Origin of the sequence: Acinetobacter sp. YH12040, from assembly GCF_013420005.1 — a bacterium.
In the GTDB taxonomy this organism is placed as follows: domain Bacteria; phylum Pseudomonadota; class Gammaproteobacteria; order Pseudomonadales; family Moraxellaceae; genus Acinetobacter; species Acinetobacter amyesii.
On record NZ_VOZB01000003.1, the window covers coordinates 1 to 115,343 of the forward strand.

The 115,343-nt window shown below is 39.3% G+C and carries 110 protein-coding genes, 1 other RNA gene and 3 pseudogenes; 56 read left to right on the forward strand and 58 right to left on the reverse strand.

Translation table 11 applies throughout. The features are described 5' to 3' along the window. Nucleotides 1-131: 131 nt before the first annotated feature. Nucleotides 132-993, reverse strand: a pseudogene (locus FTT99_RS03295) (YbgF trimerization domain-containing protein). Between the two features lie 291 nt (nucleotides 994-1,284). Here FTT99_RS03295 and ffs point away from each other — a divergent pair. Continuing rightward, nucleotides 1,285-1,381, forward strand: an RNA gene (ffs, locus tag FTT99_RS03300) — signal recognition particle sRNA small type. Between the two features lie 107 nt (nucleotides 1,382-1,488). Here ffs and FTT99_RS03305 read toward each other — a convergent pair. From FTT99_RS03305 to FTT99_RS03320, 4 genes are all read right to left on the reverse strand, one after another. Continuing rightward, nucleotides 1,489-2,133, reverse strand: coding sequence for a regulatory protein RecX (locus FTT99_RS03305; protein ID WP_180130162.1), 645 nt, complete (start codon nucleotides 2,131-2,133; stop codon nucleotides 1,489-1,491). An 80-nt stretch (nucleotides 2,134-2,213) separates the two neighbouring features. Beyond that, nucleotides 2,214-3,257 (reverse strand): recombinase RecA, encoded by a 1,044-nt coding sequence (gene recA / locus FTT99_RS03310; protein ID WP_078193524.1) that lies wholly within the window; start codon nucleotides 3,255-3,257, stop codon nucleotides 2,214-2,216. 145 nt (nucleotides 3,258-3,402) lie between these two features. Then, nucleotides 3,403-3,843 carry an RNA-binding S4 domain-containing protein gene (locus FTT99_RS03315; protein WP_168377604.1) on the reverse strand — a complete coding sequence of 147 codons (441 nt, stop codon included), beginning with the start codon at nucleotides 3,841-3,843 and terminating at the stop codon, nucleotides 3,403-3,405. Then, on the reverse strand, nucleotides 3,836-4,537 hold the full coding sequence (locus tag FTT99_RS03320) for an HAD-IA family hydrolase (RefSeq protein WP_180130164.1): 702 nt from the start codon (nucleotides 4,535-4,537) through the stop codon (nucleotides 3,836-3,838). The genes FTT99_RS03315 and FTT99_RS03320 overlap by 8 nt, the downstream gene beginning before the upstream one ends. A 13-nt stretch (nucleotides 4,538-4,550) precedes the next feature. Here FTT99_RS03320 and FTT99_RS03325 point away from each other — a divergent pair, with 13 nt between their 5' ends. Next, nucleotides 4,551-5,402, forward strand: coding sequence for a 3'(2'),5'-bisphosphate nucleotidase CysQ (locus tag FTT99_RS03325; RefSeq protein ID WP_180084307.1), 852 nt, complete (start codon nucleotides 4,551-4,553; stop codon nucleotides 5,400-5,402). 69 nt (nucleotides 5,403-5,471) lie between these two features. Continuing rightward, nucleotides 5,472-6,215: a histidine phosphatase family protein gene (locus FTT99_RS03330; RefSeq protein ID WP_078188709.1), complete on the forward strand. Its 744-nt coding sequence runs from the start codon at nucleotides 5,472-5,474 to the stop codon at nucleotides 6,213-6,215. 90 nt (nucleotides 6,216-6,305) lie between these two features. Here the strand turns inward: FTT99_RS03330 and FTT99_RS03335 are convergent, their stop codons facing one another. Then, nucleotides 6,306-6,749, reverse strand: a complete 444-nt coding sequence (locus FTT99_RS03335) for a hypothetical protein (RefSeq protein WP_180130166.1) — start codon at nucleotides 6,747-6,749, stop codon at nucleotides 6,306-6,308. 443 nt (nucleotides 6,750-7,192) lie between these two features. Between FTT99_RS03335 and FTT99_RS03340 the strand changes: the two genes are divergently transcribed. Next, nucleotides 7,193-9,787, forward strand: coding sequence for a M66 family metalloprotease (locus FTT99_RS03340; protein WP_180130168.1), 2,595 nt, complete (start codon nucleotides 7,193-7,195; stop codon nucleotides 9,785-9,787). A gap of 104 nt (nucleotides 9,788-9,891) precedes the next feature. Here the strand turns inward: FTT99_RS03340 and rpsT are convergent, their stop codons facing one another. Further along, the gene (gene rpsT / locus FTT99_RS03345; protein WP_078188707.1) at nucleotides 9,892-10,158 is read right to left on the reverse strand and encodes a 30S ribosomal protein S20; all 267 of its coding nucleotides are present in this window, start codon (nucleotides 10,156-10,158) and stop codon (nucleotides 9,892-9,894) included. Between the two features lie 215 nt (nucleotides 10,159-10,373). Between rpsT and FTT99_RS03350 the strand changes: the two genes are divergently transcribed. From FTT99_RS03350 to FTT99_RS03375, 7 genes are all read left to right on the forward strand, one after another. Beyond that, nucleotides 10,374-11,039 (forward strand): NAD(P)H-binding protein, encoded by a 666-nt coding sequence (locus tag FTT99_RS03350; RefSeq protein ID WP_180130171.1) that lies wholly within the window; start codon nucleotides 10,374-10,376, stop codon nucleotides 11,037-11,039. A 10-nt stretch (nucleotides 11,040-11,049) separates the two neighbouring features. Beyond that, entirely contained in the window at nucleotides 11,050-11,562 is a 513-nt protein-coding gene (gene rraA, locus FTT99_RS03355) for a ribonuclease E activity regulator RraA (protein ID WP_078193517.1), read from the forward strand. A gap of 149 nt (nucleotides 11,563-11,711) precedes the next feature. Continuing rightward, nucleotides 11,712-12,491, forward strand: a complete 780-nt coding sequence (locus FTT99_RS03360) for a glutathione S-transferase N-terminal domain-containing protein (protein ID WP_180130174.1) — start codon at nucleotides 11,712-11,714, stop codon at nucleotides 12,489-12,491. 225 nt (nucleotides 12,492-12,716) lie between these two features. Next, a complete protein-coding gene (locus FTT99_RS03365) occupies nucleotides 12,717-13,400 on the forward strand; it encodes a response regulator transcription factor (protein WP_078188703.1) in 684 nt (227 codons plus the stop codon). Beyond that, nucleotides 13,400-15,292 (forward strand): ATP-binding protein, encoded by a 1,893-nt coding sequence (locus FTT99_RS03370; RefSeq protein ID WP_180130176.1) that lies wholly within the window; start codon nucleotides 13,400-13,402, stop codon nucleotides 15,290-15,292. Before FTT99_RS03365 ends, FTT99_RS03370 begins: the two co-directional genes overlap by 1 nt. A 303-nt stretch (nucleotides 15,293-15,595) precedes the next feature. Continuing rightward, entirely contained in the window at nucleotides 15,596-15,730 is a 135-nt protein-coding gene (locus FTT99_RS16430) for a hypothetical protein (RefSeq protein ID WP_257229268.1), read from the forward strand. Between the two features lie 18 nt (nucleotides 15,731-15,748). Continuing rightward, nucleotides 15,749-15,994, forward strand: coding sequence for a hypothetical protein (locus tag FTT99_RS03375; protein WP_180130178.1), 246 nt, complete (start codon nucleotides 15,749-15,751; stop codon nucleotides 15,992-15,994). Nucleotides 15,995-16,058: 64 nt separating this feature from the next. Here the strand turns inward: FTT99_RS03375 and FTT99_RS03380 are convergent, their stop codons facing one another. From FTT99_RS03380 to FTT99_RS03395, 4 genes are all read right to left on the reverse strand, one after another. Beyond that, complete coding sequence (locus FTT99_RS03380) at nucleotides 16,059-17,225, reverse strand: cupin domain-containing protein (protein ID WP_180119957.1); 1,167 nt, start codon at nucleotides 17,223-17,225, stop codon at nucleotides 16,059-16,061. A gap of 96 nt (nucleotides 17,226-17,321) precedes the next feature. Continuing rightward, complete coding sequence (locus FTT99_RS03385) at nucleotides 17,322-17,867, reverse strand: hypothetical protein (protein ID WP_162689708.1); 546 nt, start codon at nucleotides 17,865-17,867, stop codon at nucleotides 17,322-17,324. Nucleotides 17,868-17,973: 106 nt separating this feature from the next. Further along, complete coding sequence (locus tag FTT99_RS03390; RefSeq protein WP_180004636.1) at nucleotides 17,974-18,567, reverse strand: nucleoside triphosphate pyrophosphatase; 594 nt, start codon at nucleotides 18,565-18,567, stop codon at nucleotides 17,974-17,976. Continuing rightward, nucleotides 18,567-18,950, reverse strand: coding sequence for a DUF2237 family protein (locus FTT99_RS03395; RefSeq protein ID WP_078188698.1), 384 nt, complete (start codon nucleotides 18,948-18,950; stop codon nucleotides 18,567-18,569). Before FTT99_RS03395 ends, FTT99_RS03390 begins: the two co-directional genes overlap by 1 nt. Nucleotides 18,951-19,090: 140 nt before the next feature. Between FTT99_RS03395 and FTT99_RS03400 the strand changes: the two genes are divergently transcribed. From FTT99_RS03400 to FTT99_RS03415, 4 genes are all read left to right on the forward strand, one after another. After that, nucleotides 19,091-20,278 carry a phosphoglycerate kinase gene (locus FTT99_RS03400; RefSeq protein ID WP_180078411.1) on the forward strand — a complete coding sequence of 396 codons (1,188 nt, stop codon included), beginning with the start codon at nucleotides 19,091-19,093 and terminating at the stop codon, nucleotides 20,276-20,278. A 151-nt stretch (nucleotides 20,279-20,429) separates the two neighbouring features. Next, nucleotides 20,430-20,705 (forward strand): hypothetical protein, encoded by a 276-nt coding sequence (locus FTT99_RS03405; protein WP_168379677.1) that lies wholly within the window; start codon nucleotides 20,430-20,432, stop codon nucleotides 20,703-20,705. Between the two features lie 122 nt (nucleotides 20,706-20,827). Beyond that, nucleotides 20,828-21,865, forward strand: a complete 1,038-nt coding sequence (gene fba / locus FTT99_RS03410; protein ID WP_078193509.1) for a class II fructose-bisphosphate aldolase — start codon at nucleotides 20,828-20,830, stop codon at nucleotides 21,863-21,865. A gap of 111 nt (nucleotides 21,866-21,976) precedes the next feature. Then, nucleotides 21,977-22,831, forward strand: coding sequence for an EamA family transporter (locus tag FTT99_RS03415; protein WP_078193508.1), 855 nt, complete (start codon nucleotides 21,977-21,979; stop codon nucleotides 22,829-22,831). Between the two features lie 337 nt (nucleotides 22,832-23,168). Here FTT99_RS03415 and FTT99_RS03420 read toward each other — a convergent pair whose 3' ends face one another. Both FTT99_RS03420 and nfsB read right to left on the reverse strand, forming a co-directional pair. After that, nucleotides 23,169-23,402, reverse strand: a complete 234-nt coding sequence (locus FTT99_RS03420; protein ID WP_078188692.1) for a hypothetical protein — start codon at nucleotides 23,400-23,402, stop codon at nucleotides 23,169-23,171. Between the two features lie 115 nt (nucleotides 23,403-23,517). Continuing rightward, nucleotides 23,518-24,171 carry an oxygen-insensitive NAD(P)H nitroreductase gene (gene nfsB, locus FTT99_RS03425; protein WP_111883737.1) on the reverse strand — a complete coding sequence of 218 codons (654 nt, stop codon included), beginning with the start codon at nucleotides 24,169-24,171 and terminating at the stop codon, nucleotides 23,518-23,520. Nucleotides 24,172-24,423: 252 nt separating this feature from the next. Here nfsB and hpaI point away from each other — a divergent pair, with 252 nt between their 5' ends. Together hpaI and FTT99_RS03435 are read left to right on the forward strand one after the other, a co-directional pair. Beyond that, nucleotides 24,424-25,218: a 4-hydroxy-2-oxoheptanedioate aldolase gene (gene hpaI / locus FTT99_RS03430; RefSeq protein WP_078193506.1), complete on the forward strand. Its 795-nt coding sequence runs from the start codon at nucleotides 24,424-24,426 to the stop codon at nucleotides 25,216-25,218. Between the two features lie 327 nt (nucleotides 25,219-25,545). Next, nucleotides 25,546-25,764 (forward strand): transposase, encoded by a 219-nt coding sequence (locus FTT99_RS03435; RefSeq protein WP_111883736.1) that lies wholly within the window; start codon nucleotides 25,546-25,548, stop codon nucleotides 25,762-25,764. Nucleotides 25,765-25,813: 49 nt separating this feature from the next. Here the strand turns inward: FTT99_RS03435 and FTT99_RS03440 are convergent, their stop codons facing one another. Next, nucleotides 25,814-27,223 carry an LLM class flavin-dependent oxidoreductase gene (locus tag FTT99_RS03440; protein ID WP_180130181.1) on the reverse strand — a complete coding sequence of 470 codons (1,410 nt, stop codon included), beginning with the start codon at nucleotides 27,221-27,223 and terminating at the stop codon, nucleotides 25,814-25,816. Nucleotides 27,224-27,526: 303 nt separating this feature from the next. Between FTT99_RS03440 and FTT99_RS03445 the strand changes: the two genes are divergently transcribed. Continuing rightward, entirely contained in the window at nucleotides 27,527-28,774 is a 1,248-nt protein-coding gene (locus tag FTT99_RS03445) for an SfnB family sulfur acquisition oxidoreductase (protein WP_180130184.1), read from the forward strand. A 12-nt stretch (nucleotides 28,775-28,786) separates the two neighbouring features. After that, nucleotides 28,787-30,046, forward strand: coding sequence for an acyl-CoA dehydrogenase family protein (locus tag FTT99_RS03450; RefSeq protein ID WP_180130187.1), 1,260 nt, complete (start codon nucleotides 28,787-28,789; stop codon nucleotides 30,044-30,046). Nucleotides 30,047-30,280: 234 nt separating this feature from the next. Here FTT99_RS03450 and FTT99_RS03455 read toward each other — a convergent pair whose 3' ends face one another. Together FTT99_RS03455 and FTT99_RS03460 are read right to left on the reverse strand one after the other, a co-directional pair. Next, complete coding sequence (locus tag FTT99_RS03455; RefSeq protein ID WP_180130190.1) at nucleotides 30,281-31,000, reverse strand: UDP-2,3-diacylglucosamine diphosphatase; 720 nt, start codon at nucleotides 30,998-31,000, stop codon at nucleotides 30,281-30,283. A 138-nt stretch (nucleotides 31,001-31,138) separates the two neighbouring features. Beyond that, entirely contained in the window at nucleotides 31,139-31,648 is a 510-nt protein-coding gene (locus FTT99_RS03460; RefSeq protein WP_078193500.1) for a peptidylprolyl isomerase, read from the reverse strand. A gap of 168 nt (nucleotides 31,649-31,816) precedes the next feature. Between FTT99_RS03460 and FTT99_RS03465 the strand changes: the two genes are divergently transcribed. Beyond that, the gene (locus tag FTT99_RS03465) at nucleotides 31,817-33,544 is read left to right on the forward strand and encodes a glutamine--tRNA ligase/YqeY domain fusion protein (protein ID WP_180023785.1); all 1,728 of its coding nucleotides are present in this window, start codon (nucleotides 31,817-31,819) and stop codon (nucleotides 33,542-33,544) included. A gap of 135 nt (nucleotides 33,545-33,679) precedes the next feature. Further along, nucleotides 33,680-34,591 (forward strand): bestrophin family protein, encoded by a 912-nt coding sequence (locus FTT99_RS03470; RefSeq protein WP_180130192.1) that lies wholly within the window; start codon nucleotides 33,680-33,682, stop codon nucleotides 34,589-34,591. A 9-nt stretch (nucleotides 34,592-34,600) separates the two neighbouring features. Here FTT99_RS03470 and FTT99_RS03475 read toward each other — a convergent pair. After that, nucleotides 34,601-35,525 (reverse strand): annotated as a pseudogene (locus FTT99_RS03475) (LysR family transcriptional regulator). Between the two features lie 96 nt (nucleotides 35,526-35,621). Between FTT99_RS03475 and FTT99_RS03480 the strand changes: the two are divergent. Continuing rightward, nucleotides 35,622-36,683, forward strand: a complete 1,062-nt coding sequence (locus tag FTT99_RS03480) for an aldo/keto reductase (protein WP_180130194.1) — start codon at nucleotides 35,622-35,624, stop codon at nucleotides 36,681-36,683. Between the two features lie 82 nt (nucleotides 36,684-36,765). After that, nucleotides 36,766-37,224 carry an SRPBCC domain-containing protein gene (locus tag FTT99_RS03485; RefSeq protein WP_373684565.1) on the forward strand — a complete coding sequence of 153 codons (459 nt, stop codon included), beginning with the start codon at nucleotides 36,766-36,768 and terminating at the stop codon, nucleotides 37,222-37,224. Between the two features lie 139 nt (nucleotides 37,225-37,363). Here FTT99_RS03485 and FTT99_RS03490 read toward each other — a convergent pair whose 3' ends face one another. Further along, nucleotides 37,364-37,900, reverse strand: coding sequence for a lecithin retinol acyltransferase family protein (locus tag FTT99_RS03490; RefSeq protein ID WP_078193494.1), 537 nt, complete (start codon nucleotides 37,898-37,900; stop codon nucleotides 37,364-37,366). Between the two features lie 135 nt (nucleotides 37,901-38,035). Here FTT99_RS03490 and FTT99_RS03495 point away from each other — a divergent pair, with 135 nt between their 5' ends. Beyond that, on the forward strand, nucleotides 38,036-38,812 hold the full coding sequence (locus FTT99_RS03495; protein ID WP_257229270.1) for a phosphodiester glycosidase family protein: 777 nt from the start codon (nucleotides 38,036-38,038) through the stop codon (nucleotides 38,810-38,812). A 56-nt stretch (nucleotides 38,813-38,868) separates the two neighbouring features. Here the strand turns inward: FTT99_RS03495 and FTT99_RS03500 are convergent, their stop codons facing one another. The 4 genes from FTT99_RS03500 to putA all read right to left on the reverse strand — a co-directional run bounded on the left by FTT99_RS03500 (nucleotide 38,869) and on the right by putA (nucleotide 44,899). Then, on the reverse strand, nucleotides 38,869-39,117 hold the full coding sequence (locus tag FTT99_RS03500; protein WP_180010125.1) for a hypothetical protein: 249 nt from the start codon (nucleotides 39,115-39,117) through the stop codon (nucleotides 38,869-38,871). Nucleotides 39,118-39,379: 262 nt separating this feature from the next. Continuing rightward, nucleotides 39,380-39,604: a hypothetical protein gene (locus FTT99_RS03505; protein WP_078193492.1), complete on the reverse strand. Its 225-nt coding sequence runs from the start codon at nucleotides 39,602-39,604 to the stop codon at nucleotides 39,380-39,382. Between the two features lie 252 nt (nucleotides 39,605-39,856). Beyond that, on the reverse strand, nucleotides 39,857-40,939 hold the full coding sequence (gene trmA, locus FTT99_RS03510) for a tRNA (uridine(54)-C5)-methyltransferase TrmA (protein ID WP_180160234.1): 1,083 nt from the start codon (nucleotides 40,937-40,939) through the stop codon (nucleotides 39,857-39,859). Nucleotides 40,940-41,167: 228 nt separating this feature from the next. Then, a complete protein-coding gene (gene putA, locus FTT99_RS03515) occupies nucleotides 41,168-44,899 on the reverse strand; it encodes a trifunctional transcriptional regulator/proline dehydrogenase/L-glutamate gamma-semialdehyde dehydrogenase (protein WP_180161225.1) in 3,732 nt (1,243 codons plus the stop codon). A gap of 133 nt (nucleotides 44,900-45,032) precedes the next feature. Here putA and FTT99_RS03520 point away from each other — a divergent pair, with 133 nt between their 5' ends. Further along, complete coding sequence (locus FTT99_RS03520) at nucleotides 45,033-45,527, forward strand: Lrp/AsnC ligand binding domain-containing protein (RefSeq protein WP_078188676.1); 495 nt, start codon at nucleotides 45,033-45,035, stop codon at nucleotides 45,525-45,527. A gap of 62 nt (nucleotides 45,528-45,589) precedes the next feature. On the opposite strand, the gene putP is transcribed toward FTT99_RS03520, so the two are convergent. Next, nucleotides 45,590-47,092 (reverse strand): sodium/proline symporter PutP, encoded by a 1,503-nt coding sequence (gene putP, locus FTT99_RS03525; protein ID WP_180161227.1) that lies wholly within the window; start codon nucleotides 47,090-47,092, stop codon nucleotides 45,590-45,592. A 423-nt stretch (nucleotides 47,093-47,515) separates the two neighbouring features. Between putP and aspA the strand changes: the two genes are divergently transcribed. From aspA to FTT99_RS03550, 5 genes are all read left to right on the forward strand, one after another. After that, a complete protein-coding gene (gene aspA, locus FTT99_RS03530) occupies nucleotides 47,516-48,964 on the forward strand; it encodes an aspartate ammonia-lyase (protein ID WP_180161229.1) in 1,449 nt (482 codons plus the stop codon). Between the two features lie 332 nt (nucleotides 48,965-49,296). Continuing rightward, entirely contained in the window at nucleotides 49,297-49,653 is a 357-nt protein-coding gene (locus tag FTT99_RS03535; RefSeq protein WP_180161231.1) for a hypothetical protein, read from the forward strand. 179 nt (nucleotides 49,654-49,832) lie between these two features. Continuing rightward, nucleotides 49,833-53,300 carry a transcription-repair coupling factor gene (mfd, locus tag FTT99_RS03540; protein ID WP_180161284.1) on the forward strand — a complete coding sequence of 1,156 codons (3,468 nt, stop codon included), beginning with the start codon at nucleotides 49,833-49,835 and terminating at the stop codon, nucleotides 53,298-53,300. Nucleotides 53,301-53,523: 223 nt separating this feature from the next. Next, a complete protein-coding gene (locus tag FTT99_RS03545) occupies nucleotides 53,524-53,958 on the forward strand; it encodes an HIT domain-containing protein (RefSeq protein WP_067762788.1) in 435 nt (144 codons plus the stop codon). Between the two features lie 61 nt (nucleotides 53,959-54,019). Then, nucleotides 54,020-55,486, forward strand: coding sequence for an adenylate/guanylate cyclase domain-containing protein (locus tag FTT99_RS03550; protein WP_180117315.1), 1,467 nt, complete (start codon nucleotides 54,020-54,022; stop codon nucleotides 55,484-55,486). Between the two features lie 174 nt (nucleotides 55,487-55,660). On the opposite strand, the gene fdx is transcribed toward FTT99_RS03550, so the two are convergent. From fdx to FTT99_RS03590, 8 genes are all read right to left on the reverse strand, one after another. Continuing rightward, nucleotides 55,661-55,999, reverse strand: coding sequence for an ISC system 2Fe-2S type ferredoxin (gene fdx, locus FTT99_RS03555; RefSeq protein ID WP_078188671.1), 339 nt, complete (start codon nucleotides 55,997-55,999; stop codon nucleotides 55,661-55,663). Between the two features lie 16 nt (nucleotides 56,000-56,015). Further along, nucleotides 56,016-57,875, reverse strand: coding sequence for a Fe-S protein assembly chaperone HscA (gene hscA, locus FTT99_RS03560; RefSeq protein ID WP_180161233.1), 1,860 nt, complete (start codon nucleotides 57,873-57,875; stop codon nucleotides 56,016-56,018). 39 nt (nucleotides 57,876-57,914) lie between these two features. Further along, complete coding sequence (gene hscB / locus FTT99_RS03565) at nucleotides 57,915-58,430, reverse strand: Fe-S protein assembly co-chaperone HscB (RefSeq protein WP_180034816.1); 516 nt, start codon at nucleotides 58,428-58,430, stop codon at nucleotides 57,915-57,917. Between the two features lie 104 nt (nucleotides 58,431-58,534). Continuing rightward, nucleotides 58,535-58,855, reverse strand: a complete 321-nt coding sequence (iscA, locus tag FTT99_RS03570) for an iron-sulfur cluster assembly protein IscA (RefSeq protein WP_078188668.1) — start codon at nucleotides 58,853-58,855, stop codon at nucleotides 58,535-58,537. A gap of 37 nt (nucleotides 58,856-58,892) precedes the next feature. Next, on the reverse strand, nucleotides 58,893-59,279 hold the full coding sequence (gene iscU, locus FTT99_RS03575; RefSeq protein WP_078188667.1) for a Fe-S cluster assembly scaffold IscU: 387 nt from the start codon (nucleotides 59,277-59,279) through the stop codon (nucleotides 58,893-58,895). Nucleotides 59,280-59,383: 104 nt separating this feature from the next. Further along, nucleotides 59,384-60,601, reverse strand: coding sequence for an IscS subfamily cysteine desulfurase (locus tag FTT99_RS03580; protein WP_078193480.1), 1,218 nt, complete (start codon nucleotides 60,599-60,601; stop codon nucleotides 59,384-59,386). Nucleotide 60,602: 1 nt separating this feature from the next. Further along, on the reverse strand, nucleotides 60,603-61,076 hold the full coding sequence (locus tag FTT99_RS03585; RefSeq protein WP_078188665.1) for an Rrf2 family transcriptional regulator: 474 nt from the start codon (nucleotides 61,074-61,076) through the stop codon (nucleotides 60,603-60,605). Nucleotides 61,077-61,188: 112 nt separating this feature from the next. Next, nucleotides 61,189-61,836 (reverse strand): hypothetical protein, encoded by a 648-nt coding sequence (locus FTT99_RS03590; protein ID WP_078188664.1) that lies wholly within the window; start codon nucleotides 61,834-61,836, stop codon nucleotides 61,189-61,191. 206 nt (nucleotides 61,837-62,042) lie between these two features. Between FTT99_RS03590 and FTT99_RS03595 the strand changes: the two genes are divergently transcribed. From FTT99_RS03595 to FTT99_RS03610, 4 genes are all read left to right on the forward strand, one after another. After that, the gene (locus tag FTT99_RS03595) at nucleotides 62,043-62,513 is read left to right on the forward strand and encodes a phasin family protein (protein WP_180130206.1); all 471 of its coding nucleotides are present in this window, start codon (nucleotides 62,043-62,045) and stop codon (nucleotides 62,511-62,513) included. 166 nt (nucleotides 62,514-62,679) lie between these two features. Beyond that, nucleotides 62,680-62,952: an HU family DNA-binding protein gene (locus FTT99_RS03600; RefSeq protein ID WP_078188662.1), complete on the forward strand. Its 273-nt coding sequence runs from the start codon at nucleotides 62,680-62,682 to the stop codon at nucleotides 62,950-62,952. A gap of 132 nt (nucleotides 62,953-63,084) precedes the next feature. Further along, nucleotides 63,085-64,950: a SurA N-terminal domain-containing protein gene (locus FTT99_RS03605; RefSeq protein WP_180130208.1), complete on the forward strand. Its 1,866-nt coding sequence runs from the start codon at nucleotides 63,085-63,087 to the stop codon at nucleotides 64,948-64,950. Nucleotides 64,951-65,213: 263 nt separating this feature from the next. Continuing rightward, on the forward strand, nucleotides 65,214-66,131 hold the full coding sequence (locus FTT99_RS03610) for an alpha/beta fold hydrolase (RefSeq protein ID WP_373684568.1): 918 nt from the start codon (nucleotides 65,214-65,216) through the stop codon (nucleotides 66,129-66,131). A gap of 76 nt (nucleotides 66,132-66,207) precedes the next feature. Here FTT99_RS03610 and FTT99_RS03615 read toward each other — a convergent pair whose 3' ends face one another. Continuing rightward, a complete protein-coding gene (locus FTT99_RS03615) occupies nucleotides 66,208-67,077 on the reverse strand; it encodes a DUF2797 domain-containing protein (protein ID WP_078189198.1) in 870 nt (289 codons plus the stop codon). A gap of 34 nt (nucleotides 67,078-67,111) precedes the next feature. On the opposite strand from FTT99_RS03615, the gene FTT99_RS03620 reads away from it, so the two are divergent. Both FTT99_RS03620 and FTT99_RS03625 read left to right on the forward strand, forming a co-directional pair. Beyond that, nucleotides 67,112-67,582 carry a DUF6231 family protein gene (locus FTT99_RS03620; RefSeq protein ID WP_078188659.1) on the forward strand — a complete coding sequence of 157 codons (471 nt, stop codon included), beginning with the start codon at nucleotides 67,112-67,114 and terminating at the stop codon, nucleotides 67,580-67,582. A 112-nt stretch (nucleotides 67,583-67,694) separates the two neighbouring features. Continuing rightward, nucleotides 67,695-68,321 carry a YidB family protein gene (locus tag FTT99_RS03625; RefSeq protein ID WP_180128089.1) on the forward strand — a complete coding sequence of 209 codons (627 nt, stop codon included), beginning with the start codon at nucleotides 67,695-67,697 and terminating at the stop codon, nucleotides 68,319-68,321. A 98-nt stretch (nucleotides 68,322-68,419) separates the two neighbouring features. Here FTT99_RS03625 and FTT99_RS03630 read toward each other — a convergent pair whose 3' ends face one another. Genes FTT99_RS03630 through FTT99_RS03640 form a run of 3 tightly spaced genes read right to left on the reverse strand, consistent with a single transcriptional unit; the run spans nucleotide 68,420 to nucleotide 70,375 of the window. Continuing rightward, entirely contained in the window at nucleotides 68,420-69,028 is a 609-nt protein-coding gene (locus tag FTT99_RS03630) for an OB-fold-containig protein (RefSeq protein ID WP_180034822.1), read from the reverse strand. A 16-nt stretch (nucleotides 69,029-69,044) separates the two neighbouring features. Further along, a complete protein-coding gene (locus FTT99_RS03635) occupies nucleotides 69,045-69,371 on the reverse strand; it encodes a Rieske (2Fe-2S) protein (protein WP_078188656.1) in 327 nt (108 codons plus the stop codon). After that, entirely contained in the window at nucleotides 69,371-70,375 is a 1,005-nt protein-coding gene (locus tag FTT99_RS03640) for an adenosine kinase (protein WP_180109708.1), read from the reverse strand. The genes FTT99_RS03635 and FTT99_RS03640 overlap by 1 nt, the downstream gene beginning before the upstream one ends. A gap of 277 nt (nucleotides 70,376-70,652) precedes the next feature. On the opposite strand from FTT99_RS03640, the gene FTT99_RS03645 reads away from it, so the two are divergent. From FTT99_RS03645 to FTT99_RS03660, 4 genes are all read left to right on the forward strand, one after another. Beyond that, on the forward strand, nucleotides 70,653-71,102 hold the full coding sequence (locus tag FTT99_RS03645; RefSeq protein WP_078188654.1) for a GNAT family N-acetyltransferase: 450 nt from the start codon (nucleotides 70,653-70,655) through the stop codon (nucleotides 71,100-71,102). Between the two features lie 167 nt (nucleotides 71,103-71,269). After that, complete coding sequence (locus tag FTT99_RS03650) at nucleotides 71,270-72,043, forward strand: hypothetical protein (protein WP_373684796.1); 774 nt, start codon at nucleotides 71,270-71,272, stop codon at nucleotides 72,041-72,043. A 141-nt stretch (nucleotides 72,044-72,184) separates the two neighbouring features. Next, nucleotides 72,185-75,124, forward strand: a complete 2,940-nt coding sequence (locus FTT99_RS03655; RefSeq protein WP_180161235.1) for an insulinase family protein — start codon at nucleotides 72,185-72,187, stop codon at nucleotides 75,122-75,124. Between the two features lie 18 nt (nucleotides 75,125-75,142). Next, nucleotides 75,143-76,300, forward strand: coding sequence for a phospholipase A (locus FTT99_RS03660; protein ID WP_180022830.1), 1,158 nt, complete (start codon nucleotides 75,143-75,145; stop codon nucleotides 76,298-76,300). Between the two features lie 65 nt (nucleotides 76,301-76,365). Here FTT99_RS03660 and FTT99_RS03665 read toward each other — a convergent pair whose 3' ends face one another. From FTT99_RS03665 to ilvA, 4 genes are all read right to left on the reverse strand, one after another. Continuing rightward, nucleotides 76,366-77,703: a TrkH family potassium uptake protein gene (locus tag FTT99_RS03665; RefSeq protein ID WP_168378596.1), complete on the reverse strand. Its 1,338-nt coding sequence runs from the start codon at nucleotides 77,701-77,703 to the stop codon at nucleotides 76,366-76,368. Between the two features lie 51 nt (nucleotides 77,704-77,754). Further along, on the reverse strand, nucleotides 77,755-78,414 hold the full coding sequence (locus FTT99_RS03670) for a TrkA family potassium uptake protein (RefSeq protein ID WP_078188649.1): 660 nt from the start codon (nucleotides 78,412-78,414) through the stop codon (nucleotides 77,755-77,757). Nucleotides 78,415-78,518: 104 nt separating this feature from the next. Then, the gene (locus tag FTT99_RS03675) at nucleotides 78,519-79,007 is read right to left on the reverse strand and encodes a hypothetical protein (RefSeq protein ID WP_180115739.1); all 489 of its coding nucleotides are present in this window, start codon (nucleotides 79,005-79,007) and stop codon (nucleotides 78,519-78,521) included. 173 nt (nucleotides 79,008-79,180) lie between these two features. Beyond that, complete coding sequence (gene ilvA, locus FTT99_RS03680; protein ID WP_180130212.1) at nucleotides 79,181-80,719, reverse strand: threonine ammonia-lyase, biosynthetic; 1,539 nt, start codon at nucleotides 80,717-80,719, stop codon at nucleotides 79,181-79,183. Nucleotides 80,720-80,826: 107 nt separating this feature from the next. Here ilvA and rpiA point away from each other — a divergent pair, with 107 nt between their 5' ends. Both rpiA and FTT99_RS03690 read left to right on the forward strand, forming a co-directional pair. Beyond that, on the forward strand, nucleotides 80,827-81,498 hold the full coding sequence (gene rpiA, locus FTT99_RS03685; RefSeq protein WP_078188646.1) for a ribose-5-phosphate isomerase RpiA: 672 nt from the start codon (nucleotides 80,827-80,829) through the stop codon (nucleotides 81,496-81,498). A gap of 129 nt (nucleotides 81,499-81,627) precedes the next feature. Next, nucleotides 81,628-82,305 (forward strand): SprT family zinc-dependent metalloprotease, encoded by a 678-nt coding sequence (locus FTT99_RS03690; RefSeq protein ID WP_180034828.1) that lies wholly within the window; start codon nucleotides 81,628-81,630, stop codon nucleotides 82,303-82,305. Nucleotides 82,306-82,341: 36 nt separating this feature from the next. Here the strand turns inward: FTT99_RS03690 and FTT99_RS03695 are convergent, their stop codons facing one another. Beyond that, the gene (locus FTT99_RS03695; protein ID WP_180130214.1) at nucleotides 82,342-82,797 is read right to left on the reverse strand and encodes an AAA family ATPase; all 456 of its coding nucleotides are present in this window, start codon (nucleotides 82,795-82,797) and stop codon (nucleotides 82,342-82,344) included. Between the two features lie 131 nt (nucleotides 82,798-82,928). On the opposite strand from FTT99_RS03695, the gene argC reads away from it, so the two are divergent. The 5 genes from argC to FTT99_RS03720 all read left to right on the forward strand — a co-directional run bounded on the left by argC (nucleotide 82,929) and on the right by FTT99_RS03720 (nucleotide 87,962). Then, a complete protein-coding gene (gene argC, locus FTT99_RS03700; RefSeq protein ID WP_180130217.1) occupies nucleotides 82,929-83,981 on the forward strand; it encodes an N-acetyl-gamma-glutamyl-phosphate reductase in 1,053 nt (350 codons plus the stop codon). Nucleotides 83,982-84,060: 79 nt separating this feature from the next. After that, entirely contained in the window at nucleotides 84,061-84,810 is a 750-nt protein-coding gene (locus FTT99_RS03705; protein ID WP_180084341.1) for a hypothetical protein, read from the forward strand. An 18-nt stretch (nucleotides 84,811-84,828) separates the two neighbouring features. Beyond that, complete coding sequence (clpS, locus tag FTT99_RS03710; RefSeq protein ID WP_078188641.1) at nucleotides 84,829-85,242, forward strand: ATP-dependent Clp protease adapter ClpS; 414 nt, start codon at nucleotides 84,829-84,831, stop codon at nucleotides 85,240-85,242. A gap of 12 nt (nucleotides 85,243-85,254) precedes the next feature. Beyond that, entirely contained in the window at nucleotides 85,255-87,531 is a 2,277-nt protein-coding gene (gene clpA, locus FTT99_RS03715; protein WP_180084342.1) for an ATP-dependent Clp protease ATP-binding subunit ClpA, read from the forward strand. A 77-nt stretch (nucleotides 87,532-87,608) separates the two neighbouring features. After that, the gene (locus FTT99_RS03720; protein ID WP_180084354.1) at nucleotides 87,609-87,962 is read left to right on the forward strand and encodes a YnfA family protein; all 354 of its coding nucleotides are present in this window, start codon (nucleotides 87,609-87,611) and stop codon (nucleotides 87,960-87,962) included. Between the two features lie 47 nt (nucleotides 87,963-88,009). Here FTT99_RS03720 and FTT99_RS03725 read toward each other — a convergent pair whose 3' ends face one another. The 3 genes from FTT99_RS03725 to FTT99_RS03735 all read right to left on the reverse strand — a co-directional run bounded on the left by FTT99_RS03725 (nucleotide 88,010) and on the right by FTT99_RS03735 (nucleotide 90,264). After that, entirely contained in the window at nucleotides 88,010-88,486 is a 477-nt protein-coding gene (locus FTT99_RS03725) for a hypothetical protein (protein ID WP_180026239.1), read from the reverse strand. A 91-nt stretch (nucleotides 88,487-88,577) separates the two neighbouring features. After that, complete coding sequence (argF, locus tag FTT99_RS03730; RefSeq protein ID WP_078193464.1) at nucleotides 88,578-89,498, reverse strand: ornithine carbamoyltransferase; 921 nt, start codon at nucleotides 89,496-89,498, stop codon at nucleotides 88,578-88,580. Between the two features lie 112 nt (nucleotides 89,499-89,610). Continuing rightward, nucleotides 89,611-90,264 carry a TetR/AcrR family transcriptional regulator gene (locus tag FTT99_RS03735; RefSeq protein WP_078188637.1) on the reverse strand — a complete coding sequence of 218 codons (654 nt, stop codon included), beginning with the start codon at nucleotides 90,262-90,264 and terminating at the stop codon, nucleotides 89,611-89,613. 239 nt (nucleotides 90,265-90,503) lie between these two features. Here FTT99_RS03735 and prpB point away from each other — a divergent pair, with 239 nt between their 5' ends. Together prpB and prpC are read left to right on the forward strand one after the other, a co-directional pair. After that, nucleotides 90,504-91,388, forward strand: a complete 885-nt coding sequence (gene prpB / locus FTT99_RS03740; RefSeq protein WP_180023756.1) for a methylisocitrate lyase — start codon at nucleotides 90,504-90,506, stop codon at nucleotides 91,386-91,388. A 2-nt stretch (nucleotides 91,389-91,390) separates the two neighbouring features. Continuing rightward, nucleotides 91,391-92,527, forward strand: coding sequence for a 2-methylcitrate synthase (prpC, locus tag FTT99_RS03745; RefSeq protein ID WP_180130219.1), 1,137 nt, complete (start codon nucleotides 91,391-91,393; stop codon nucleotides 92,525-92,527). A gap of 64 nt (nucleotides 92,528-92,591) precedes the next feature. On the opposite strand, the gene FTT99_RS03750 is transcribed toward prpC, so the two are convergent. Further along, complete coding sequence (locus FTT99_RS03750; protein ID WP_180155570.1) at nucleotides 92,592-93,209, reverse strand: aminotransferase; 618 nt, start codon at nucleotides 93,207-93,209, stop codon at nucleotides 92,592-92,594. 77 nt (nucleotides 93,210-93,286) lie between these two features. Next, the gene (locus FTT99_RS03755) at nucleotides 93,287-93,763 is read right to left on the reverse strand and encodes a CinA family protein (protein ID WP_180130223.1); all 477 of its coding nucleotides are present in this window, start codon (nucleotides 93,761-93,763) and stop codon (nucleotides 93,287-93,289) included. Nucleotides 93,764-93,999: 236 nt separating this feature from the next. Here FTT99_RS03755 and FTT99_RS03760 point away from each other — a divergent pair, with 236 nt between their 5' ends. Next, nucleotides 94,000-94,230: a hypothetical protein gene (locus tag FTT99_RS03760; RefSeq protein ID WP_078190858.1), complete on the forward strand. Its 231-nt coding sequence runs from the start codon at nucleotides 94,000-94,002 to the stop codon at nucleotides 94,228-94,230. Nucleotides 94,231-94,783: 553 nt separating this feature from the next. Here FTT99_RS03760 and FTT99_RS03765 read toward each other — a convergent pair. Together FTT99_RS03765 and FTT99_RS03770 are read right to left on the reverse strand one after the other, a co-directional pair. Beyond that, complete coding sequence (locus FTT99_RS03765; RefSeq protein WP_180161237.1) at nucleotides 94,784-95,971, reverse strand: alpha/beta fold hydrolase; 1,188 nt, start codon at nucleotides 95,969-95,971, stop codon at nucleotides 94,784-94,786. Between the two features lie 291 nt (nucleotides 95,972-96,262). Next, nucleotides 96,263-97,092, reverse strand: a pseudogene (locus tag FTT99_RS03770) (IS5 family transposase). 430 nt (nucleotides 97,093-97,522) lie between these two features. Here FTT99_RS03770 and FTT99_RS03775 point away from each other — a divergent pair. After that, nucleotides 97,523-97,792, forward strand: a complete 270-nt coding sequence (locus FTT99_RS03775) for a hypothetical protein (RefSeq protein ID WP_078193453.1) — start codon at nucleotides 97,523-97,525, stop codon at nucleotides 97,790-97,792. 368 nt (nucleotides 97,793-98,160) lie between these two features. Further along, nucleotides 98,161-98,370, forward strand: a complete 210-nt coding sequence (locus FTT99_RS03780) for a cold-shock protein (protein WP_111883687.1) — start codon at nucleotides 98,161-98,163, stop codon at nucleotides 98,368-98,370. A gap of 760 nt (nucleotides 98,371-99,130) precedes the next feature. On the opposite strand, the gene FTT99_RS03785 is transcribed toward FTT99_RS03780, so the two are convergent. Both FTT99_RS03785 and FTT99_RS03790 read right to left on the reverse strand, forming a co-directional pair. Further along, nucleotides 99,131-99,364, reverse strand: coding sequence for a DUF2171 domain-containing protein (locus tag FTT99_RS03785; protein WP_078193451.1), 234 nt, complete (start codon nucleotides 99,362-99,364; stop codon nucleotides 99,131-99,133). A 176-nt stretch (nucleotides 99,365-99,540) separates the two neighbouring features. Then, nucleotides 99,541-100,101: a lipocalin family protein gene (locus FTT99_RS03790; RefSeq protein WP_180161239.1), complete on the reverse strand. Its 561-nt coding sequence runs from the start codon at nucleotides 100,099-100,101 to the stop codon at nucleotides 99,541-99,543. 524 nt (nucleotides 100,102-100,625) lie between these two features. On the opposite strand from FTT99_RS03790, the gene FTT99_RS03795 reads away from it, so the two are divergent. Next, the gene (locus tag FTT99_RS03795) at nucleotides 100,626-102,596 is read left to right on the forward strand and encodes a choline BCCT transporter BetT (protein ID WP_180132024.1); all 1,971 of its coding nucleotides are present in this window, start codon (nucleotides 100,626-100,628) and stop codon (nucleotides 102,594-102,596) included. 44 nt (nucleotides 102,597-102,640) lie between these two features. Here FTT99_RS03795 and FTT99_RS03800 read toward each other — a convergent pair whose 3' ends face one another. The 5 genes from FTT99_RS03800 to FTT99_RS03820 all read right to left on the reverse strand — a co-directional run bounded on the left by FTT99_RS03800 (nucleotide 102,641) and on the right by FTT99_RS03820 (nucleotide 107,147). Continuing rightward, nucleotides 102,641-104,719 (reverse strand): catalase, encoded by a 2,079-nt coding sequence (locus FTT99_RS03800; RefSeq protein WP_180161242.1) that lies wholly within the window; start codon nucleotides 104,717-104,719, stop codon nucleotides 102,641-102,643. 126 nt (nucleotides 104,720-104,845) lie between these two features. Next, complete coding sequence (locus FTT99_RS03805; RefSeq protein ID WP_078193447.1) at nucleotides 104,846-105,541, reverse strand: DUF421 domain-containing protein; 696 nt, start codon at nucleotides 105,539-105,541, stop codon at nucleotides 104,846-104,848. Between the two features lie 43 nt (nucleotides 105,542-105,584). Further along, nucleotides 105,585-105,881 (reverse strand): hypothetical protein, encoded by a 297-nt coding sequence (locus FTT99_RS03810; protein WP_078193446.1) that lies wholly within the window; start codon nucleotides 105,879-105,881, stop codon nucleotides 105,585-105,587. An 84-nt stretch (nucleotides 105,882-105,965) separates the two neighbouring features. Then, a complete protein-coding gene (locus FTT99_RS03815) occupies nucleotides 105,966-106,484 on the reverse strand; it encodes a hypothetical protein (protein ID WP_180161245.1) in 519 nt (172 codons plus the stop codon). Between the two features lie 189 nt (nucleotides 106,485-106,673). Further along, nucleotides 106,674-107,147: a CinA family protein gene (locus tag FTT99_RS03820; RefSeq protein WP_180161247.1), complete on the reverse strand. Its 474-nt coding sequence runs from the start codon at nucleotides 107,145-107,147 to the stop codon at nucleotides 106,674-106,676. Nucleotides 107,148-107,395: 248 nt separating this feature from the next. On the opposite strand from FTT99_RS03820, the gene FTT99_RS03825 reads away from it, so the two are divergent. Both FTT99_RS03825 and FTT99_RS03830 read left to right on the forward strand, forming a co-directional pair. Beyond that, nucleotides 107,396-108,793, forward strand: coding sequence for an iron-containing redox enzyme family protein (locus FTT99_RS03825; RefSeq protein ID WP_180132029.1), 1,398 nt, complete (start codon nucleotides 107,396-107,398; stop codon nucleotides 108,791-108,793). Nucleotides 108,794-109,045: 252 nt separating this feature from the next. Further along, nucleotides 109,046-110,206, forward strand: coding sequence for an MFS transporter (locus FTT99_RS03830; protein WP_180132030.1), 1,161 nt, complete (start codon nucleotides 109,046-109,048; stop codon nucleotides 110,204-110,206). A gap of 24 nt (nucleotides 110,207-110,230) precedes the next feature. Here the strand turns inward: FTT99_RS03830 and FTT99_RS03835 are convergent, their stop codons facing one another. Then, entirely contained in the window at nucleotides 110,231-111,661 is a 1,431-nt protein-coding gene (locus FTT99_RS03835; RefSeq protein ID WP_180132031.1) for a GGDEF domain-containing protein, read from the reverse strand. Between the two features lie 251 nt (nucleotides 111,662-111,912). Here FTT99_RS03835 and FTT99_RS03840 point away from each other — a divergent pair, with 251 nt between their 5' ends. Further along, the gene (locus FTT99_RS03840) at nucleotides 111,913-112,395 is read left to right on the forward strand and encodes a hypothetical protein (RefSeq protein ID WP_078190792.1); all 483 of its coding nucleotides are present in this window, start codon (nucleotides 111,913-111,915) and stop codon (nucleotides 112,393-112,395) included. Between the two features lie 70 nt (nucleotides 112,396-112,465). On the opposite strand, the gene accC is transcribed toward FTT99_RS03840, so the two are convergent. Genes accC through aroQ form a run of 3 tightly spaced genes read right to left on the reverse strand, consistent with a single transcriptional unit; the run spans nucleotide 112,466 to nucleotide 114,732 of the window. Then, nucleotides 112,466-113,827, reverse strand: a complete 1,362-nt coding sequence (gene accC / locus FTT99_RS03845) for an acetyl-CoA carboxylase biotin carboxylase subunit (protein ID WP_111885487.1) — start codon at nucleotides 113,825-113,827, stop codon at nucleotides 112,466-112,468. A 17-nt stretch (nucleotides 113,828-113,844) separates the two neighbouring features. Beyond that, on the reverse strand, nucleotides 113,845-114,261 hold the full coding sequence (gene accB, locus FTT99_RS03850; protein WP_078190790.1) for an acetyl-CoA carboxylase biotin carboxyl carrier protein: 417 nt from the start codon (nucleotides 114,259-114,261) through the stop codon (nucleotides 113,845-113,847). 15 nt (nucleotides 114,262-114,276) lie between these two features. Further along, nucleotides 114,277-114,732: a type II 3-dehydroquinate dehydratase gene (gene aroQ / locus FTT99_RS03855; protein ID WP_078190789.1), complete on the reverse strand. Its 456-nt coding sequence runs from the start codon at nucleotides 114,730-114,732 to the stop codon at nucleotides 114,277-114,279. Between the last annotated feature and the right edge of the window lie 611 nt (nucleotides 114,733-115,343).

Genomic DNA, 115,343 nt, shown 5'->3' on the forward strand with positions numbered 1-115,343 from the left:
AAAGTGGAATATGCCTATTCGCGACTGGCGTTTAGCCATGAGCCGCTTTATTATTGAATTCGGTGACCGCTTAAGCAATCACCTTTAAATTTATGAAAAGCAATTACACAAAATTATTTACAGGCTCAGTTCTATTTTTTAACAAAGCCTGCTTCTTCAGATTTTGGATACTTTTGGGTGAGCTTGGTTTTGAGCTGCGTTGCTAAATTGCTATTTCGATCGACATCTTTTGCAATGCTATACAGTTGATATAACGCTCTAGGCGCGCGGGTCGATTCAGGGTATTGATCTACCACGATACTATAGTTCTTTTTCGCTTCCGCGTAGTTGGTCGGTTCAACAGCAAGGTTGAACTCAGCTAGCCAAAAATATGCATTGCTAATATAGACACTGTTAGGATTATTCTTAATAAAGTTTTTCATCGGTGCAATGGCTTTTTTCGCACCACCTTGTTTGTATGCATCTAAAGCAACGGTATATGCCGCTTTCTCGAGCTCAAGTGAGTCACCACCTGCATTTACAGGTTGGTTTGCAGATGAGCTTAATGTTGCTTGGGTCGTAGGTTGTTTAATAGGTGTAGGCGCTGTATTAGCTGTTACTGGGTGCAGTACCTTGTTGGTTATCCTCCGCGGCCTCTGTGTCTCCACTTGGATCTACTTTTTGTTGGAGTAGTTCTAAACGTTGATCTAAATCTGCATAGCGGTTTGTAAGTTCACTTTTTAATTGTTCGATAATATTGTCTTGCTCTTCCATTTTACCGCGTAAGCTACGCAATTCATTTTCAAGCTGTTGGTTCTTCTGCATAAGCTGCCAATTCAAATTGGTTGGAATAGAGGTAGAGCCAGCACCTGTTTGAATGGCCGTATTATTTGCTGTATACACAGTACCATTATTAGCGCCACTCAAACCACGAGATTCAATTGGAATATTTGCAAATAATGCACCTGAGCAAGTCAATGTAAGGGCACACAATACATGCTGTTTAAACATCATAAAAATTCCATGTAGTTACAAGCATGTCCGTATAGAATAGTTTTATTACAGACAGCTTTAGATAAAACGATAACCACATTAAAAACGCCAAAGATCTGAATTGCAATAAGCTTTTACAATCTTGTTGTGTATTAAAGTAAAAATATAGTGATGAAGTTTCACGTTTTCTACATCATCGACCATCATATTGATTTATAAATAATCAAACAGTGTTTTCTACTCAGGAATTCTTGGTTTTAGGCTTGCATGTTTATTAAAAATCTCTATACTCTGTTCTTGCAATGGTAGCCCTGCCGGTTACTTCGCAATTGTACTCTACAAACCCCGCCAGGACCGGAAGGTAGCAACGGTAGTAGAAATATGATGTGCCGAAGTCTTGCTGGTAGGGTTGCCACCAGTTTCAATAATAATAAATTAAACGTCCTCTCATTTTTTCAATCCTATATTATTCTTTATTTTAGTTTTATTAATTCTTCATTTAGATCTATATTTTTTTTATTCGTCATCAAATTCTTTACGTGCAATCACTTTAAAAATCGTATCGAGATCAAAGCCTCGATATTGCAAAAAACGTATTTGTTTGGCTTTTTGTTTTGGATCACGTTCAACAGCTTTGCCAAATTTTTTTATCTTGAGCTGGTAGGCTTCAGTGACCCAATCTGTTTCTTTTAATTCATCCTGAATTAATTCACTGTCTACTTTTTTATTTTTTAACGCGAGCTTTATACGATTAGGGCCTTTACCTTTACGTTTTTGACTCGATAGCACCATCTCTGCTACACGCTGATCGCTTTGATAGTTCTCACGTGCGAGTTCTTCCACCAAGTGTATGACTTCTTCACGACTATCCGCATACAGTGCTAATTTTTCGATTAAATCCGCTTTTGAGTATTCTTTACGTGTGAGTACTGCAAAAGCGTACGAGCGTAGACGAGAGCCGCGCAGTCCCGATTTTTTTTCAGCATGAATATCTTTACCATTGGTGTCAAAATGCAACGCAGTGTGATCGATCACCGAAGTATTGTCATGTGAAATGTCAGTTTGTACAGCATGATTTACGCAGGTAGTTTCTTCAGCTTCTGCAAACTGTTGTTTCAGTGCTTCATAATCAAGCAAGAGTGGAAAATGGTCTTTAGTCATGGGGTCATTTTAATACAAATTTTGAGTGCAAAACAAAACGCCCCGTAGGGCGTTTCGTCTGCTATTAAAGTATGCTGTAATTAAGCATCTAAAAAGTCTGGTTCTTCTTCGTCTTTGTCTTCTACAGGTGCTGTACCCGTAGTCAGAAGTTGTTCACGAATCAGTTTTTCGATAGTTTGCACAAGTTCAGGGTGTTCTTCTAAGTGGCGAATGGTATTGTTTTTACCTTGCCCAATCTTGTCACCTTGGTATGAATACCAAGCACCTGCTTTTTGAACAATTTCTTGTTGTACTGCGAGGTCAACAAGCTCACCTAAATGGTTCACACCTTTACCATAAAGAATTTGGAAAATCGCTTCACGGAATGGAGGAGCCATTTTGTTTTTCACAACTTTCACTTTGGTTTCTGAACCAATGATTTCGTCGCCTTCTTTCACTTGACCAATACGGCGGATATCTAAACGTACAGATGCATAGAATTTAAGTGCATTACCACCAGTTGTGGTTTCTGGGCTACCAAACATTACACCAATCTTCATACGGATTTGGTTAATGAAGATCACCATACAGTTCGAACGTTTCGCATTACCGGTAATTTTACGCAGTGCTTGGCTCATCAGGCGAGCTTGTAAGCCCATGTGTGAGTCACCCATTTCGCCTTCAATTTCGGCGCGAGGGGTCAGTGCAGCTACAGAGTCGACAACGATCAGGTCAATGGCACCTGAACGTACCAGCATGTCTGCAATTTCAAGTGCTTGTTCACCATTGTCTGGCTGTGAAACAAGTAAGTTATCAATATCTACGCCAAGTTTACGTGCGTATTGAGGGTCTAATGCATGTTCAGCATCGATGAATGCACAAGTACCGCCAGCTTTCTGACATTGTGCAATAGCTTGTAATGTCATAGTCGTTTTACCAGAAGATTCAGGACCGTAGATTTCTACGATACGACCTTTAGGCAAACCACCAATACCTAGTGCGATATCTAATGTTAAAGAACCTGTAGAGACAGCTTCAACTGCCTGCACGGTATTATCACCAAGACGCATAACGGTGTTTTTACCAAACTGCTTTTCAATTTGGCTTAAGGCCGCATTTAACGCCTTGCTTTTATTATCATCCATCTTACAACCTCAATACGATGTCACGAAACAATATACTCAAGTGGATGTATTCAGTTTAAATCTGTTCCACGAGGGTATAGTGACAGAAATCATCCTTTTGTTCTATGAAAATCACAACAGGTGCGACATGTTGTGACGCTTTAACTTAATCATCATTATAAGACCATTGCTGGTCAAACTGTTGATCATTTTCTCTTTTAAATTTACCAATATCTCGACGATCTTTTTTACTTGGTCGATGATCTGGCCGAGCTAGATTATGCAACTTTCTTTGGGATGCGAGCAATTCCCGTTTTGCAATACTGACCTCAGTTTCATCATAAAGCAGCTGAGCGGTGGGGGCAGGCCCACGAACATCCGACAGTGCTTTCACCACCACGGTTTTTTTCTCAAGGCCTTGGGCAATGGTTAATTCCATGCCTACACGAACTTCACGAGAAACTTTAACGCGTTCGCCATTATGATGAACTTTACCGCCTTCAATCGCATTTTTGGCAATAGAGCGTGTTTTAAAAAAACGTGCAGCCCACAACCATTTGTCTATACGCATACCAACCGCATCTTCGGCTAGATTAGATTTACGCATATTTTTTCTGTTCCTCGACTTGCTCAGTCGTTTGAGCTTCTAAAATAGGGATTAAATCTGTTAATGCGGACAGCATTGGGTAATTGCAAGTCTCACGAGGCGCTTTGGCAGATGAAGGCTGCTGAATCGAATAGAGCTGTTCAATCCCAAAAAGTTTTGCACCATTAAGTACTTTTTCTGTGTCATCAATGAAATAACAGTTTTTTGCATCGAAGAGATGTTTGCTTGCTAATATTTGCCAAAACTCAATAAACTCTTTGGCATGACCGAGAGTCTCTGAACTGACGATAACATCGAAAAAATCACGAAGACCGGTTTCTTCAAGTTTGAATTGTAAGCCTGCATAGTCGGCATTGGTCGCAAGCCAAATAGGATAGCCATTTTCTTTCAGATAGGTGAGTAGCTCAATGCAGCCTTCGCGTTTAGCCACTTTGGCTTTTTGTTCTATTTGCATTGCCAAAACATCAACACCAACTTGTGATGTCCAAAAGCGAGAGGAGTACCATTTTAGGGTATGATTATGTTGTTGATAAAAACTAAATAGCGTTTGCTTGCTTTGTTCGAGTGAGCACTGATGCTGTTCAGCATAGCGAATTGGCAGCAGCTCATTCCAGATAAAATCATCATAAGCAAGATCGAGTAAAGTACCGTCCATATCAAAGATGATCGTCGGCTTTTCTGAGTAATTTGGCATATAAAGGTATTCTATGTTTAAAACAACAACAGCACCGCAAGACCCACTGATTTTGCAGTTGGTTCCCATTGTGACACAAGCTTGCGAAATTTTGCGAGAAGAATATCAGCGTTATTGCTCAGGTGCAGATTTTGATGTGGAACGTAAAAGTGATGATTCACCTGTAACGCAAGCTGACTATCGTGCAAATAGCTATATTACCCAAGCTTTATCCGTAGTTTCTAACTTGCCTGTATTGTCAGAAGAAGGTGATAAGTCAGAGCGTATGCAATGGCAAAGATTTTGGCTGCTTGATCCTTTGGATGGTACCAAAGAGTTTTTACATAAAAGACCTGAATTTACCATTAATTTGAGTTTGGTTGATGGCGCCAATACCACCTTTGCCATATTGGCGATCCCGGGGGAATATAGCGTATATATTTGCCCCTTTGCGGGACTGCCGTTGAAATATGATAGCCAGTCAACTGCATGGTATGAATATGTTGAAACCTCTGAAGAGAATGTCGTACATGTTGGCTTGAGTCAGAGTGCTAAAAATAAACCGATTTATACGGACTATCTAGACGCTTTAGAAAAACTCACTCCTTATCAGGCCTACCATGCTGGTAGTGCATATAAGTTTTGTATGATGTTAGAAGATCGAGTGGATATTTACCCGCGTTTTCATCCTACCTGTGAATGGGATACCAGTGCTGGACAATGTTTAATCGAGCGTATTGGTGGTGGATTGGTTGATTTTAAAGGTCGCGCATTTTTATATAACCAGCGCAAGACTTTATTAAATGGTGGATTTATTGCATTTAAAAATGCCGAAATGAAAGAATTGGCCTTAAATGCTTTGGCAAACATGCCTGACAAAACTTGAGCTAAATCGGGTTCATGCTATAGTGTCAGCACACTCCGTTAAATCTCCTGCATTTAAGAACTGTCAATTATGGCCCTAGATTTGCTCCCTCCTAGTATGTTGAAAGCAATAGACTTATTGCCGGATGAAAAGACGCCTGTAACATTGTTTACACGTCATTCCATTCGTGAAGTTGTACAAGGACAAGGCTTGGCCGGTTATGACTTGCAACTGACCCATCAAGGACGTGATTTAGCCGAAGCGTGGGGCAGCTATTTGGTTGAAAATACCGATCGTGTCATTCAGCACTGTATTTCGAGTCCAATTCAACGCTGTGTGGATACGGCGGCATTGATGATTCAAGGTGCGGATAACGTCACGATTGAACCGAATACCCACCATATCGAGATCATTGAACAAGGATTATTGGTCGAGCCGGGGAGTTTTGTGCTCGATATTAAAAAAGCAGGACCATATTTTCAAAAGCAAGGCGCTTTGGGCTTTATCAATAGTTTTGTGAATAATGCTTTGCCGGGTATGAAACAGCCCATTCATGGGGTGGTAGATGTATTGGAGTTGATTTACAACACTCATCCAACCAATGATTATGGGCTGAGTCTAGCGGTGAGTCATGACACGATTTTGGCTGCAATTCTTGCCATTATTTCAGGTAAAAATATCGTGACACGCGAAGACTGGCCGAAAATGATGGAAGGTTTATTTGTTTGGTTTGAAGGAGATGTATTCCTTGAATCTAAACTGAAATGGATTTGGCGTGGTGAACTAAATGAATTAAATATTCGTGAATTTCAGCAAGCTGAACAGCAACTTTAAGAAATTTTGCTAATAATAAAAAAATTTAAAAAAGGCATCCTATAAATGGATGCCTTTTTTAGCTGCTTCAATATTTCACTAAATAAAAGATTAAATATTGGCTTTAATTCGCGCAGGGTATTGATTTAAATCAATAGTTGAACCGTCATCACTATAAGGCCAGCGGCTAGTATTGACAGGGAGATGCTGTTGGTGGATTCGACTGTATTTGTCAGCGGCAATCAATGTCGCAATGTCATGATCTTTAATGCTATACGCTTGCACGAGTTCAACGGGATATTGTGTGCGTTCAAAAAATTCAGCTTCTGTTTCCCCTTGATGCAGTGCAAAAATACGTTCTACAGCTGGTAAGTACACGCCATATGCTAACCATGAGTCTACGCCTTGAGAGGCTTGAATCTCTGCGGTCGATTTCATATTTGAAATGACTTTACCTAAAATGTCTTTTTCACCTTTCGATGTAAAATATTCAATATATTGATTTTCTGCTTCTGCAAATTTTTCTAATGATGGCAAAAATTGGTTAATCGACATTATTATCCCTCTTTTCATTTGTACAGCAATGGCTGCCTAGGATGAAAATTAAAATACCATAAAAAATATATGGGATTAAACCATTTCTTAAAATTTTATTTACAAAGTTTCTAAAAATATCCTGACAATTTCTGTCGGGAATATACGATTGTATTAACAGGTCTACATCTTAATTTTAGTTGAAAAGTGAAGTACCTGTCACATTAATAATGATTCTACCAATACAAAATATTTAGATTTTATTTGAATTGTTAATAAGTGACAAAACACGGCAATTGAATGATTAAAAAAAAGAAAATAGCATTAAATTTGTTCTAAATTGTTGATTTATATATTTTATGTAAGTCTCTTTATTGGATTCTTTTGTGGCTAATTGGGGAATAGTAGTGAAAAGTGTGATAGATTTTTCATATAACAAATTATCAATTTGTATTGTGTCATTAATGTTAGTTGCTTGTGGTGGTGGAGGCGGTGGTGATAGTTCAAGTGGTTCTGCATCAACTGCAAATTATCCAGAACCGACTCAAGACATAGTCGATGATACCAGTATTGGCTTTTATGACTACGATGCAAATGATGCTGTTCGTGAAATACGAAATGATTTAGTCGGCAACTTTTCAGCGCAAGTTCAATTTGGTCAAAGTCATGTCGTCGATCCGAATGCGAACGAAGCCAAGAAAATGCCACGGTTAACCAGTGAAAAAGAAGCGCTGCTTATCGTGACGCCAACACTTGATATGCAAAACATCAAGCAACTCAAAGTAGAAATCTATCAAAACAACCGCTTAATTCGTACCGCGACATTGGATGATCCGACGCAAATGCCTGTTTCAGACCAGAGTGGGCAAAGAGGTCGTCCAGATGTTTGGTACAGTAAACGCGCGTGGACCACGAAACTCAATTGGGATGAAGTTAAACCCGGTCTAAGATTAAAATTTATCGATGCAAATAAAGTCAGCGGTGAATTGGCTGAGGATAAAATCGATTTTGCTGCACCAGGGGAATTGGTTTTAAATAATATCCGTGTTGGTATGTTGGCAGATAAGCCAAATTCTACCGGCCACTATATGCTACTAGAGCCTGAAAAAGCGGGCACAGATTATTTCCAAACCATTCCTGCAGCAGAAATGACTGTTGCACAATATGATGATATTCAGTTAACACGTGCAATGGTATCTTCAGGTGTTATTTATGACAGTAAAAGTGCCGGAGATGGTGGTGTTTATGCAGGAGACATGCGTGAGGATGTCGGTAAATCAACCTTTAGTGTTGGTATAAACCTTGCTAACTGGGGTATTACCAGTGCATCTATGGCCAACCAAAGTCAGCCACAATTAACCCAAACAGTAGTTGTCCATCATACGAAGGGGAACTATGCCAATGGTGTGCATACTCATGGACTGAGTGGTGGTAATGGCATGCTCACGCTTTATGATTCTGTAGGGAATGAATTTAGCCATGAAATTGGCCATCACTATGGTTTAGGACATTACCCTGGTCAGGTAGGTGACAATCTATTTTGGGCTGCACATCATGCGGACAGTGGATGGGGTTATATTGCCAATCGCAATATGATGCGCGGAAATCTATCATGGACGGCGACATGGAAGTGGGATGGAGCGAATGGTATCCCAAATTTTAAAAATTTGTTTCCGTACGGAAAAGATGCCATGTCCGGCGGGTATCCTGATAGTAATGTATCACGCTATACACACTATACGGGTTACAGCACATTCCTGAAAATTCAACCACACTTTGACCGTTATGTCTGGGATGAAACTTCGCCTACCGGCTACAAAAAGTGGAACAAAACTACTCGTGAAATGGAAGTCGCTCAACCGAAGATGCCAAATTCTACGGCTCCGGTTTGGTATAATGCAGATCAAAATTATCCACGACCTCGGGTATTTGGGCAGCCTGTCATTACAATTTTAGGTGGCTATGATCCTGTCAATCAAGTCGGTTTGTTATATCCTGCGGCACGCTCAAACTGGGGTAATGTTTATGATCTAACAGCTGCCAATACGGCCTTAGACCAAGCGGCATGTTGGTTGAATGTGCAATACACGAATAAAGTCAACAATATTGCTTTAGCACCTGCACGATTAGGTAGTAATGCCAATAAACTGCATGTCAATTTAGCTTTGGCAGATCAGCCACAGAAAGTTGATTTGTATTGTAAAAAAGCAGGTGAAGAAGCCAAGTTATTAGCAAATATTGATATTCCAGTTTACAGCACAGCGATCAAGCCGGCCGTCAAAATTGGACGTCAGCATGGTTATAGTGCTTTGCGTGCTATTGAACTTCCTCAATTAGAAAGTGCTTTGGAAGCTCAAGCGGCAAAAGCTGTTGTTGCACTTAATCCAACCGAAAAAATGCTGTATGAGTCATATAAAAATGACAAGTCATTGATGAATAGTGTGGCGCGTCAGCAATTAACCCGTTATGAATCGCAACAAAACACCGCATACCGATTAAATCGTTGGATGAATGTGTATGCGCAAGACCTAACCAATCAAGTGCCTGAGGCGCAAAGCGCGCTCGAAGCATTTATGAAAAAGCTTTCAGTCACTCAAGAAGGTTTGTTCGAGCAGGCGACATTGATCAAAAATGGTAACAACTGTTTGAAATCTGAAACCTTAACTGATGGAACATTAAATTTATACATCAGTGGCCCAAGCGGTTGTACGGCGGATGATACTGAACAGTGGGTATATGATGCGATTGGTCGTATACACAGCAAGTCAAATCCAGATCAATGCATAACAGGCAACGGTGGTTCAGCTAAAGTGACGCTAGAACGTTGCGTGTTAAACCAAACCAACCAAATTTGGACCATGGACCCTGCGACTACAACGATTCGTCAAAGTGGTCAATGTATGGATTTAAATACGGGCCGTTTGCAGAATAACCGTGCGGATTTAATTCGATATGGCTGTACCAATGGTGGCAATCAACGTTGGACAAATTTGACAGCAAGCCAAAACTTATTATGGACATATTTATCAGCGACGAATATGAAGCTGATTAATAAATAATCTGTAGATAGAAAATAAGGTCCAATAAGGACCTTATTTTTTTGCTTTTAAAAATCTTTAGGCACAAAAAAAGCCCTAAAAAGGGCTTTTTTTATCGCAACAAATTAGTTAGCTAAAGCTTTAACTTGTGCATTTAAACGGCTCTTATGACGAGCAGCTTTGTTTTTATGGATGATGCCTTTATCAGCCATACGGTCGATTACAGGAACAGCTTTTTTGTAAGCTTCTGTAGCGACAGCATAATCACCAGCAGCAATAGCAGCTACTGTGCGTTTAAGATAAGTACGAACCATAGAACGTAAGCTTGCGTTGTGTTGACGTGCTTTAACGTTTTGACGAGCACGTTTTTTTGCTTGAGCAGAGTTTGCCACTCGTGCACTCCTTGAAATAGATTGGTCTGGGCGGGCTGAAATTACATCTGAAAACCAACATCAGAAGAACTATCACCAGCCCGTAAACAAGTGCCATATTGTGATTAAACTAAGCGCTTAAGTCAAGTCTTGACATGCTTTGACAACATTTTAGATGCAGAAAAATTTTAAAGAAAACGTTAGATTAGTCTAAAGTTATTGAGATTGTATGAAAAATGACTAAAAGTATAGAGAATGCAATTGTCATTGGGGCAACAGGATTGGTCGGGCGGGAGCTGGTTCGTCAGCTCAGTCAAAATACAGGATGTAAGAATATTACAGCTGTGGTACGTCAACGTAACCACGAACTGAATGGACTGGCAAAAGTTCAACAATTGGTGATCAGCGACTTTCTTTCCCTGACTCAGGAAGATGTGCGAGATTATAGTCATGCCTTTAGTTGTTTGGGCTCGACGATTAAAAAAGCAGGGTCTAAAGATAATTTTTATCAAATTGATTTTAGCATCAATGCGCATTTTGCTGAATTATTAGAATATACAGACACACATCTGATCATTGTCAGTGCAATGGGCGCAAAAGCCAATTCCGCGTTTTTTTATAATCGAGTCAAAGGTGAATTGGAATATTATTTAAAAACCTTAAAGTTAAATCAACTTTCGATTTTAAAACCTTCGCTGTTACTTGGTGAGCGTCATGAATCTCGACGTTTAGAAGATGCGACACAGAAACTTTATATGCGCTTTTCGCATTTTGTACCTGATCGTTTCAAATTTAAGCCAGTGACAGCACAGCAAGTGGCTCATACTATGGTCGAGGCGGCACAAACTCAGACTGAAAAGTTCGAGATTTATGATAATTTACGCATACTAACAATTAAATGAGGGAAATACCGTGTCTACAGTTCCATTCGTCACTTGTGATTTACTTGATGATCATCCAGACAAAGAATTACAAGTGGTGATCCCATCAATGGATGGTAAATTCTTTCAAAGTTATGGTGCACGAAAAAGTTTTGGCGGTCAGGTGGTGACGGTCAAATGTTTTGAAGATAACTCTCGTGTTAAAGAATTATTGGCAACCGATGGTACGGGTAAAGTATTGGTTGTGGATGGTGGCGCTTCGATGCGCTGTGCCTTGATGGGCGATATGATTGCTGAATCTGCAGTCAACAATCATTGGAATGGTGTCATTATTTACGGCTGCGTGCGTGATGTTGATGCGATTGCAGAACTTGATTTAGGTGTGCATGCTTTGGCTGCGATTCCACAAAAAAGTAACCGCAAAGGCGTGGGTGAAACAGATATTCCATTAAGTTTTGGTGGTGTAAACATTCAGTCCGGTGATTTCATCTATGCTGACAATAACGGCATTGTTGTTTCAAAAGAGCAATTGGTTGCTCTATAAGTGTGTTTGAATTTTTTAGTCGTGAAATGAAAGCGTGATTTTTGCTCATACACGACGATATAAATGTGAAAAAGTAAATACAAACATCAGCTGAGGGCACTCGGCTGTTGTATAAAAAATACGAAATAAAAGAAGAAAGGAAGAAAAGTATGTTGTTGCATCAAATAAAAGTGGCGCAAGCGTTGCTCTCAGGCGTAGCAGAGGGCGGACGTGGTACAAATGGGACGCCTTATCCGAAACAACCTGAAAAAGCTCTTAAACTGTACGAATTTGAAGGTTCTCCGTATTGTCGTCGTGTACGAGAAGTACTAACCACACTCAATTTGGATTATGAGGTCTACCCATGTCCCAAAGGGGCTAAAAAATACCGTTTAGACGTGCAGAAATTGGGTGGTAAACAACAATTTCCTTTCTTGGTGGATGACAATACTGGGGATCGTTTGTACGAATCTCAGCAAATTATTCATCATCTATTTAAACATTATGGCAAAACAGGCCAAACGCCTAAAAAATATGCCAATTATCCTAAAATTCCGTATGTTGCCTATGTTGGAACCTTAATTAATGGGGCTCAAGGCGTGTGGGTGCAGCGTAAAGTCATTCATCGTGATGCTCCAACTCAACTCTTAGAACTGTGGGGTTTTGAAGCGAGTCCGTATACACGCATTGTACGTAGCGCATTTTCTGAAATGGAATTGGCATATACCTTTCATAATGTGGCTAAGGAGCGTTGGCAAGATCAGGGATTAGCGGTGATGCGCTTAAAACCGGGTAAATATGTACCCCTGAAAGGTGGTAAGCGTGAACAAGTGTTAAAAATCATGGGGAACAATATTCAAGTGCCATATTTGAAAGATCCTAATACTGGTGTAGAACTTTTTGAATCTGAAAAAATTGTAAAATATCTGAAGAAGCAATATTTGAGCTAATCTCACTCAAGTTTAAGCTAAGTGCAGTGTATAGTCAGACTGATGGCTATACACATATTGTAATGTTAAATGGATTTAAAATTAGAAGAAAAATGCATCATAGCTGCATCAATTGAATTAGAATAAATTATTAAAAATAAGAAATTTACTTAATTATAGGGATATCCTAAAAGGATTAAACTCATTAATGTAAAAGACATTTCATTTTTTCGGGGGAAGTAAATCATGTCACCACAAGAAGTCATACTACCCGTACCGGTGCTCGTCGTTGAAGATGAGGAAATTATTCAATTACGTTTACGTCAAATTTTGACAGAGCTGGGTTATAAGCGTGAAGAGCTTATCTTCACCAAAAATGTTAAAGAATCTATTCAAGCCGTAGAGACCCAACCGATATCCTTAGCCTTAGTTGACTTAGGTTTGCCTGATGGTAGTGGTATCGAAATTATTGAAAAAATACGTTCCCTCGAAAGTAATACCATGATCTTGGTTGTCTCTGCATGGAGTACACAAGAAAGCTTATTTGCCGCAATTAAAGCAGGTGCAACGGGCTATGTATTAAAAGAACGTGATGATGCTGAAGTACTTTTATCTATTCGGAGTATTTTACGTGGTGGGGCGCCGATTGACCCATTTATTGCACGAGAAATCCTTAAACAAATATCCGAAGCCGAAGCGCCAAGTCCAGAACAAACAGTCGCCGATGAAGCAGACTTGAACCTCTTGACCAGTCGTGAAAAAGAAATTTTATGTTTGGTTGCTCAAGGTTTGAGTAACCGTGAGATTGCTGAACAGCTTTTTGTTTCACGCTATACGGTAGAAAGCCATATTAAACATATTTATCGCAAATTAGCCGTAACGAAACGTACCAAAGCCGTGAGTACAGCAAGATCTATGGGTATTCTATAATGCGTAAAGGAGGATATTTTGTATTATTTATCCTCTGTTTAGTATGGGGGAGCTTGAGTCATGCAGAGCAAGTTTTCCCTGTAAATGATCAATGTAATGTAACTGTGAATAGCATTTCACGGGTGAAGACACCATCCAATCAAGAATTACCCAGAACGGGATGGAAAACCACGCAATTACCTGACCGTTGGAAAGAAGATAAAGACTGGGAAGGTTATCAAGGTGGTGCTTGGTATAAACTAGACTGGTCTTGGTACTGTAAAAATAATGCCCGTTTGGCAGAACCCATCGTACTATATATTGATTATATCATTAATACGGGTTCAGTCTTTCTGAATGGCGACTTGCTGTGGACCAATAAAAATCTTCAAGAACCGATTTCTAAAAGTTGGAATGTTGCGCGCTATTGGATTTTACCGATAAGTGGAATCAAACATGATCATAATGAAACTTTGATCTATGTGTATGGTTACTCGAGTTTAAATGCTGGCTTGGGCCCAGTAGTATTTAACAATGTAATGGCAACGGTAGAGAAAGCCGAAAAAACAACATTTACACGTCGGACCATATTACAGTTAAATATTTTTCTTTCTGGGGTCTTGGGTCTAATTTGCTTTATCATTTGGTTGATGCGTCCTCGTGATACCAGTTTTGGCTGGTTTGCGCTTTCAACAGTGTTGTGGATTTTATTTCTCAGTAATGCTCTGACTACTGAAACCTTTCCATACCCAGATTCGGTTTTTTCTGCCAAAGCTAATCTGATATTTGTAATGCTGTACTTTCAGTGCTTTAGCATTTATATCTTACGCTTTCTTGGGCGTAAGTTTCCACGAATAGAACTGTCATTTACAATGTTGACTGCTGCACTGATTGGTGTGGTGTGTATTTGGCCATTCGAACAAAATGCAGATATTTCGAGCCTTATTTTCTTTTTGTATTGCACATTCTTTTTTATCACTTACCTCTATCTGTGTAAAATTAGTTTCAAAGAACGAAGAAGGGACTATATTTTATTAGCAATCTGTTTGACTGCGATAATTGTGATAGTCATAGCTGACATCACGGTCTTGGTACTCTTTCCAAAAGAAAATTTTACACCTTTATCACCCTTTACTTCACCGATTATAACCTTATTTATAGTGGTGATCTTGGGGGCGAGACTCAATCGAAATATACAGAAAATTGAAAAATATAATGATGATCTGGCATTTGAAGTTCAGAAAGTCAGTGATGAACTATGTAGTAGCTTGAATGATAAACATCAGCTTGAACTGAGTAATGTACGCCTGCAGGAACGGATTAAATTATCGCATGATCTGCATGATGGTCTGGGCGCATCCATTGTGCGCTCGATGATCTTGGTTGATCAGTGTGAAAGTAATATTCCAAACAGACAGTTCTTGTCGATGTTGAAATTATTGCGCGATGATTTAAGGCAAATTATTGATAGTGGATCATCTTTAGACAGTAAAGTGCCAGATTCACCTTTGCTCTGGATCGCACCTGTTCGACATCGCTTTAGTCAGTTGATGGATGAAATGGAAATGAATGCCAAATGGTGTATTCCTTCGCAGTGGGCGATCAAACCAACGGCAATTCAGTGTCTGACTTTAATACGAGTGATTGAAGAAAGCCTGACCAATATTGTGAAACATAGCCAAGCAAATCATGTCAATGTCACGCTGTCACAGTTCGAAAATGGCGCATTGTTATTAACTATTGAAGATGATGGCGTCGGTTTTGATGTTGAGAGTGTTTCAAATCATGGCATGAGTATCGGTATGCGAAGTATGAAAATGCGTGTGGAGCGTATAGGCGGAAATTTCAAAATTCATTCTCAGCAAGGCTGTACCATTATTCAAACAGAAATTAATTTAAAATCAGCTGCATAAAATAATATGTTGAAATAATAAAAATGATGATCAATTCGATATTAAGTCATCTAAAGCGCATTGCATTCTTCTGCTGTGTCACTTTTATCGCAGCTTGTGATTCGCAGGATCAAGCGCCTAAACCAGGTGAGTATGGGCAATTTTGTTCCAACAAGCAGTGTTAAGCTCCGAATAAATTCAGCAATTACTCACAGAAAGTCAAAGCGATACAAATGCATTAAACACTAAAAATTTTGCAGTGGATTACACGGCGACATCGAGCCAAACCCATATCGTGCAGTCTTGTTGGTCAAAGGTAGGGCAATGACCAGTGGTGAGGTATCCGTTAAATTTCAAATTGATAACTACAATGCCGCTATTCAACAAACCTCAAGCAATCTCATGCAAATGGATGCAGGTATTGATCGGGTTGAACGATTAGAAACATTGGATGCATGACAAGATTTTATCTTTGTCATGGATGGTGCGCCTTATTCAGTCAATGCTGCCATTGATCCAAATAGTATGACCAGTCAACTGAGTTTGTTAGAGTCGAGGAATGTGGAGTTTCAAAGTATTGAATTACAAATTTGGCAAGGCAAAGGTAGTCAACGGTGTAATGCGCTATCTGTGGTTTATTGGATTTGTGTTGTTGATAGTATGGGTTTATCGCGTCATCGTGGAGAAAAAAGCCGATCAAGTCGAAGTTTTTTTAAATCGTAGAAAGCGAAAATAATGCTATTCAGCAGTATAAAAAGGGAGCATGACGCTCCCTTTTTTATTGATTTTATTCAGCTTCTGTCGGGACGAGCATGAGCACAGATTCATTTAACAGCATGGCAATATCTTCTAAGATATCAGCATCATATAAAGATTCGTCTAGCGCTAGACTTTGACCATCGGCAATGGTTTTTAAATGCACTGCAAATTCGTCTGAGATACAGATTCCTTCGCCATTTGCCCAAAACAAAATATCACCGTCTTGCTCTGTATATAGTAAGCGTGAAGCCGGTTCTAACATGAGTTGATAGCCTTGATCTAAGGCCTCTTCAAGATCACCAGTGCCGATTTCTTCGGCTTCAGGAATATTGTCAGGATATTTAGGTTCTGACATTAAGCTCATGATTGCATCTTCAAGTACGGTTGAATTTTGCAATTGTTCAAATAACTTTTCTTTTAAATACTCAAGTTCATTTTCAGTCACTTGGCCAATCGCACTGATTTGGTCACGTAAAATGTCAGTTAATGGATTTTTAAGTAGAGGATTGTCTGTGAATTTGTCTGTCACTCGATCCATCATTTCAGTGACATTTGGCATGCGGAAGCCAAATGAATAGGTCAGACATTCATCTTCAGCTACGCCATAGTGTGACAGGCCTGGTGGCACATAAAGTAAGTCGCCGGGAGCAAGCACTTCATCAAAATGTACGTCCATTTCTGGCAGTAAGCGAAGTGGTTGACCTTCTACAAATGCAGTATCTGCATCACACATCTGACCCAATTGCCAACGGCGATGACCATAGCCTTGTACGAGGAAGACATCGTAAAAATCAAAATGTTGTCCGACAGAGCCGCCTTTTTGTGCATACGACACCATGATGTCATCACGACGCCATTGAGGAATAAATGAAAACTGCTTCCAAAGCTCGGCTAGGTCAAAAGAATAATGATCGACAGCTTGAACCAATAAAGTCCACAGTTTCGGCATTTTTTGAAAATCGGCTTTAAGTAGTGGAGAAGATTTTACTGTCCATTGGTTAGGATCACGATCTTTTTGTTTGATGAGACGTGCAGTGACGTTATCTTCTAAAGCCAATTCTAGAACGTCTTTCGGTTCAAGTATTTGGGCAATTTCAGGGAGTGCATTTCGAACCAATAATGGTTTTTTTTGCCAATATTCGGCAAGGAATTGTTCAGCGCTGATGCCGCCGAGGATGTCAAGAGAATGAGCCATAGCTAAATACATACAATTTCAATGGATATATTGTCCCTTGAGATTCCAGTTTTTAGCAAGGCTCTATTTCATTAAATTATTTCGATTAGCTTGAGACTATTTTAAAGGATTGTCTTTGAGATATTGCATGACTAATTTTTCAACTTCCAAATCATAGCTATTGGCAGCAGCCGTGGTCGCTGAAAATTTCATGAATTGCTCAAAATGTGCATTGGTGTCAATTTTAGTATTTTCTTTATCAGACATTAATTTGAAATGATTCGGCATGACTTTTGCCATCATTTCAACATTTTCGGTTTGTAGTTTTAGAAGTTTTTTCACTTCAACTGTTTGTGGTTGAATGCTTTCAAATTTTTGTTTGCCTAGAGCAACCAGTTTATTGATTTGTTGTTCTGGCGTGTTACTACCACCGGTTTTGGTTTTAGTGCCTAGTTGTTGAATGATTTGCTCCTGCATCGCAGCGCCTTGTTGTTCTAATTCAGCATAGATGAATTTATATTGAACCCACTCATTGACTAAGTTTTTGTTGTATTGCTGAGAGTTGGTCACAGTTTGATTCACTGTATTGGTATGACCGTTTGTCGAACAAAATAGAAGGCTAATGCTAATGAGGCTAGATGAAATTAAATTAAACGTTTTCATGTTTTCAGTTCTTGGTTGTAATAAATAAGTAAGTGACTTTTTAATCATTAGCCCATAAAGAGCTAATGATGTGTTTATTATGCTGTAACAAATAAAGATTTTAAAATTATGGGACTAAGATCTTAAGCTCACGCAAAATATTGCAGAGTTTAATCATCGGCATACCCATGAGTGTAGTTTGGTCTTGCCCGATCATTTCTTCAAATAAGCTAATCCCTAAACTTTCACATTTAAAACTGCCAGCGCAGTGTAACGGTTGTTCAACCTGAACATAACGTTCAATTTCAGGCAAGCTTAGTTTGCGAAATTTCACTTTATAGTGCTCGACAAGGGTTTGTTCAAAACCTATCGATTTTTGTTGGACACTGAGTGCCGTACTGAAATAAACGATTTTGTCAGAATTGGCTTGAAGCTGCTTAATGGCTTTTTCATCGCAAAGCGGTTTACCGATAAAAATATCTGGTGCGCCTTCGCGCCATGCGACTTGGTCAGAACCAATCACAATCGCGTCTGGGTGCTGGTTTGCAATCGCTGAAGCTTTTTCAAATGCCAGTCGCTTTGCTAACTCATCAGCGTGGTTCTCACCACGAGGTGTTTCGTCTATATCTGGTACGATTGAGTGGTAATCAATCCGTAAACGGTCCATTAGGTCTTTACGGGTTTGGCTGCTAGAAGCCAAAATGATTTTGGGAGTACTCATTACACTGCATATTCCATAAGTACATCAAGCGGTACATAAGACAGCGCCGCTTGGTGACACGCTTGTATTTTAATAGGTGGGGCAAATCCTTCTTGATACGCTTCCACCCAGCGAGTCACACAGATACACCAGAAGTCACCAGGTTGTAATCCTGGAAAACCAACTTCGGGTAAAGGTGTGATTAGGTCATTGCCAACTTTTTGGGAAAAGTTTAAAAATTCAGATGTCATTTGTGCACACATCGTATGCTGACCAAGGTCTGTTGTTGCTGTATGGCAAAAGCCATTTCTAAAATATCCGGTAATCGGATCAAAACAACAGCTTGCCAAGGGTTCGCCTAAAACATTTAAACGATTAATATTTGGGTCTGGATGAATCGACATAAGCGCTGAATCTTTATAAGGCTTTTCGCTATCATAACAAAACTTTGGCTCGACATAGCTTTTCTGCAAAAGAAGCTAACGTTTTTCTGCATAATCATTTAAAATCGTCGCGTTTTGATATCAATAAAAGAGAGTAATGCATGAACTTTCAGCGTATGACTGACCTAGATTTGGCGGGTAAACGTGTTCTGATCCGTGAAGATCTTAACGTACCAGTTAAAAATGGCGTGATTACAAGCGATGCACGTTTACGTGCGGCGTTGCCAACAATTAAAGCAGCTGTAGAAAAAGGTGCTGCTGTAATGGTGTATTCACACTTAGGTCGTCCTGTTGAAGGTGAGCCTAAAGCAGAGCAGTCTCTAGCACCTGTAGCCGCTTATTTAACAGAAGCTTTGGGTCAAGATGTTCAATTGATCACTGATTATTTGGACGGTGTTGACGTTGCGCCAGGTCAAGTGGTTTTACTTGAAAACTGCCGTTTCAACGTAGGTGAAAAGAAAAACAATCCTGAATTATCTGCTAAATATGCAGCACTTTGTGATGTTTACGTTATGGATGCATTTGGTACGGCTCACCGTGCAGAAGCATCGACTGAAGGCGTAGCACGTTGTGCAAAAGTGGCTGCTGCAGGTCCTTTACTTGCTGCTGAGCTTGACGCGCTAGGTCGTGCACTTAAAACTCCTGCAAAACCAATGGTTGCGATTGTTGCTGGCTCAAAAGTTTCTACTAAATTAGATGTATTAACTTCACTATCTGACATCTGTGATCAATTGATCGTGGGTGGTGGTATTGCCAATACATTCTTAGCTGCTGCAGGCTTCAATGTTGGTAAATCACTTTGTGAAAATGACCTGATCGACACAGCAAAAGCCATTGCCGCAAAAGTATCTGTACCACTTCCAACAGATGTTGTTGTTGCTGATGCTGCTGAAATTGATTTTGCAGACTTCCTTGGTTCATTAGCTGCTGCTAAAGCTGTCGTGAAAAAAGTTGAAGATGTAACAGACAACGACATGATTTTGGATGTAGGTCCTGAAACTGCCAAAGCATTTGCTGAAATTTTGAAAACTTCAAAAACTATTCTATGGAATGGTCCAGTAGGTGTGTTTGAAGTTGATCAATTCGGCGAAGGCACTAAAGCATTGTCTTTAGCGATTGCTGAATCTGAAGGCTTCTCGATCGCGGGTGGTGGTGACACGCTTGCTGCAATTGATAAATATGAAGTTGCAGACAATATTGGTTACATCTCGACTGGTGGTGGTGCTTTCCTTGAATTCGTTGAAGGTAAAACTCTTCCTGCTGTAGCAGCGCTTCTTGACCGTGCTTAATTTAGTATTATCAATAAGATAATACAGTATTAAAAAAGGTTGGCTTCGGTCAGCCTTTTTTTATCGCCCATTCATTTTGCCGTCATCAAAGTGCAATATTTCTGCAATAAAATTCATCGCAACACCTAATTCGCAGTAGTAGGAAACAACGATGAACTTAAAACTTGCACTTGCTGTACTTTTAATCGCACCATTAACTTTGACAGCTTGTGCTAAAAAAGAGTCTGCACCAACGGAATCAGAAGCATCTGCTGTTGCCGTAGATAATGCTCAAACAACGCCAGAACAACAAAAAGCCATTGATGAACTTGATAAGCCAGTATTGGATGAAAAGAACCAAGATGTTCCTGCTGAGATTGCAAATGCACCTGCAGACGAAGCAACAGCTGACACTGAAACAGCCGCTTCAGCAGCAGCAACTCACTAAGATTGTTGACTTTATTTAAAAAGTCCCTGCAAATGCAGGGATTTTTTTTTAAATAGTGTTATTTGTTGCTGAATTGAAATGATTGAGCATGTAGAATATGCGGCATTACCTGGGAGGATATTATGGCTCTTATTTCATTGCGCCAGCTCTTGGATCACGCCGGCGAACATGCTTACGGCGTACCAGCATTCAACGTAAACAACTTAGAACAAATGCGTGCAATTATGCTTGCAGCAGATGCAACAAATTCACCTGTAATCGTACAAGCATCTGCGGGTGCGCGTAAGTATGCAGGCGCTCCGTTCTTGCGTCATTTGATTTTGGCAGCAATCGAAGAATGGCCACATATTCCTGTGGTTATGCACCAAGACCATGGTACTAGCCCTGACGTATGTCAACGTTCTATTCAACTTGGCTTCTCATCAGTGATGATGGACGGTTCTTTAGGTGAAGACGGTAAAACGCCAACTTCATACGAATACAACGTAGACGTGACTCGTCGTACTGTTCAAATGGCACATGCGTGTGGCGTTTCAGTAGAAGGCGAAATCGGTTGTTTAGGTAGCCTTGAAACTGGTATGGCTGGTGAAGAAGATGGTGTAGGCGCTGAAGGCGTACTTGATCATTCTCAGCTTTTAACTTCAGTTGAAGAAGCGCGTTCATTTGTAGCTGATACCAATGTTGACGCACTTGCAATTGCAGTGGGTACTTCACACGGTGCGTACAAATTTACTCGCCCACCTACAGGTGACATTTTAGCGATTGACCGTATTAAAGAAATTCACGCTGCGTTACCAAATACACATCTTGTAATGCACGGTTCAAGCTCTGTGCCACAAGAATGGTTAGCTGTAATTAATGAATTCGGTGGTAACATCGGCGAAACTTATGGTGTTCCAGTAGACCAACTTGTAGACGCAATCAAACACGGTGTTCGTAAAATTAACATCGATACTGACTTACGTCTTGCTTCTACAGGTGCTATGCGCCGTATGATGGCTGAAAAACCAGCTGAATTTGACCCACGTAAATTCTTCTCTGCAACTGTTGATGCGATGAAACAAATTTGTATCGATCGTTATGAAGCATTTGGTACAGCGGGTAATGCTGACAAGATTCGTCCAATTTCTTTAGAAAAAATGGTGAGTCACTATAAATAATTTGTCTTGAGATAGATTATTTTTGAAGAAAAGCCCACAATTAAGTGGGCTTTTCTTTGATTTGAACTTAGAAAAATTGCTTTAAATACAACTCAAGAATAAGAGCGTGTCATGGAATTGATCTTTGCTGCCGCGATTTGCAGTGTTCTCGTTTCAGTAATTCTAAAACTCTGTCGTGATCGTGGTTTTAACCCTGCACAAATGATCACATGGAATTATGCATCTGCGAGTATTTTATGTTTTCTATGGTTTAAGCCGGATCTAGCGCATATTTCGATTAATAAAACGCCGTGGGTTTTAATTGCGGCTTTGGGTGTATTACTGCCGACAATTTTTTATTGCTTAGCACGCTCACTGCAAACAGCGGGTATTTTAAAAACCGAATTGGCTCAGCGCTTATCTGTTGTGCTTTCTCTTAGCGCAGCCTATTTTATTTTCAGTGAATATTTTAATGCCATTAAGCTCATTGGTATCGCACTTGGTGTACTTGCGGTATTGCTGATTTTATTTTCACAGCGCAAGGGAAGCATTGATGGAAAGCAGGGTATTTTATTTTTATTAAGCGTTTGGGCAGGCTATGCACTGATTGATGTGCTATTAAAATTTGCTTCAGGTTTGGGCATGCAGTTTGCGGTGACTTTAAATTTGGTGTTTATTTGTGCATTTTTACTTTCGAGCATTTATAACATCGTACAGCACGGCAGTTTGGGGCAGACCAAAAATATCCTCGCTGGATTGGGCTTAGGTCTCTTAAACTTTGCTAATATTGCACTGTATGTGAAAGCCCATATGTTGCTTAAAGACACACCTGCAATCGTGTTTGCTGGAATGAATATTTTGGTCGTGGTTTTAGGTGTGGTTGCGGGCCTTATCATCTTTAAAGAAAAATTGAGAGTCGCAACCGTATTTGGTTTGATTGCAGGGATCATGAGTGTGGTTTGCTTAGCATATGCCATGTCTGTCTAAGATAACTTTTAGCAAAAACGATCGGGTGTTGTAGCAAATCATCCCACTCAGCCACGCCCATGAGCAGTCCTTGATCTCGACAGGTCGGACACTCAGGGCAGTGATGATCAGTATATTGATAAGTATGCAGATACATTTCATGGCAATGACCGCATTCAAACTTCATCGGCATTTGTAGTAAATATGACATGTCCCACCTCTGCTTGAATTGTTTTTTTGATTCAAATTATTCAGCAAAGTTCAGACCAATTTATAAATATTATATTTTCACATTGTTGCTAAATATGTCGTTATAAAAAAGCCCTCGATTTGAGGGCTTTTAGTTTTAGATGCATAGTTAACGTGTGAGTTGTTGAAAACGTTGTAAGGTATTTTCAAAATAACATTTACCCACTGCAACGGGGTGTTTTAGGAAATCTTGAGTTTCAATCGTGCCTTGTAACTGACCCGGTTGTTTACAGTTTGGGCAGTTTGGATAGCTATGGAGCATATCGCCCGCATATTTTTGTAAATAAACCGTATTGCACGCTTCGCAATGAAATTTCATAGGTAATTTTATAGCTGTAGGCATAGGGAGAGACCTGAGTATATTTTGAGCAGAATATACTCGATAATTGTTTAAATAATAAGTCCCGAAATGACAAAAAAGAGGCAAAATTGCCCCTTTCGTCGGTTTTATGGAAAGCTTAGAGGTGTGTAAAAATTTCTTCAGCATTCAGACGTGATTTAGGTAATTTCGCATTGAAATCATTTTCACTTCGATAACCTAAAGTCATCAGTACAGAAGGAATCAAGTTTTGTTCAACTAAGCCCAATTCTTCAGTGATGATCGCTTCGTCAAATCCACCAATCGGTGTTGCATCGACACCTTCAATGCCTGCTGCCAAAAGCATTTGACCTAAAGCAATAAATGTTTGGTTTTCAGCCCAACGTTGAATATCACCTTTTTCATTACGATAATAATCGACATAACCTGTACGGCTGTCTTTTTGACCTTGTTTGGCTTTGTCATCTTTAAAGCGACCACTACGATCATCCTGATTTAAAAGATTATCTAAATGCTCTGCAGTGATGTCTGCCTTAGTACAGAATAAAATCGTATGTGATGAATCTAAAACTTTTGGGGCATTGTAGGCATATTTTCCTACTAAGGCTTTGGCAATGCGTTGTTTGGCTGCATCATGATCTGCAATAAAAAAATGCCAAGGCTGAATATTGATGGAAGATGGTGTTAAACGGAGTATTTGTAATAAACGCTCAAATTGTTCCTGTGGAATTTTTTTAGCAGGATTATATGCTTTCGTGGTATAGCGTTGTTTTGATACGTTTAACAGATCCATCGAATATCTCCAGATATAGTTTGCTGTAGTTTAGCGGATAAATGGACAAATGGTCTAAGGAGAAAATTTTCCAAGGATAGATCTTAGTCGTATATGCTGTACTCATTGGCTAAAAATTAACAGATTTAAGCTGTATGAAGTGCGAATTAGAGTTATATAAAATCATAAGATAGATAAATGCTATTGGTAGTTTTTGCCAAAAGGCGTTTAATCAATTGTAGTTAATCATAGTTTAAGCATGAGACAGCAGCGATGGATTACACCAATCATTTCAAGAAAAAATTAAAAACCGAACAGCAGATTGGTTTGTGGGTCGGTTTAGCCGATGCTTATGGTACTGAAATAGCTGCAAATGCAGGTTATGACTGGTTGCTCATTGATGGTGAGCATGCGCCAAGTGACTTGCGGACGACATTGTCGCAACTGCAAAGTATTGCAGCATATCCTTCGCAGGCTGTGGTTCGACCTCCAATTGGTAGTGTGCAATTAATCAAACAATTGTTGGATATCGGTGCGCAAACCTTGCTCATCCCTATGGTCGAAACTGTTGAACAAGCTCAACTTATGGTTAAGGCAGTACGTTATCCACCTGAGGGTATTAGAGGCGTTGGTGCAGCATTAGCACGTGCAACACGTTGGAACAGTATTCCTGACTATTATGCAAATGCACATGAAAATATCTGTTTACTGATTCAGATTGAGTCAATTGAAGGGATTAAAAACTTGGATGAAATACTGAAAATTGATGGCATCGATGGGGTGTTTATTGGTGCCGTGGATTTGTCGGCGACGATGGGTTATCAAGGGAATCCGAATCATCCTGAAGTACAAAAAACCGTGATTGATGCGATTCAGCGCATACGTAAGGCGGGTAAAGCTGCAGGTATTTTGTCGACACAACATGATGTGACTCAGAAATATATCGAGTTAGGCACAGAATTTGTTGCCGTAGGTGTCGATACCAGTGTGCTCATGAATTCGTTACGTGAACTTTTATCGAAATACAAAAATGATACCCCAGTTACGAAAACAGAAGGTGGTTACTAAGCGATACAGCCTTCGTTATATTATTCACTGTATGGATAATTAATTTACTCGATGGTTAAAATTTTAATTCAATAATTTTAGCAAAAGTAGTGGCTTAGAGTATATGTAAACTCTACTTTTGCTAATCAAAGCGCAATATTGTATACTTCTGCTTAACTCGAAGCGGGTAATGTTCCTGCTTATCTTTTTTATTTAGCTGATTGTGATTTATCTGTATTCAAGCTTCTGACTTGAATCTTATCTTTGTAACTACAGAATTATTATTCCAAACCCGATTGATTAATCTCTTTGTTCTGTCACAAAAAGCTCACATGTTGAGTAAATCTTTTGAATATTTTAAATACTTGGCAAACTGCCAAAGCTGTAAATGGCGATGAAATTAATGTGAAATTGGTGCCTTTGAAACGTCAACAAAATACCAATGCTGGTTTAATTTGGGTTGATGTTGGGCAAATGATTGAATTAGAAACAGGCGAGACATTTAACCTGAATCTAGATGGCAAAAGCTTCTATACTGGCCCAAACCAGCTATATCGCTTAGCTTAAATGAAAAAAACAGCAGATCATCTGCTTTTTTTTTGCCTAAAAAAGCGGCTTAAGCCATTTCAAGGTGTTGATGCTTATTCGCAACTTGAGCTTGGTTTTTATATCGGTATTGCGCCGCACGGTGGTTGTCGGGCAATTTCGCGCCTTGGCCGAAGAGTTTTTCACGCAAGGTTCCGTCAGCATATTCTGTTTGATATACACCACGACGTTGTAATTCTGGTACAACGTATTCCACAATATCTTCAAAACTCTTATGCGCCAATATGTAGGCTAAGTTAAAGCCATCGATACCAGTGTACTCAATCCACTCCTGTAAACGGTCTGCCACGGTTGCTGGAGAGCCGACAATAACAGGTCCGTTACCGCCGACACTGGTCCATTTTGCAATTTCCTCAATCGTCCAAATTTTATCAGGATCTGCCTCTACATAAGATTGCAGCATAGATTGAATGGCATCGGTTTGAATGTATTCCACTTGATCTGTTGGTTTAAACTGAGAAAAGTCGACACCTGACCAGCCAGAAGCCAGGGTCAAGCCGCCGTCATAGCTGCCATATTGCTGATATTCACGGAACTTAGCTTGGGCTTTTTCATCGGTCTCATCAACCACTATGGCCAGCATGGTATAGATCAGGACAGAATGGGGATCTTTGCCTTCTTTTACTAAATTATGCCGAATACCATCGGCCAGTTTTTTTACTGCAATTTGAGTCGGTGCCGAGATGAAAACACATTCCGCATTTTGACTAGCAAACTGTTGTCCGCGTGCTGAAGCGCCAGCTTGATATAAAACCGGTGTACGCTGGGGTGAAGGTTCGCAAATATGAATGCCAGGAACAGTAAAGTATTTTCCTTCATGTTGAATTGGATGCACTTTGCGGTGATCAGCAAAGATACCATTTTGTTTATCGCGCAGCACGGCATCATCTTCCCAAGAGCCTTCCCAAAGTTTATAGAGAACTTCTAAATATTCATCTGCAATGTCATAGCGGTTGTCATGACTGACTTGGGTTTTTAGGCCTAAATTTTTAGAGCCGCTTTCTAGATATGAAGTCACAATATTCCATCCGGCACGGCCTTTCGTCAGGTGATCTAAAGTGCTCATACGTCGTGCAAAAGGATAGGGGTGCTCAAATGAAATTGAAGTCGTGACACCAAAGCCTAAGTGCTTGGTGACAGCTGCCATTGCAGGAACAATTTGCAAAGGATCATTCACAGGTACTTGGATAGCGCCAGTCAGCGCATGTTCAGCAGAACCGTGGTAGACATCATAAATACCCAAAACATCTGCTATAAAGACACCATCAAATTTTCCGCGTTCTAAAATTTTAGCTAAGTCGGTCCAATATTCTAGGTCTTTGTATTCTGTAGAACGGTCTAATGGATGACGCCATAGACCGGGTGACTGATGTGCAATACAGTTCATTTCAAAGGCATTGAAGCGAATATTTTTAGACATGATTTTTTACTGGGTTATTTAATCTCTTGCATAAGAGGGTATATAAAAATACAGCTGCATTTATTAATAAAAAGTCAAAAACAAATCTGAATAAATGCTAATCATAATTTTTGAATACTTCATATATTCATATGGATAAGCAGATATTTTTTTGTTTGGTACGGCTTATAAAGATTTTGTTTGACAATTAAAAATGTAAATTCCATGTCATGAAAACTGATTTGTTTTGATGATAATTCTATAAATAATCAAAATAAAAAGTGCTAGCTTATTTGAATAATATCTAAACTGAGCATTTTAATAATGACTTCAAAAATTGAAATTAAACTAAAAGAGGCGCAAAACATTCCGCGCGATTTCTATCAATCTAGCGGTTTAGCGCATATTATTCGATCTGATCAAGAAGCTATCGATGTTGCTGAACAGTTAGCTGTGGAATTTACAAAAGAATCAGCTAAACGCGATCATGAACGCCGCTTACCTTTGCAGGAAGTACAGCAATATTCAGCATCAGGTTTGTGGGGCATTACTGTACCGCGTCAATTTGGTGGTGCAGGAGTGAGTTATAAAACCCTTGCAGACGTGGTCAAAATTATTTCTAGTGCAGACTCATCCCTAGGACAAATTGCTCAAAACCATTGGGCCTTTGTCGAGCATATTCGTTTGGATGCAAATCCATCACAGCAAGAGTTTTTCTTTGATCAAGTCTTACAAGGTAAACGCTTTGGCAATGCATTTTCAGAAAAAGGTTCCAAAACAGTTGCAGAATTAACAACAGCCATTGAGTTTAAAGATGATCATGCGCTCATTAATGGTCAAAAATTCTTTGCAACAGGCGCTTTGCTTGCACATTGGATACCTGTGGTTGCAGTGAATGATGGAAAGCCTTATGCAGCCTTAGTACCCCAGCATACGCCGGGTTTAACCATTATTAACGACTGGAGTGGTTTTGGACAAAGAACGACAGTCAGCGGTTCTGTACTGTTGGACAATGTCAAAGTGGATTTAAATCACATTGTACCCATTCATCAAGCTTTTGAACGTCCAACGGCTGCGGGCGCTATTTCTCAATTCATTCAATCTGCTGTCGATGCTGGTATTGCGCGCGGTGCGATTAATGAAACGATTCAATATGTGCGCCAGCATGCACGTCCTTGGATTGATTCGGGCTTAGAAAAGGCGGTGCAAGATCCGTATACGATTGCCAACATCGGCGAGTTGAAAATTAAACTCCGAGCTGCAGAGGCAGTGTTGGCTTTGGCGGGTGAAGCGATAGACCGAGCCGTAGAAAACCCAACAGAAGAAACGGTGTCAGAGGCAACACTACTGACAGCAGAATCTAAGGTCCTGACGACTGAAATTGCGTTACTTGCAGCGAATAAACTATTTGAACTCTCAGGCACACGATCAACATTGTCTGAGCTGAATTTAGACCGTCATTGGCGTAATGCGCGCACACATACTTTGCACGATCCCGTACGTTGGAAGCTGAATATTGTAGGCAACTACTATTTAAATGATGTACCACCGCCGCGCCATGCTTGGAGTTAAGAGGAGAAGATTATGACGATTCAAAATAATAAACAGCCCTTATCTTTAGGTGCTGACTATGATCAAGTGGCCGCTAAGTTCCGTCCGATTTTTCAGAGAATTGCAGAGGGCGCTTTGGCGCGGGAACAAAATAGGAAACTGCCATATGATGCAATTTCATGGTTAAAACAAGCTGGATTTGGTGCGGTCCGTGTACCCGTGGCTTTTGGCGGTGAAGGGATTTCACAAAAACAGTTGTTTCAGCTGTTAATTGAATTGGCTAAGGCCGATTCTAATGTTGTACAGGCATTAAGAGGTCATTTTGCTTTCGTAGAGGACCGTTTAAATGCGCAAAAAACACAAGATCAAACGGTTTGGTTTAAGCGCTTTCTGCAAGGCGATTTGGTCGGTAATGCTTGGACAGAAATCGGAAAAGTTGAAATTGGAGATGTTGTTACCCGAGTTACTGAAAATGCGCAAGGTCAGCTAAGGGTCAATGGTCAAAAATACTATTCTACCGGAACAATCTTTGCAGATTGGATCGATCTATTCGCTTTAGATGAAACAACGAATCAACATGTTATAGCCGCAGTTTCAACACATGACGCTGGCATACAAGTATACGATGACTGGGATGGCTTTGGCCAAAAAACCACAGGCAGCGGCACACTGAATATTCAAGATGTCAGCATTGATCGTGATCATATTTTGCCGTTCGATCAGCGCTTTAAATATCAAACGGCGTTCTATCAGGTCGTGCATTTGGCAACGCTGGCAGGTATAGCACAAAATGCTGTGGACGTTTTCAGTAATGAAGTCCGTGAACGCACACGTATTTACAGCCATGGTAATGCTGATTTAGTTCGAGATGATGCACAAATTTTACAAGTGATTGGTAAGGCGTCGGCACAGTCTTATGCAGCTGAAGCAATTACACTTCGTGCAGCAGAAGCTTTGGATGTCGCATATTTAAGTCATTTTCAGTCTGATACCCAGTTGGATCAGCAAGCGAATGACCGTGCGGAGCTTGAATCCTCTAAAGGGCAAGTGGTCATATCAGAGTTGGTACTAAATTTGAGTAGTGAATTGTTTAATGCCTTGGGCGCTTCAGCAAGCTCGACAACTAAACAGTTAGATCGCTTTTGGCGTAATGCTCGTGTAGTGTCATCGCATAATCCACTTATTTATAAACAGAAAGTCATTGGTGATTGGGAGATTAATCAAACGCCGCTACCATATGTATGGCAAATTGGTAATAGTCCAGCAGTTAAGCAACCTGTCATTGCTGCTTAATTAATATCTGAAGATGTTCACTGTGGATGAAAGTAGTCCATAGTGAATTCCTCGTGAAATTATTTTTAAGTTTAAACCTTGTTTTTTTAAGATTTTAAATGACGTTGATCTGCTATATGTAGGATGCAGTTCAATTGATAATCTGTTGAGATAGTCTGGTAAAGGGCTATGTCTTGATATCTGGATGTATTGTTTTAACCAAATATGACGGCAGGTTTAACTAAAGCCTAAGGGTTAGTAAGACCATTTTTTTAATTTTAAATCACTCACAGATGGGTTTTCACCAACCTCTAATATTTGAGCTTGTTCTGCGCGCCAGTCCCCTAAAACGATACGTAGTTTTCCATGCACATCATGTATTTGGGGCCGGTGGGTATGTCCATGAATCAGTAGATCGGCATGCTCTAAAGCTTTTTCTACAGCTTCGGCATTTACATCCATGATTTCATAAGATTTAACTTGCTTGGTTTCTGTACTTTTTTTGCGGAAGCCATTGGCGATTTTTTGTCGAATGCTAAGCGGTAAGATTTTTAAGAAACCTAAAAGCAAAGGATTACGAATTACTTTACGAAACTTTTGGTAAGACACATCATCGGTGCAAAGTAAATCGCCATGTTCGAGGCGAATTTTATAGTTGCCAATGTGGAGATAATCCACGTCTTGTAATAATTGACCGTGAAATTTATCTAAAAACTTTTGACCCAATGCAAAGTCACGATTACCCACTTGGAAATAAATTTGATTTCCCAACGCAGTAAAATCTTTAAGCGCTGCAATGATTTCGTCTAACCATGGGGCAGTAAAGTCATCACCAATCCAAGCATTAAACCAATCACCTAAAATATACAGCTGGGTATTTTGAGTTTTGTATTGTTCTAACAAAGCTAAAAACCCCCGAACGAGTCGAGGGTGTTCAGGTGACAAATGTAAATCAGCGATAAACAGATAGGTCACGAATCTTTTCCTTATTCTAAAAATCCCTCCCAGCCTCCCTTTGGAAAAGGGAGGAGTTCCGACATTTATTTCATATTGAAACTCCCTCCGTTATTAAAGGGACTTGCGCAGCAATGCTACTCAGGGAGAATTTAAAAATTATTCAGAAATGATTTTAGCTGATTCGATTACAACGTTCTCTAGAGGAACGTCTGCGTGGTAGCCACGGTTACCAGTACGAACGCTTTTGATTGCGTCAACAACGTCAAGACCTTCAACTACTTTACCAAATACTGCATAGCCCCAACCTTGCGCTGTTTTACCAGTATGGTTAAGGAAGGAGTTGTTTTTAACGTTAATGAAGAATTGAGCTGAAGCAGAATGAGGTGCTTGAGTACGTGCCATAGCGATCGTACCAACATCATTGCTTAAACCGTTGTCAGCTTCGTTTTCAATAGAATCACGAGTTGTTTTTTCTTTGAAGTTTTCATCCATGCCGCCGCCTTGGATCATGAAACCATCAATAACACGGTGGAAAATCACGCCGTCATAGAAACCATCGCGAACATACTGTAAGAAGTTTTCAGCAGTTTTAGGTGCTTTTTCAGTGTTAAGCTCAAGAACAATACGACCTTTATTGGTGTTTAATTCGACTTGAGGAAAACTCATTGTGTAATCTCCTGTACATGGACATGAAAGCCATGGGTTTTTTGGTTGTGAGAAGCATAAGCAAACTGTAAACTACAAGGCAAGTAAAAACGTTACTTTCTTTGTTAAAAATAAAGAAAAGCGTTTTAATTATCCTAATTTTATCTTTATAGAAGTGATTTTATTACCATGAAGCCAAACGATGTTGTTTCATCCCTGCCTAACAATCCGACAACCAAGAACAATGCCCCTGTCGAAGCTGCGCAGCAGGAACAACAGCCAGGCTTAGATTTTGTACGTCAAGTCATTACAGATGATTTATCTGCAGGTCGTACCGAACAAGTTGTAACACGTTTTCCACCAGAGCCAAATGGCTACCTACATATTGGTCATGTAAAAGCTATTTGCCTAAACTTTGGTATTGCTCAAGAATTCGCAGGTCTATGTAACCTCCGTTTTGACGATACAAACCCGGATGCCGAAGAGCAAGAGTATGTAGACGGTATTGCCAATGACGTGAAATGGCTAGGTTTTGAGTGGAACGGCGAGCCACGTTATGCATCAAGCTATTTTGATCAGCTTTACACTTGGGCAGTTCAATTGATTGAACAAGGTGATGCTTATGTGGATTTGCAGAGCCCTGAAGAAATCAAACTAAACCGCGGTAATTTTGTGGAGCCGGGTAAAAACTCGCCGCAACGTGATGCTAGCGTAGAAGAAAACTTAGCGCGTTTTGAACAAATGCGTAATGGTGAGTTGGGAGAAGGTCAGGCAGTACTACGTGCCAAAATTGACATGACTTCACCTAACATCCATATGCGTGATCCTATTTTGTATCGTATTTTGCATTCTGAACATCACCAAACTGGTGATAAATGGAAAATGTACCCAATGTACGACTATGCGCATCCATTATCAGATGCCATTGAAGGGGTTACGCATTCACTGTGTACACTAGAGTTTGTTGATCACCGTCCATTCTATGACTGGGTTGTCGAAAAAGTTAAATCACCATCTGTACCACATCAGTATGAATCAAGCCGCCTAAATGTAGATTACACCATTACCTCTAAACGTAAATTACGTAAATTGGTTGAAGGTGGTTTTGTGAATGGTTGGGATGACCCACGTATGCCTACCGTTGTGGGTATGCGCCGTCGCGGCTTTACCCCAGAAGGTCTGCGTGACTTCTGTAAACGTGTAGGTGTAACAAAAGTTGATGGCAGTATCGTAGATGTTGCAATGCTTGAATACTGCATCCGCCAGTCTCTAGAAAATACTGCTGCTCGTGGTATGGCTGTGTTGAATCCACTCAAAGTGACTTTAACTAACTTGCCTGAAGCAATGGATTTGGTGCATGCACGTCATCCAAATGTAGACATGGGTGACCGTATCATTCCGTTGACTCAAGACATTTACATTGATCGTAAAGACTTTGAAGAAGTTGCGCCTAAAGGCTTTAAACGTCTGATTCCGGGCGGTGAAGTGCGTTTACGTCATGCGTATGTGATTAAGTGTGATGAAGTGATTAAAGACGAGAACGGTGAAGTGGTTGAATTGAAATGTTCAATCGACCCTGAAACTTTAGGTAAAAACCCTGAAGGCCGTAAAGTGAAAGGTGTTGTACATTGGGTTTCTGCAAGCAAGGGTATTGCTGCGGAAGTTCGTATCTACGACCGTTTATTCACTGAATCAGACCCTGAAGTGGGTGATGACTTCCTTGCAAACTTAAATCCAGAATCACTTAAAGTGGTTCAAGCGGTCATTGAGCCTGCATTGGCAGAAGCAAAACCTGAAGATCGTTTCCAATTTGAACGTGAAGGTTACTTTGTTGCAGATCAGTTTGATCATACAGCTGAAAAACCAGTGTTTAACCGCATCTTAGATTTGAAAGACAGTTTTAAACCGGGTAAATAAAATCTTAGTTTTTAAAGGGATTCATCTTTGAATCCCCAATAGGTTAAGATCAAGTAGGTTAAGATTAAGCTCAACTTCGGTTGGGCTTTTTTCATTGTTGAGATGGTTCATTAAGGCAGTACAGAGGGGCAATAAGTGATCATTCGAAATAAAAATAATAGCTTTAAACTTTTATTTGCATGGCATGGCACGATACTCCCAAAAGTCATGCCTGCTTTAGCGGTCGTGGTGAGTTTGTCTGCGATTTTGGTGTATCTAAGCGCTGCACACTACCTGAATACGCCCGAAGTTCCAGCCATCGGGTTTACTATCTTTGGGGTAATTCTGTCGATTTTTTTGAGCTTTCGAAATACTGCCTGTTATGACCGTTGGTGGGAAGGGCGCAAGCTTTGGGGCTCATTGATTGCCAATACACGCCACATGATTCGGGATAGTCATGTCCTTGAAGATGAGCAAAGAACCGTGTTGATGTACCGCATCATGCTGTTTTGCAATTTGTTACGTGATCGCTTACGCTATGAATCACAAGATATTGCACATTTTAAAGACGGCGTAGCTTTGACGGATCAGCAATGGCAGCAATGCCGAGACAATATCAATGCACCACAGTATTTACTTGAAATTATTCAAAAAGATTTAGTCAAAACTTATAGAAAAGGCCAGATTACAGATATTATTTACAGCACGCTTACACGTCATACTGTAGCAATGGGCGATATCCATGCAGGCTGTGACCGTATCATGACCACACCATTGCCATTTTCATATTCGGTGCTTTTACATCGCGCGGTGTATTCATTTTGCCTGATTTTGCCATTTAGCCTAGAGGCCAGTTTAGGGATTTGGACACCTGTTATTGTGGCTTTGATTGCATATTTATTTTTAGGTTTGGATGCGTTAAGCGCAGAGCTGGAAGAGCCTTTTGGCTTGCAGGAAAATGATTTGCCGCTGGACTCGATTGTACGCAATATTGAGCGTGAAATGTTTAGCAGCCTAGAAGTTGAACTTCCGCCGCTGATTAAGACATTTAACAGTAACTTAAGATAAGTTCTTGGCCTAATTTTTAGATAAATTGGGCGATACGTACCAAGCATACTGATGCTGAAAATAATCGTCCAAGTGTCGCATAAAAGCCTGTACTTTAGGCGGAACAAAATGTCGATGCGGAATTACCACATAGATTGCAGTACTTTGAACAGGGATCTTGGGTAGAACTTGGATGAGCTGGCCAGATTGTAAATCTTCATCCACATGCCAGATGGAGTGGTTTGAGATGCCTAAACCTGCAAGTGCTGCTTGGCGTACGCCTTCACCTGAGTTGATATGAACTTGTCCTGAAACAGGTATATTTATGTTGTGTTGATCTTGGACGAATGTCCAAAGCTGCGAAACACCCTTAGGGTATTTCTGTAAAATGCATTGGTGTATAGAGAGCTCTTCTAGGGAGTGAGGTTCGCCATGTTGTTCGATATAGCTAGGCGAGGCACACAAAATACTACGGTTTAAGCTGAGCGGTTTAGCAATCAGTGATGAGTCTTCTAACTGTCCAATACGTATCGCAACGTCGATACCTGCGGAGACCAAATCTAAATTTTGATCGGTCTGTTCAATATCCAAAGTCAATGTTGGATGCAACTTGGCAAAGGCTGCAAATACTGGCCCCATGATACGATTTCCAAAAACTTCTGAACAGGTGATTTTTAATGTGCCACTGAGTTGTTGTGGTTCAGGCTGAAATTGGCTCAGGAGAGAATTAAATTGTTCGAATAAGGGAAAACCTTGCTGCAATAAAACAGCACCTTCCTGTGTTAAATGTAGCTGCCGTGTAGTGCGATGAAATAAGCGCAGCCCTAAACTTTGTTCAAGTCTGTGTAGACGGCTACTAGCGACAGAAACAGAGAGATTGGCTTCTTTGGCGGCTTGACTGATTGAACCCAGTGCCGCCATTCGTGTAAATTAAGTCGAAATCTTCAGTTAGCATTATCAATATAATCAAGAAAGTCTTTCTCGATATTCAGGGTTTTTCTGATAAATATCTGTGCCTATTCTGTGTATAAATCAAACACAGGAAATATCTATGAACTATCACAATCTAGGACAATCTGGCTTACAAGTATCAGAGTTTGGCTTTGGTGCAGGTACATTTGGCGGGCAAGGCCCAATTTTCTCTGCATGGGGGCAAGCGAGCTTAAATGATGCTCAGCGCATGATTGATCTCTGTATTGATCAAGGCGTGAATTATTTCGATACCGCAGATGCTTATTCAAATGGTGCCTCTGAGCAGATGCTCGGTGCATTACTTCAATCAAAACGCCAAGAGGTGATTATTTCCAGCAAAGTGGGTATCCGATTGAATGATGGAATCAATCAAGGTGGATATTCTAGAAGCTATTTAATTCAAGCCGTGGAGGCGAGTTTAAAGCGGTTAGGCACAGATTATATCGATGTGCTGCAGCTGCATCAGTTTGATAGCACGACGCCACTTGAGCAGCTGATGCGCAGTTTAGATGACTTGGTACGTAGTGGAAAAGTTCGCTATATCGGTGCATCGAATTTTTCAGGCTGGCAGCTTATGAAAGCACAGTCGATTGCCCAACAGCATGGCTATGAAAAGCTAAGTGTGCATCAAGTCTATTATTCTTTGATTGGACGTGACTATGAATGGGAGTTGATGCCTGCGCAGCATGATCAACACATTGGTGCAGTAGTTTGGAGTCCGTTGGGCTGGGGGAGATTAACAGGAAAATTTGATCGTGAGCATGCGATTCCAAAGCAAAGCCGGCTGCATGAAACAGCACAATTCGCACCGCCAGTTCAACACGAGAAGTTATATGCGGTGTTAGATGTAATGCAAGAAATAGCCATGGAAACAGGGCACTCTATCCCGCAGATTGCATTGAATTGGCTGAAAACCAGACCGACAGTTTCTAGTATTTTGATAGGCGCACGTAATGAACAGCAACTGTTGGATAACCTTGCGGCGAAGGAATGGTCATTAAGCGTAGAGCAGTTAGCCCGATTAGACGCAGTCAGTGCAGTGTACCCACCTTATCCATACTATCCCTATTGGAATGGGCAATTTACAGAGAAGAATCCCACGCTAGTGACATCAGCATTTATTACAGAACATACAGCATAATAGGGCAATAACAATTCAGTGGTAGGCAATGATCAGTTCTCTGTGCTATCACTGAATAAAATTAAAATATGAAGGAATGCTGATGAGTGTCGTGATTGAAACCCAGATGTTAATTCGTAAGTCCATCAATATCGTATTTAATGCTTTTGTTGATCCTTTAATAACACAGCATTTTTGGTTTAGTGCATCGAGTGGCTATCTAGAAGAAGGTAAAACCGTGCAATGGACTTGGCAGAAATATAATGCAGTCGCCGATGTAGACGTGCTGAGTATTAAGGAAAACCAATTAATTCAAATACAGTGGGGAGAACCAAAAACTCAAGTCGATTTTATTTTTGAGCAGATTAGCCCGATGGAAACCTACGTTCGTATCAAAAATTCAAAGATTCCTCTGCAAGGTCAGGCATTGATTGATTTTATTATTGATAGTACAGGGGGTTTTACAACGGTTTTGGATGCAGCCAAAATTTATTTAGAACATGGCCTGCAAAGCAATTTGGTTGAAGATAAATTTCCACCTTTTAGCAATGCGAACTTTTAGCAATGTGAAGAGTGACCAAAATTAAGCATGACCTCTGATACGCCGTAAGGAAAAGCTTGTGTATTAGCGCAGGATTTCTAAGCAATGTGCTGATGTATAGAAATTTGATAAAGCCACAGTTCAACGATGCTGCAGTGAATTAACGATTCTTATGTTCTTCACGCTTTAAATAGGTATAAACCGGCATTTGCATTTTGGCTTTTTCGCGCAGTTTCTTTTTGATATAGAACACCAGTGCAAAGCAAGTGGTGGTCACGGTCAGCATCATACTGCTCATAAAACTCATCAGAGAACTGACATAGCCAATCGTGGTGAGTCGGTTCATCATACGGAATACTTGTGGACTACTTTCAACACCAGTAATGGCCCATGTGCATAAGTGTTCACAGTTATTAATAATCAGATGATAGTTGTTTTCATGCATGCGAGAGCGCATACGACGCACCACTTTACGACCTTTAAATTTTGGATTGCTATATGACTGAACGATAATTTTTTTGCCGTGGCTGAATTTTTCGATCGAAGTCATTTCAATTGGATGTTTTTTGAAAAGGTGTGCAAAACCAGAGTAGTGAATGACTCTACCGCGGCCGGCATATATGCCATGATGGCTATAACCGAAGTGTTTAACAATCAGATGTGTTCCAAGAGGAAAACCATCTTTCTGCACGTGCATGAATTTACCAGTCCTACTTTAAATCCGAATTATTTTTAAAGATTAGTCTACTTTTAATCTGTGAATTAATCGACTATTTTAGCGATGATTTAGCTAAAATTTGTTCGATTTTTAACGTGCACTATGGATAGGGTCATGCTTGGTCTTCAATCAACCTCAATGTTTAAAAAAATGCGCTTTATGATGCTGCTCGGTCTGATTTTCTCACCGACTATTTCCTATGCCAATATTCAAGCGAAACGTGTCAGTCAGCCCATTGCAGTGGATGTGGTTGAAATTTCGGATCTGAGTCAACTAAAGCTCTATTTATATGATGCAGAGCAGCAGCCATATCGAGACCTACAGCGTTTAAAGCAGTCATTAGCGCGTAAGTGTAATACGATGAACTTCGCAATGAATGCAGGGATGTATCATGCAGACTTAGCGCCTGTTGGTCTTTACGTTGAAAATGGGCTGCAGAAAAAAGCCTTGAATCGTGCAACACGAGGCTTTGGTAATTTTTTAATTCAGCCGAATGGTGTTCTGGCATGGAATGACAAGCAAGCGGTGATATTAACTACACAAAAATATGCTTCCACAGATTTTAAGGCACGTTATGCAACGCAGTCAGGTCCAATGCTGGTGGTAGATGGAAAAATCAATCCAAACTTTATCCCACAGTCAGATTCATTGAAAATCCGCAATGGCGTGGGGATCAAGAACGGGAAGTTGTATTTTGTGATCAGTCGTGAAGGCGTGTCGTTTTATGCATTTGCACAATATTTTAAGCAGCAATTATCGATTAACAATGCCTTGTATTTAGATGGATCTGTGTCTAGTGCAGATATTCAAGCATTGAATAGACATGATTCAAGTTTGAAACCTTTAGGGCCAATTGTAGCGTATACAACAGCATCTCAATGCAAACAATAAAAGCCCGAATAATCGGGTTTCATCTGTACAGTGTTTAGATTGATAGAAACTACTGTTTATTTGCCGACTAAACCTAAAAAGGTACTTTGGGTTTGGCACATTTGAATGGCTTGTTCTTTAGATTGTTTTTTAATACTTTCTTCAAACTGTTTTTTCTGTTCTTTGATTTGTTCTTCGTTTAAGCCCATTTGTTTCGACAAGGCTTCGAGTTTATCCCAGGATTCTTCGCATTCTTTGGGGATTTGGCTACAAGCACTTAGACTAAGTATACAGCAGGTAACAAGGCAATTTGTTAATTTATTCATGTGCATTCCTTTAGTTTTTATATCAATGCTGTTTAGAGGTCATCTGCCTCTAATTTAGTGCAATATTAGGTTTTATTGTCGTGTGTTTAAAAATTAGACATCACTGAGTTGCCTTGGAGCATAGCATAAAAGCTGTAAATAGCGATGTGGCCAATCCACAAAACCTGATCTGTAAATAAGCGGCATATTTTTGATTAGACTAAAAATGAAAAAGGCACTCTGTAAAACAGAATGCCTTGTTTGAACATTGAATGTTCAGACTCTACTGTAGAGGTAGATGTTGGATTTCATTTAATTCCTTACGGCTATAACCGCGCGAAGCGAGTACTTTTTTGATACCGAGGATAACATCTTCATCCGTTGCCTTTGTAAGAGCAGCAATAAGCTGTTCATTGGTTTTACAAGAGCAATCATTTTCAACACAGGCAATTTGATTCTTATGCCCGTTTTGCTGTTCTGTAGCGAACAACTTATGCCAAAAACTCATAGAGCCTTCATTTGCGACCTAACATAGGACGAAATATAACCAATCCGATAAATAAAGCAAGACTACTAAAGTGATATTTTAGCCAGTTGAATGATCATTTTTTCGATTGGACTTTTAGAATCTTTGCCTAATTGATATAAAAAGGCATCCATTGCACTGCATGTGGCGAGAAAATAAAGCTTTTTTAGCATATAAAAAAGGAGCTTTTAGAAAGCTCCTTTTATGACAACAACATGACTTGAAATAATTTGTTTAAATCTTCTCAAGAAACACACCAGACTCTACATGGTGTGTATAAGGGAATTGATCAAACAAGGCAAATTTACTGATTTTATGCGTTTGTGAAAGCAGTTTAAGATTGTCATGTAAAGTATCTGGGTTGCATGAAATATAGATAATGCGTTCAAAACGTTGCAACAGTTTTAGTGTTTCATCATCGATACCTGCACGCGGTGGATCGACAAATACCGTATCGAAGTTATAGCTTGAAATTTCAATCTCAGCTTCTTCAAGGCGGCGGAATGTACGTTCAGCATTGTAGGCTTGGGTAAACTCTTCAGCTGAAAGACGAGCCACTTGGATATTATCAATACCATTTTGCTCAATATTCCACTGCGCGGCATAAACTGAAGACTTGGCTAATTCGGTTGCCAAAACGCGATTAAAGCGTGTTGAAAGAGGCAGCGTGAAATTACCATTACCACAGTAGAGCTCAAGTAAGTCTTTGTCTGAGTGATCCGCAACCTGACACGCCCATTCCAGCATTTTTTGACATACGCCGGCATTTGGCTGTGTGAAGCTACTTTCAATTTGTTTATACTGATATTTGCGGTCAAATACTTGGAGTTCTTCAACCACATAGTCATCAGTTAAAATCACGCGCTGACCACGACTACGACCATAAATCTTGATATTGAGCTTTGCAGACAGCGCTTTGGCAGCAACTTCCCATTCAGCATTGAGTGGGCAGCGGTAAACCAATGAAACCAGCATTTCACCTTTCAGCGTTGCTAAGAAATGAACTTCAAATAATCGGCTAGATAAGATCTCTTGTGCCTTGAGTTCATTTAATAATACGGGCATTAAATCATTAATGCTTTTATCTGCAATCGGGAAATCTTTAATTTCGACAACTTGTTTTTCATTGTCTGCATTGCGTTCAAACATTGCATAGAACATATCATTTTCAGTATGCCAAATTCGGAATTCCGCTCGCATACGAAAGTTTTGTTCAGCAGAAGGAAAAACTTCTAAAGAGGGAGGGTTGTATTCTGAAAATTGAGCCGTAATGCGGGCAACTTTGGCATCAAGTTGTTGCTGATAAGTTGAAGTCATATGCAGTAAAAAATCGCAAACATATTAAAAAAAGTCATGTTAGCAAAATTCACCTTATAAGACTAAATTAATTCCACTTTTGGCTGTATTTATCTGTCGAGAAAATGAGTCTGAATGCGCTAAACAGAATATTTATCTAGGGGTAGTTAAAAAACGCTCAATCTTTATGGAACATTCATAAAGATTGAGCTAAGTGAGGAACTGATTAGTTGGAGTTCATTCCCATGTTTAATTCATCGTCATTAAGCTGGCATTACCACCGGCTGCCGCTGTATTGACACTGATTGCACGCTCAATCACGAAACGCTCTACAGGGATGTCATATTGGCCTGAAGCTAAATGCGTAATGCCAATAATTGCACCTTCACGAGAAGCGATAACCTGTTGAATCTTTAATAACTCAGCTTGTTCACCATGGTGTAAAACCGCATCAAAATTGCCATGATAAAGATCCGTGATCACTTTAAATTGGTCCACGAGGATTTTTGGCATGCTATTTAAGTGTTTCAACACAAAAGTATTGTCTGCAAGTACGACGGGCTGACTACCCACCGATAAAATCGCAGCAATTTGATTCAGTTGATCTGCATCATTATTGGCTAGTGAAAGTACACCTTTACGTGCCAAAATGGCATATTGGTTGTTTTCACCAGTAGGGCCTTGCAGTTCAAAACTTTGTCCTGCGGCTATGGCCTGCGGTGCTTGAATGGCAATGCCTGCAAAATGTTGCTTCGCCCAAGCGTTAAAAGCTTCATATGCAGGGAAGTGTGCAGCTTGTGTTTCTGCCTGAGCAGCATAAGGTGTAGCCAGTTTTTTCTCAGAAACTTGATGCATTAAACGGTAAAGATATAAAGGACCGCCAGCTTTTGGACCTGTACCTGATAAGCCTTCGCCACCAAAAGGTTGTACACCGACCACAGCACCTACAATATTACGGTTAATGTACAAGTTGCCGACTTCTGCATGACCGATGACTTTTTGAATCGTGTCATCAATACGTGTATGCAAGCCCATGGTTAAACCATAACCTTTGGCATTAATTTGTGTTAATAGGTTTTCAATCTCACCATATTTGTAGGTAATTAAATGCAATACTGGCCCAAAAACTTCGCGTTCTAAATCATTTAAATTTGGCAGTTCAATCAAAGTTGGTGCAACGAAAGTTCCCGTACTTAAGGCATTGCTATCAGCATTAAACATGATTTGATGTACTGGATAGCCTTTGCTACGCATCTTCTCAATATGTTTTTCAATATTTTGCTGTGCTTCAAGGTCGATCACTGGGCCAATGTCAGTTGCTAAAAGTGCAGGATTTCCGACACGAAGTTGCTTCATCGCACCTTGTAACATGGTACGGACAACGTCCACATTATCTTCTTGTACACAGAGAATACGTAGGGCAGAACAGCGTTGACCTGCACTGTCATAGGCAGAGTTAACGACATCCAATACCACTTGTTCTGTCAATGCTGATGAGTCAACAATCATGGCATTTTGACCGCCAGTTTCAGCAATCAATACCACGCTTTCGCCAAATTGGTTTAAGCGCTGTGCCACGGTTTTTTGCAAGATACGTGCGACTTCCGTTGAGCCAGTAAACATGATGCCTTGGACACGTGAGTCCGCGCTGAGTTTGGCACCAATGGTTTCGCCACGGCCAGGAAGGAGTTGCAATACATCGAAGGGAACACCTGCTTCCCATAAAATATGTACAGCTTGAGCAGCAATCAGTGGCGTTTGTTCAGCAGGCTTGGCAATCACGGTATTACCTGTAACCAAGGCCGCCGCAATTTGACCTGTGAAAATAGCAAGCGGGAAGTTCCATGGGCTAATGCACAGCACAGTGCCAAGAGGTTCAATTTGCGTATTTTCTGCTAGATCAATCATTTGAGCTGCATAATAACGTAGGAAATCTACAGCTTCACGGACTTCAGCAATAGCATTGGCATAAGTTTTACCACTTTCACGTGACAACAACACCATGAGAGATTGCAATTGTGCTTCCATTAAATCTGCCGCACGGTTTAAGCATGCTGCACGCTGATCTTTGTCTAAAGTTTTCCATGAAGCTTGGGCATTTACAGCATTATTGAGAGCGATTTCCGCTTGCTCTAGACTAGCTTCACTGACACTGCCGACCACATCACTACGGTTTGCAGGGTTTGTAATGTTGATACTTGCAGTATGAATTTCTTCTAAATTAGCGCCCATTGCACTAGCATGCCACTGGGTATGTGCATGCTGTACTGCCGTGGTGTTGAGCTGAGATAAGTCGCGATCATTGGCTAAATCGAGTCCTTTTGAGTTGCGACGTTCTGTGCCATACAAATCTTGCGGAAATGGGATAGAAGGATGCTTAGCGCCAATGATACCTTCTTTTTCAGCCGTCGCTAATATCGTCTGTCTTGGATTTTCAATTAAATCTTCAATTTTTAAGTTTTTATCTGCAATACGGTTGACGAAAGAGGTATTCGCACCATTTTCCAGTAAACGTCGAACCAAATAGGCCAATAAGGTTTCATGGTTACCCACTGGTGCATAAATACGACACGGCACCCCCAGTTTGTTGTCAGACTTCGAACCGACCACTTGTTCATAGAGGGGTTCACCCATGCCGTGCAGGCACTGGAATTCATACTGGCCTGGATAGTAAAGCTCTGGCTGTGCTAATTGGTAGATCGTAGCAACAGTTTGCGCATTGTGTGTTGCAAACTGAGGATAAATTTGCTCAGGTGCTGCCAAGAGTTTTTTAGCACATGCAATATAAGATAGGTCGGTATGAACTTTGCGCGTAAATACAGGATAGTCACTCATACCTTCAATTTGCGCTTTCTTAATTTCGCTGTCCCAGTATGCACCTTTCACTAAGCGGATCATTAAACGTTTTTGGCTACGCTTAGCGAGGTCAATAATATGGTCGACCACATAGAAACAGCGTTTTTGGTAGGCTTGAATCACAAATCCAATACCTTTCCAGTCCGCTAATTTAGGCTCAAAACATAGGCGCTCAAGTAGTTCCAAAGAAATTTCAAGGCGGTCAGTTTCTTCAGCATCAATGTTTAGACCAATATTGTAATGCTTGGCTAATACAGCAAGTTCAAGCACTTTGCCATAAAGTTCGTTATGTACACGGTCGATCTGTGAGCGTTGGTAGCGTGGGTGTAGGGCAGATAATTTGATTGAAATACCTGCACCGTTATAAACATCCTTACCTTCAGAAGCTTGTCCAATCGCGTGGATCGCATCGGTATAGTCTTGATAATAACGTTCTGCATCAGGTTCAGTTAATGCTGCTTCACCCAACATGTCATATGAATAGCGGAAGCCTTTATCTTCTAAAATTTCTGCATGTTTAAGCGCTTCATTGATGGTTTCGCCTGTAACAAACTGTTCGCCCATCATACGCATAGCCACGTCGACAGCTTTACGGATAATGCCACGACCACTGCGTGCTAAAATACCGGTGAGTAGGGTAGACAGACTTTTTTGTTGAGGGGTTTCCATCAGTTTGCCTGTCAGCATTAATCCCCAAGCAGCAGCATTAACGAACATGAGGCTACTTTGGCCAACATGATCTTTCCAGTTACCTTGGTTGATTTTATCTTTGATCAGTAAATCACGTGTTGCTTTGTCTGGAATACGGAGTAGCGCTTCAGCTAAACACATGAGCGCGATGCCTTCCTGAGAAGACAATGAAAACTCTTGTAGCAAGCCTTGCACAATGCCTGCTTTACCTGTACCGCTTTTACGTTCACGTAATGAGTGGGCTAAGTCAAAAGCCAATTGTTGAATTTGATCGCTGATCGGGGAAGGGATTTCACTGTGTGCTAATAAGTTATCAATACACTCAGTTTCAGCACGACGCCATGCTGTATTAATCGATTGTTCAAAGCTATTCTTGTCTTTAAATTCAGTGATGTAGTCATCGCTTCCCGTGACTTCAAATACTTTTCCATTCATGTTTCAATTTTCCGTGTCAAAGTTCTATGACGAGCAAATAAATCTTGAGCTTGATCCTTTATTTAATTTATCATCACAGAATATTTAGCGAATAACTCACTATAGTTTTAATAATATTTAGAGAAAAATTCAGATGACTAGCCCATATTTGAGCTTAGACCGTATAGATATTCGAATTTTAGAGCTGTTGCAAGAAGACGGAAAATTATCCAATATTAAGCTTGCAGAAATGGTGAATTTATCACCGACTGCGGCGTTGGCACGTGTGCAAAAATTATCGAAAGAAGGCTTTATTTTAGGCTATGAAGCACGTTTAAATCCGGTCTTACTCAACAATGGATTTGTGGTTTTTGTGGAGATTTTACTAGATAAAACTACGCCCAATGTATTGGAAGATTTTTCGGATGCAGTACGTCAAATTCCAGAAATCGTAGAATGTCACATGATCAGCGGTGGTTTTGATTTTGTGGTGAAAATACGCTGTGCAAATATGGAAGAGTTTAGAAAAATTTCAGGGCAGGTGCTTTGGCAATTACCTGGTATCAAGGAAACGCGTAGTTATCCTGTGATGGAGGTGATCAAAGAAAGTATGCAAATTAAACTGAAACCTGCGGCTAGGCCGAAGTAGCTAATCATCAATAATCGAGTATAAAAAAAGGGGCATTTAGCCCCTTTTTAGTGTCAAAAATTTTAGATTTCAGACATTTCTTTTTGATATTGCGCTTCGGCTTTTTCAAAGCGTTCAACCACATCCGCCTCTGGTGCTTTGCCCAATAAGCTCACGACAACGATACTGATTGCAGAGAAAATAAAGCCTGGAATGATTTCGTATAAACCAAGGTGGCCTAAGTAGTTTTTCCACACGATGACAGTCACAGCACCTACGATCATGCCAATGATTGCTCCGTTAAGCGTCATACGTTTCCAAAGCAATGAAAGAATAATCAGTGGGCCAAATGCAGCACCGAAACCTGCCCATGCATAAGCCACTAAGCCTAAAACTTTACTTGCAGGGTTCATTGCAAAGGTGATTGCAAATACGGCAATTGCCAAGACCATCGCACGTCCAATCCAAACCAATTCTTTTTGCGATGCATTTTTACGAATAAATCCTTTGTACAAATCTTCCGTCAAGGTGGTTGAGCAAACCAATAACTGACAGCTAAGTGTGCTCATCACCGCAGCTAAAATTGCGGCTAAAATAATCCCAGCAATCCACGGATTGAATAGAATTTTAGTCAACTCCATAAATACCGTTTCAGGGTTGGCATTAACGACACTTGCCAGTTCTGGGTGGACTTGGAAGTAAGCAATACCGATATAACCCACTGCTACAGCACCGCCTAGACACAGGATCATCCATGTCATACCAATGCGTCGTGCATTCGGAATGGATTTAACAGAATCGGCTGCCATAAAGCGAACCAAAATATGCGGCTGACCAAAATAGCCTAAGCCCCATGCCATGCTGGATAAAATCGCAACCGTACTTAAACCTTCAAATAAATTAGAAGCTTGCGGACGAGCTGTTTCCAAAATAGCAGCAAGATTTTGACTGTTATCACCTAAAGCAAGGTAGGCGATGATCGGTGTGATCAGCAGTGCAAAGATCATCAGACCCGCTTGGAAAGTATCGGTCCAACTGATCGCTAAGAATCCACCAATACAGACATAGCTGATGGTTGCAATTGCACCAATCCACAGTGCTGTTGTGTAGTTCCAACCGAATAAACTTTCGAAAAGTCGTGCGCCAGCCACCATGCCAGAAGCACAGTAAATCGCAAAGAACACTAAAATCACTACAGCTGAAATGATACGTAAAATCTTTTTACGGTCTGCAAAACGGCTCGTGAAATAATCGGGCAGGGTCAGGGCATTATTTTGATATTCGGTATGAACACGCAAGCGACCAGCAACGATCAACCAGTTCAACCAAGCACCGATAATTAAGCCGATTGCAATCCAAGCTTCAGAAAGACCAGATAGATAAATTGCACCAGGGAGACCCATGAGTAGCCAACCACTCATGTCGGATGCACCTGCTGAAAGTGCGGTCACAACACTTCCTAAACTTCGTCCACCTAAAATGTATTCGTCAAAGTTATGCGTAGCTTTGTAGGCATACAAACCAATGGCAAGCATTGCAAGAATATAAAAAATAAAGGTGACTAATGTCGGGTTTAAATGGCTCATAGGCGGTTCGTCCTTAATGAAAGCAAATCATCTCTGTCCTAGATGAAAATTTGTACTTCTGTCGTAAGTCGCAGATTCAAGCACGATTTAAAAATTACACTCTGTAACCTTTAAGCATATTTTATGTATGTTTTGCGTAAATGATATTTTTTCTTATTACAAATCGAATTTTTTATTGTGCTGCTGAAATGTTGTACAGAAGGGAATTTAAATTTTGAAATGTAAATCTACTTAAGACTTTTCATCACAAAAAGAGAACTAATGAAATTAGGTAAAAATTACACAATGTTACATATTGAACAAGAAATGTGCATTTGAAATATTTGGTTGCAAATGTGCATCACATCATCTGTAGTGAGATGATTTGAACAGGTCGAATATGAGGTATGCACAGTCTTGGTGCGTAATTAGAGGGAATGCGCAGTGACAACGGTTCAAATGGAAAAAACGAGAATAGAGCATGATTTATTGGGGGATAAAGCAGTCCCGCAATCATGTTATTACGGCATACATACATTGCGTGCCATCGAAAACTTTCAAATATCAAAGCAGCATGTCGGACAAAATTTAAACTTTGTACGTGCTATTGCTCAGGTAAAAAAAGCGTCAGCAGAAACCAATTATCAATTTAACTTAATACAAGATGATATTCGCCAAGCGATTCAGCAGGCATGTGATGCATTGATTGATCATCCAGAACAATGGTCGGATTCATTTCCAATTGATATTTATCAAGGTGGAGCAGGCACTTCTATTAACATGAATGCCAATGAAGTCATTGCCAATATTGCCCTTGAGTCGCTCGGAGATGCGAAAGGCAGTTATCAAAGGATTCATCCCAACGACCATGTCAATAAGTCACAATCGACTAATGATGTCTATCCAACAGCGCTGCGTCTAGCGACATATAGTGCTTTTAATGCTTTATTTGTGGTGCTAAATCAACTTATAGGAAGCTTACATCTCAAAGCTGATGAGTTTAAACATGTCATCAAAATGGGGCGTACACAGTTACAAGATGCTGTTCCGATGACTTTGGGGCAAGAGTTCCGAGCATTTGCAACATTATTAAAAGAAGATTTGAAGTTGATTGAGCAAAATCGACAGCTTTTATTGGAAATTAATTTAGGTGCGACGGCAATTGGTACTGGCGTGAATTCTCCTGCGGGTTATGCAGCGAAGGCCGTTGAAAATCTAGCTCATTTGACCGGTCTAAAATTGCAAGGTGCAGAAGACTATGTCGAAGCAACCAGCGATTGTGGCGTATTTATTTTATTATCAAGTTGCTTAAAACGTTTAGCTGTCAAACTTTCTAAAATTTGTAATGACTTACGTCTTTTAAGTTCAGGGCCACGAACAGGTTTAGCGGAAATTCGTTTACCTGAGTTACAAGCAGGTTCGTCGATCATGCCTGCAAAGGTTAATCCAGTGATCCCAGAAGTGGTCAACCAAATTGCATTTCGAGTGATGGGCAATGATTTAACCATAACTTTGGCCGCAGAAGCGGGGCAATTACAATTAAATGTCATGGAGCCGGTGATTGCATTGTCCATGAATGAATCAATTGAGCTTTTGGTGAATGCCGTAAAAACATTAGATAGCAAATGTATCCAAGGAATTCAGGCAAATGAGCAAGCATGTTTTGATGCTGTGATGCGTAGTGTAGGTATTGTGACCTTACTCGATCCATATTTAGGTCATGCAAAATGTGATGAAATCGGTAAGCAATGTATTGCCGAAAATAAAACCATTCGCCAAGTGGTTTTAGAGCAAGAGCTGTTAACTGTAAGTCAATTGGATGAAATTTTCTCGATTGAAAATTTAGTTTCTGAAGTGACACCATTTAGTATGCCACTGGCTCAAGTGAGTTAAGTTCTTTTTAGACTTTTAAATAGCCCAATGATGAGTAAATGACGAAGGTTAATCCTTCGTTTTTTATTTGAAGAAATTAGTGGTAAATCTAGAAAACTAATCTGATGGCAGTGATGTATTAAGTATCTATTAGATACTTAAATTCTAAAAGTAAGTATTGGTTGAGAATAGGACGCTATATTTGCTTAAGATCGTAATTATAGTTCTATATATAGTCATGAAGGTTTGGATGAAAAATTTAGCGCATAGATAAAGTCAGAAATACTTTAACTTGCCCAAAAAAGGATGTAATCGAAGTACAATAGGTTTTTTATCATGTTGTAGATAGTCAGATGTTTAATAAGTTAGTCGATTTATTCAAAGGCGCTAAAGAGTCGCCTGAGCAACTTTACTTAGAAGAACACCACATTCAATATGATGAAACTCAGGGCTATATCATTGAAGGCGTAGTTTTAAATACTTTGTCTGAACGTATGGAATACTTGTCGAATAGAAAAATGACAAATTTCGATGATTTAAAACAGCTCTATGCCACTGCAATGATTATAAATGAAAAAATAGACCTGGAAATTGCAAGTCAACGCTTTGTTGCACGATTAGGCAATACTGAAGAAAATCTGTTGCAGTTTAAACTGTATGTCAAACTATTGAATGATTATTATCGTCAATTCATCCGTGATCGTAAGTAAGTGAATGGACTGCAGTGTTTGAGTTTGAAGGCTGAGTTAATGGTATTCATCAATAGAAAATACAATCGCAAATCCATATTGGTTAAAACACTGTATATAGTTGCTTAATTCTCGGAATGTAAAAAGCATCGTGTTAATATGATCACTAAGTGATTAAAACATTAAAAGCTATTTACATCATGTTCCAGCAAGAAATTTCACAACTCAATCTTAAACAGCTTAAAGCTGGCGAAAAGCGGTGGGTCGGAAACTTACAAGGCTCATCTGCTGCATTATTATTTAAAGAAATTAGCAAACAATCGAAACAGTTGTTTGTGATTGTTGCACGTAATAATCAGCATCTCGGGCAGTTAGAAAGTGAGCTGGAATTTTACGGAATTAAGCCGACTATTTTCCCAGATTGGGAAATTTTACCTTATGACCGGCTGTCGCCACATCAAGACATTGTTTCTGAACGCTTGGCGATTTTGTCTAATATGCCACAGCAAGGCGTGTTGTTGGTTTCAGCAACAACTTTAGCGCAGCGAGTTGCGCCTGCATCTTGGGTATTAGGTGAACACTTTGATATTAAAGTAGGTCAAAAATTTGATATCGAACAACAAAAATTAAGATTAGTACAAGCGGGCTATCACTTGGTGGATACCGTTTATGATCATGGTGAATTTGCAGTACGCGGCAGCATCATGGATATTTACGCTTCGGGGCAAAGTTCACCGATTCGTATTGACTTATTTGATGATGAAATCGATACCCTCAAATTCTTTGATCCTGAAACTCAGCGAACCACCCAAAACTTAGATTATTTTACGGTTTTACCTGCAAAAGAATTTCCATTAAAAGAAGCACGTTCACTGTTTCGTGATCGATATGCGGAAAATTTTCCGACAGCAAATCCAAAGAAAAACCCAATTTATCAAGATGTACAAGATGGTATAGCTTCACCGGGTATTGAGTTTTATTTTCCGTTGTTCTTCTCTGAACAAGCCATGAGAGTGCAAAGTACCCTGTTTTCGTACTTACCTGAGAATGGCATTGTCATTACAGACAGAGCCATAGATGATACATTGATTCAGTTTTGGTCGGATATTGTGCGTCGCTATGAAGACCGCCGTCATAATGTCGACCAACCGATTTTGCCGCCAGAGCAGATTTTCCTACAACCAAATCAAGTGTTAGAACAATTAAATCTCTGCCGTCGTATCGTGGCTTCGCCTGAGGCTTTTGATGAACGCAATGGCGTAATCAATCTTGCTGCTGAGATTCCACCTCGTTTACCTGTCGATCCTAAACGTGAAAAGCCATTTTCTGCGGTTAAGCAATATATCGATGCGGCAAATTATCCAGTACTTTTGGTGGCTGAAAGTGCAGGTCGACGTGAAACCTTAAAAGATGCATTGCGTCCGAGTTTGGGTGATATCCCGACGGTCGAAAGTTTTGATGATTTTATGCATTCTATGCATGCGATTGCGATCACCAATGCGCCCTTAGATCGTGGTTTATTGCTAACTGACAAGCTTAGTGTAATTTCTGAAAATCAGCTTTATGAACACCGTGTGGTTCAACGTCGTCGTAAACGCCAACAGGAAGTATCAGAAGAATTTCTTGTTCGTAGTTTAACCGAGCTAAGTATTGGCGCACCTGTGGTTCATATTGATTATGGCGTGGGACGGTACGCAGGTTTAATTACCTTGAGTATCGATGACCAAGACCATGAATTTTTGCAGTTAGACTATGCCGATGCAGCCAAGGTGTATGTCCCTGTAACAAACCTGCATTTAATTAGCCGATACAGTGGTGGTGACCCAGATCTAGCACCATTACATAAATTGGGTACAGATGCATGGTCTAAAGCGAAACGCAAAGCTTTAGAGCAGATCCATGATGTGGCGGCAGAACTTTTACATATTCAAGCCCGTCGTCATTCGAAGCCCGGTTATGGCTTTGAACTGGATCAAAGTCTCTATATGCAGTTTGCCAGTGGCTTCGCCTATGAGGAAACTTTAGATCAAGCCAATGCTATTGAAGCGACACTCTATGACATGCAACAAGCGAAGCCGATGGATCGCTTGGTTTGTGGTGATGTCGGTTTTGGTAAAACAGAAGTGGCCATGCGTGCTGCATTTGTGGCAGTACAAAATAACAAACAAGTGGCTGTACTTGTTCCAACCACGTTGTTGGCGCAGCAGCACTACGAGTCTTTCAAAGATCGCTTCGCGGATTGGCCTGTACGTATTGAAGTCCTTTCACGCTTTGGTTCATCAAAATCACATACCAAAACCATTGAAGACCTCGCAGAAGGCAAAGTGGATATCGTGATTGGCACACATAAAATCTTGCAGGAAAGTGTGCAATTTAAAAATCTCGGCCTCATGATCGTGGATGAAGAGCATCGTTTTGGTGTACGTGATAAAGAGAGAATTAAAGCCTTACGTGCCGATGTAGATATGCTGACGCTAACTGCAACGCCTATCCCACGTACGCTGAATATGGCTTTTAGTGGTATGCGTGATCTATCTATTATTGCAACGCCGCCTGCACGTCGTCTTGCTGTGAAAACCTTTGTGCAAGAACACACTGGAGATTCGATCAAAGAAGCCATCTTGCGTGAACTGTTACGTGGCGGGCAAGTGTATTTCTTACATAATGAAGTGGAGACCATTGAACGTACGGCAGAAACTCTACGTGAATTGGTTCCTGAAGCCCGAGTTGCGGTAGCACATGGTCAAATGCGTGAGCGTGAGCTAGAGCAAATCATGCAGCAGTTCTATCACAAAGAATATAACGTGCTGGTGTGTTCAACCATTATTGAAACTGGGATTGACGTGCCAAACGCCAATACCATTTTGATTGAGCGTGCAGATAAACTGGGACTAGCACAGTTGCATCAATTACGTGGTCGAGTTGGACGATCGCACCATCAAGCCTATGCTTATTTACTTGTGCCTTCGCTTAAAGGCCTAAAAGGTGATGCTGAAAAACGCCTAGATGCCATTTCTCGTGCATCGACTTTAGGTGCGGGTTTCATGTTGGCAACAGAAGACTTGGAAATTCGTGGCGCAGGTGAGTTGCTAGGTGAACAGCAAAGTGGCTCAATGCAAACTATTGGTTATAGCCTGTATATGGAAATGCTTGAAAAAGCCACCAAAGCTATTCAAAAAGGTAAAACGCCTAACTTTGACTCTCCATTGTCATTAACGGCTGAAATTAGCATGCATATGCCAGCCCTAATTCCAGATGATTATTTGGGTGATGTACATCAACGGTTATTGTTCTACAAACGCATTAGTAATACGGATACTCAAGAGAAACTTGATAACATTCGTATGGAGTTGATTGATCGTTTTGGCTTACCACCGCAAGCAGTCAAACAGTTATTCTCTGTCCATCAGTTGCGTTTAAAAGCGGAGCAATTGGGTATTACTAAAATTGATATCAGCTCACATGGTGGCAGTATTGAGTTCTCACCAGATACACCAGTTCAAGCCATATCCATCATCCAAATGATGCAAAAGCATCCGACTTTCTTCCGAATGGAAGGTGGACAGCGTCTAAAAGTGATGGTTATGCTCGAAGAATATGACAAACGCATTCAATTTATAAATGACTTATTAGACAGTTTACTGAAGGAATTAGCGCCAAATCACTAGATTTGGCGTATAAATTGCTTGTTTAGAATGAGTAGATTTTTATGCGTGTTTTTTCTATAGAAGAAACGCTTGATTTTTTTGAAAAATTTATTAGAGTCATAAGCAAGCAACGTTTTATTCAAATGCGGTTTATTTGTAATGAAACGTTCTGTACTGAATATTCACACCCATAAGGATGTGATAGTATTAGCCATCATTCTAATTTTGCATCATTTATAAAGATATGTTTAGTTTACATCCACAACTTGCTCAAGATACGTTTTATGTAGGCGACTTTCCTCTGTCAACATGTCGTTTGATGAATGATATGCAATTCCCGTGGCTTATTTTGATTCCACGTGTTCCGGGAATTACAGAGCTTTATGAATTAAGTCAGGCAGACCAAGAGCAGTTTTTACGTGAATCAAGCTGGTTATCAAGCCAATTGTCACGTGTATTCCGTGCAGACAAAATGAATGTAGCTGCATTGGGTAATATGGTTCCACAATTACATTTTCATCATGTTGTTCGTTATCAAAATGATGTGGCTTGGCCGAAACCAGTTTGGGGTACGCCAGCAGTTCCTTATAACAATGATGTCTTGGCACACATGCGCCAAACACTGATGCTTGCACTACGTGGTCAAGGTGATATGCCTTTTGATTGGCGTATGGATTAATCCCGATTTACGGACAATATCAGGATAGTAGAAGAATGAGTGTCCGTATGGGGGCGATCGAGTGCCGTTAGACAATTTAATCAGCAAAGAGCCTAAACAGTTTGAATATTTTCATCGTTTGATGGGATATATCATGCTGTCTTTGGTGATTGTTGTCTATCATTACACTCAGCCAGATACGCAATATCAAATCTATATTCCTGCATTTTTATTTTTTCTGATTTTAGTTGTTCCTAAGTTTTCTCATTGGTTAATTTATCGATATAGCAATCAAGTTAAGCGTAATGTGCTTTTTCTGATCGATATCATCGTTATTGCTGTACTGATGTCTGCAGTACATTTAAGCCTTGTTTTAACTTTTCTTGCGGTCTTTGCGCTGCTATATACAACCATTTATAACAAAATCAATTTCTTAATGATGTCCTTGGCCGGGATTGTAGGCGTCACTGTATTTTATTTATGTAACATTTATGTCTTTGGTTTTCAAGAATATTTTGAGTCAACCAGCAGTGAGTTAACCGTTCTAGGTTTTTTGTGCCTTATTACGTATTTCAGTGTGGGGACTTTTTATCAACATACCCAAGTTCAGTCTTTAAGCAATAAAAAGAACCATTATTATGATCAGATGAATCGTTATATGGAATTCGCTAATCAATTGAGTCGCTATGCGCCTATGCAACTTTGGCAATCGATTATGAAAGGTGAGTCTGAAGCTAAAATCGAATATAAACGTAAAAAACTCACGATTTTCTTTTCAGATATCCAAGGGTTCACAGAACTTTCTGAAACATTAATCCCAGACGATTTAGCATTTCTACTCAATGACTATTTGAGCCATATGACAGAGATTGCCAAACAGTATGAAGCGACTGTCGATAAGTTTATGGGGGATGCAATTCTAATCTTCTTTGGTGATCCACATAGCCAAGGCGTAGAGCAGGATGCAAAAACCTGTTTAGAGATGGCAATGGTCATGCGTCAGCAAATGAAGTTGCTGCGTGAACGCTGGATTAAAATGGGTTATCCGCCGCTACACATTCGTATGGGTATTTCTACCGGGTATTGCCACGTTGGGAACTATGGTGCAGCTCACCGTATGGCATATACCATCGTGGGGCGTGATGCGAATTTGGCTGCACGATTGCAAAGTGCGGCCGAAGTCGATGAAATTTTGATTTCAGATGACACGCATCATTTAGTGAAAAATGACTATTTATGTGCGCCCAAAGCACCGATCTTCTTAAAAGGTATCAAAGGCCCAGTACGTACTTGGCAAGTGATGGAAAAATACACCTCACAGAAAACAGATTATCAACGTTGGTTCGATTACGAATATAAAGGCTTTAATCTATTGTTGAACTTAGATGAGGTACAAAACTTTGAATATCCTGAACTAATACATGTTTTAGAACGTATGATTAAACGCTTACAAACTCAGCAAAAAATGACCAACTCTGCTGGTATCGTAAAACTGAATTTAGAAGACGAAGTGATCGAAGAAGTCAAAAAAACTGAATCTCACTCTTAATTTCACATATACATTATAAAAATTAGATCTAATCGTATTGCCTTAAATTGTAAAAATAACTCAATTCATTCTTTTATCAAAACGTCTTCTTTTTTTGAATTCTTGAATAGATTTATGCATAAAAAAGCCAGTTACGATGAACTGGCTTTTTGATTATAGAAAATTATCTATAAATTAATGATTTTCTGAAGCATGGTTGATGGTGTATTTAGGAATTTCAATTTCTAAATCTTCATCTTCAATTTTTACTTGGCATGACAGACGAGAGTCTGGCTCTAATCCCCAAGCACGATCGAGAAGATCTGCTTCGACATCATCCATTTCATCTAGACCATCAAAACCTTTACGTACAACCACATGGCAAGTGGTGCATGCTTTAGACATGTCGCATGCATGTTCAATTTTGATGCCGTTTTTTAACATGCTTTCGCAAAGGTTAGCATTTGCTTCGACTTCAAACTCAGCGCCGTTTGGGCAGATTGTTGCGTGAGGCAGTACTTTAATACGTGGCATAATCTTGACCTATAAATTAATTTGAGTTTGACCAGTCATCGAGTTTTGTGCCTTTCAGTGCGGCATCAATGTGCTGATTCATACGAGCTGCAGCAAATGCATCGCTATGTATTTTAAGCTGTTCTACAGCATGTTCAATAGCTTTGATATCTGTCGTTTCAAGTGCAGCATCTAAAACACTGCGTGCAGAAGTGAGGGAACTGAGTTGCTCTTGGCTGAGGAGTTGAGCATCCACTTTAAGTGCTTGATCAAGTGCTTCAAGTTCACGTTTTGCTTCAACCTTGGTTTCTTGAAGATGACGTAAGTTTTTATCTTCTTCAGCAAACTTATAACCATCAATCAGTAAGCGTTCAGTATCGGCATCAGATAAACCATAAGATGGTTTGATGTCAATTTGAGCATGCACACCAGAAGTGGTTTCTTTGGCTGACACAGTTAGTAAACCATCAGCATCGACCTGGAAAGTCACTTCAATACGCGCTTGACCCGCAGTCATCGGTGGAATACCACGAAGCACGAAACGACCTAGACTACGGCAATGTTCAACCAGATCACGTTCACCTTGTACAACATGAATTAACATCGCTGTTTGACCATCTTGATAGGTTGTGAATTCTTGGCGACGAGCCACTGGAATAGCTGTATTACGCGAAATAAGGCGCTCAACCAAACCGCCCATGGTTTCTAAACCTAAAGAAAGCGGTGTGACGTCTAAAAGCAATGAACCATCTTTAGAGTTACCAATAAGCTGGTTCGCTGTAATCGACGCGCCAATGGCCACAACTTCATCAGGGTTAATAGTGCAGAGCGGTTCTTGATTGAAGACATCTTGAACAGCTTTTTGTACAGCATACGAGCGGGTAGAACCACCGACCAATACCACATTTTGAATATCGCTGAGTTCAAGCTTGGCATCACGCATGACACGTTTACAAACGCTGATAGTTTTATCCAAAGCAACTTTGATGATGGATTCAAAAGTAGGGCGGTCTAAAGTCAATGATTGATCAAGAACTTTAAGCTCTACAGATTCAGCCTCGGTTAGAGCTTCTTTTGCTTTACGAGCAGAAACGATGAAATGGGCATATTCAGCATCATCTAAAGTTTCAATATTCAGTTGTTTTTTTGCCCATTTTACAATCAGACGGTCTAAGTCATCACCACCAAGCGCCGTGTGGCCACCCGTTGCTAGAACTTCAAAAACGCCTTGAGAGAAACGTAAAATTGAAACGTCAAAAGTACCACCACCCAGATCATAGATCACATAGTTTTGATCATGTGCAAGATTGGTGTCTTGGTCTAAGCCATAAGCCACTGCAGCAGCAGTCGGTTCATTTAATAGACGTAGTACATTTAAACCTGCAAGCTGAGCCGCATCACGCGTTGCTTGACGCTGTGCTTCATCAAAATAGGCAGGTACAGTAATCACAGCACCATTAACAGGATTATTTAAGCTGCTTTCTGCAAGGTCTTTAAGCTGTTTTAAAATTTCTGCAGAAATTTCAACGGGTGTTTTACGACCTTGTGCAGTTTCAAAAGCAGGCATTTCATTCGCTTCACCGACTAAGTTGTACGGGTGTTGGAATTTGATATCTGCTTTAGAGCGACCCATAAAGCGTTTTACAGAAACGATGGTGTTTTTAGGATCAGTCGTTAAGAATGCCTTTGCGTCGTCACCATATTGCGTAGTGGATTCGCCATAGTGTGCAATAGAAGGGAGTAACACACGACCATGTTCATCGTTAAGCACTTTCGCTTTACCAGAAAGTACCGTGGCTACTAAAGAGTGTGTAGTCCCAAGATCGATACCAATTGCGATGCGGTGTTCATGCGGTGCACTTGATTGACCAGGTTCTGCAATTTGCAAGAGAGCCATGTGTGTTACATCCTTTGAACGTCAAATATAAAAAATAAATTAAAAATCATCGTCTAAATCAAAGCTATCGTCGTCTAAGAAGCGATCTTCAGCTTTATCGATGTCAGCCATTACTTTTTGGAAGAAGCGTAATTTACGTACGGTATCACGTGCTTCAGCCCAGTCTTCGTCGTCATAATCAATTTTAAATTCACGAACCAAACCGTCAATCCATTGCTGAACTTCAGTTTTAAGTGAAGTGAGGTCATCAGCAGAGCCTGCCTCATCTAACTGTTCACGAATTTCTAAGGCATCTTGTAGGAACTCAAAATCACTAATCGATTGATCAAGGTGATAATCTTGTTTTTTGAGACTTAAAAGATATGCAGCGCGGCTATCAACATTGGATAAAGCTTTAAATGCTTGATTGATCTCACTAGATTTTATCAGGGCTAGATCTTTGTCTTCGGCTTTATCTGGATGATATTGTTGCTGCAACTTTAAAAATTCAGCTTTTAAAACTGCTAAATCAATATCGAGTGCTACAGGTAAGTTAAACAACTCAAAATGATTCATGGGAGATGGTGTCCGCAATAGAGGTGCAAAAAGTGTTGCTTTAAATGCAATTAAAACAGTGAATTTTACACTGTTTTAATGCGAAAAAGGAGCGTGGAAATGGCTTAAACCGTAAAGGATTCGCCGCAGCCACATTCGCCTTTTTTATTTGGGTTATTAAATTCAAAACCTTCGTTTAAACCATTTTTCACATAGTCCATCTCCATACCTTCAAGATAAACTAAGCTTTTTGGATCAACGAATACTTTTACGCCAAACTGATCGAATACTTGGTCATGCGTGTCAATATCATCGACAAACTCAAGTACATAAGCTAAACCAGAACAGCCAGAAGTTTTCACGCCAACGCGAATACCTTCACCCTTACCGCGATTCTTGATGTAATTGCTGATATGAGTTGCAGCATTTTCAGTTAAATGAATCATGAAAACTCCGTTAATCTTTTTTAAAACACGTAAACAATTAAGCTTTTACTTTCTTGCTACGGTAGTCTTCTACAGCAGCTTTGATTGCATCTTCAGCAAGTACAGAGCAGTGTACTTTTACTGGTGGAAGTGCAAGTTCAGTTGCAATATCAATGTTCTTAATTGCTTGAGCTTCATCAAGAGTTTTGCCTTTTAGCCACTCTGTTACTAATGAGCTAGATGCAATTGCTGAACCACAACCGTAAGTTTTGAAGCGAGCTTCTTCAATTACGCCGTTGTCATCAACTTGGATCTGTAGACGCATAACATCGCCACAAGCTGGTGCACCGACCATACCTGTACCAACGTTTTCTGCATTTTTGTCTAAAACACCAACATTACGAGGGTTTTCGTAATGATCAATTACTTTTTCGCTATAAGCCATGATGCTTCTCCAAACCTCGGGGTCAGCCTTAAGATTAATATGGGGGTGAAATTACGTTAATCAATGAGATAGCCTTAAAATAAAAGCTATCTCACCGGGATGAATTAGTGTTCAGCCCATTCTACAGAATTAAGGTCGATACCTTCTTTGTACATGTCCCAAAGCGGTGAAAGATCACGTAGTTTTTCAACTGCTGCTTTGGTAATTTCAAGTACGTGGTCAATATCGGCTTCAGTGGTGTATTTACCAAAGCTGAAACGAATCGAGCTGTGAGCCAATTCGTCTGAAAGACCCAATGCACGAAGTACATAAGATGGTTCTAAGGTTGCTGATGTACATGCAGAACCAGAAGATACTGCGCAATCTTTAAGTGCCATCATTAACGATTCACCTTCAACAAAGTTAAAGCTGACGTTTAGATAGTTTGCAACGTTGTATTCTGGGTGACCGTTCAGGAAGACTTGTTCAAGATCTTGCAAGCCATTCCAAAGTTTGTCACGAAGTACACGAATACGAGTTTGTTCAGCATGCAGGTTTTTGCCGGCAAGTTCGAACGCTTCGCCCATACCCACGATTTGGTGAGTCGCTAACGTACCTGAACGCATGCCACGTTCATGACCGCCACCGTGCATTTGCGCTTTAATACGTACACGTGGTTGACGACGTACATAAAGAGCACCAATACCTTTAGGACCATAGATTTTGTGGCCAGAGAAACTCATCAAATCAACTTTCATTGTTGAAAGATCAATTTCTACTTTACCTGCAGCTTGCGCAGCATCTACATGGAAATAAGTTTTGTTTGCACGAGTCAATTCACCGATTGCAGCTACATCTGTAGTTGTACCGATTTCATTGTTCACCATCATCAAAGATACAAGAATTGTATCTGGACGAAGGGCTGCTTGAACCATTTCAGGTGTGATTAAACCTGTTTTTGCTTCTGGCTCAAGATAAGTAATTTCGAAACCTTCTTCTTCAAGCTCGCGGCAAGTATCAAGAATTGCTTTATGTTCAATTTTACTTGTAATAATGTGCTTGCCTTTAGATGCATAGAACTGAGCAATACCTTTAAGCGCAAGGTTGTCAGATTCAGTTGCACCAGAAGTCCAAACGATTTCGCGTGGATCAGCTTTTACTAGATTAGCAACTTGTTCACGTGCATATTCTACTTTTTCTTCTGCCTGCCAGCCGTAAGCATGAGAACGAGAAGCTGCATTACCAAAAGTACCGTCAAACGTTAGACATTCCATCATACGTTCTGCGACTTGAGGGTCTACAGGTGTAGTTGCTGCATAGTCAAGATAAATAGGACGCTTCATGTCAAATACCTGTAACCGATAAAAGGGCTGAATCAAAGTTTGCTGAATTTTGACGAATTGATACGGTTTGAACGTTATCGCGTGCTACAAGGTCAGCAAGGGTGATTTTTGCAAGATAATCGGCAATGTGGTGGGAGAGTTCCTGCCATAAATCGTGAGTCAAGCACATTGCACCATTTTGGCAGTTGCCTTTGTGGTCACAACGGGTTGCATCAACTGTTTCATTTACAGCTTCAATAATTTCCAAAACAGTGATGTCTTCAGCACTACGAGCAAGGTGGTAACCACCGTTAGCTCCACGGATGCTGGAAACTAAGCCGTGACGCTTTAATTTTGCAAATAACTGCTCAAGATAGGCCACTGAAATGGTTTGACGAGCTGCAATTTCTGCAAGAGTGATCGTTTGTTCAGTTGGCTGCAAAGCTAGATCAAGTAGAGCAGTCACTGCGTAGCGACCGCGAGTTGTTAAGCGCATGATTCGATACACATGTTAAGTCTAGATGTGCAGATTTTATGAATCCTGACTAAAATAGTCAAGTTTTTTTGAGATTGTTTATTTGTTTTATTTTGTCTGAAAAATTATGTATTTATTTGAACCACACATTATACACTAATAACGTTATCAAAAGAACAGATATTAGACTAAAAGCGATATTAATCCGCTTTTGACGACGTTCGATACGCTTAATACGGTTTTTGTATTGTTTAACTTCAACTTGTAGCGTGTTTATTTTAGAGCGTTGCTGTTCAATTTTTTCTAAAAGTGGGGCAATACGTTTTTTAGATGCAACGATATCGTTTTCTTCGACAGGTTCAGACAACCAGTGTTTCCAGTCAGATAAAATTTTCGGCACACTAAATAAAGAAACCAAATCACGAAATTCATCTTTTAAAACCACATCACCATCGATACGCATGGTTTTGATGCTCTTACGATTACCAAATACAAAAATTTTCACCAAATCCATTAGTGTCGTGCGGACATCAAGGTCGATGGCTTTATCTGGAGATTTCGTGTCGAACAGAATGCCGTGCTCAGTAAACTGAACATAAAAGTCAAAATAAGGGATGTAGCTATTTATTTTTAGTGCGACTTTTTGATCAACAAATTTTTTAGCTTGTAATGCTACAACGCGGTCATGTTTTAAAATGAAGGTAAAAATCGTTTCTAAAACAATCAGGGTCATAGTAAGCAACAAATGTGGTTGAGCTTGTGTTTGTTGCGTATCGCTCATAAAAAAATGTCCTTGTTAAAATCTGAAAGCACTGGAAACTGAGCGTCCTGCTCTAGAGGAACTTAGAATATACCAAAAATTTGGTAATTCACTAGCTTTGTAGAACAGTTTAATCAATCTATCAAGTTATATGTTTGCTATTATGTTGTTAAAATGAAGAATCACATGTTGATGTGCACATAAAATAATCAGGAGAAGTGCGGATTATGGAAAATACAGAAAGCATAATTGACGATGCACAGGAAACATCAGAAAAGCCGGCTAAACCTCGGGTACGTAGTCATTCTGATCGTCGCTCTAAAATGGATTTTCGTAAATATACCAAACAGATTTGGTTGGCTGGATTAGGTGCTTTTTCACGTGCTGAGGGAGAGGGAAATAAGCTTTTTGACTCTTTAGTCAAAGTTGGAGAGGAGCTTGAGTCCAAAACGATTGATATTGCAGATCAAACTGTCGAAAAAGTTTCAGAAAAAGCCAAGGAATCTGTAACCGATACGAAAGATAAAGTAGAAAAAATTTTAGATAATGGTGTTAATCATTCTTTAAACCGTTTAGGATTGGTGACTGTAAAGGATTTACAGCACTTAGAAAGGCTTATACTTCAATTACATACTAAAGTTGACCAATTGGCCGAAGAAAATGCCCAACTGAGGGCCGAAATATTAAAAAAACACTAACTTTTTTAATATTATCGAATTTTCAAGGTTTTTTTCGTCAAAAAATTCTATAAAAAGAGGTTGAGGAGTATTGCGTTTAACCCTAAAGCATTGCTATAAAGGCGTTATGGCGTTTTATACAAATTCTTGAACCTTAAATAAACGATATTAAGAGGACGTAATTTTCATGAATAAATCAGAATTAATTGATGCAATTGCCGAAAATGGGGGATTATCTAAGGCCGATGCCGGTAAAGCTTTAGATGCTACAATTGCTGCAGTTACCAATGCATTAAAAGCTGGTGATACAGTTACTTTAGTTGGTTTCGGTACTTTCAGCGTAAAAGAACGCGCTGCACGTACTGGTCGTAACCCACAAACTGGTGCGACTTTAGAAATCAAAGCAAGCAAAGTTCCTAGCTTCAAAGCGGGTAAAGGCTTGAAAGATTCTGTAGCTTAATCTTATTAAGCACATGAGACGCGCCATAAATTGGCGCGTTTTTTATTGGTAAATGTGATTAATTGATATATCGCATTCATTCATCTCGGGTTTTCGGTTAAAATTCACCGCAAATAAAATATTGGAATACTTATGGAATCGTTTCGTAAAGTCATTAAGGGTTGGCTGGGCAAGGTCTTGCTCGTTTTGTTTTTGACCCCTTTAGCACTTGTAGGTATTGAAGGATATTTTAGTGGTGGATCTAAAGATGCAGCAAAGACTGTAAACGGTACTGAAATTTCTCAAAAAGAACTCGAAGCACTGACGAACTCATTAAAAGAACAATATCTGGCATATGCTCAGGGTGATGAAACATTATTGAATCAAAATTTCATTAGCAATAAAGCGATGGATACTTTGGTTTCACGCCAATTGCTATTGCAACAAGCTGATAAATTAGGCATTAGCTTGAGTGATGCACAAATTGTGCAAATGATTCATCAGCAGCCAAGCTTTCAAGTCAATGGTCAATTTTCTGATGAAGCGTTTGCGCGATACCTCGAATCGATTGGTATGACGAATCGCACATTCATTGATAATTTACGTAAAGACCATGCTTTAAAAATGTTGTCTACAATATTTATGGAATATGCATTGGTGAGTAAGCTTGATATCTTGCAAATTGCGAACTTACAAACGGAACAACGTAGTATTCAGTTGGCAAGCATTAATCTTGAAAATTACAAGAAAAATGTAAAAGTATCTGATGCAGAAATTGCCGCTTACTATGAGCAGCATAAAAACAAATTTAAGCAAGCAACTAGTGTTGATGCAGATTTTGTCGTATTAACACCTGCCAATATTACTGCACCTGTAGAAGCTGCAACTGATGCTGAACTGAAAGAAGCGTATAACAGCTTTGTTGAGAAGGCACAGAAGTCAGTTAAACCTATCGTTAAGCACATCATGATCACTGCGGACAATCGTTCAGATGCCGAAGCTAAAAAACTGGCTGAAAGTGTTCAAGCTAAAATTAAAGCGGGTTTAAGCTTTAACCAAGCTGCTGCGCAATTCTCTGAAGATCCTGAATCTAAAGCGAAAGGTGGTGAACTGGTTGCTTATGAAAAAGGTGTATTTGGTGATGCATTTGATGCAGCAGTTGAAGGTGCTCAAGCTGGTCAAGTGACTGCTCCAGTGAAAACAGACAGTGGTTATCACTTGATCGAAAAAGTGGCGCCAGCTGTAAAAGTGGCTTCATTTGAACAAGAAAAAGCTCGTCTGCAAGCAGAAGTCGCTGCTTCGAAAAAAGCCAATGTTTTTTCTGACACTGTAAACAGCCTCAATGATATGGTTGTGAGCAGTGATGCCCTTGATGTCGTGGGTCAAGAAGTGAAAGGCGTAAAAGTACAATCATTGAATGGCTTAACATTAGCATCGCAACATCCTGTTCTAAGTGATGCAAACGTCAAAGTTAAATTGTTTAACGATGATGTTAAAAATGGTGAACGTAATGTTTCATCTAGCATTCAGCTGAAAAACGGTGATGTAGTTTGGGTAAAAGTGCGTAACTATCATGCTGCAGGTGTTCAAACCTTAGCTGAAGCGAAAGCGCATGTGAAAACTCAGCTGATTGAAAAGAAAGCGTCTGATGCTGCAAAAGCCCAAATTCAAGCGACATTGAAAGAGTTTGCTGCAAAACCTGCTGCTTCAGTCGCGAAAGGCAATTTAAACTTTGAAAATGCGGGTACTTTCACTCGTGCTGATGGTTTGTTGAAACGCGAAATTCAACGTGCTGCATTTAGTGTAAAAGCGCCGAAAGCAGGTCATTGGTCTGTTACGACCACAAATCTACCAAATGAGTTGGTTGTGGTTGCTGTGACTGCAGTGAACAAACAATCTGATGCGGCATTAACGGGTGAGCAGTTAGATGAGTTAAAAAAACTTTACCAACAGCTTCGTGGTCAGCAAGAATTTGATGACTACACACGTTATCTAAAAGATCATGCCAAAATTAAATAATTAAGGCAGCTTTAAAAAAACCAGCTTCTGAGCTGGTTTTTTTTGACTTAAATTGACAGATATAATTTTTATTTAAAAGATTTGGCAAATGAAATATCGGCTCTAGCATCGTAAATTGGTGTTCTCAAAAAAATAATATGAAGAAGAAATAACTCATCACGACAAGGATTAAGCGGATGATATATATGTATATGCCTCAATTTAAACGTTTAAAGAACCCGTTATTGCTATGGATAGATCATTATTTTAAGCACATGATATTGATGCTATTAACCATTTGTGTTGCGAGTAGTATTCAAGCTGCAGAACGAAACTTTCAAAAAGTTCTAGAGCAGGAAAGAGCTTGGGCGGGCTTGACAAGTAAAAAAGTCAAAAATAATGAAATCGAGTGGACATATAGTGAAGGGGGAAATCCACAAAAACCGACGCTGTTGTTGCTGCATGGTTTGTCAGGCACGCGTGATAATTGGAACCGCGTTGCCCGTTATTTAACGCCCAATTATCATGTCATTATTCCAGATCTGCCAGCACATGGAGAAACTATTGTCGCAGATCAATTTGATCTATCGATTCCAAATTTAACTGAGAAATTACGACGATTTATTGATGCTACAAAGTTAGATCCAAATTTACATATCGCAGGGCATTCGATGGGTGGTGCAATTGCCATGCTATATAGCGCTCAGTATCCCTTAGAAGTGAAATCTTTATTGTTGGTGGATTCGGCAGGTGTCTTTAAGTCGAGCAATACAGCGTATCTAAAAGATACGGCAAAGCTTGCAGAGCTAGTGGTCAGAAAAACTGGTGATTTTGATCGCGTGATGAAGATCGTGATGCAATCCCCGCCTTTTATTCCACAAGAATTAAAAATTGGGCAAGAAAAGTTGATGATAGTTCAGTCTAAACAAACCAATAAAATGGTGGAGCAACTGCAAAAAATGGCCACCTTGTATACGCCGGAGTCCTTTGCTTTGGCTGCACGAGGCATTGATGCACCTGTGTTTATTATCTGGGGGAAGCAAGATCAGATTATCAATGTTGAAGTAGCAGAAGAATTGAAAAGCTTATTTAAAAAAGCCGAAAAACCGCTGGTATTAGACCATGTTGGTCATATGCCTATCTTAGAAGCGGAGCAGTTAATGGCGTTGCCATATTTAAAGTTTCTTTCAACTGTTCAATGAATAAAATCGGTAAAATAGGTGTAAAAAAGCGAGAAATATCTCGCTTTTTAAACTTAATTAGACACTTTGAGTTGATTTAAGTACGTACTTTAATTTCATAGCCCGTGTATTTTCGAATATTAATCACACCGGTATCCAAAATCAGATACTGACCTTTAATCCCTTGTAATTTTCCTCGAATAATTGGTGTTTTGTCCAAATTATGCGATTTGATTTTTTCAGGATATTCATCTACCGGGTAGATAAATTGGCGTGGCAACTCATCTTCTAACAGTTCAACAGTTTCATTAAACTCTAAATTTTGGCTAAATTCTTCACGAATGGTCTGAATTTTTGGTGCAAATTCTTCCACCAATTGGTCGCGAATTTCGATCAGGTTGATGGGTTCTGCTTCACCTTTGAGTAATTTACGCCAATCAGTTTTATCGGCCACTTGCGTTCCAAACATGACTTCAAGCTGACCAGATAGACGACGTGAACCAACTTTCATAATAGGCAAAGCTTGCGTCGCACCTTGGTCCAGCCAACGTGTAGGCATTTGACCAAGTCGAGTAATCCCCACTTTTAAGGCACTCGAATTGGCTAAATAGACAATATGCGGTTGAAAGCAAACTTCATGGGCAAAATCATCTTCACGGCAAGTCCCGAGATGATAATGACAGGTTTCAGGCTTCATAATGCACATATCACAAGAAGCCTTAGTCTTCATGCATTTGAAGCAATGACCTTGTGAATACGATTTAGGCGTTTTTGCGCCGCAAGAAATGCAGTAGATATTTCCAGTGGCTTCAATTTCAATTTCTTGGCCAAGGCTAAACGGTAGATCAACTTCTGAGCGATCTAGAATAAATTTATACTCAACATTTGCCTTGTGTGTATGTTGATCAGTTACACTAAGATCTTTAAGACCTGCATGCATTTTATGGCAAATGCCTTGTAGTTCCATACGAATACTCACTTCATTATTAAGGATGCGGTCAATGGCTGAACAAAATGTCATCACTTCTATGCTAGACGATTTGTCAAAAGAGCAGCCCATTTCAACCGCAATATGTATTGGTCAGGATCTTGAGCAATACAATCAATTTCATCCAATTCAATGGCAACATTTTAACGTAACTGAGTTTTTAAATCTGCCTTTTACCCAGCGTTTTGACCTTGGATTTGTGATTCTTGATACTGAAACGATGTTGAGTTTGGATCAGCAGCAGAAAACTCAGATGTTGGTAAAATTGCGTGACCTATTTGCCAAACGCATCGTGGTGGTGAGTAAGTTACACGATGAACAATTATTACGTGCTTTAGGCTTTACTCAGCTCATTGATAAAACCACGCATGAAAGTGATTTTGCTTTATGGCAGTTTAATATTTTGACTTATAAACATATTCCAGATTGGTTTAACTCTAAATTTTGGGCAAATCCTGAAAACTGGGATAAATTCCGTTGGTAACAAATACTTAGCCTGCGAGAAATTGCAAAAATTAACAAACATTTATGATAAATCTGTGTTTTCCCACGTATGCTGTAATTAAGTTTATCTAGGTTTCACTGGGAAAAATAAAATGACAAATTTAAATAATATTGTTGAGATTTTAGCAAAGCAGGCCCTTGGTGGTGCAAACAATCAAAATCAACAAGGTGGTTTGGGTGGTATTTTAGGTTCGGTGCTGGGTCAATTGGGCGCAAATGCAGGCACTCAAAATACCCAAACTAATGCTCAAAACCAAGCAGGTGGTTTAGGTGGAATTTTAGGCTCTGTGTTGGGCCAACTGGGTGGTGCAGCGCAGCCGCAGCAACGTAGTAGCGGTGGTAATGCATCAACCATTTTAGTAGCAGTGTTACCTCTGGTGCTGGCTTGGATTCAAAAACAAGGTGGCCTACAAGGTGCTTTAGATAAATTACGTGGACAGGGCTTGAGCAGTCAGGTTGATGATTGGGTATCTACAGGCCCTGGTGATAATGCTGCTGTGACTAATCAACAAGTACAAAATTTATTTGATGATGCCGAAGTGGAGCAAGTTGCACAAGAAACACAAACTCAGAAACAAGATGTATATAGCGCAATTTCAAGGGTATTGCCGCAAATTATTGACTCATTGACGCCACAAGCTGGACAAACCAATCAGCAAGAAGCGAATGCTGATATTCAACAAGTGATGAATTTGGTCTCAGGTTTCCTGAAGCGTTAATCAAAATATCGATTTAGGTATTTGATTGAATACAAGCCAGTGAACACTGGCTTTTTTATGATTTGAAAAATGATAACAATGTGACGCTTAGATTGTCACTAGGATGGATTAAATAAACGGTTCGACACACTGATTTTTTTGCCAATATAGTGTGATTTTTTTTGACGAATCAAAATGATTTTCGACTGAAACTCTAACTCACCAAATTCTGGCTCAACTTGCACATAATGTAGTTGACCAAACTCATCACGCACCCGCGCTTGAGCTGAAAAGCCGGGACGGGCATTTCCACTTGAAATGGTGGCTAGACGACCGAGTAAATTAACCGTTTGTTTTTTATATTTGGGCGGGATAACCTGATCCAAACAATGAATCATAAATACCGTAAAGAATATGGCAATAATCAACGCAGGTAAAATCAGATAATAAGCGGGAACGAATTGACCTTCTTTGGCATGAATGCAAAACTGAAGTACATAGCCTGCAAAGCTAAAATTCATCAGTAAGAAGAACAAAATCAGAGACTTGGAAAATTTGACATTCAATAATGCCAACTCTTGTATGCGCTGAGGGGCAATTCTTTTTAAAACTTGGCTAGGACTAATATTGATATAGTAGCCAATGGTTTCAACCATGCCCAATAACAGTACGGCTAATAAACTTAAATGAAAGGGTATTAAGTTATAGTCTGTTAAAAATGCGGACATGGTTGTATTCCAGTGTTTATTCTTCTGTGAGGTAGATTCCACCATCAGAATGCACGTTAATATTCACTTTTTCAAGAGCTTGACCTTGGCATGGACCAGAAATACATTCCCCAGATTCGACCATAAACAGGGCACCATGTGTTGAGCACTCAATAAATTCTTGGTCACGATCTAGAAACTGATTTTCTAGAAACTCAAGTTCCACATGCAAGTGTGGGCAGTTATTTTGATAAGCGTAAAACATGCCGTCGCGTTGGGTGATAAAAATCGTTTCACCTTCAGGCGTTTCGAATGATCGTGCTTCACGTTCAGGCACATCATCCGTCATGCAAATTTTAAACATTAAGCACATTCCTTTTGAAATGATTGTAAAAGCTGAGCATATTCTTCAACTGCTAGGCGTGGACCAAACTGAGCCACAACTTCACTTGAAATCAAGATGGCCAGTTCAGCAGCCGTTTGATAGTCATGACCTGCATTCAGTGCATATAGGAAAGCACCAGCAAATGCATCACCTGCACCATTGGTATCTACTGCGGTAACTTTACGACCTGGCACGGTAAATGTTGCTGCTTCATTATGGATTAAGGCGCCTTTGGCACTTAATGTAATGACAATGTGTTTGCTTAGTGATTGCAATTTAGCAAGTGCAGCATCTAAATGATCTGTTTCTGTGTACATCAGCGCTTCTTGTTCATTACAGAACAATAAGTCCACGCCATCATCGAGTAACTCATCTAGACCTTGACGTGCATATTGCACCATTGCTGGATCAGATAAGGTCAATGCAATTTGTACACCATTGGCTTTGGCGATTTGACGTGCTTGTTTTACCGCAAGACGCGCGCTATCTGATGTTGAAAGATAACCTTCGATATATAACCATTTCGCAGTATTTAAGCTGCCAAAATCAATTTGGCTATCAGTTAATTCAGCAGTAATACCGAGGTAAGTATGCATCGTACGTTCAGAATCAGGGCTGACCAATACCATACATGTGCCGGTTACACCTTCACTGATTGATTGAGTTGCAGTTTGGATACCTGCGTCGTTTAAACCATTTAGGTAAATTTGACCTAAGTCATCATTGCCGACACGACAACCATAAAATGCAGTTCCGCCTAAAGCACTAAAAGCAACCGTTGTATTTGCTGCAGAACCACCAGAAGCTTGACCTTTATATTCTTGAGTCGCTTTTAGATTGTTATAAAGGGCTGCTTGAGTATCACCATCAGTCAGTTGCATCGTACCTTTTTGCAGATTGTGTTGAATTAGGAATTCGTCAGAGACTTTAAATTCTTGGTCAATAAGTGCATTACCAATTGCAAAAAGGTCAACAGTTGCCATGTTGTATAATCACATCAAAAAAATGAAAGTGCTAAGTTTACACGAATGCTCAGGATTGCTGTAGTTTGTTGAAGAAAATTCAATTAAAGGACAGGTGTGTATAAAAATCGGGCAAATCCATTATATTTTTACATTTTTTTTGAATTAGTTGCCGTTTTAATCAGCTTTGCTATTGTGCAAATCGAAAAATTTTACTTTTATAGAGCTATAGGGTGTTCAGACTGAATCAAGATGATTTGGTCATCATAAATAGATAACAGATTAAAAGTGTGAATATATGGAAATTACGATTCGTCCAGCAGAGCAACTTCCTGCTCAAATCGAAAATATTGCTGCTTTGGCGCAGCATGAAGGCTATACATTTATACACCGTTTAATTGAAGAATATCAAAGTGGTAAAAATCGTTTTGACCAAACCGGTGAGCAATTATTGCTTGCTTATGATGGCGATAAATTGATTGCTTGTGGCGGTTTAAATCAGCAATGGGGTGATACTGGTGTAGAAGAACGGATTGGACGAGTTCGCCGTTTCTATGTGCATCCGCAGTACCGTCAGCATGGGGTGGGTAAGCAGCTATTGGTGGAATTGGAAAAGGGTGCAAAAAAACACTTTTCTGCACTGTGCTTAAATACAGAACTTAAAAATGCTGCAAAATTCTATCAAAAACAGAATTATGTCTATGTCGAAAGTCATCCAAATTATAATTATTTTAAATATTTGGTTTAGTTTTCAATTCAAAAACAGACAGTAAACACTCTAAATGAAGCATCCGATATCGGGTGCTTTTTTCATTTAGTAATTCAAAAAAAGAGTGCTTTATTTTAAGCCAAGTTTTAAGCAAAAATTCATTTTAGTTATCGAAGATATAAGCATCAACATAACTGCATAGAGTGATGCATATGCAAGTGTCTGAGCTACAAGACTACGTTAAAAAAGTCCCTGAGATTACCGCACTGTTTTGGTTGACCAAAATTTTTGCGACCACCTTTGGTGAAACCAGTGGTGATGCATTGTCCATGTCCTTAAATTTGGGCTATCTACTCAGTACCTTTATTTTCGCAGGCATATTTATCAGTTTGCTGTATTTTCAAATAAAGTCCAAAGCCTATAAACCTTATTTATATTGGGCCACGATTATTGCCAGTACAACGGTAGGTACGACTTTAGCGGATTTTGTAGATCGTTCTTTAGGGATTGGCTACTTGGGTGGTAGTTTGCTGTTGCTGAGTTTGGTGCTCATATCGCTTTTTAGTTGGTATCGAGTCGAAGAATCGATCAATCCAAGTGTAGTGAATTTGCCGCGAACACAGATCTTTTATTGGTTGACGATTACATTTTCTCAAACATTAGGTACGGCTTTGGGGGACTGGACTTCCGATAGTGCAGGATTAGGCTGTAGCGGTGGCATTTGGCTATTTGGTGGTTTAATTCTATTGATGGCATTGTTGTACTTTTTTAGTCGGGTCTCAAAGACGATTGTATTTTGGGCTACTTTTGTTTTGACACGTCCATTGGGCGCTGTTGTCGGTGATTTTTTAGACAAGCCAATCAGTTCAGATGGATTGGATCTAAGTCGCTTTATGGCTTCTTTGGTATTGTTGTTGGCGATTGTGATTTGTGTCTATTGGTCAACACGAAATGATAGGCAATCCATAAAACCAGTCTAAATGTTTTAGTGCGAAAACAAGTGATTTTTAAAATTAAAGTTCAAGTTGATTAAAACAGTTGGAAATGTTGTTTCGGTGAATCTAGTTGTGATTTTTTAAGGTATACTTTGCCTAATTTAAATGAATAGATTAGGAGCACACATGACTGTAGATGTCACTGAAACCATTTCTCAAACTGTACATCCCGCGTTTCAGTTGATTCGTCAACATCATGTTGAAGCTTTAGACATTTTAGTGTCTGAATATAAACACAAAGTGACTGGCGCAGTGCATTATCACTTAGCCACAAACCATGACGAAAACGTATTTTTAGTTGCCTTCCGTACGCAGCCGATGGATTCAAAAGGTGAGGCGCATATTCTTGAGCATACAGCACTTTGTGGCTCAGAAAAGTTCCCTGTACGTGACCCATTCTTTTTAATGATTCGTCGTTCCCTCAATACGTTTATGAATGCGTTTACCGCAGCGGATTGGACGGCTTATCCATTTGCAACGCAAAACAAAAAAGATTTCCAAAACTTGTTAGAAGTTTATATGGATGCTGCTTTTGCTGCGAATTTGAACCCGCTTGATTTTGCGCAAGAAGGGATTCGTATTGAGCTAGAAAATGGCGAAGCTGTATATAAAGGCGTGGTATTTAATGAAATGAAAGGTGCAATGAGTTCACCTTCAGATCAGTTGTATCACCAACTTGCCCATCATTTATTCCCAGAAACAACTTATCATTACAACTCAGGCGGTGATCCGAAAGACATTCCTGACTTAAGCTATGAAGAGTTAGTAAGTTTCTACAAATCACATTATCACCCAAGTAATGCCGTGTTCATGACCTTTGGTAATGAGCCTGCATATAATTTACAAGAACAGTTTGAAACGCTTGCTTTGTCAAAATTTGAAAAAGGTCAAACGCTATATTCAAAACCTGAGCGCCGCTTAACTGCGCCTGTAACTGTAACTGAAACGTATGCAGTTGATGCTGAAGACCTCAAAGACAAAACCTATCATGTGCTTTCTTGGTTATTGCCTGAAGCAAGTAATATTAAATTACGTTTAGGTATGCGTTTGGTTGAGGGGGTATTGCTTGAAGATTCTGCTTCGCCATTACGTCATTACTTAGAAACCTGTGGTTATGCACAGTCTACTGGTCCATTCATGGGCGTAGATGACTCAAACTATGAAATGACGTTCTACTGTGCAATTCAAGGTTCAAACCCTGAGCATGCAGAACAATTTAAAAATGGCGTGTTTAAAGTATTAGAAGACGTTGCGGCTAAGCCTGTTGACCCGGCTTTAGTTGAGGCGATTTTGCATCAAATTGAATTGCATCAGCGTGAAATCAATGGTGATGGTACACCATATGGCCTAAGCTTAATTCTGAATGGTTTAAGCAGTGCGATTCACCATTCAGACCCTGTGGATGTCTGGGATGTGGATACGGCCATTGAACAAGTGAAGGAAGAGTTGAAAGACCCAATGTGGTTATCTAACTTAATCAAAACTTACTTGCTTGATAATCAACATCGTGTGCAATTAACTTTGGTTCCAGATGCTGAAAAAAATGCGTTGGAAGCGGCAGCAGAAAAAGCACGTTTAAAAGAAATTGATGCGAACTTAACTGAAGCGCAAAAAGCAGAGATTGTTGCGCAGACTGAAGCACTGAACATTCGTCAAGATACCCCAGATGATTTGAACCTATTGCCTAAAGTAGGTTTAGAAGACGTTCCCGCACAATTACAGATTGTACAAGGTCAATTACGCGAAATTATCAGTAATGGCTTGGATACGCCGTTAAATCTTTACCACGCAGGCACCAATGGTCTTTACTACCAACAAGTTTTGATTCAGATTCCTGATGAAGTGGTGCAATCGCCGTATTTCAATCTCTTATCGATTTTGATGGGTGAAGTTGGTGCAGGTGAATACGACTACTTAGAGCTACAACAGTTGCAAACAGCTGTGAGTGGCGGTTTAGGTATGGGTGCATCGCTGCGTTCAAAAGTGGACGACAAAGGTCAAATTAGTGCTTGGCTGACTCTAACCACTAAATCATTGGTGAATAATCTTGAAGCTATTCGCTTATTGAAATTGGCTTTTGAACAGCTACGTTTTGATGAGAAAAACCGTATCGTAGAGTTATTGCAACAACGTAAAGCACGTTGGCAGTCACGTGTATCTGGTTCTGGTCATAGTTATGCAATGCAAATTGCAGGTCGTCAACATAGTGCATTGGCGCTACGTGATTATCATAATACAGGCCTAGGCGCGCTGAACTGGTTGTCAGAACTTGTCAGCAAAATTGAGCAAGACGACACGGCTTATAATGCCTTGATTGATGAGCTTAAGTTAATTCATAACCGTTTGCTTAAAGCACCAAAACAATTCTTGGTGGTGTGTGAAGAACATCATTCAGACCGATTGGTTGAGGAAGTTCAAACCATTTGGGATAAAGTGGCGATTGATGATAACCCACATGCTTTAACTCAAGTGAATTTTGCAGATAGCAACAATGACGAAGCTTGGCTCATTCAAGCCAATGTTCAGTTCTGCGCTTCAGCCTATCCTGCGGTGGAAGTGTCGCATCCTGATGCAGCACCTTTAATGATTTTGGCGGCTTATTTGCGTAATGGCTTCTTGCATAGCGCGATTCGTGAAAAAGGTGGTGCTTATGGTGGTGGTGCAAGCTATGACGGTAATGCATGTTCATTCCGTTTCTATAGCTATCGTGATCCACGTTTAGCTGAAACGTTTAAAGATTTTGACGCAAGTGTGCAGTGGCTACTGAATACTGAACAACAACCGCATCAGCTAGAAGAAGCGATTTTGGGTCTAATTGCCAGCATGGATAAACCGGGGTCACCAGCGGGTGAAGCCATTACAGCTTGTTATGCTTTATTGCATAAACGCACGCCAGCTTTCCGTCAAATGTTACGTGAACGTCTTTTGAATGTGACTTTGGAAGATCTAAAACGTGTTGCTGTGGCGTATTTAGTTGAACAACAACCGACAAAAGCTGTGGTTGCACCGGTGGCTAAGCGAGATGCTTTGGTTGAGCTTGGTTTCGAAATAAAACAAGTGAATTAAAACAAAAAAGGGGTTTTTATGGCGTTCAAATCTCTTGAGCGTACGACATTGCAACTGAGCCTCATTGCGCTCAGTTCAATGTATGTCAGTACTGTAAATGCACAAAATGCGGATGTGGCTGCTAAGCCTGCAACCGCAGAAGCATGTGTGGCACTTGAGTCAAATGCAGAGCGATTATCGTGTTATGACGCTTTGTTTAAAGTGCAACCTGCTGAAAAAGAAATGTTGGTCTCTGAGCGTCAAGCCGCACAAGAAATTAAGCCTGAACCGACAGAGAAGCTAACTTTCAAAGAAAAAGTCAGTCATGCGTTTACGGACCGTTTATTTGCTGTAGAAGCACCGAACCTCAATCCAAATCTTTCATTATTGGATAGTCGTTGGGAGCTTTCTCCAGAAAGTAAATTGGGAACATGGAATATTCGCGGCTATCAACCTGTGTATTTAATGCCGGGATATTGGACGTCGGATAAAAATGAACGTCCATCTAGCCCGAATGAAAATAACACGGTACAAGCCGATCAGGAACAAAACCTGAAATCGATGGAAGCCAAGTTCCAATTATCATTAAAAACCAAAGCTGTTGAAAACTTATTTGGTGATAATGGTGATATCTGGTTGGGCTATACCCAGTCTTCTCGTTGGCAAGTCTACAACGAAGACGAATCACGACCATTCCGTGAAACCAACTATGAACCTGAAGCTAGTCTGGTTTTTCGTACCAACTATGAACTCTTAGGTTTGAATTGGCGTATGTTGGGTCTAACCTTTAACCATCAGTCTAATGGACGTTCTGATCCCTTATCGCGGAGTTGGAACCGTGTCATGTTAAATCTAGGATTTGAACGTGACAATTTTGCACTGATGTTACGTCCTTGGTATCGTTTCGAAGAAGATACCAAAGATGATAACAACCCAGATATTACCGACTATGTGGGACGTGGGGATTTAACAGCATTTTATCGTCATAAAGATCATGACTTTAGTTTGATGTTACGTCATTCATTGAAAGGTGGTGATGACTCACATGGTGCTGTGCAGTTTGATTGGACTTTCCCAATCAATGGTAAATTGCGCGGCACAGTTCAATTGTTTGATGGCTATGGTGAAAGCCTGATTGACTATAACCATCGGGCAACCTATGTCGGTGTCGGTGTGTCATTAATGAATTGGTTCTAAAGATTCGAATTTAAAAAAACCACGCTAAGGCGTGGTTTTTTTATAACTGTGAGACAATGTACAAATCAACCAATCTGAATCTCAGAAGGTGGGTGTTTTAACCGACTCTTCTTCGGTGTGGCAATCAGATAGGCCAGTGTTAAGGGGCCAAGTCGACCTGCGAACATTAATAACATTAGGGCGACTAAACTGGCAGGTTGTAAGTCACTGGTGATGCCACGAGATAGACCAACGGTGCAAGCAGCGGATACCGCTTCGAACAACAAATCTAAAAAGCGTTTATCAGGTTCGAGAAGCAATAGACTGAAAAAGCCAATGAAAATCAACGTTACTGTAATGAAAATTACCGCTAATGCTTTAAAGGTGGTTTTTTCTGAAACAGAATGGTTAAACACACGCAGTTCATCTTCACGTCTTAAAAAACTGACCACACTGAGTACAACAATAATAAACGTCCCGACTTTGATGCCACCAGCTGTACTGAGAGAACCACCTCCAATAAACATTAGTAACATCGTGACGAGTGATGATGCATCGCTCATGCTTTCCATGGGTAAGCTGTTAAAACCGGATGAACGTGGAACCGTTGCATGGAACCACGCGTTGAGGGCTTGATCACCTAGTGACATCGTGGCTAAGGTTGCAGCATTATTGGCTTCTAATAACCAAATGGTGATGAAGGCGAAGACATTTAGTCCTGCAATGGTAGATAAAATCAACTTGCTATTGGTACTGAGTTTTTTCCAACTTTTATTGCGCTTAATGTCCATCAGTACCAAAAAGCCAATACCCCCAATGATGTAAAGCATACTGATGGTAAACGTAATGAAATAACGGTCTGCGAAGCTCATTAAACTATTGGGAAATAATGAAAATCCACCATTATTAAATGCTGAAACACTATAAAAGGCAGCATAGAACAGGGCCTGGTTAAAATTGTATTCTTGCATCCAAGCGATGGTCAAAATAACCGTTCCCACCATTTCAAAAAATAGCGAATACAGCAGTACGCCTTTGATGGTCATGGTCACTTTGGCAAGGCTGGTTTGTCCAATGGTTTCTTGAGCCATAATTTGTTGTTTTAGCCCAATTTTAGGGGACAAACTCATAGCGGCCAATATCGCAAAGGTCATAAAACCGAGACCACCGCATTGTAGTAACCCCATAATCACGACTTTACCAAACACCGTATAGGCTTCGCCGACATTCACAACTGAAAGTCCTGTAATGGTCACGGCAGAGGTCGCTGTAAAGAGGGCATTGATCCAACTTAAATCACCATGATGTGAATATGGGAGCTTTAACAGCAAGGTGCCAATGATAATTAGCCCAAGAAAACCCAATGCCAAAATACTGGGTGGGCTGAGATTAATGGTATTACGCTGTTTATTGTGCAGTTTCATGTTTTTTACTGTCATCTTGCGTGATTATGTGCAAAAGCAGCTCGACGCTGATTACAAAGTTGCTTTAAAGTGTTTAGCCAGTCGACGTAAATGTTCGAGTAAACCTTCAACCACTAAAATATCGCCTGTTTGTAAAATCAGGTTCGGATCTAAACTATATTGAAGCTCGGTGCCACGTTTATGCAGAATCGTCTTCACTTCAGGGACATGATCCATAATTTGATTTAAACGCGTGCCTTGTTGTGATTCTTTAATTTCAACTTTCACCAAATAATGATCATCTTCGAGCACCATGTAGCGGCTCACCATTGGATAACTCAGTGACTGGGCAACACGGACACCCATGTCTTCTTCAGGATGGATGATTTTGCTGATGCCTAAATGGGTTAAAATCATGTGATGCGCTTTGGACTTGGCTTTGGCCCAAATTTTGTTGATCCCCATGTTTTTAAGATGGAGCACACATAAGATGCTGGCTTCAATATCTTCACCAATTGCGACAACGACGGCTTCACAATTTTGAATATTGAGTTCTTGTAAAACGTGCTCATCTGTTGCATCAGCAATCACTGCATGGGTCAGTTGGTCCGAAATACTTTCAACAAACTTTTTGTTGCTATCGATTCCAATGACATCGTGTTTTAAACCCATGAGTTCAGTGGCAACAGTTGCGCCAAAACTTCCTAAGCCAATCACAGCGAATTGAGCCATGCCGTATTCCTAAATTATTCTAAAGTTATTGAATATGTTGATGTTAGCTTGTTCAGCCTAGAGCGGCTATGAAAATTTACATAATCCATCTAAACCGAAAAGCTCTAATTTTTAATTTCTTCAGTGTTTTGATAGGCATAAAGTTCAGCAATATTGGGACAATTATCCATAACTTGTTGGTATTTAAAAATTTCATAACCTAATTTGTTTTTTAGAATGTATTGAAATTGATGCTGATCTTCTTTAATGACATTTAGGGTAGCTTTACGAACGAGCTCGGAATTGTTCTTTAAACGGTTTAAGCCATCGCATGAAAATTCACGGATAATGGCTTGAACAGATTCGGGAGCGGTTTGATCACTTAGCTCATCAAAGCGAATATATACAATGTAATTTGGATATTGATTCAACATTTCAGCCTGCGCGGTATAGCCGTAAATATTTTCTAGATTTTGCGTACGTGACTGATTTGGAATTTGTTTCATACTTTGACGAATCTTATCTTCCTCTTGCTTAAGTTGATAAGCCGGATATGCATAAAAATATCCACCTAAACCCACAATGGCGATCATAAATAAGGCATAAATATTCAATTTTAATTATCCATTTTGTTTTATTTTCAATGGATTATAGTGTGTGTTGAATTTAACAACAATGACGGCGTTGATGAATTAAATTGATGAATTTATTTATTTTGATGCAGAAAAGAATTGATGCAAATAAAAAAGCTGGAACCTAGATCCCAGCTTTCATATAGAAATTTTACTTATTTCAAGAAACGTTGATAACCGAGGTTATTGGTAATCTCAACATATGGGTAGGTAATATTTTCCAATGTTTCAATTAAACCATCTGGGTTTTGTTTCGCATCAGTGGCTTCCATACCCACCAATACACGACCTTCTGCAGCACCGTGGTTACGGTAATGGAATAGGGTGATGTTATGGGTCGGGCCAAGACGTTCTAAGAAAGTCAGTAATGCGCCCGGACGTTCAGGGAATTCCACGCGGAATAGGCGTTCGTTTTCGATATCGGCATGACCGCCAATTAAATAACGGATATGGAGTTTAGCCACTTCATCATCGGAAAGATCGTCTACATCGTATTGGAATTTTAAGGTTTCAAAAATTTCCTGACGTTCTTTTTCGCCATTTTTGAGACTGATACCCACAAACACTTGAGCGGCACTTGAGTTACTTGCACGGTAGTTAAATTCAGTGATGTTACGGCCTTGTAGTGCGCGGCAGAATTTAAGGAAAGAACCTTTTTCTTCTGGAATGGTCACAGCAAAGATCGCTTCTTTACGTTCACCAAGTTCGGTACGTTCTGCAATATAGCGCAGACGGTCAAAGTTCATATTGGCGCCGCATACAATCGACACCATATTCTTGCCTTCTAGACCATGCTCAGCAACATACTTCTTAATACCTGCAAGCGCCATTGCACCTGACGGTTCAACAATGCTGCGGCATTCATCAAAGGTATCTTTAATCGCTGCACAGATTTCATCGGTATTTACCAAAATAACATCACGCTCAACAATTGGGCCTGAGTTATCTGATTTTTGTAGCTGAATCACTTCAAATGGTTTTTCACCAATTTGTGCAACCGCTGTACCATCGGCAAAAAGACCGACAGATGGCAGAATGACACGTTCATTGGCTTCAAAGGCTGCTTTTAAACATGCTGATTCGTCATATTCAACAGGAATGACTTTAACGTGAGGTGCCACATCACCTAAGTAAGCGGCTACACCGGCAATAAGACCGCCACCGCCTACAGCAACAAATACATAGTCTACATCACGCCATTGACGCAAAATTTCGTTGGCAATGGTTCCTTGACCGGCCATAACGAGTTCGTCGTCATAAGGTGGAATAAAGGTCATACCTTCATCTTTTGCACATTGGATTGCATATTTATTGGCTACGTCAAAAGAATCACCATGCAGAACCACCTCACCACCTAAGCGTTTAACCGCTTGTACTTTAATGTCTGGTGTGGTTTTAGGCATAACAATAATGGCGCGGATACCTAACTTTTTACCAGATAAAGCCACGCCTTGAGCATGGTTACCTGCAGAAGCAGTAATAACGCCACGTTCCAACTGAGATTTCGGTAATTGACTAATACGGTTGTAGGCACCGCGTAGCTTGAAAGAAAAGACAGGTTGTAAATCTTCGCGTTTAAAGCGAATGTTATTGTTTAGTTTTTCACTAATTCGTGGCGCTGCTTCGAGTGGGGTTTCGATTGCAACGTCATAGACCGTTGCCTGTAATATTTGTCGAACCAAACGAGACAGCATGTTAATTTTCCATCTAACAGTTTAAAATAGGGGTTTATTGTAACAAACCCCTGTACATTTGGGCTGAAAAATCAGCGTCTAATGTCAAAAAATAGTTGAGCCAAGTTATGAGTCTGTATGCAACCCAAGATGAAAAGAAACAAGCTGCCGCAAAAGCTGCGTTAAAGCATTTGCCAAAGGGCGGTATTTTGGGTGTTGGTACAGGAAGTACTGTGAACTTCCTCATCGAATTATTGCCAGAGCTTCAACTCGAAGCTGCTGTTGCAAGTTCTGAAGCAACTGCACAACGTTTGAAAAAATTAGGCATTGAAGTGGTTGATATGAACCACGTTGGAGGTTTAGATGCCTATGTAGATGGCGCGGATGAAATCGACCGTCATATGCACATGATTAAAGGCGGCGGCGCAGCGTTGACTCGTGAAAAAATCGTGGCGTCTATCGCGAAAAAATTCGTTTGTATCGTAGATGATTCTAAATGGGTTGATCAGTTGGCACGTGAATTTCCGCTTCCTGTAGAAGTGATTCCAATGGCACGTTCTGCTGTGGCACGTAAAATCGTTTCTTTGGGCGGTGACCCTGTATACCGTGAAGGCGTAGTAACAGATAACGGTAATGTAATTTTAGACGTACACAACTTAAATATCCTAAATGCATTGGAACTTGAAAAGACTTTGAATGACATTCCAGGTGTAGTGTGTAACGGTATCTTTGCATTAAACAAAGCGGATATTGCTGTTGTTGCGACCGATAACGGTATTGAAGAGCGTACTGCGGTTTAATCTGTTCTATTAGAATCCCCCCTAAAGTTCCCCTTTGATTAAAAGGGGACTTTTCACCTGAATTTATTTAGGTGATTTTCCCTCCTTTGTAAAAGGAGGGTTAGGGAGGATTTAAAATTAATAAAAAATATGATCCCAAACCTTCCTGAAATTCAAATCACCCGAAAATTACGTGCCACACGCTTAAGGCTGCGTGTAGAACCAACTCAAATTAAATTAACGGTTCCCCAGTTTTGTACACAGCGCCAAGTTCAAGATTTTCTTAAACAATCGGAACAATGGATGATTGAGACATGGCAGAAGCAGCAGGAAAAAACAGGGCAGATTGATAAAACGCTACCAGTAGAATTAAAACTATTCAATTTAGAGCAGCCTCTAAGCATTGTTTATAAAGTACAAAAAAACTCATTCATCTTAGATGAAGAAAAGCATCAGCTTTTCATCAGTGTTCGGCAGCCTGAGCAATATTTAAAAAGCTTTGTGATTGCTTATGCCAAAGAGTATTTACCAATTTATTTAAAGCAAGTGAGCAGTGAAACAGGCTTGAAATATGGTGATTGCTCAATTCGTCAGCCCAAAACTCGCTGGGGCAGCTGTTCTGCAAAGCATGACATTATGTTGAATAGTGGGCTGGTACTTTTTCCGTTGGAAATCACGCGTTATGTGGCTGTACATGAGTTAGCGCATACTAAGCACTTTGATCATAGTCTAAATTTTTGGGCTGAAGTGCAAAAGCATGATATAAATTTTCAGCAGCATCGAAAAATACTAAAAATGACGGCAATGCCTTGGTGGTGGGTGCTCTGAATTAAAGGCACTAAGTTGTAAACACTAAAGCATTTCTTAATATATTATTTCAATTAAATCAAATCCTTCTTGGTATGTAGGCGGTTCTAATGCGTAATAAACATTGGTTAATGCCGTCAGATCGACTATTTCATCTGAAGGTCGTTGAGCGTTTCTTTTTATGCATACTTCGAGCGGGATTTGAAACCATACAGCAACGCATTTTTTACCCAATTGTTTAGCTTGCTCAATAATCGGCAGACGTTCAGATTGTTTTACTAAAATAGCATCAAAAATAATATTTTCAGGTTCGCGGGATATTTGGTTTTTGGCCCAAGTTGATTTCCCAGCCCCTTGGCATCCGATCAATATATAAATGATTTTAACCTTTGGGTTAGTTTTTAATTCATGCTTAAAAGCGTCAAAACAGCATTGCCATGCTGGAATATTTCTTTCTTTAGTGAAGACACGACCTTGAGCTGTGGATAGGTAATGATCAGGATTTATATGCATGATCTGACTTAATAGGATTCAGAAGATAAGCTAACATTATAAAGTGAAGCTTTATATGTCAAAACAGTTCAGAAAACCGTAACTTCCTGTCATACTACGCAGTCATCAAATGGATACTTTGAATAGAGGTAATGAGCGTGATTTCAGTAGGTATTGTCGGCGGTACAGGTTACACAGGTGTTGAATTACTGCGTATTTTACTGCGACACCCAAATGCAGAAGTGAAAGTTTTAACTTCGCGTACTGAAAATGGCCGCCGTGTGGATGATATGTTCCCAAGCTTGCGTGGACATACAGACCTTTGCTATTCAGATCTAAATATTGAAGAACTAAAACAATGTGACGTTGTATTCTTTGCGACGCCGCACGGTGTTGCAATGAAACACGCAGAAGAGTTAGTTGCTGCAAATACTAAAGTGATTGACCTTGCTGCTGACTTCCGCTTGCAAGACTTAGCTCAATTTGAGAAATGGTATGGTTTAGACCATGCCTGTCCAGAGCTATTAAAAGATTCAGTTTATGGTTTGTCTGAATTAAACCGTGAAAAAATTCAAAAGGCTTCAGTGATTGGTAACCCAGGTTGTTACCCAACAACTGTTCAGCTCGGTTTAGCGCCAGTATTAAAAGCCGAAGGATTAGTGAAACCTGAAAGCATTATTATTGATGCAAAATCAGGTGTGTCTGGTGCAGGTCGTAAAGCCAGCCTAAGTATGATCTATTCTGAAAATGCAGATAACTTTAAAGCATATGGTGTAGCAGGTCACCGTCATCATCCCGAAATAGTAGAAGCCTTAGAAAATATTTCAGGTCAAAAAGGTGTGTTTAACGAAATTTTATTCGTACCGCATTTAGTACCGATGATTCGTGGCATGCTCAGCACTATCTATATTGATTTGACAGACGCAGGTGCTTCTGCGGATTTACAAAGCATATATGAACAGTTCTATGCTAATGAGCAGTTTGTAGATGTTATGCCTGCAGGTAGCTCACCTGAAACACGTACTGTTCGTGGTGCGAACCAATTACGTATTGCGATTTGCAAACCTCAGCCGAAAAAATTAGTGATTTTGGTGGCTCAAGACAACTTGGTGAAAGGTGCAGCAGGTCAAGCCGTACAAAATATGAACTTGATGTTTAGTTTTGCTGAAAATGCAGGACTTCAAGGCATTGGTTTATTACCATAAGAAACGATTTAAAACTTCACACACATTTAAAACTGGATTTAAATGTGTGCCTTGAGTGAACTAAAAATAAGAGATGACGATGTCGAATACAGAATCTAATTTCAAGTCAGAACCTGAAAACAGTGAAAAAACGCCTTTTATGAAGACGAATATGCCACTGGCGATTGGTGCAGTAGTACTTGCATTGAGCAGCGGTTTTCTCGGATATAGTATCGGTCATCGTCAGGGCTTAACTGTGGTCGGTTATGATGCAGATGCAGAGCAACTTGTTGATGTAGTGCAAAAGCAAAAAACTGAATTAGCAGGCCTGAATAAAAGTTTGAATGCGGCAATCCAAGAGCGTGATGTCGCTGTAAGTAATTCAAATGATTTATATTTGGCTGTTAAAAAAGCACGTGATGATCAAGAGTTAACCGGTAATTTGGGTGTTTTGTATCGTGAAGTATTGCGCCAACGTGGTGGTATGCCGCTTGCAGTACAACATTTAGCGATTAAACCGTTACCTGAAAATGCGTATGAATACCAACTTGATCTCGTTCAAGTAAGTCCGTCAAAAAGTAATGTATCTGGAAGTGTTGAGCTGCGTCTAATTAAGGGTACAGAAGTACTTGCAGTGCCATTAGAAGACAAAAACTTTAACTTTAGTGAAAGTGAACGACTCACTGGACGTTGGACCATGCCAAAAGGCTTTAGTCCAGACTTTATTGAAGTGCGTTTAACCGGTTCTAAACCCGTTATTCGCCGTTTTAGCTGGTCGAAAGGTCAGCCTGTTGAAAATCAATCTGCCTTCCTTTCAGAAATTCCTCAAACTGAAGCAAGTGCAAACTAAGTGTGAAACCTAAATCCTATGCGAACCAATAAGCGTCAAACGTGTTTATCTGACATTAAAAATTCATTTTACCAATCTGGTTTAGTGGACTGGCATCTAAACCCGACTCTCAGCCAAGGTACGCAGGATGATGGTGATTCAGACATTCAAGTATTGACTGCGCCACCTGAGTTAAAGCGTCCTCCTATGTATGCTGTCGTTTTAATGAACGATGATTACACTCCAATGGACTTTGTAATTGAAATTTTACAACAATACTTTGCTTTGAATCTTGACCAAGCCACTCAAGTAATGCTAACTGTACATTATGAAGGAAAGGGTGTTGCAGGGGTTTATCCGCGAGACATCGCAGAGACTAAAGCAAATCAGGTCAATAATTACGCTCGGTCGCAAAGTCATCCATTACTTTGTCAGATTGAGCCAAAAGATTAATAAGGGGATTACATGCTCAGTCGTCAATTAGAAGTATCACTACGTTTGGCTGTCAGCATGGCTCGTCAAAAGAGACATGAATTTTTGACGGTAGAACATTTATTATTGGCTTTACTGGATAATGATTCCGCTGTTAATGCATTGAAAGCATGTGGCGCAGACATTATTGTACTTCGCAAAGAACTTGAAGAATACGTAGAACAACATACCCCTAAGCTTGGCGAAAATAGCGATCAAGCGCCACATCCTACAGAAAGTTTTGATCGTATTTTGCAGCGTGCAATTTTCCATGTGCAATCGAGTGGTAATGACCGCACTGTAGAAGGTGCAGACATTTTAGTTGCGATGTATTCAGAGCGTGATTCATTTGCGGTGTATTTACTTAAACGCCATCAAATCAACCGTTTGACATTAACGCAGTACTTGTCTCATGGCACACGTAAAGATGAAGTCCAAGCTGAAGAGGAAATTGAAGAGCTCGATGGTGAAAACACCACGTCTTCAAATTCTGGCCCATTAGAGCTATATACGACCAATCTGAATGTTGAAGCTCAAAAAGGCAAAACAGATCCACTAATTGGTCGTGAAAAAGAGATTGAACGTACAGCTCAAATTCTATGCCGCCGTCGTAAAAACAACCCGCTTTTGGTAGGTGACCCAGGTGTAGGTAAAACTTCTATTGCTGAAGGTTTGGCTTGGCTCATTGTAAATGGTAAAGCTCCTAAACCGCTTGAAAATGCTGAAGTATTTAGTTTAGACATTGGTGCTTTAGTTGCAGGAACTAAATACCGTGGTGATTTTGAAAAGCGTTTAAAACAACTGTTAAATGCATTGAAGAAAAAGCCCGAAGCAATTTTATTTATTGATGAAATTCATATGATCATCGGTGCAGGCTCAAGTATGGGCAGCACGATGGATGCATCGAACCTCATCAAACCAGCTTTGGCGAATGGTACTTTACGTTGTATCGGTTCAACGACTTTCCAAGAATACCGTCAAGTTTTTGAAAAAGATCATGCATTATCTCGTCGTTTCCAAAAAATTGATGTCAATGAACCATCTATTTCAGAAACGATTGATATTCTGCGTGGCTTAAAAGGCAAATTTGAAGAATTCCATCATGTGAAATACGAAGATCAAGCGTTGGTTTCTGCGGTTGAACTATCAGCGAAATTTATCAATGATCGTTTCTTACCTGATAAAGCCATTGATGTGATTGATGAAGCTGGTGCGCAGCGTCGTTTAAAAGCTGAGCAAGATGATACAGTCATTTCAGTTGAAAACATTGAAGATATCGTTTCGAAAATTGCGCGTATTCCACCGAAAACTGTCTCTAAAGATGACAAGAGCGTTCTTGAAAATCTTGAGCGTGATCTGAAACGTGTGGTGTTTGGTCAAGATGAAGCGATTGAAGCGCTTTCATCTGCGATTAAATTATCTCGTGCAGGTCTTAAAGCACCAGATAAGCCAGTGGGTAATTTTGTCTTTGCGGGTCCTACAGGTGTGGGTAAAACTGAAGTCACTAAGCAATTGGCAAAATTATTAGGCGTTGAACTTGTACGTTTCGATATGTCGGAATACATGGAACGTCATGCCGTATCTCGTTTAATTGGTGCGCCTCCGGGTTATGTAGGTTTTGATCAAGGTGGTTTGTTGACCGACGCGATTCATAAAAATCCGCATTGCGTACTTTTACTAGACGAAATTGAGAAAGCGCATCCAGATGTCTTTAATTTGTTATTACAAATTATGGATCATGGTTCATTAACGGATAACAATGGTCGTAAGTCTGACTTCCGTAACGTCGTGTTAGTGCTGACTACCAATATTGGTGCAGAATCAATTTCACGTGTGAGCATTGGTTTCATGGATCAAGATAACAGTAATGATAACCAAGACGCGATGAAAAAAGCCTTCTCTCCGGAGTTCCGTAACCGCTTAGATGGTGTTATTCAATTTAAAGCATTGCCAACAACTGTCATTGAAAGTGTGGTTGATAAGTTTTTAACAGAGCTTCAGGCACAGTTAGATGACAAAAAAGTGGTTCTTGAGGTTGACCAAGATGCACGCGAATGGATGGCAGAGCAAGGATACGATCGCTTGATGGGCGCTCGTCCAATGCAGCGTTTAATTCAAGAGCATTTGAAGAAACCGCTTGCTGAAATGATTTTGTTTGGCGAGCTTGCGGAACATGGCGGTAATGTTGGTGTTTCAGTGAAGAAAGAAAATGGCAAAGCTGTGGGCTTAAAACTCGAAGTGTTTGAAGACCAAACCGCTGAACCTGCTTAAGTAATTTAATTAACGAAAAACCCGTGCTTGCACGGGTTTTTTATATTTATTCGACGCTAGATTTGGGTTTCTCAATGATGGACATACCATTAACAAAAGTGCTGACCACATTTGGTTTATTTGCACTGACAGCACTGATGGAAATTTTAGGCTGTTACTTCCCATATTTGATTTTAAATCAGCAAAAATCGCAGTGGTTATGGACTCCAACAGCGCTTGCATTGGCTGCATTTGTTTGGTTATTGACGTTGCATCCAGCAGCTTCGGGTCGTATCTATGCAGCCTATGGCGGAATCTACATTTTCTCTGCATTGCTGTGGTTGCATTTTGTCGATCACGTAGTTCTAACACGTTGGGATATGCTAGGTGGCGTCATTGTGTTGGTGGGCGCAGCTGTGATTGTATTACAGCCTCAAGGTTTAATTCGTTAAGTTAAACAATGCAAAAGTTAAACCAAGAGCTGTAAGAAATTAGATATTTATTTAAATTTGCACTCTGTATTTTTAATGATAATTTCGTATTGTTTGCTACCCGAGCTTAGATCCATTTCAATTTTATATGGATTAACACGTTGAAATTGATGCTCGAATAGTAATTCACAGTTTTGGAGTGAATTATGCTTGATGAGTTGCTTCACCTTATGTTCACCGACTGATTGTTCAAATTGCGCAAAATCAGGGGTGGTGATAATACCATCAATTTCAATCTTATCCGCTTCCATTTCCATTTTTTCCATCAACATATTCTGATCAACTTGATAGGGAAGAGTGCGTGAATCTTCATCACTAATGGCAGCCAGTATTTCGTTTAAACCTGTTTTATTTTTAATTTTAAAATTGCTATCTAAAATCTGATTTTTCACCAAGTATTGATCTAATTCACTTGGTTCACCAGCAAAGCTAAAAGTAGATAAGCTCAATCCAAGAGCCAATAAGCAAATATTTCTTAAACGCATAATCTTAATCACTTATAAAAGTTATGGTTTTATTAAAGCATGCAAAAACAAAAAAAGCACCCGAAGGTGCTTCATTTATCTAAGTAAAACCTTAGTCTTTTTTAAGATTTTCGTTAATTAAGAATTCAACAAGTGCTTTTTGTGCATGTAAGCGATTTTCAGCTTCATCCCAAACCACAGCATTTTTGTGGTCAAGCATATTTTCCGAAATTTCTTCGCCACGATGCGCAGGTAAGCAGTGCATAAATAGGCAGTCAGCGTGAGCAAGATCCATCAGGCGTTCATTCACTTGATAATCAGCAAACGCTTTTTCACGAATTTTTTGCTCTTCTTCTTGGCCCATACTTGCCCAAACATCTGTAACGATTAAATCTGCATTAACTGCAGCATCTTCGGCAGAATCAACAAGTTCCACACAGTGTGCAAATTCAGATAGAAATTCTGCTTTAGGTTCATAGCCCTTAGGTGCAGCGATTTTTAATTTAAAGCCCCACATATGAGCAGCTTCAATATATGAGTTACACATATTGTTGCCATCACCAATCCAAGCAACCGTTTTACCTTCAATAGAACCACGGTGTTCAACAAATGTTTGAACATCGGCAAGTAATTGGCAAGGGTGGTGATCATCTGTTAATGCATTGATGACAGGAACTTTTGAATAAGAAGCAAAACGTTCAACAATGTCATGACCAAAAGTACGAATCATTACAATATCAAGCATGCTTGAAATCACGCGTGCAGAATCTTCTACTGGCTCGCCACGCCCTAATTGAGAGTCGCGAGATGAAAGGAAAATTGCACTACCACCAAATTGGCTCATTCCTGCTTCAAACGATACACGTGTACGGGTGCTCGATTTCTCAAAAATCATGCCCATGACTTTACCAACGAAAGGTTGGAAAACTTCATTGTTATGCTGTTTGCGCTTGAGTTCGATACCGCGCTGTACAATTTGATTAAGTTCTAAAGTCGATAAATCGCGTAAAGTTAGAAAGTGACGTAGAGCCATTGTTACTCCACAATAATTGCTGAATCAAAAAACAAAACAACAATTAGTTGTTGGTTGGTTAGAGAAAAAGGAATCGATTAATATACTATAAGAGAGGTAAATTGCAAAAAATCTAGCGCTTTTGGTGACCGTCTAGGAAACGATCGACGCAATAACTGATGTAATTGATGGTTTCTTGATCATTTTCATCAATGGTAATGCCCATGAGAACGCGCCATTCTAAATTTCGCAAAATTCCAAAATAAAATTGAGCCGAAAACAACGGGTTTTCACAATACAGCAAACCGTGTTGATGCGCTTGATTTAAAATTTCTGCAACGGTGTTCTGAATTTGTTTTGGGCCTTGCTCATGAATATAACGTGCTATTTCAGGATTACGTCCTGTTTGTTCTAAGACTAACCGCATAAATGCCGCATTTTCAGGCATCACGATATGCTGATGAAAGTCACTTAAAGTATTGATGAGATAAGCACGAATATCGGTGTCAGGGCTCACCGTAAATGGTAGGCAAATATCTTTGAAAAATAAGCAGCGACGATAGTCACAAATGGCCTTAAATAATCCGTCTTTATTACCAAAATATTTATAGATTGACGCTTTTGAACCACCCGCATGATTCACGATGTCATCTAATGAAACTGCATCAAACCCACGTTTTAAAAAAAGCTCCGTAGCACTTTCTAAAAGCGCAACACATCGTTCATGTCCGCGCCGCGTTTGTGGCTGGTCATGCGTTAAAGGTTCAATGTGTATTAAATCTTGCATAAAGTGATAATATTTAACAAAAAAAGAGCTGATTTGACGATAATTATAGCAAAAAATTCAGTACTTTTCTGCTTTGCTCATAAATAAGGGATCTTTGACTAAAGAATAACAACAGATAGGTGACAAGTGAAATATTTGACTAAAGTTTTAGAGTTAATATTCTACAAAGCCATAGAGTTGGAAAAAAATATGGATATACTCAAACTTCGAAAATTAAAGTAAATGCCGTGGAAAGGAATATGACACAACAAACGTCTGCAGGCTTAAGATTTAGACAAGCATTGGAAATCGAAAAACCATTACAAATCATTGGCACAGTAAATGCCTATGCAGCAATGATGGCAAAAGAAGTTGGCTATAAAGCCATATATTTATCTGGTGCAGGTGTTGCGAACTATTCATATGGTTTACCTGACTTAGGCATGACCAGTTTAGATAATGTTTTGGAAGATGTTCGTCGTATTACTGAACGTGTAGATACGCCATTACTTGTCGATATCGATACCGGTTGGGGCGGTGCATTTAATATTGCCCGCACTGTGAAGCAAATGATTGCTGCGGGTGCAGCAGCGGTTCATATCGAAGACCAAGTGGCACAAAAGCGTTGTGGTCACCGTCCGAACAAAGAAATTGTGACGCAGCAGGAAATGGTTGACCGTATTAAAGCGGCTGTTGATGCAAAAACCGATTCAAACTTTGTGGTGATGGCGCGTACAGATGCATTACAAAAAGAAGGTTTGCAAGCAGTGATCGACCGTGCATGTGCCTGTGTAGAAGCAGGTGCAGATGCGATCTTTGCTGAAGCAATGACTGATATTACCATGTACAAAACTGTCTGCGATGCTGTTGGTGTCCCTGTACTGGCAAACATTACAGAGTTTGGTGATACCCCTTACTACACCAAAGAAGAACTAGGCGAGCAGGGTATTGCAATGGTGCTTTACCCATTATCACCAACACGTGCAATGCAAAAAGCGGCACTAGAAGTAATGCATGCGATCCGCAATGAAGGTACACAAGTCAATGTACTGGATAAAATGCAACAACGAAAAGAACTCTATCAATTCCTCGATTATCACACTTTTGAAAACACCTTAGATAAATTGTTCACTGAAGGAAAATAAAAATGGCTGAAGGAAAAGTACTCACGGGCGCAGGACTGCGCGGACAAGTAGCTGGTAAAACTGCATTGTCAACTGTAGGCAAAAGTGGTGCGGGCTTAACCTATCGTGGTTATGACGTTCAAGACTTGGCAGAAAACTGTCAGTTTGAAGAAGTCGCGTACCTGATTTTCTTTGGTGAATTACCAACAACAGAACAGCTTGCAGCATACAAAGCCAAACTCAAATCATTGCGTCAATTACCGCAGGCGTTGAAAGAGGTGTTAGAACGCATTCCTGCTGACTCGCACCCAATGGATGTGATGCGTACAGGCGTTTCAATGCTTGGAAATTTAGAAACTGAAAAATCGTTTGAAGAGCAACAAGATGTTGCAGACCGTATTTTGGCAACACTACCGGCAATCATCTGCTATTGGTACCGTTTCAGCCATGATGGCGTACGTGTAGAAGAAAACACTGATGATGATTCAATCGGCGCACAATTCCTACATTTACTGCGTGGTGAAAAACCAAATGAATTGCATGAGCAAGTGATGAACGTGTCACTGATTCTATATGCAGAGCATGAATTTAATGCCTCTACATTCACAGCGCGTGTATGTGCATCAACATTGTCTGATATGCATTCTTGTATTACAGGTGCAATTGGTTCACTTCGTGGTCCATTACATGGCGGTGCAAACGAAGCTGCAATGGAAATGATTGAAAACTGGACGTCTCCAGAAGAAGCTGAGCGTGAAATGTTGGGTAAACTTGAGCGTAAAGAAAAGATCATGGGCTTTGGTCATGCGATTTACAAAGATAACGATCCACGTAATGGCATTATTAAGAAATGGTCTGAACGCCTAGCAAAAGACGTCGGTGATACTGTACTTTATCCTGTATCAGTGCGCTGTGAAGAAGTGATGTGGCGTGAGAAGAAATTATTCTGTAATGCTGATTTCTTCCATGCATCTGCATATCATTTCATGGGTATTGCAACTAAACTGTTTACGCCAATTTTCGTGATGTCGCGTGTAACAGGTTGGGCAGCACACGTGATGGAACAACGTGCGGACAATCGTATTATTCGCCCAAGTGCGGACTATACAGGTCCGGAATTACGTAAAGTTGTGCCAATTGCAGAGCGTTCTGCAGCATAATTTTAAGTGTAATAAAAAAGCCTCAAAAGAGGCTTTTTTATTATTTGTTATTTAATTTAACAATCTATTTGGTTAGTAAAACCGGATCTTCAACGCTATATCCTGTTTCAAATGGAATCCCTAGATATTTAACAGTCACTAAATAAAAGGGCTTTTGCATTACACGATAAGTTTTAGAGATTTTTAAACCTTCTTTATAGGTCTCAGCCTTTTGTACAGCGCTTTTATACTGAGAATTTTTAACACGATATTGATAGGTCCATTTATCAATGGTTTCATTCGGGTCATACCATGATTTTGCAGTGCCATTCATGGTTGTTAATAACTGTATTCGAGCATTATTGTTATTTACTGGTGTTAATTTGACTAAACGTTTTTTTATTTTCGCGATTTCTTTATCAAACTGGGTGCTGTCTTGATCGTAATCAATCCGTTTTGTCTTGGGATTAATATACAAAGACTTCACTGTAATTAATTGAGTCGGCTTTTGGCTATTTAATTGATAATAATATAATTGTGGTAAACGACCACGACCATCTTCAAAATGACGCATTAAATAGATTTTTTGGTCTTTTTTATCAAAACCTAAAACCTCAATGGTTTGAGGGCCGCCTACCGTCGCGAAAGCAGAGCAGGACAGTAGGGTGCTAATTGCGAATGCATTGAAATGACGTAGCTGCATTTTCTTGTCCTGATAAGTAAATTCCTCAATACAGTATGCGATGCAAAATGATATTTAATATGTAGATTATGTATGTTTTATTCTGCATTTAAGATGTCTAATATACTGTGAGCAACATTTTCAGTTAACTGATCTAAGCGTTCTAAAGCCGTACCCAAAATAAAATAATGATAATTATAGATACGACCATCATGTAAAATTGAAATATAAAATGTTCCTTCGGGTTTTTCTACGGTTGCACTGCCACCGGGTTTGAGTAATCCAGTGCAGGCCACCACGAAGTCCGCATGTAAAAATAGTTGTTGTCCTTGCTCAGCCATCGCTTGAGTCACTTCTGCGGATTCGGCCGTAAATTTTTCTATTAGTAAAGGATCTACTTTTAAAATTTCACGTTTGATCGATGGATCATAGCTCACTAGTCCACCTAATAAGATATCTGCACCACTATTCTTATAAATTGAAAATTGACTACATAAATAACCAGAGCTTGCACTCTCGATAAACGCGATGGTCATGGATTTTTGTTCTAAAGCATCGCAACACTGTTTAAGCACGTACTTACCCCAAAGTAGAATGGTGAATGATCATTAGTATTCTTAAAATTTTAGCATTGATTCCGCTCGCCTGTAATTTCACTAAAAGTCTAAGGTGGCACTGTGGGCGTTGAGGAATTCACAAAAATAGTGTGATTGTTTAGAAGCTGTACGAAAAGATGAAATAAAGGTTTCTTCGGAAGGGAAACGATGTTAAAACTTAAAATAAAGAGCGTAACAAAAGTAGGTTTATTTCAATGAAAACGACTGTTAAATATGTAGTATTAAAAAGCCTAGACTATCAATTGGGCACGCCACTTTTTCAAGAAGAATTAGACGCAGATAGCCTGTATTTTGATCAAATTCCGGCTGTAATTCAGTATCAAAATCATCAATTCAAAGTGAAAAGCAAAGAGTTAAAGCGTGTTTATTTGGCGGAAGAAAATGAAGACATGCAAACCATTATTGTGAAAGTACTTGCCGTTTAATTTCGATCAATTTGTAGTACTAAAAATACAGTTCTCATTGAGTTGGGAGCTGTTTTTTTTATATTTGACAGACTCAAATTTATATATAAATCTAGATTTAAAGGAGATATGTATTTTTAATGACCACTTGATCGTGTCGTCTTCGCTATTCGACTAACAGCTATTTAATCCCCCAGATATTATTTAGTATAATTTATCTGTTTTTTCATGGGGGGAAGAAATGATGGACTTATTTAAATTTCTAAAAAGCTTTAATACAACGGGCACTTATCTTTTAATTTCAACGATTTCGCTAGTATGTTTAGTTGTGTATTTCTATTTTATTAATCCAAAATGATCTAAGTTGGTTACCAACATCTTTGGCTTTAAATAAAAAGCTTAGTAAATAAAACTACATAATTAAATTTTTTATCAAAAATATTGATATAAATTTTTGAATAAATTTAAAATAGAGCTAATGGTTTTAATTCATTTGTGTATGGGTAAAGCCAAAACGATAACAAGGTTTTTCTATGCAAGATGTTATGAAAGAAGAAGCACCACGAGGGCGCTTTTATTTTGAATATGAGTTTATTGGACAAGTATTTAAATACGTCTTATTCTCAATTGAATAAATAAAGTTGTCGATTAAATATTCACTTTGTTTGAGTGAATCACGATGATCACCATTTTTAATTGGGTGAAATGCTATGGGTTTATTTTCCTTGCAGACTTTTTGGTAATAAGCATGGACACCCCGATAATCTACCAATTGATCTTGATCACCTTGTACTAACAGTAAAGGTACCTGAGGTGTCATAAATTCGATCGACTGTTTTTTTAAATAACGGGTCAATGGCGTTAAATCTACATTGGGTTTAAAAACAGTTTTTGGCGATACTTTTAGTTCATTTTGTAGTTCTGATAAGCAGCGATTGCGAGCTTGATTGAGGATTTTCTGCATTTCTGGGCTGACAAAATCTTTTGCTGAAAGTGTAGGCTCTGCAGCTTCAGCACCTAACAGAACTATAGGTAAAAATGCTGCAACGCTCGGATCAATATTAGACTGATTTGCAACATATTCAGCAATCCCTTCATATTTGTAACCGCCGGGTGCCAATGCAATTGCTCCGAGTAAATTGAGTTCAGGAGCATCCTTTTGTCCAAACGCTGCTACGGTTAGGGAAGCAGCGCCGCCCTGACTGTGGCCCATGACATACCAGTTTTTACTCAATTTGACTGATTTTAATTGATGCATCGCACGGACAGCATCCACGACAGTGTGTAACTGACTTTGAGCATTCATATAGGGGTGACTGCCTGGTGTGCCTAAACCTTGATAATCCGGCGCAACGACTGCATAGCCACGAGCAAGCCAAGCATTTAAAGCTTTGGCTGCAATTTGTTGGTATACGTGAACGGGTCCATCTGTATAATCACCTGAAGGTGCACAGGTATCAGCTACACCAGTTGTACCATGTGCCCATGCCAAAACTGGCCAGCCGCCTTTTGGGGCTTTACCTTTAGGTAATAGGATATATCCAGAAGCAACAATCGGTTCTGCATGAACACCTCGACTTCGATAAGTGATGGTATATCGTTTTGCTGCATTGCTAAAAAGATCAGGCGTTTGAGCTTGTATAGATAGTATTGTACCGGGTGTAAGGGCTGTTATATTGGCGATTTGACCTTCATTTATCTTGGAAGGTACTGGAGATGCAGTTGTGTATGTTGAAGCTAGACAAATACAGCTAGCAACCAATTTGAGAAAAAATGCTTAGTTTCCATTATGGGCACCGTCTTCATTTCAAAAGGTTAATTTCAAGTTTTCACGTTGTATAAATTATTCTATGAATCTTTAATATAGTGGCTAATCTGCATAAAATAAAGTTCAAAGTTGAACTTTATTTTTTATAAATCAATTGTTGTGAATGAATATGAATTTACGCATATACAATGCTTTTTGCTGGAAATATAATCTTTTATTATTTCCTTTAAAACGGCTTTGTTGCACAAATATTTAAAAATTAAAATCTCCCATACCTACTCATATTTAAATGACAACTTGGGTATGAGGGCGACCTAATCCTGTGAATTTATTTAAGACATCTACACGTGCATGAATCTCATTCACTTGACTATTAAAATTCCTTGAACAGAGTTTATCGCCTAGTAATTTAATGCAATGCATCTTGGTTCCAACCAGACTTCGCCGATGATAGCCTGACCATTTGTTCCAGGTGGAATCACTGCATACGCTTGCCGATCTGTAATGACCTGACGGCATCGTGTATAGACCTAATCAATTCGTTCATCTAAGGGATTTGAGCAAGTAAATCTTCCAATACCTGTGAATCACTGACATTATCTGCGGTAAGTTGTACAGCACGTATTTGAAGGGTTTCAGCATCGATAACAATATCAAGCTTAAGCCATTGGCGACGATATTCAGGTCCATGTTTCTTACGCTTCCATTCACCTTCACCTAAAAACTTTAGGCAAGTAGAGTCTACGAGTAGATGGAGACCATCACTACTTTTTTGATAGCCAATTGCAATATCGATATGCCTTTGTCATCTGCACAGTGTGGAATACGAATATCACTGATATTCGGGGCTGTCCTACTAATCCACAAAGCTTAATCAGACTTTGGACGAAGCCTGTGACCATTCGCAAAGACAATTTAAATAAAGATTTGATCATTAAGCAGCATTGAATAGCCCTATCGGAGTAAGTTTGATTTCGACCATATTTTGCTTGCGGATGAGTTTACCATTGAGTTTTGGGATCAAACCAAATGGAAATATTGCCTCGATTAATTAAGGCGCGGTTATATGTGGACCAATTGGTTGTGCGAAAGATTTTGGACGTAGGTTTGTTCATCTACGAATTATATTGCGGAATAAGACCTTACCGGTAGGTTTGTGCAACAAAGCCTTTTAAAACTACGAAACATTGGCTTTTTTACTTACACCTCATTGAACATCGAATGCTAATAGAAATCGCAACACGTTCATGTTCTGGTGTTCGCAAAGGCAAATTTGCAACGAAAGCCTAAAGTGTTGATCTATATGACCATGCCGAAGGAATGGGTTGTCGATTTCACAGATTTGAATTTGCTAATATCAAAATTGGATCCGTAACGGTCTGGTTAAAAGTTTCTTAGATTCTTAAATGAAATGCAACAGAGATAAAATTATTGGAAAGAAGCAAAATAAGCTAGCATATTGTTTCAGGATGTTAGATTACTTTAATTTTCTCATAATAACCGTTAGTTTGGGATTTCAACCTTAACAATTATGAGAAGAAAGTCATGAATAAAAATTTTGAATTACATGTTTTAAGCCAGATTTATGATTTTCTGATAGAGCGAACTGAACATTCACAGCAAGGTTTGCATAACAAGGTTCTGGAGTTTTTCAAAGAACTTAATTTAGGTAATGACAATGATTTTGAAATTGTTGATCCTAAAAAGATTGCGGGTAAATTTGGAGCAGTGAGTTTTATTCACTTAATCAATGTACCAAACTTTCATGATAAAGATAAATTTTTAAAATGGGCATACACGCAGTTGAATCGATAGTTTATATTAATTAGCTTTAAAGATATATTTTGAATACATATTTTGATTAAAGTGCTTTATAATTTACTGGCTCATATCAGCGCAAATGAATTGGGTGAAGCCCCACATGTATATGTGGGGGCTTTTTTCATTCAATTTATGGAAAGTGTGAATGATCGAATATTACAATCTATATCTGATTATTACCTTAATATGAGAGAAATTTATCACTTTTGTGCGTAATTGCAAAATAAAACAAGAACTTGATTCATATAGATCTAACAGTTGTATCCTCATATTTAAGGATTATTGGTTATATTGAATATGCTTGTTAATTAATCAATATTTACAGCAATTTCTAAACTGATAATTACTTAAAGGGAATATGAATGTCTAATTTAACAAACGGTACAGTGAAGTGGTTCAACGGTACAAAAGGTTTTGGATTTATTGCTTCCGATACTGGTGAAGAATTATTTGCACACTATAGTGAAGTACGAATCGATGGCTATAAAGTACTAGAGGAAGGTCAGCGTGTAATGTTTGAAATTACGAATGGTAAGAAAGGCAAGCAAGCCAGCAATATCCAAATTCTCTAAAAAATATTTACTCAACATATTATGTATTGCCCCGTCTTTCAAAGGCGGGTTTTTGTCATTAATTGCCATTAAGTTTTAATATTTAAATGCTTAATTTAAATGAAAACTTCATGATAAGAGCAATAAAAATGATCTTTACAAGACTACAAGTACTGATTGGCGGACTAATTATAAGTGTGTTGATTTCTTCTGTGTGGATTTACCATGAAAAGAAGAAACAACGACGGGAAGAAATTCAAAAAATCATCGTCGAAGCTAGAGCAGGATTAAGTCACGCTCAATAATAGGAGCTAAACTTGGAATACTTTAGACCATTCCCACCTTTAGAACTAATTGATCAGGCTGAGGAGGAGGACGCTATACGTCTAGCGCCAGCACAAGAATTATTGGCCTGGGTGAAAGATAATTATTTAAATGTAGGGATAACTTCATAATCTAGACAATCATTAATATATGAAAAACTTTATTTAAAGACTTTCTTATTATTTATCTCATCAATGATTTTCATAAATTTACACAGTAATCGTCATGCTTTGTTAGTGTAGAGTTTTAATAAATATATAGGCCTAAAGTATGAAAACGTTAGCCATTATAAGCGTGGTATTCGTATTGGGGCTGGTAGGTTGCCAGCAAAAAGACAGCAATGAAAATGAAGAGACGACAACACCTCATACATTAGATAAAGACTAACTTCCTCCAATGATTATTACAGCAGATATGAAAAAACCCTCATTAAGAGGGTTTTTTTAGGATTAGGATTTTAAGCTTCAATCCAATTATCTTTAACTTCTTGAGAGTCTTTAGTCAGTACAATTTTATTGTCTGTAATTTCACCAACCCATGAAACTGGAATTAAGTGGTGATGACCATCACCATGCTTAGTCAGTTTAATTTGATCCGAACCTTGCAAGTGGTCTACTTCACCAACTTTAGTCCCACATGAAGCAATTACATCTGCATGGCTCTTAATATTTTCAACATTAATAGTAGTCATTAGAATATTATCCTATTTCAATGTGAGTGAGCATTCAGCCTATAGTAAATAGACGCTGATATCAGGGATTGAAATAGAAGGGATACAAAGGGTCTTATATTCTTACGTTCTTGGCCAGATAAATTACATTGTATTATTTAGAAATAAGTCCCCAAGAATGGGACTTATTAAATAACTTATTTATGCTGAGTCTTAATGAGATCTGATAAATCAAAACCGATAGATTTTGCATAATCTAGGTATTCGTCAACTGTGGCTTGGTTGGGGTTAGCAGTTCTGCTGAGCACCCAAAGATATTTTTTATTTGGTGACCCAACTAATGCAGTTTGATAGTCATCATCAATTTTTAAAACCCAATAATCACCACGGCCTACTGGCAACCAACGAATTGCTTTTGGTAAAAAGCTCACTTTAAGTTTCGAGTTTGCTGGCGCGTTCTGAACATATGCTTCACCTATTGATTGGTTGAGTTTACCATCTGCGCTATAACAACTGTTATCAACTTTGACGTTACCATTTTCATTTAAAGAATATTTAGCAGTGACGTTGTAATCACATTTGTTCTGGAAATATAGCGGCTTACGTGCAATTTCATGCCATGTACCAAGATATTTATTTAAATCTACCTTTGATACCGCTTGGACTTCCGTAGTGTTTGCATTTGTAGTTGAGAGCATTGAACCAGCTATAAGTACTGCACCACCAGCTAAAAGGAGCTTACGGGTTTTTGAATTCATGTTATAAGCCTACTTTAATTTGAAAGTGAATTAATTACTATAAATTGCTTTTAAGCTCATTTTGTTTTTTTATGTATTAAGTATTTGATCTTTAATCATTGTTTAACTTTTCAAGTTTTATTAATCCTTTTACTACCATTTTTAACAGATAAATAATATTACTTATATAAGCCCAAAAACTAAGTGAAAAAATGCTTACATTAAGCAAAATTATAATTACTTTCTAAGAACTCACTTACTTCTAAAGCACTTCAAGAGAGTATTAAATAAGAAAATTAATTGACGAAATAAATAGTTTAGTAATGGTCTTAATTTGCTTTACTACTTAATATTGGATTATATATCTAAAAACATGATAACATGCTCAAACTCTAAACAACGGCTTTGAATGAGTCAGCTTTAAATTTTCAAACGAAAATGAAAATGCTAGCACTTTTCAATACAAGCCAGTTTCTTTCGCAAGTAGCGGATATCTCTTTGATCAATTTAGATCTGTCTTACAAATAAAACGGAATAGGGAAGGTATGTCTTCATTGAAACCGTCATGGTATTCCAATGTGAATCCAAATGTGTTTATTAGCACAGTTGTTATTATAGGCATTTTTATTGCCATTGTATTTTTAGCTCCCAATGCTTTTGATTTAATAACTAAACAACTGAATCAATGGGTTACAAACTCATTCAGTTGGTTCTATGTGCTATCTGTAGCCATTTTTCTAATAGTGCTTATTTATATTGCCTGTTCAAATATGGGTAAAATTAAACTTGGTTTAGACCATAGCCAGCCAAAGTTTAGTAATAGCTCTTGGTTCGCTATGCTATTTACAGCTGGTATGGGCATTGGCTTAATGTTCTTCGGTGTCGCGGAACCAGTGATGCACTATGTTTCACCTCCAACTGGTGAACCTGAAACTATCCAATCAGCTCAGCAAGCTATGCGTGTAACATTCTTCCATTGGGGACTTCATGCTTGGGCAATCTACACAATTGTTGGCTTGGCGTTAGCTTACTTTGCTTATAGACACAATCTACCTCTAAAAATTCGCTCTGCGTTATATCCTCTTATTGGAAAGAAAATTTATGGTCCAATTGGTGATGGTGTGGATACTTTTGCGACCATCGGTACAGTATTTGGTGTCGCAACGACTTTAGGTTTTGGTGTAACCCAAATTAACTCTGGCTTAAATTATTTATTCGGAATTGAATATTCAACGACGACGCAGCTTATTTTAATTGTCATTGTTACAGCTATGGCATCTTTATCTGTATTTATGGGCTTAGACAAGGGTATTAAACGATTATCAGAGATTAATCTGGGCCTAGCTTTAGTGCTGTTGCTATTTGTATTTTTTGCTAGTTCAAGCATTTTTATATTGCAAACGACTATCCAAAACACGGGGCAATACATTTCAAATTTGTTCAATATGACCTTTAATTTATATGCCTACCAGTCTGATGGTTGGATCGGTGGTTGGACCATTATGTACTGGGCATGGTGGATTTCATGGTCACCATTTGTAGGTATGTTCATTGCCCGTGTGTCTGAAGGCCGTACTATTCGTGAGTTTATTGTAGGTGTTTTACTTATTCCAACAGGCTTTACGCTGATCTGGATGGGAGTCATGGGGAATGCTGCACTCTATAGTATTTTAAATGAAGCGAACACCTCGCTGATTACTGCAGTGCAACGAGATTCATCCGTTGCGTTATTTGAATATTTAGGGACCTTGCCATTCTCAGGCATTATGAGTTTTGTTGCGACTATACTGGTTATGCTATTTTTTGTGACGTCGGCAGACTCAGGGGCTTTAGTTACAGACTATCTAACTGCAAAATCTGAAAACTCTCCAACTTGGCAGCGATTGTTTTGGACAACGTTAATGGCTGTACTTGCGATTGTTTTGTTGTTCGCTGGAGGTTTAGGTGCTTTGCAATCTGCAACAATGTTGAGTGCATTACCATTCACCTTCGTAATGCTTTTAATTTGCTGGGGCTTAGTCAAGGCTCTACATTTAGATGCAACCAAGATGCAAGCATTACAGGATGCGCGTATTACGCCTAGAGCAATTCATAATCCGAGAAGTTGGCAGCAACGTTTAGGATTGATTATGCATTATCCGCATACACGTAAAGAAGTTGAAGATTATATTGAAAAAACGGTAAGCCAGGCATTTTTAAATCTACAGAAAGAGTTTAAGCGTCGTCATTTAGATGTGACGGTAAACACGATAGATGATGGCTTGCAGCTACGTGTAAACCATCAAGATGAGATTAACTTTATTTACCAAGTGGTTGTTCAAGAAAAAAATACACCAAGTTTTATGACTGATTCAGATGAAATTACGCAAGATTACCAAGCTGAAGTGTTTTTGAGGGAAGGTGGTCAAAATTATGACATCATCGAATGGACGCAAGAAGATATTTTGCAAGATGTTATTGATCAATACGAACGTCATCTACATTTTTTAAATCTAGTTAGAACCAAGAACCAATAGATAAAAAACCGCCCAGAAGGGCGGTTTTTTTATTCATAGTTAAATTAGGCCGGTATAGAAGCAACCTTATCTTCACGGTCCCAATAACGGTGATTTTGTACCGCTGTTTTAAATTGATCACTGACATCTTTGAAACTTTGTGAAGTGAAAAGCGCAGCATCTTGAGTCAGACTAAGCTCTTTAATTAAAGCCTCTTTATCACCCAATAAAACTATAGGTTTAAGATGCTTAAATGTTTCCAATACATAATGTTTAGCTACACCATCATTTAAGAACTCATCTAAATTATCTCCATCAACAACAACGACAGCATCGTAGGTAACTGAAGGTTCGCCATTTTGACGTCCATTAACTGCAATTTCTTTACCATCGTTAGATTTAACTGGCGCTGCATTAGGGGCTAAAACTTCAACTACAGCACTTTCTGATTCGCCCCAAGTCTTGATTGCATCGATAGATGAAGCATTTGCACCGTTGTGTACCAGTAGTGCAATTTTACGTTGCTTAATATCAGATGCAGGGTATGCCAATGTACTTAAGTGATCAGATTTAGCGACGGCAGCTTTCTTAACCGATTTACTTTGCTTAGTCGGAGCATCTAACCCCAATTCTTTTGCTACAAATTGAGCTAAATCCAAGTCAATATTTGCAAGCACCTCATTTACGACCCGTTCCCTAATTTCAACAGCTTTCACTTTTGAAAGTTCAAATGCATAGGCATCCTTTATATGTTGCTGTTCGTGCTTAGCAAGACTTTGGTAATGCATGGTCGCTTGCGAGAAATGATCTGCGAAGCTTTCTGGTCGGATTCTTAACTTGCTGCCTTGGATTTCTTCAGGATGGGTCCGAAATGCATGCGGATCATTATTAGATTCTCTAGGCCAATTTTCATCTACAGAGTTAGGCTCATAATTCGCTTTACCTTTATAAACTTCATGGTTTGCATAGCCGCCACGTCGATTAGTATGGAAGGGGCAGACTGGTTTATTAATTGGAATTTGATTAAAGTTTGCAGTACCTAAACGGTGCAAATGGGTATCTGTATAGCTGAACAAACGACCTTGTAATAAAGGGTCATTACTAAAATCAATTCCTGAAACAATATTGGCTGGACTGAAAGCAACTTGCTCTGTTTCAGCAAAGAAATCATCTGTATTTCGATTTAGAGTAAATTTACCTAGTGGAGTAATAGGTACGAGCTCTTCAGGTACCAATTTTGTAGCATCTAAAACATCAAAGTCCCATTGAGCCGCTTCTTCTTCAGTAAAGATCTGTGCCCCTAATTCCCACTCAGGATAATTGCCACGTTCAATGGCATCCCATAGATCGCGACGATGGAAGTCGGGATCTTTACCATTAAGCTTTAAGGCCTCATCCCAAACGACTTGGGCAACACCTTGTTTCGGTGTCCAGTGGAATTTAACCAAATGCGCCTGATTATCTTTGTTAATTAATCTGAAGGTATGTACACCAAAACCTTGAATCGATCGTAAATTCCGTGGGATAGCACGATCTGACATCACCCAGGTTGTCATATGAGAGGCTTCGGTATTTAAAGAAATAAAATCCCAAAAAGTATCATGCGCAGATTGACCGGTTGGAACTTCATTCGGATCTTCAGGCTTTACAGCGTGGACAAAGTCAGGGAACTTGATTGCGTCCTGAATAAAAAATACAGGAATGTTATTACCGACTAAATCGTAGTTTCCATCTTCGGTATAAAACTTAATGGAAAACCCGCGTACATCACGGACTACATCAGCTGATCCGCGTCCGCCTTGCACTGTAGAAATTCTGACAAAGATTGGTGTTGGATTTTGAGTATTAGTCAAAAATTTAGCCTTAGTCCATTTTTCGTTGCCTTCATAAGCTTCAAAATAACCATGCGCTCCAACACCACGAGCATGCACTACACGCTCAGGGATACGTTCACGGTCAAAGTGAATTAACTTATCTCGTAAGAGAAAATCTTCTAACAGAGTAGGACCAGTCTGATTTATTTTTAAACTGTTTTGATTGTCAGCTACAGGTACACCCAAAGATGAGGTCAGTGTTTTACCTTTAGGGTCTACATATGCCTCTTTTTCAAACTGATCAATTTTAGGATTATTTGATTTTTTCATGAGCTACATCCCTTTGTCTGATGTTATTTAGTACATGTGCTAGATAAGGTTTTGCTATTGCATAAAGCTAATATAGACAATAAAGATGCTTGGCAAAATTAGAGTAAAAAATTGTCTATTTTATGTTCAATCTGATGGTTGATTGGAGCTACTTTCACAATAAAAAGCAGATTCAGCCCAGCGGTCACATTTGCAGCGGGGGCACTGAGCATTTAGAGAACTAATAAATTGTGTTTGACCACACAGCATGCACGAATAGTATTTTTTGGAATCAAAACGCTGTGCTTTTTGGTAGTGATCAGGAAAAATTGGTAGTCCCCATTTAATATTATCCTTGGCATAAGGGATTACACTTAGACACCCATCTGTTTCAAGTAAGGCTGATTTGACTTGCCCTAAGTGTTCTATTTTGTTTTGCCTTAACTCAGCAAAAAATTCGTCATATGAATACTTTTCCTGTTTGATATCTTCAACAATCAATAAGCCATCTTTGACGATATACATTGGCCTACCTTCTAACATGGTTTCAAATGAATCTGATTTCATGATGAGGTAAGTAGTTAATCTATATAGAAGAATAATGACTGCAAACACAATGAGTGCTTGAATGATGGGGATATCATCATTAAACATGGGATCGCCAGCTGCAGAACCCAAACTTAAGATAATTGCTAACTCAAATACTGAAAGTTGCCTGACACCTCTTTTCCCTGAAAATCTTAAAAAAATAATAATTAAGATAAACATAATGATGCATCGGAAAATAATTTCCAATGCAAAGTTAAAAGAGGTGTCATGCAGAATTATTTTTATGAAGTCCATATTTGATACAATTTATTAATTCTAGTTTTACATACATACAGGGTTAAATTTTATCCCAAGCATCCTTAATCGCATGCTTAGCATGTTCCCATTTCAAGCGAGAATCTGCTTTAAACTCTTCCCATTTGGTTTGTAAATCCGGCTCAGAATCTTCGAAACGCGCATTTTCACCGTATAAATGACGTTCGCGCTCACCAAGCTCATAAGCTGACCTTAGATCACGGTCATAATCTATATCTGGCACTTCGCGTTGCAGATCCCCATAGTACGGTCTATTGGAGTAATCCGTGCGCCAGTCATGATGTATTGGATGTTCATTTTGATGGTCGTTCATAGTAATAACTCCGATAAATTATTTAATAAATTGCAAAAGTAGTGATCCCTGAGCTACTTCTGCAAATAAAAATTAATGTTGTTACTTTGACTATTGGTCTTGCTGATCATTCTGCTGACGCTGTTGATCAGATTGCTGATTTTGTTGGGGTTGCTGCTGCTGTTGCTGACCATTCTGCTGGCGCTGCTGATCAGATTGTTGATTTTGTTGATGTTGGGGTTGCTGCTGTTGTTGCTGATCATTCTGCTGACGTTGTTGATCAGACTGTTGGTTTTGTTGATGTTGGGGTTGCTGCTGTTGTTGCTGACCATTTTGCTGACGTTGTTGATCAGACTGCTGGTTTTGTTGATGTTGGGGTTGCTGCTGTTGTTGCTGACCATTCTGCTGGCGCTGCTGATCAGATTGTTGATTTTGTTGATGTTGGGGTTGCTGCTGTTGTTGCTGACCATTCTGCTGGCGCTGCTGATCAGATTGTTGATTTTGTTGATGTTGGGGTTGCTGCTGTTGTTGCTGACCATTTTGCTGACGCTGTTGATCAGATTGCTGATTTTGTTGATGCAGCGGCTTTTGAGTGTTGTTGTTCTCTTGATCTTGGTTATAAATAGACATAATACTGTTCCTTCAAAGATTAATTAGATAATCTACTCAATTACAGTAGATCATTTATTAGTAACATGAATATTATAAATTTAAATATTTAAGATGTTACATAATCTGTATTAGGTTTCATTGTGTTTAAAGATTATGTATTTGGTGCTGTTTTATATGGATAAATAAATAATTTTTAATTACATGAAGCTAACAATAATATTTTTTTAATATTTTTGAGAGTGATTTTAGAATAGCTTTATATAGAGTATTTAATTTTGTATTAGGTTTTCCTTTAGTTTTAATTCTGAAGTTATAGTATTTTTTTTTAAAGAACATGCAATAGAAAAAAGTACCTACTGGTTTATATTTGTTTTCAGATCCTCCACGCTTTAAAAGCCCAGTGCAAGATATATAAATATCTGATTTAAAAAGTTTTTTACCATTCACTATCATTTGTGTGGTGACTTCTTGGGATTCCGCTGTATATTTGTTTATAAGTGATTGTTTTATATTTAAAATACGCTTCTTGAATAGTAAGTCATAACTTACAACAGAGCCATCAAGAAGTATCCCAGAGTTTTTATCCTGTGAAATTCTATATGCTAAATAACCTGCACTCGCACTTTCAAATAGCGTTATTGATAGGGATTTTTTAGAAATAAAGTCAAAAATTGATTTCATATAAATTATCCTAGGAATATTTTATATTATAATCATAATTGATATTTAAATATGAATATGTGAATTAAGTCACATCAAAAAAATGTTACTTTTTAAAAACTTGTTAAAAAATTATGCTAAAGGTGTGTTTTATATATTAAAATTTTTAAAATATTACATTGCGTTAAATTTTATTAAAAAAAATTAACAAATACTACTTATTTTCTGAACTATGGTTAAGAAGAATCATTTACCGCGTGAGAATTATAATGCCTACAGCAGTAAAAGAAAGAATCTTAAATTTAATAACCAAAGATCATCAGAAATATTTCGAAATTGTTGAGTTCTTCTTAGATGCTTCAATACCTAATTCTGCCAAAGAATTAAAGGCATTTAAGGTTTTAGAGAATGAAATTATAACTCTCGAACACATTGATGAGATGCCAAATGAGATAGACCATCTTATCGATTGGATTCATCATAATAACCGTACACAGTGTGAATATTATAAAGAATACCTAGATAGAAGAAAGCAAGGTGGAGGAAGAGAGTATTTTTCATCAGTTAGTAAAGCTTATGAGTTTTTATACAAGGTTGCACCCACAAAAAAAGTGGATGGTTCATGGCTATATAGCTTTACTCAGTATTGGAATGATCCAGTATTTAGAGATTTTATTCAGATATATTTAGAGGAACTTGGTCTCGGTTCAGAAAAAGCCAATCACGTGAGAATGTACGACAACCTACTACTGGCACATGGTTTGAATCAACTATCTTTAAACTTATCTGATGCCTATTACCATCAGGCAGCAATACAGCTTGCGCTTGCATATGCACCTTCAGAGTTTATACCAGAGATAGCAGGTTTTAATTTAGGCTATGAACAACTTCCTTTACATTTGCTAATTAGCAATTACGAGTTAAAAGAACTTGGAATTGATGCACACTATTTTAATGTTCATATCACGATAGATAATTTTGATAATGGGCATGCGCAGCTTGCGACCAATGCCATTAAAAAACTTTCTACAAGGTACAGATCTAAAGAAGAGTTCATTCGTAAACTCAAAATCGGCTATCTCCTAAATAATAAAGGAATGAGTTCAGTTCAGATAATTAAAAATTTAAGCACCGAAAAAATGGTCCTAGAAATATTTAAGAAAAAGGCGATCGTTGGTAAACACATGCATAGCAATAAGTGCATGTTTAATAATAAAACAACGAATGAATGGCTGTCTGAAGATGATAGTGTTGAAGAGTTTATTTTTGAGCTTGTACGTATGGGCTGGATAAAATTGAATCGACCACCTGAAGAGAGTAGATTTTGGCAGATGATTCACGACGAAGATGGTAAAATGTTTGGAGTGTTTAATGCTGTTGAAAAAACTTTTATTTATGATTGGATTGCTGGTAAATCTATAGATCCTAAGCAAAATCAAGTGAATAATGAGTTTGTGAAAAACTTCCTAGAGACCAATTCATTTAATTATTTAGCCAACCATGAAATGGCTGAGCTTAAGAAACAATTTGATGGAAGTACGAATACAGGATATAAGATCAACAAACTTTTAAAGTATTTAGCACCTCATATGCATCATCAAGAAATTGGTTTATGGAGTACCCAGCGTATCGTAGAGAGTTTATTTCCATCTCTAGCCCGCCAATAAAATAAATACTCCAAAAGATTTATAACTTTCATCGTCAAAAATAACCGCCTTCGGGCGGTTTTTCTTTTATGCGAAAAACAGTGATAAAATAGTGAAAATTAATGAGTTTTTAAAGCAGTCTACAAAAAATATTTTTTTGCAATTTGTAGACTCATTTGTAGACTGTTGAGCTACAAATACAGCCAAATGAGTGCAATCTTATATAACCATTAACTTATTTAAGTGTTTGAAAATACAAGTGAATATAACCAAATGCAATCAATTCCAATCCAAACAAAACTAGGTGGATTCTACTTTTTCTATTATTCAATAGTGGGTACATTTATGCCGTATTGGAGTTTGTATCTAGAGGATCAAGGGTTTAATTATCAAGAAATAGGTATTTTATCTTCGATTGCAATTGTCACACGTTTTTTTGCACCGTTTATTTGGGGTTGGATTGCAGATAAATCCGGCAAGCGCATGCTTTTAGTCCGAATAGCAACATGGATGGAAGCCTGTATTTGGTTTCTGATTTTTATAATTCCCAACAGTTTTCAGTCTGTTGCATTACTCATGCTGGTTTTTAGTTTCTTTCAAAATGCTATATTGGCTCAGTTTGAAGGAGTAACTTTATTTTGGTTAGCTGAGCGGCGTGCAGAACTTTATGGAAAAGTCAGAAAATGGGGATCAGTTGGCTTCATTGTTGGGGTATTTGGAATAGGGGCTTTGCTAGAAATAATACCTGTTTCAATGCTACCTATCATGTTGTTATGCATTGCATTTCTCGCATTTATTTGGTCATTTACGATTAAAGAGCCCGCTACTGCACCATCTTCACAGAAAAAACTTGAACCACTTTGGCCTATCTTAAAACGACCAGCTGTAGCGAGTTTTTTTATCATTGAATTTTTTCTGCTCTTTTCGCATGCACCGTTTTATAGTTTTTATAGCAATTACCTTATGCAGGCTGATTTTTCGACGAGCCAAATCGGTTTTTTATGGTCTGTCGGAGTCATTGCGGAAATCATTATGTTTGCCTATGCCAATGTCTTTTTTAATCGATATTCTTGGCGTAACTTAGTGCTCATTTGTTTGGGGCTAACAGGGATGCGATGGTTGATTGTAGGCTTATATCCGACGGTGTTTATCACTCAATTTGCTGCGCAAACGATTCATGCCTTTAGTTTTGGATTATTCCACTTAATCGCTATGCGAATCATTTTTCAAAATTTTACCGCAAGTCAACAAGGGCGTGGTCAAGCGCTATACAGTACCATGTGGGGCTTAGGTGTTGCGAGTGGCAGTATTTTAGCAGGTCGATATTGGGACATGCTTTCGGGACCCGTTATTTTTATGATCGCAGGACTGGCGGTTATACCTGCCATGTTTTTGGTCGTGGGCTTGCCTAAAACGATCCAAAAGCCAACTTAAAACAATTCAGTATTTTGATAAATCTCAATGAACTAAAATCACCTGATTACGGCCGAGCTCTTTGGCTTGATATAAGGCCTGATCGGCTTGATTTATCATACTTTGCAAACTTGGAGCATTGGGCAAAGACTGATGAATCAGACCAATACTCACCGTAATATAAATCGTATTTTGTTCATCAATGATGATAGGTGTAGTTTCAAAGACTTTTCGGATGCGTTCAGCAATACCTTGAGATTCAGTTGCAGCAATGTTCGTGAGTAATACACTAAACTCTTCTCCCCCAATTCGTGCAAATAAATCAGTTTCACGTAAATTCTTACGCACAATACTCGAAAATTCTTGTAAAACTTGGTCACCGACATAATGCCCATATTGATCATTTAATTTTTTAAAATGATCAATATCCATCATGATAATGGAAAAGTTAAGCTGAATTTGGTTTTGTAGGTAAAGCTCACCTTGCTCGAAAAAATATCGACGATTCATCGCATGCGTTAAACTATCATGATTTGCAAGGTATAAAACCTCTTTATATAGTTCGTGCCGATTTCGGCTAATAATACAAAGAATCAACGGCGAGAGAATCAGCATGGCTAGGCCAATACGAACTGAAATTGCTGTCGATAAATAGGCTAATGAAGAATCGTGTAAGTAGAACGCATTTAAATTGTAATAGGTCGCTAAAATTACCACGGCATTAATTAGGGATAAGGTAAATAAGCGATAGGTTAATGCTGCCCAAATTAGAGCCGCTAAAGGGTAGAGAATTGCCCCTGGACCTGCAGAAACAGCTGTTAAAAATACACAGAAGATAACTGCAATTGCCGGAAATATTTTATTGATCTGAAAGCTTTGATGACGTCGATCTTTGAAATAAAGTTTAAGATCGGCCAGTTTAGGAAAAGACAGAATAAGCGGTAATATAATCAGCGCATTTAATATTTCAGTAATCCACCACATACCAAAATCAATCGATAATCTATCGGTCGACATAAACGTGTTGGGGATATAAGGCACAGTGAAAATAGCAAAAAGAGCACCTGCAAGGCATCCACCACAAGCGATGATGACAATCATGGTCAGAAAGGTGAAACCTTTATTATAGTTTTGATAGTTCACCTGAAAATATCGCATAAAAAATAGCGATACCATGCTGTTGGTTAAATTTGAAAAAGTGAGAAATAAAGTGAGTTGGAAATAATTGCCCGTCACTAAATCTGCGAGCATATAACCGGTAAATGCACCTAACCATCCTCCCAGATTACTCAGTTTAGGGAACCTTAAGAATATTGCTAACAATACTGCATTCGCAGGCCAAAAAATCGCTAAATAGCTTAATGGGCGGGTGAAAATACCGATTAAGCAGCAGCAAAGAATAACTGCAGCGACTATGACAAAAGCCATGCTGTGGCGTGCATTAAGCGGAGCAAGACTATTCGAATGCAGTTTCATTAGCTTATGTAAGCCTAGGTTAAATATGGGAGAATTCGTTTTTTTCGTATATTAAACGATAAAAAAGATTTTATATTATTTTATTGTAAATAGTGTGATTTGTTTGGCATTTAGCTGATTTGTAGTTTCGTTAACCGAGATTGATTTTTTGGATAAATAGGAAAAATGATTGTTATGAAAATGTGATAAACCGCGGATTTGTAAAAAAATGTGTTACTTTAAGAGCATGATTTATATGACTGATTAAATGTATGAAAATAGCATATCTTACAGTTTTACTCATGTTGAGTTCATCGTTGGTGATGGCGGCAGATAATAAGAATACAACTCAAAATTCAGAGGCTAAAAATCAAGTTGAAGCGGTGAATAGCTTTAGGGTGACAACACGTTCTGAATTGGTCGGCTTATGGGGTATGGAAATTCCGACCAATAAAAAGTGCGTTGAATATTATAATTTTAAGAGCAATAATGATGTTGTGATCAAAAGCGGTGAAGAGTGGTCATCTGGAGTATATGACTATCAACCTGCGCAAGATCCGAATGTGCAAATTCCAGCACTGATTTTACAAGTGAAATATGACAATAATCAGATGGATTGTTCGGGCAATATTCAAGATCAAACCGGCGAAATTTCACAGTACTTTGTAAAGTGGAAAAGTCCATCGGTTATTAATTTCTGTGCCAATGATCAGGCTCAGCAGTGTTTTGCGACATTGCGTCGAGTTTTGCCTTAAGCATGACTATAGATCTTTCTTATGAAAATAAAAAACCACTCATTTGAGTGGTTTTTTTGACGCTGAAGATTTATTTATCTTCATGTCCTTCGACTTTCTTCAATAAATGCTTTTCAAGATAGTGAATATCCATAGCTTGTTCGCAGAAATTTTTATCTTGAAGAATCAAATCTTTATGTAGCGGAATATTGGTTTTCACGCCAGTTAAGATAATCTCTTCTAAAGCTTGTTTCATGCGCGCAATAGAGGTTTCACGATCCTTACCATGCGCAATGAGTTTTGCAATCATTGAATCATAGTATGGCGGGATGCTATATCCTTGATAGATATGAGAATCTAGTCGGATACCTGCGCCGCCCGGTGCATAGAAATGATCGATTTTGCCCGGTGAAGGCATAAATGTAGATGGATCTTCTGCATTAATACGACATTCAATCGCATGACCTTTAAGTTGAATATCTTCTTGTTGAAGATCCAAACCTAAGCCAGCAGCAATGCGTAATTGTTGCTCGATAATATCTACGCCAGTCACTTGCTCAGTAACAGGATGTTCTACTTGCACACGAGTATTCATTTCAATAAAGAAGAATTCACCTTCTTCAAATAAGAACTCGAATGTACCCGCACCACGATATTGCATCAATTTACAAGCATTTACACATGCTTCAAGAATATGCGCACGTGCTTCTTCAGGTAGACCCGGTGCAGGAGCTTCTTCAAGTACTTTTTGATGACGACGTTGCAATGAACAGTCACGATCATAAAGGTGAATCGCATGGCCATTACCATCTGCAAGAACTTGCACTTCGACATGGCGTGGCTTTTGAAGGAAACGTTCCATATAAACGGTGTCGTCACCAAACCACATTTCCGCATCACGTTGAGCAGCTTGTACAGATTCGAGTAGCGTGTCTACACGTTCAACGATACGCATACCACGACCACCACCACCTGAGGCAGCTTTTACAATCAATGGAAAGCCAATTTCTTTGGCTTCTGCCAATGCATTGTGAATCGTTACAGCATGGTCACAACCCGGAACAGTCGGTACGCCGGCTTTTTTCATCGCAATAATGGCAGAAACTTTGTTCCCCATTAAGCGAATGTGTTCAGGACGCGGACCGATAAAGATAAAACCTGAGTTTTCTACAATTTCAGCAAACTCAGCGTTTTCAGATAAGAAACCATAACCTGGATGGATGGCATCTGCACCGGTGATTTCAGCCGCTGTAATAATGGCAGGGATATTGAGATAACTTTCGCTGCTGGCACCTGGTCCAATACACACTGCTTCGTCACAGAAGCGTAAGTGCATTAGGTCTTTGTCGGCATCGGAATAAATCCCTACGGTTTTAATTCCTAAAGTTTTGCAAGCGCGGGTGATGCGGAGCGCAATCTCACCACGGTTTGCAATTAAAACTTTTTGCAACATTGTGATTCCCCGTGGTCTTAAGCGCGATAGCGGAATAATGGTTGACCGAATTGGATCACTTCGCCATTTTTAACCAAAATTTCTTCAATTACACCGCTTTGAGTTGCTTCAATTGGGTTCATGATTTTCATTGCTTCGATGATACCGAGTGTTTCACCAGCGGATACAGTTTGACCAACTTTCACAAATGGTGCTTCACCTGGATTTGGCGCAGCATAGAACACACCAACCATAGGAGAAGGCTCAACAGCACCACGTGGTGAACGAGGTGCAGCAGGCGCAGCGGCAGGAGCAGCCATAGCAGGCGCAGCGGCAGCAACTACTGGATTGCGACGAGTTAGAGCAATCGATTGATCGCCTTCTTTAACTTCAATCGCCTGTAAGTCAGATTCAATCATCAAATCGATGAGTTTCTTGATTTTACGGATATCCATGAACAGTATTCCTAATTAAGATTGAGAAGTTGGTTGAATTTTTTCGATGGCGAAGTCTAGTGCTGCGGCATAACCTTTTGCACCTAAACCACAAATAACGCCAACGGCTTTATCAGATAGATAGGAGTGATGTCTAAATGCTTCGCGAGCGTGGACATTTGATAGATGTACTTCGATAAACGGAATGGCTACACCTAGAAGGGCATCACGCACAGCAACCGAAGTATGTGTTAGGGCTGCTGGATTAATAATGATGAATTGAACGCCTTCTTGTTGCGCTTGATGAATTCGGTCGACGACAGCGCCTTCCCAATTACTTTGGAAAGTGTCGAGAGAAATGGAAGCGTTTTGAGCCTGTGAAATCAGTTTTTGGTTGATATCTTCGAGTGTTAGATAGCCATAAACTTCGGGTTCACGTTTTCCCAGTAAGTTGAGATTCGGTCCATGAATGACCAAAATGGTCGAGCTCATTCAGCCTGCTCCAATAAAAAGTTGCAAATTTACTTTGCAAGATACCTGCAAAGTTTGCTCATTATGGCATAAAATTCCACATTTTTTTTATAATTTCTTTGAATTGACGTGAAAAGCATGTGCCGAGAATGGGCTATATAATGCGAACTTTGCAGAGAATTGGCAATGTTAAAAAATTACATTTTTATCATTATATTGTCGGACATCATTTTAAACCCAATTGGCTAAAACTGTTGATATCTTTTGTGTAAACTTGCTTTATCGTGGTGCATTCGTGTAGCAATAACCAGTACAAATGATTTGAAAGGTGAGATGGCTTGTACATTTGTCTTATAGATCGTCAGTTGAACAGCCTACGCATGCATAGTCGTAAAGATGGTATTTATACAGCGACTTAAAAAATTCTAAGGTTTAACTTATTTCACGCGTAAAGGAATCTAAATTGTTCTCAGTTTTCAATCGAGTTATTTGAAAGAATAAATCAGGTTTGTGTGCTAAGTATATAAAAATTAAAAGATAGTTACTTTTTTTATGATTGATACAGCATATTTCTAGGCCAATGAAATGTTTTTCATAGATGATAGGGCTCAAGCTAGATATTTTGTTTGCCT

Bases quoted from the DNA above. Each gene is read 5' to 3' on its own strand.
- FTT99_RS03445 (WP_180130184.1), top strand. From the start codon at position 27,527: ATGACTTCAAAAATTGAAATTAAACTAAAAGAGGCGCAAAACATTCCG.
- FTT99_RS03805 (WP_078193447.1), bottom strand. From the start codon at position 105,541: ATGGACTTCATAAAAATAATTCTGCATGACACCTCTTTTAACTTTGCA.
- FTT99_RS03660 (WP_180022830.1), top strand. From the start codon at position 75,143: ATGGCGTTCAAATCTCTTGAGCGTACGACATTGCAACTGAGCCTCATT.
- FTT99_RS03480 (WP_180130194.1), top strand. From the start codon at position 35,622: ATGAACTATCACAATCTAGGACAATCTGGCTTACAAGTATCAGAGTTT.
- mfd (WP_180161284.1), top strand. From the start codon at position 49,833: ATGTTCCAGCAAGAAATTTCACAACTCAATCTTAAACAGCTTAAAGCT.
- ilvA (WP_180130212.1), bottom strand. From the start codon at position 80,719: ATGCTGTCTCGTTTGGTTCGACAAATATTACAGGCAACGGTCTATGAC.
- nfsB (WP_111883737.1), bottom strand. From the start codon at position 24,171: ATGGATCTGTTAAACGTATCAAAACAACGCTATACCACGAAAGCATAT.
- FTT99_RS03350 (WP_180130171.1), top strand. From the start codon at position 10,374: ATGACTAAAAGTATAGAGAATGCAATTGTCATTGGGGCAACAGGATTG.
- FTT99_RS03370 (WP_180130176.1), top strand. From the start codon at position 13,400: ATGCGTAAAGGAGGATATTTTGTATTATTTATCCTCTGTTTAGTATGG.
- FTT99_RS03655 (WP_180161235.1), top strand. From the start codon at position 72,185: ATGACTGTAGATGTCACTGAAACCATTTCTCAAACTGTACATCCCGCG.
- FTT99_RS03780 (WP_111883687.1), top strand. From the start codon at position 98,161: ATGTCTAATTTAACAAACGGTACAGTGAAGTGGTTCAACGGTACAAAA.
- FTT99_RS03815 (WP_180161245.1), bottom strand. From the start codon at position 106,484: ATGTCTATTTATAACCAAGATCAAGAGAACAACAACACTCAAAAGCCG.
- FTT99_RS03365 (WP_078188703.1), top strand. From the start codon at position 12,717: ATGTCACCACAAGAAGTCATACTACCCGTACCGGTGCTCGTCGTTGAA.
- FTT99_RS03825 (WP_180132029.1), top strand. From the start codon at position 107,396: ATGCCTACAGCAGTAAAAGAAAGAATCTTAAATTTAATAACCAAAGAT.
- FTT99_RS03665 (WP_168378596.1), bottom strand. From the start codon at position 77,703: ATGAAACTGCACAATAAACAGCGTAATACCATTAATCTCAGCCCACCC.
- iscU (WP_078188667.1), bottom strand. From the start codon at position 59,279: ATGGCTTATAGCGAAAAAGTAATTGATCATTACGAAAACCCTCGTAAT.
- FTT99_RS03645 (WP_078188654.1), top strand. From the start codon at position 70,653: ATGGAAATTACGATTCGTCCAGCAGAGCAACTTCCTGCTCAAATCGAA.
- FTT99_RS03440 (WP_180130181.1), bottom strand. From the start codon at position 27,223: ATGTCTAAAAATATTCGCTTCAATGCCTTTGAAATGAACTGTATTGCA.
- FTT99_RS03600 (WP_078188662.1), top strand. From the start codon at position 62,680: ATGAATAAATCAGAATTAATTGATGCAATTGCCGAAAATGGGGGATTA.
- FTT99_RS16430 (WP_257229268.1), top strand. From the start codon at position 15,596: ATGACCAGTGGTGAGGTATCCGTTAAATTTCAAATTGATAACTACAAT.
- FTT99_RS03450 (WP_180130187.1), top strand. From the start codon at position 28,787: ATGACGATTCAAAATAATAAACAGCCCTTATCTTTAGGTGCTGACTAT.
- FTT99_RS03500 (WP_180010125.1), bottom strand. From the start codon at position 39,117: ATGAATAAATTAACAAATTGCCTTGTTACCTGCTGTATACTTAGTCTA.
- FTT99_RS03720 (WP_180084354.1), top strand. From the start codon at position 87,609: ATGGACATACCATTAACAAAAGTGCTGACCACATTTGGTTTATTTGCA.
- FTT99_RS03640 (WP_180109708.1), bottom strand. From the start codon at position 70,375: ATGGCAACTGTTGACCTTTTTGCAATTGGTAATGCACTTATTGACCAA.
- FTT99_RS03835 (WP_180132031.1), bottom strand. From the start codon at position 111,661: ATGAAACTGCATTCGAATAGTCTTGCTCCGCTTAATGCACGCCACAGC.
- FTT99_RS03400 (WP_180078411.1), top strand. From the start codon at position 19,091: ATGAACTTTCAGCGTATGACTGACCTAGATTTGGCGGGTAAACGTGTT.
- FTT99_RS03485 (WP_373684565.1), top strand. From the start codon at position 36,766: ATGAGTGTCGTGATTGAAACCCAGATGTTAATTCGTAAGTCCATCAAT.
- FTT99_RS03585 (WP_078188665.1), bottom strand. From the start codon at position 61,076: ATGCGCTTAACAACTCGCGGTCGCTACGCAGTGACTGCTCTACTTGAT.
- FTT99_RS03650 (WP_373684796.1), top strand. From the start codon at position 71,270: ATGCATATGCAAGTGTCTGAGCTACAAGACTACGTTAAAAAAGTCCCT.
- rpiA (WP_078188646.1), top strand. From the start codon at position 80,827: ATGAGTCTGTATGCAACCCAAGATGAAAAGAAACAAGCTGCCGCAAAA.
- FTT99_RS03320 (WP_180130164.1), bottom strand. From the start codon at position 4,537: ATGCCAAATTACTCAGAAAAGCCGACGATCATCTTTGATATGGACGGT.
- FTT99_RS03840 (WP_078190792.1), top strand. From the start codon at position 111,913: ATGAAAATAGCATATCTTACAGTTTTACTCATGTTGAGTTCATCGTTG.
- hpaI (WP_078193506.1), top strand. From the start codon at position 24,424: ATGGATTACACCAATCATTTCAAGAAAAAATTAAAAACCGAACAGCAG.
- FTT99_RS03590 (WP_078188664.1), bottom strand. From the start codon at position 61,836: ATGAGCGATACGCAACAAACACAAGCTCAACCACATTTGTTGCTTACT.
- hscB (WP_180034816.1), bottom strand. From the start codon at position 58,430: ATGAATCATTTTGAGTTGTTTAACTTACCTGTAGCACTCGATATTGAT.
- recA (WP_078193524.1), bottom strand. From the start codon at position 3,257: ATGGATGATAATAAAAGCAAGGCGTTAAATGCGGCCTTAAGCCAAATT.
- FTT99_RS03605 (WP_180130208.1), top strand. From the start codon at position 63,085: ATGGAATCGTTTCGTAAAGTCATTAAGGGTTGGCTGGGCAAGGTCTTG.
- prpC (WP_180130219.1), top strand. From the start codon at position 91,391: ATGGCTGAAGGAAAAGTACTCACGGGCGCAGGACTGCGCGGACAAGTA.
- FTT99_RS03465 (WP_180023785.1), top strand. From the start codon at position 31,817: ATGAAGCCAAACGATGTTGTTTCATCCCTGCCTAACAATCCGACAACC.
- trmA (WP_180160234.1), bottom strand. From the start codon at position 40,939: ATGACTTCAACTTATCAGCAACAACTTGATGCCAAAGTTGCCCGCATT.
- FTT99_RS03750 (WP_180155570.1), bottom strand. From the start codon at position 93,209: ATGCAGCTACGTCATTTCAATGCATTCGCAATTAGCACCCTACTGTCC.
- FTT99_RS03340 (WP_180130168.1), top strand. From the start codon at position 7,193: ATGTTAGTTGCTTGTGGTGGTGGAGGCGGTGGTGATAGTTCAAGTGGT.
- FTT99_RS03620 (WP_078188659.1), top strand. From the start codon at position 67,112: ATGGCTGAACAAAATGTCATCACTTCTATGCTAGACGATTTGTCAAAA.
- FTT99_RS03505 (WP_078193492.1), bottom strand. From the start codon at position 39,604: ATGAGTTTTTGGCATAAGTTGTTCGCTACAGAACAGCAAAACGGGCAT.
- FTT99_RS03390 (WP_180004636.1), bottom strand. From the start codon at position 18,567: ATGAGTACTCCCAAAATCATTTTGGCTTCTAGCAGCCAAACCCGTAAA.
- FTT99_RS03630 (WP_180034822.1), bottom strand. From the start codon at position 69,028: ATGTCCGCATTTTTAACAGACTATAACTTAATACCCTTTCATTTAAGT.
- FTT99_RS03595 (WP_180130206.1), top strand. From the start codon at position 62,043: ATGGAAAATACAGAAAGCATAATTGACGATGCACAGGAAACATCAGAA.
- FTT99_RS03335 (WP_180130166.1), bottom strand. From the start codon at position 6,749: ATGTCGATTAACCAATTTTTGCCATCATTAGAAAAATTTGCAGAAGCA.
- FTT99_RS03735 (WP_078188637.1), bottom strand. From the start codon at position 90,264: ATGCAAGATTTAATACACATTGAACCTTTAACGCATGACCAGCCACAA.
- FTT99_RS03785 (WP_078193451.1), bottom strand. From the start codon at position 99,364: ATGACTACTATTAATGTTGAAAATATTAAGAGCCATGCAGATGTAATT.
- FTT99_RS03520 (WP_078188676.1), top strand. From the start codon at position 45,033: ATGACTAGCCCATATTTGAGCTTAGACCGTATAGATATTCGAATTTTA.
- FTT99_RS03615 (WP_078189198.1), bottom strand. From the start codon at position 67,077: ATGGAACTACAAGGCATTTGCCATAAAATGCATGCAGGTCTTAAAGAT.
- iscA (WP_078188668.1), bottom strand. From the start codon at position 58,855: ATGATTCATTTAACTGAAAATGCTGCAACTCATATCAGCAATTACATC.
- argC (WP_180130217.1), top strand. From the start codon at position 82,929: ATGAGCGTGATTTCAGTAGGTATTGTCGGCGGTACAGGTTACACAGGT.
- FTT99_RS03305 (WP_180130162.1), bottom strand. From the start codon at position 2,133: ATGACTAAAGACCATTTTCCACTCTTGCTTGATTATGAAGCACTGAAA.
- FTT99_RS03460 (WP_078193500.1), bottom strand. From the start codon at position 31,648: ATGAGTTTTCCTCAAGTCGAATTAAACACCAATAAAGGTCGTATTGTT.
- argF (WP_078193464.1), bottom strand. From the start codon at position 89,498: ATGGCTCTACGTCACTTTCTAACTTTACGCGATTTATCGACTTTAGAA.
- FTT99_RS03820 (WP_180161247.1), bottom strand. From the start codon at position 107,147: ATGAAATCAATTTTTGACTTTATTTCTAAAAAATCCCTATCAATAACG.
- putA (WP_180161225.1), bottom strand. From the start codon at position 44,899: ATGAATGGAAAAGTATTTGAAGTCACGGGAAGCGATGACTACATCACT.
- FTT99_RS03360 (WP_180130174.1), top strand. From the start codon at position 11,712: ATGTTGTTGCATCAAATAAAAGTGGCGCAAGCGTTGCTCTCAGGCGTA.
- clpS (WP_078188641.1), top strand. From the start codon at position 84,829: ATGCGAACCAATAAGCGTCAAACGTGTTTATCTGACATTAAAAATTCA.
- FTT99_RS03760 (WP_078190858.1), top strand. From the start codon at position 94,000: ATGAAAACGACTGTTAAATATGTAGTATTAAAAAGCCTAGACTATCAA.
- clpA (WP_180084342.1), top strand. From the start codon at position 85,255: ATGCTCAGTCGTCAATTAGAAGTATCACTACGTTTGGCTGTCAGCATG.
- FTT99_RS03375 (WP_180130178.1), top strand. From the start codon at position 15,749: ATGGATGGTGCGCCTTATTCAGTCAATGCTGCCATTGATCCAAATAGT.
- FTT99_RS03725 (WP_180026239.1), bottom strand. From the start codon at position 88,486: ATGCGTTTAAGAAATATTTGCTTATTGGCTCTTGGATTGAGCTTATCT.
- fba (WP_078193509.1), top strand. From the start codon at position 20,828: ATGGCTCTTATTTCATTGCGCCAGCTCTTGGATCACGCCGGCGAACAT.
- FTT99_RS03495 (WP_257229270.1), top strand. From the start codon at position 38,036: ATGCTTGGTCTTCAATCAACCTCAATGTTTAAAAAAATGCGCTTTATG.
- FTT99_RS03380 (WP_180119957.1), bottom strand. From the start codon at position 17,225: ATGGCTCATTCTCTTGACATCCTCGGCGGCATCAGCGCTGAACAATTC.
- FTT99_RS03795 (WP_180132024.1), top strand. From the start codon at position 100,626: ATGTCTTCATTGAAACCGTCATGGTATTCCAATGTGAATCCAAATGTG.
- FTT99_RS03790 (WP_180161239.1), bottom strand. From the start codon at position 100,101: ATGAATTCAAAAACCCGTAAGCTCCTTTTAGCTGGTGGTGCAGTACTT.
- FTT99_RS03775 (WP_078193453.1), top strand. From the start codon at position 97,523: ATGAATAAAAATTTTGAATTACATGTTTTAAGCCAGATTTATGATTTT.
- FTT99_RS03385 (WP_162689708.1), bottom strand. From the start codon at position 17,867: ATGAAAACGTTTAATTTAATTTCATCTAGCCTCATTAGCATTAGCCTT.
- prpB (WP_180023756.1), top strand. From the start codon at position 90,504: ATGACACAACAAACGTCTGCAGGCTTAAGATTTAGACAAGCATTGGAA.
- FTT99_RS03405 (WP_168379677.1), top strand. From the start codon at position 20,430: ATGAACTTAAAACTTGCACTTGCTGTACTTTTAATCGCACCATTAACT.
- putP (WP_180161227.1), bottom strand. From the start codon at position 47,092: ATGAGCCATTTAAACCCGACATTAGTCACCTTTATTTTTTATATTCTT.
- FTT99_RS03695 (WP_180130214.1), bottom strand. From the start codon at position 82,797: ATGCATATAAATCCTGATCATTACCTATCCACAGCTCAAGGTCGTGTC.
- FTT99_RS03690 (WP_180034828.1), top strand. From the start codon at position 81,628: ATGATCCCAAACCTTCCTGAAATTCAAATCACCCGAAAATTACGTGCC.
- FTT99_RS03535 (WP_180161231.1), top strand. From the start codon at position 49,297: ATGTTTAATAAGTTAGTCGATTTATTCAAAGGCGCTAAAGAGTCGCCT.
- FTT99_RS03395 (WP_078188698.1), bottom strand. From the start codon at position 18,950: ATGTCGATTCATCCAGACCCAAATATTAATCGTTTAAATGTTTTAGGC.
- FTT99_RS03625 (WP_180128089.1), top strand. From the start codon at position 67,695: ATGACAAATTTAAATAATATTGTTGAGATTTTAGCAAAGCAGGCCCTT.
- FTT99_RS03830 (WP_180132030.1), top strand. From the start codon at position 109,046: ATGCAATCAATTCCAATCCAAACAAAACTAGGTGGATTCTACTTTTTC.
- FTT99_RS03580 (WP_078193480.1), bottom strand. From the start codon at position 60,601: ATGAAGCGTCCTATTTATCTTGACTATGCAGCAACTACACCTGTAGAC.
- FTT99_RS03490 (WP_078193494.1), bottom strand. From the start codon at position 37,900: ATGCACGTGCAGAAAGATGGTTTTCCTCTTGGAACACATCTGATTGTT.
- FTT99_RS03415 (WP_078193508.1), top strand. From the start codon at position 21,977: ATGGAATTGATCTTTGCTGCCGCGATTTGCAGTGTTCTCGTTTCAGTA.
- FTT99_RS03705 (WP_180084341.1), top strand. From the start codon at position 84,061: ATGTCGAATACAGAATCTAATTTCAAGTCAGAACCTGAAAACAGTGAA.
- FTT99_RS03800 (WP_180161242.1), bottom strand. From the start codon at position 104,719: ATGAAAAAATCAAATAATCCTAAAATTGATCAGTTTGAAAAAGAGGCA.
- accC (WP_111885487.1), bottom strand. From the start codon at position 113,827: ATGTTGCAAAAAGTTTTAATTGCAAACCGTGGTGAGATTGCGCTCCGC.
- hscA (WP_180161233.1), bottom strand. From the start codon at position 57,875: ATGGCTCTCTTGCAAATTGCAGAACCTGGTCAATCAAGTGCACCGCAT.
- FTT99_RS03670 (WP_078188649.1), bottom strand. From the start codon at position 78,414: ATGGCTCAATTCGCTGTGATTGGCTTAGGAAGTTTTGGCGCAACTGTT.
- fdx (WP_078188671.1), bottom strand. From the start codon at position 55,999: ATGCCACGTATTAAAGTACTGCCTCACGCAACAATCTGCCCAAACGGC.
- FTT99_RS03420 (WP_078188692.1), bottom strand. From the start codon at position 23,402: ATGCCTACAGCTATAAAATTACCTATGAAATTTCATTGCGAAGCGTGC.
- FTT99_RS03610 (WP_373684568.1), top strand. From the start codon at position 65,214: ATGCTATTAACCATTTGTGTTGCGAGTAGTATTCAAGCTGCAGAACGA.
- FTT99_RS03545 (WP_067762788.1), top strand. From the start codon at position 53,524: ATGTTTAGTTTACATCCACAACTTGCTCAAGATACGTTTTATGTAGGC.
- accB (WP_078190790.1), bottom strand. From the start codon at position 114,261: ATGGATATCCGTAAAATCAAGAAACTCATCGATTTGATGATTGAATCT.
- FTT99_RS03315 (WP_168377604.1), bottom strand. From the start codon at position 3,843: ATGCGTAAATCTAATCTAGCCGAAGATGCGGTTGGTATGCGTATAGAC.
- aroQ (WP_078190789.1), bottom strand. From the start codon at position 114,732: ATGAGCTCGACCATTTTGGTCATTCATGGACCGAATCTCAACTTACTG.
- FTT99_RS03635 (WP_078188656.1), bottom strand. From the start codon at position 69,371: ATGTTTAAAATTTGCATGACGGATGATGTGCCTGAACGTGAAGCACGA.
- FTT99_RS03325 (WP_180084307.1), top strand. From the start codon at position 4,551: ATGTTTAAAACAACAACAGCACCGCAAGACCCACTGATTTTGCAGTTG.
- FTT99_RS03330 (WP_078188709.1), top strand. From the start codon at position 5,472: ATGGCCCTAGATTTGCTCCCTCCTAGTATGTTGAAAGCAATAGACTTA.